We start from the raw sequence: 90,423 nt of genomic DNA on the forward strand, positions 1-90,423 counted from the left end.
GCTCGTACATGCGGATGAAGGCGGCCAGGTTCGTGACCAGGTCGCGACGGGGCTGCTGGGGTGTGGGTTTGGCGGTGGCGTTCAGGATGCGGCCGGTCAGGACGCGTCCGCGCTGGTGCTGCTGGAGCAGCACCGAGACGGTGTCGGTGAGTTTGCCGGCCTTGACCAGGCGCGGGAAGACGTACCGTTCTTCGAGTCGCTCGTGGTATTCCTCGATGAAGGTTCGGATGATGCCGGCCCCGGCGTGCAGGGCTTGTTGGGGGACCTGTTCGCCGGCGTTGATCCGGCGGATGCCCTCCCGGTAGATCAACAGGACGCGTTTGAGGACCCCGTGTTCCCTCATGAGGTCCTCCGGCGGCGTGACCGGCACCTCTTGCGTCTGCTCCTGGCTGGGGGCAGGTGTGGGCGTTGCGGCGCTGCCGGCTTGTCGTGTGGTGCCGCATCCGGTCAGCACCGCCGAGCCGCAGGCCAGGGCGATGGGCAGGCCGATCATTTCGCGGCGGCGCACGATCGGTGTTTCGCGGTCGGCCCTTGCTTCGTCCATGGCGTTCGGCACTCCGTCTCCTGGCCAGTCCGACGCGGTCCGGCTGGACGGCATCACGCCGGATGCCTGCCCGGTCGCCGGTGATCCGATGCGATGACGTGGGTAATGCTTGCCTCGGCTTGGCCGGTCGCGCGTTGGCCGCCGGGTGTGGGCCCGACAGGGATGAAGCTCACCGGTTCTACGAGATGATCTGCCAGGGGCGCATGATCTCGTTGTCCTCGTGTTCCAGCATGTGGCAGTGCTGGATGTAGGTGGCGGGGAACGCGGTGCCCGTGCCGGGGATGCCGTCGATGGGCGGGGGAACGTCGAAGCGCAGGCCGATCCGGGTGACCATGCCGGGAAGGGTGACGACGGTGTCCTTCCAGCCCTCCTCCTCGGCTGCCGGGGGCGTCACCGGGCCGTTGAGGTAGCGGGCGAGGGCAGGTTTGGCCGCAGGCGGGCGTCCCCGCGCGATCCAGGCCTGGTACGCCTTCAGGTAGGCGGGCGCGTCGAAGCGCTGCCGGTTGAGGAGTTGGAACTGGACGAGGTGCACGTGCATGGGGTGGCCGTCGCCGGAGGTGTTGATGTACTCCCAGATCTCGGTGGTGCCCACCCTGGGGAAGTCCTCGATGGGGTCGTCGAAGAGCCGTTGGTTGATGGCCAGGTGGGTGGATTTGTGGTGAGCGTCGCGGTCGGCGGTGATGACGAACTGCCGTCGGGGCAGGCCGGACGTGGGCCGTAGTGGTGTGATCGGCCGCAGCGACAGCCGTTCCGGCGGCGCGCTCGGGTCGGGGCCCGAGAGCTTCTTGCTCACCTGGAGCTGCATGATCTCGGGCATGGGGACGTTCATCCCGCCCTGCGGGAAGGGGGTGGCGGCGTCGTTCATCATGGTGATTTGCGAGACTTGTGGCGCGTCGGTGAGGTCGAGGATGAGGTCCGCCCGCATCGCCGGGCCGAGCAGGAGGCTGGTCAGCCGCAGTGGGGCGGCGCGGAAGCCGCCGTCGGTGCCGATCAGCCAGAACGGCCTCCGCGTGCCGCCATCCTGGAACCACAGGTGGAAGAAGCGCTGGTTGGAGCCGTTGAGGAGGCGCAGCCGGTAGCGGCGCGGCTCGACGGCCAGGTACGGGTAGGCCTTGCCGTTGACCACCGGGACGGCGCCGAAGAAGTTCGGATTCCACTTGGGGTGGTACGGCGTAGGCCCCCTGTCGGGGTAGGACAGGGCGCCGCCGGAGGTGAGGTTGCGATCCTGCAGGACCAGCGGCACCTCGTAGTCGCCGGACGGCAGCGGCAGGCCGTCTTCGAGCGAGTCGCGGATCAGATAGAGGCCGGCCAGCCCGGCGTAGATGTTCAGCCTGGTGATGGCCATCGCGTGGTCGTGGTACCAGAGCATGGTGGCCGGCTGACGGCTGGTGTAGGCGTAGACGGTCTCGTTGGGGCGGGCGCCCTGAAGGCTGGCGTAGGCGGGGCCGTGCAGGCCGTCCGGGGTGAACCACGCCTCGGGATAGCCGTCGGACTGCGGTGGGTTGAAGGCGCCGTGCAGGTGAGGGACGGCCCAGACGTTCCTGCCCGAAGGGAAGTCCTGCGGCATCCGGCCACCGGGCGGGTCGGGCGGGTCCCCGGGAACGTTGCGCCACAAGGTGACGTCGACCGCCGGCTGCAGGAGGTGCGTGGTGGGCAGATGGTTGCGGAAGCGGACCACCACCGGGCGGTTCCGTCGCGCCACCAGCGTCGGCCCGAGGTAGCCCAGGCCGATCGGTCCGTCTTCGCCCGCGGCCCAATATCCCCAGGCCTGCCCGGCCGGCAGGTCACGGTGGAAACGCCAGGGAGCCTGCAGCATCGTCAGCTCGTAGTAGTCCGCCCCGGGGTATGCCGACCGCTGCGGCTCCGGTATCGGCAGGCGCGGCACCGCGTCGACGTACTTGGCCAGGGAGATCTCCCCATCGAGCGGCGTGGCGCGACTCAAGCCGGTGACGGCCACCCCCGCACCCACGGTCACGCGTGCGAATTGCCTTCTGGTCAACTCCACCGTGCCCACCCCCTCGCCATCGCGGCACCGTCGGCCTATCCCACTTGTCAGGGTCTGTTACTTTCCGTAGCCTGCTGACTACTTCCCCTCATGCGGACATGCATCCAAAAGTGCGCATCACGGTCACACGGCTCGCAGGGTCTCGAACTTAGGCGGGTTGCTTGATCGCCCGTCGTAGGCCGTATGTGGCGGCGCCAACGGTCAGCACCGCTACTCCCGCGATCACTGAGGAAAGCGGCAAGGCGAAAGCGAGAATCAAACAGCCGGCCAAGCCGACGGCGGGTATCAGCCGCACGGGGCGGCCCTCGCCGGGTGCGAGGGTCCAGGCGCTGGCGTTGGCGATGGCGTAGTAGACCAGCACGCCGAAGGAGGAGAAGCCGATCGCGCCGCGCAGGTCAGCCGTACCGGCCAGGATCGCCACGATGACGCCGATGACCAGCTCGGCGCGGTGGGGGACCTTGAAGCGGGGGTGGACGGCGGCCAGCACGTGCGGCAGGTGCCGGTCGCGGGCCATGGCCAGCGTGGTGCGGGAGACGCCCAGGATCAGCGCCAGCAGCGAGCCGGTCGCGGCCACCGCCGCGCCCACGCTGACCAGCGGCGCCAGGGCGGGCAGCCCGGCGGCGCGCACGGCCTCGGCCAACGGAGCGGTCGCCCGGCCCAGACCTGTGCTGCCCAGCACGGTCAGCGCCGCCACCGCGACCGCTGCGTACACCACCAGGGTCAGGCCGAGCGCGAGCGGGATGGCCCGGGGAATCGTACGGGCCGGGTCGCGGACCTCCTCGCCCAGCGTGGCGATGCGGGCATACCCGGCGAAGGCAAAGAACAGCAGACCTGCCGCCTGCAGCGTCCCGGCGACAGTGGCACCAGGGGCCACATCCAAGCGTGTGGCGTCCGCGGCACCGGAGGTGAGGCAGACGATCGCGACCGCGGCCAGCACGGCCACCACCACGGCGACGATCGCCCTGGTCAGCCAGACCGTCTTGTGCATCCCGGCGTAGTTGACCGCGGTGAGCGCCACTACGGCGGTCACCGCGACAGCGTGCGCGTGCTCGGGCCAGAGGTAGGAGCCGACGGTCAGCGCCATCGCCGCACACAAGGCTGTCTTGCCGACCACGAATCCCCATCCGGCCAGGTAGCCCCAGAAGTCCCCTAGCCGCTCGCGCCCGTAGACGTAGGTGCCGCCGGAGGCGGGATAGCGCGCGGCCAGGCGAGCCGAGGAGGTCGCGTTGCAGTAGGCCACCACCGCGGCGAGCGCCAGCCCGAGCAGCAGCCCCGAACCGGCCGCGCGGGCCGCCGGCGCGAAGGCGGCGAAGACGCCGGCGCCGATCATCGAGCCGAGTCCGATGACGACCGCGTCGGCCAGGCCCAGGCGGCGCTCCAGTTGCCCCTGACCGGCGGGGGCGGGTGTGCCTGCCACGGCGACCTCCCATGGGAACGGATCCCGGTATCGGGTCACGAGACTGCTTGGCTGGGGGCGCGGCGTTGTGCACGCCGACGAACAGCATCCCGGACGCGGTGGACAGGGTCGCGCCTCGGATCTCGGTGCGTGCGGTGAGCCGGTCGGTGGCCGGCGGGCTCACCCATGGGGCATATGGCTTCGGGCCCGTTGTTCAGAGGCGTCGCTCAGGACGCGGGCCGATGGGCTGGCTGGAACAGTTCGATCAGGTTGCCGGCGGGGTCGGCGAGCAGGATCTGGCGCCCGCCGGGGCCGGAGACCACGTCGCTGTGGAACGACAGGCTCGCGTCGCGCAGCCGGGCGATCTCGGTGTCCAGGTCGTCGACGATCAGGTGGATGCGGTTGCGGCCCGCGCCTGCGGCCTGGTCGGGGGTGGCACGGGCACCGGAGCTGGTGGGCCCGGACAGCAACAGCCGCAGCGGCCCGCGTACCACGTCGGCGAAAGCGGGCGCCGCGCTGAAGTTAAGGGTGAAGCCGAGGTGAGTGGTGTAGAAGTCGATGGCCGCTTGGACGTCGTCGACGATGTAACGGACACTGGCGACCTGGCCGGCTGCTGTCATGGCTGGACCTCCCGGTGCGGGGTGGGCAAAAGGATGGGTTGCAGGTATCGGATGCGGCGGTCGATCTCCGCGGCTGTACGGTCGAAGGCGGGATAGCTGTCCCGGGCCGTGTTGTCGCCGTTGGCGGCGGCGGGGTCGGGGATGCTCCAGTGCAGGCGTTGCGGGTGGTCGTCGAAGTCGCGGCAGACCTCGCGGACCTTGTCGCACAGGCTGATCACATAGTCGAAGGGGCGGCCGGTCATCGTGTCCAGATGCCGTGGGCGCTGGTCGGCGATGTCGATGCCGTACTGCCGGCGCAGCACCCGCACGGCGTTGGGGTGCAGGTGCGTTTTGGGGTGACTGCCGGCGCTGGTCACCTCGGCGCGGTTGCCGACGCGGTGGCGCAGCAGGGCCTCGGCGATGGGTGAACGGGCGCTGTTACCGGTGCACATGAACAGCACAGAAGGCACCGCCGATGTTCCTGCCGCTTTCGCCGGCTCGGCGGGGAGCAGACGCAGCGCGGGATGCAGGGCGGCACCGGCGGCGGCCATTGCGTGCGCACATTGCTCCAGGTCCAGGTGGTAGTAGCTGTCGCGGCCGTCGAAGCTGCTGCGGCGGGCCTCGACCAGCCCGGCCGAGCGCAGGAGCCGCAGATGATAGGAGACCAGGTTCTGCGGCTGGCCGAGCAGGGTGACGAGTTCCCGCACGCGCAGATCGCTGCGCGCCAGTTCGCTCAGGAGCTGCCAGCGCACCTCATGGGCGGCCAACCGGACGAACGGCGGCGGAACAGCTTGACCGGGCACCATGCTCTGGATAATACATCAAACTGGTTTGATGGAATTTCGGTGGGTGCGCTGACATCACCGAGGACCGTTCATCGCAGGCCGCAGCGTCAGTTGGTGGCCTGTAGCAGCAGGGCCAGGTCCTCCGGATCACTTGGCCGATCGCCTCACGCCGGTCACGTCGGCGTACGGCGAGGACGAACGTGGCGACATGGTTAGCGGTGTGCGGCCAGGGCCACGGCTGGGAGATGATGTGCGCCCGTTCCAGGTGCCGCCAGCGCGCCGCATCGTCGGTGGTGGTGCGGGCGGCGCGCATCTCGAAGCGGTAGGCGGCGGGCATCGGGCGGGCATCGGGCGGCCGATCATAGGGAACCCTCTGAGATAGGCGAGCAGCAGCCGTCGGTGCAGGCGCCGGCCGCGATCGGCAGGAGTGTCCTGCCGGCCGGGGCGAGCGGTGCGGCGACCGGTTGCGGTGTCGGCTGCGGGGCTGTACGCGCGGCGCGGATCGCGGCGGCCATCTTGGGATACATCCGGCCGAAGACCGGCCGCCGTACGGTCGTCTTCACCATGGTCGTCACCAGGTGACGGGCAGGGCGGTGAGGCCGCCGGTGAGCACGTTCGGGTTGAAGATCAGCTCCTCCACCGCGCAGCCAAGCTTCAGGGTGGGGAAGCGGGTGACGAGCTGCGAGAAGACGACCTGCAGCTCGATGCGGGCCAGTGGCGCGCCGATACAGTAGCGGGCGCCGTGGCCGAAGGTCAGGTGCGACGCCGGCGGCCGGTCGAGATTGAAGCGGTCGGGGTTGGCGAAGACGGCGGCGTCGTGGTTGGCCGCGCCGGTGTCCAGCAGCACCAGGTCCCCGGCTCGGACGTGGGCTCCGGCGATCTCCAGGTCGGTGCGGGCGTAGCGGGGGATGCCGCTGCCACCCAGACCAGGCGCGCGCAGAATCTCTTCCACGGCAGCGTCGATCCGGGATGGGTCGTCCACGAGGGCCTGCCACTGGCCGGGGGTGGTCAGCAGCCACAGCGCACCGTTACCGATCACGGTGACCGTGGTCTCGTGCCCGGCGAACAGCAGAGTCATGCCCATCGCGGCGGCATCGTCGTCGCTGACGCCGTCGGTGGCGGCCAGCCGGGAGATCACATCGGCGTCCATTTCCCCTGCGGCGCGCTTGCGGGCCACCAATTGCTGCCCGTAGCTGAACAGTTCGGCCAGCCCCTGCTCGGAGCGGGCCCGGTCGGTGATGTCGGCGGCAGCCTGCGTCCAGGCGCGAAACTGCGCCCGGTCCTCGAACGGGACGCCGAGGAGTTCGCAGATGACCGCGATCGGCAGCGGCAGGGCGAGCGCGGCGTGCAGGTCGGCAGGTGGACCGGCGGCGGCCATCTCGTCCAGCAGGTTCGCCGTGAGCGTCTCGACCCGGCCGCGCAGCGCGCGCATGCGCTTGGGCGAGAAATGCGGCTGCAGCAGCGAGCGCATCCGCCGGTGGTCGGCCTGCTCGGTGTCGAAGTCGCCCAGCGGGCCGCCGAACAGTGCTGACTCACCAGTGCGGGAGGCGCGCTCGGGCTCGCGGTGGGCGCGGCCGAGCCGGTCGTCATCCAGCAGAGCGCGTACCTGCACATAGTCGGTCACCAGCCAGGCCGGGTCGCCGACGGCGGTGCGGATGGCGTGGATCGGGCCTTGGGCCTGCAGCCGGCGCAGCAGCGGCGCCGGCTGCATCGGGCCGGGCTGCTGGAACGGCAGCCGGACGGGTTCGGACACGACTCCCCCAAGAGGTAGACGCAGATTTGTATACTTCGATGTCTACAAAGCTACATGTATACTGCTGCTTCTACAAGTGGAGGTGGGATGAGCAACCCCGAAGCAGGCGGTACCGGCTCTGAGGCCGTCCCGACTTCACCGGTGCGGCGGCTGCGGCGCGCCGAGCGGCGTGAGCAGATCCTGGACGCTGCCACCCGCGCCTTCGCCCGCGCCGGCTACGCCGCCACCGGCCTTGACGACATCGCCGCCGAGGCCGAGCTGACCCGGGCGATGCTGTATCGGCACTTCGACTCCAAGGCCGACCTGTACCGAGCCGTGCTCGACCGGGCGTGCGTGCGGCTGGCCGAGGCCACCGGCACCGACGACTTCGACGAGCGCGCCCTCCCTGCCCTCGTGCGCGCTGCCGCGGCCGACCCCGACGGCTTCAGGCTGCTGTTCCGCTACGCGGCCCGCGAGCCCGACTTCCGTGAACTGATCGACTCCATGACCTCCGCTTCTCGTGAGGTCGCCCGCCGCAACCTGGCCAGGAAGATCCCTGCGGGCCCTTGGCTGGACTGGGCCGCGAACCTGATCCCCACCCTGACACTCGAGGCCGTCATCGCCTGGCTGGATGCCGGCCAGCCCGACCCCGACCAGGCCGCTCAGCGCATCGATCAGGCCGTACACGGTGTCATGGCCGCCGCCCAACCTTGAGCCGTCCGGCAGCGGGTCACCGCGTACGGCCATCATCGGCAGTGATCGGTTCCGATCAGGTCTCAGAACACGTGACTGGATTGGGCGGATCAGCGCTTGAAAGTCCGCAGCAGGGTCCTCTTTGCGGGCCAACGCTCCCACGCGGGGACGTCGGACAGCTGGAAAGCATCGAAGGGAGAGATTCGCTCGGCAAAGCGGTGGGGCGAGGCGATGGAAGAGCCGGATAACGGTGTTCTCAGATCGCGCCCAAGGTCATCAGTGCTGCATACCTGGGTCAGCACCGCCGGAGGTCCACTGATCGCCATCCCCCAGTCCGAGCTGAACACGTGGGCGGGTGTCAACGACAACGATGGTCCGGTCGAGACCTGGGGAGACTACGGCCGCGCCTGCGCCGTTGAGGGCTACATCGGTACCGTCACCGTTGGGGCGCGGCAAGCCCTTGTTCTCGGCGACGACCTGAGCCCCGGGCGTACTCCGCGTCTGTGCCGGTCGTAGGAGCCTTAGTGCGGCATTGCCCGAGCGTGCTGCCCAGAAAGGGCCGCCCATCGCTCAACATCACGTACCTGGCCACCTGGCGGCCATGCGGAATGCTCGCTCACCTGCACATCCCTCCAGCCGCCATCGTTCGCATGGGGCACGGGCAGTTTTGCTCCGCCGCGCTCAACGAGAACGAGGGCCGTCGCTATGAAGCCCTCCATGAGTGAGTGCAGGATGGGATGGTTCGAACGCTCGTAGCGCTCGATAAGCGCACTCACGAAGGCCGCGAAGGCGGGCAGGTCAACCTCACATTCGTCGCTCACCATAGGGCCGAGCCCCGTCGGCAATCCTGTCTCGGGGGCAAGCGCTTCCGCTGATCGCATGAACAGGCCGGCGACTCCGTTCGAGGGGTTCCAGAGGACTTGATCGCCAACCTGGAAGTACTGGCTCATGTTCTCCTCGCGTTCCACCGCGTCCGCCGTTCGGGCCGCGACGTTGGGCCCGAAGGTTAGCGTTTCCTACGCATCCCCGGGTATCGTCGCGGGTCCATCGCAGTAACCCGGACGAGCTGTCAGGACGGACTCGGTCATCCGAGCTCACCTTCTGCGGGAGGCAGGGCAGCACGCGGGCGATCTGGCAGGCTGGCAGGAGGAGGACGGCAGAAGCGGCGGGACGGAGACGAGCGCGTGGCCGGTTGGAGCGCGATGGCGGGGATGCACGACTTCGTCGTGCCCGACGAGGGGGCGGCGCAGGTGTTCGCCGAGCGGCTCGCGGCGTACGGGTTCCCCTGCGTTTTCGCCCGTCCGCACCCGGACGGCGGCTGGCTGGTGATGGCGCTCGACGAGGGGCCCTACCCGGTCGACACCGTGGGTCACCGGCAGATCGAGGCGGTGAGCCGGGAAGCTGCGGCGATCGCGCGGATGCATGGCGGTCGGCCCAGTGGCGGCAGCCGGTTCGACGTCAGCAGGATGGCCGAGTATCGCAGCTGGACCGCCCCGATCGAGGTGAAGGGGACGAAGGCGCGTCCGCCGGTCCCGGAGGTCACCGTCGTTCCGGCGCCACCGCTGGCACCACTGGCGCTCACACCGGACTTCGCCACCCCGGGGATCGTGGAGCTGGCCGGTCTCGACGACGTGCCGTGGGGCGACCTGGAGCATGCGCACGGCTCCGCCGACGACGTCCCCGGCCTGCTGCGCGAGCTGGCGGACGGGACGGGGGAGTGGGACGAGGTCCTCGACGAGTTGTTCGGCGACGACCTGCTGCACCAGGGCGACTGCTATGAGGCCACCGCCCCCGCGCTGCCGTTCCTCACCGAGCTGATCGTCGCCGACACGGTGCCCGCGCGTCAGCGCCGGGACCTCTATCTGTGGCTGATGGTCGCCGGTGGCCGCCGCAACGACAACCTGGTCGCGTTCGCCGACCTCGCGCTGGACGAGGGGGAGCCACTCCTGTCGGGTGCATGGACCGAGGAGGTGTTCCGGACCGTCGGCGACCAGGTTCCGGTGCTGCTGGACCGGTGGGACGCCGAGCCGCCGGGAATCCGTTTCGTGCTCGCGGTCCTTGCCGCGCAGCATCCCGGGCACGGTGTGCGGGCCGCCGACCGGATCGCTGCGTTGGCCGCCGAGTTCGACGGGACGCGGCAGGGTGCGTACCTGCGGCTCGCCGTGGAACTCGTGCACGGCCGCGACGCGCAGGCGCTGGCTCTCGCCTCCGAGATCATCGACTGGGCGGATCACCTGGAACCGAAGTGGCTGGAGGCCCCGGGCGTGCCCGACGGCATCAAGGCGGCGCACGTGCTGGCCGAGGGCGCGCTCCGCACGATCGAATAGCGGCATCGCTCCTGGTCACCAGCATGTACGGCCTGGCCACGTGATGCTCGAATGTGATGGGTGGCGGCCCATTGTGGGCGCTGTGCCGCCGGGTGGTGTTGTAGACATTGGCGATCCGGGTGGCGATCTTCATGCGAGCCTCGGCTTTGGTAACGACACACCGGTGTCGGACTCTCTCGGAGGCCGTTCTTTCGCGAACACCGGCGTACTGCTCCCACGCGCTCCCTCAAGGCACATTAGTGTTGCCGCGTCGCCACCATGACGCCATCTGTCACTGAGCGGAGCCATCCGGATACTTAGGGATCGGTCGCGATCCACGCCGTTCGATCCGGGAGGTACACCTGTGACCCGCTCTCTGCACGAGTCCAACGTCGCTGCCCTGTTCGCACTGCTTGACAGCACTGGCGACGGGCAGATCGCTGCCGATGACTTCAAGCGCATCGCGGACAGGGTATGCGCCGCGGTGGCCCCTGACCCGGGCTCGCGTCAGCATCAGGCCATTCAGCAGTTGTGCGCGGACTGGTGGGAACACATCCGCGAGGACGCCGACCTCGATGGCGATGCCGCGGTGAGCGAGGCGGAGTTCGCCCAGGCGGTGGACCACTTGGTCGCGAGCCATCCGCAGTTCCAGCAGATGACCAGCGCGTTGTCGTGCGCCGCCTTCGATGCCGCCGACACCGACGAAGACGGGTTCATCTCAGCGCCGGAACTCGATCACTTCTTCAGCGGGATGGGTATCCCCCACGAGGTGGCCGAGGGTGCTTTCGCCCAACTGGACACCGACGGCGACGGCAGGATCTCCCGCCAGGAGTACGCCGAAGGCGTTTGGGTGCTGCTCACAAGTGAAGACCCCGTTGCCCCTGGATCGGCGATCCTGGGGCAGACGGGTGCGGGCTGAGCTCTCCCGCTGCGGGTTGCGGCCTGTCAGTAAGGTTGGCTGCCACGATCCATAACCGGTCGAGCTCGTACGGCGCGTACCCGAAAAGATCGCCTAGCCGTACGCCACGGTCCCGTTCTGGCGGGACCTTCGGCTCGGCCTACGCACGTTCGGACCTTGCAGGCCCGTCACCAGCGGAAACGCGGTGACGGGCCGCTCGCTTTGTGTCCGGCCGTCCACGGCCGCCGCCGGCACAGGATCGCCCCCACAGGCGTACGTTCCGGCCATAACGCGTGTAGGTGGGGTCACCTCCACGAGGTGGGGCATGCTCGCCACTTAACCGAATTCGTGGAATTTTCCGGCATGTACCTGACTATGATCACAACAATTTCGGCTCCACGAGAATGAGGTGTGCATGAAGCGAGCGAGGGTGCGCAGCGCCGGTGTGGTGGCGCTGGCCCTGGTCAGCGTGGTGGGGGTCGGCTCCACTGCGCAGGCCGAGGTGGACCCGGCGGTGAGCTCCTGCGAGCTGGCCTTCTGCCTGTACGAGCACGACAAGTTCAAGGGCGCAGAAGAGGAGTTCATGTTCGAGGGCTGGGGCCTGTGCTACAACGCACTCAAAGTGAACAACAAGGCGAGCTCCATGCGGAACAACAGCGCCGCCAGGGTGCAGTTCTACAACTCCGCCAACTGCTCCGGCGCGTACGGCTACGCGGCGAAGCCGTCCTCCTCGGACGGCGACCTGACGAACAACGGGTTCGACAACAAGACCAGCTCCATCAGGTACGTCAGGCCGTAAGGCCCTGAACCGCCCGCAGGACACTGAGTTCGGTACCCGGCCCCGCGGCCGATCGGAGGAATCAGCGTGTCTGTTCGGCTGCGGGGAGCGGTCGGGGTGCTCCTGACCGCGGCGACAGCCGCCTGTTCGACGGCGGCGGCGACGGAGCCGCGGATTCCGGTGCCGACGCCGGGGGTGGAGGCGCGCGAGCTCTCGATCCCCTTCGACCGGTACAACTTCTCCCCGTCGGACATCGGCATCCTTGAGGGCGCCGAAGAGCTCCTCATCCGCGACTGCATGCGGCGGCGGGGCATGGCGTGGGAGGTGCTGCCGCAGAGCGCGGCGGAGGACGTGGAGCCGGCCAACCGCCGCCGCTACGGTGTCGTCGAACCGGAGATCGCTCGCCTCTTCGGCTATCACAACCCGCCGGACCGCCCGACCGTGGCCCGGCGCGCCGCCGCACGTGCCGGCCGGATGCGAAGCCTGTCGGCGAAGGAACGGCAGGCGGCGTACGGCGAGAAGGACGGCTGCCTGAAACAGGCGCGGGACCACCTGGAGCAGGGCACCCCGCAGGTCGACGAGGCCCTGTTCAACAGGCTCATCTCGGAGACCTTCGAGCGCTCTCAGGGGGATCCGGAGGTCGTCCAGGTTTTCCGGGCCTGGAGCACGTGCATGCGGGAGCAGGGCCGGCAGTACGCCGACCCGCTCGCCGCCATCACCGACCGGCAGTGGATGAAGGGCGGCCCCGCCTCCCAGGAGGAGATCCGCGCGGCGCAGGCGGACGTGGGGTGCAAGGCGCGGACCGACCTCGTCTCCATCTGGTCCGCCGTGGAGAAACGCATCCAGGACGATGCCGTCGCGGCTCACCCCGCCGAGTTCCATGCGCTTCAGGAGACCAAGGGTCGGCAGCTCGCGGCCGCCCGCGCCGTCCTCGCCCGCGGCTGACCGGCACCTCGTGCCTGCCCTTGGGCCGCGCAGGCCGGCGAGGCGGCTGGGACGGTCGCCGTCACAGTCCCCGCGGCTCGGAATGCCTCACGCTGATCACGCATGGCCGACCTGAGCAATGGCCAGGCTGCTGACGAGTGGTAGCCACCGTCCCCCGCCCGACAAACCTTGCGGCGACCTACCAGAACTTGTAGGTATGCCCGAGAATGTCCGCTATGGGTTCCGCGTTGATCTTGGCCAGTCTGCCGTTCGCCATCGGCATCGTCATGCTCGGCCTGGGTCTCAGCCTGACGCTGGACGACTTCCGGCGGGTGGGCCAGTATCCGAAGGCGGCCGTGGTCGCGCTGCTGTGCCAGATCGCGCTGCTGCCGGCGATCTGCTTCGGCGTGGTGCTCGCCTTCCGGCTTCCGCCGGAGCTGGCGGTCGGGTTGCTGCTGGTCGCGGCGTCGCCCGGTGGCCCCGCGGCCAACCTGTTCAGCCACCTGTTCGGTGGGAACGTCGCGCTGAATGTCACGCTCACCGCGATCAACTCGGTGCTGGCGGTGGTCGTCCTGCCGATCGTGGTGAACCTCTCGGCCGGGTACTTCTTGCCCGATGGGGCCGCCCTCGGGCTGCAGTTCGACAAGATACTGCAGGTCTTCGTGATGGTGGTCGTACCGGTCGCGATCGGGATGCTCGTGCGCGCATGGGCGCCGGAGGCGGCGCGGCGGCTCAACCTCCCCGTCCGGGCGCTGTCGGTCGTGGTCCTGGTCGGGGTCATCTACGCCGTTCTGTACGCGGAGCGGGAGAACCTCGTCGGCTATTTCGTCTCGGTCGGGCTCGCCGCGTTGGTCTTCAACATCGTGAGCCTGCTGATCGGCTACGGCGTGCCGCGCCTGGCCGGCGTCGACCACCGTGCGGCCACCGCGGCCGGGTTCGAGATCGGCATCCACAACACCGGGCTCGCCATCACGATCGCGCTGAGCCCGACGCTGTTGAACAGTGCCGAGATCGCCATCCCGGGCGCGGTGTACGGCATTGTCATGTTCTTCACGGCGACCGGATTCGGCTGGTTGATCAGGAGTCGAGCTCGATCGAGCTCGATGGCATCCACAGATCCAACGTGACGGTGTGGCCTGAGCGCGGTCAAAGCTCGGTGAGGAACTTCTCGGCGCGCCGGGCGAAGAGGTGGGACCCGCGTTCGTCGGACCGGTCGCGGGCCGTTTCGGCAGCGGCTCGTACGACTTCGGCCGGTTCGCCGCGGGCGCGGAGCAGGCGCGCCCGCAGCAGCAGGACCAGTCCTTCGGCGTAGCGCTGGCCGTAGGCCTCGAGGGCCTGGTCCGCTCGGTCGAGGGCGATGCCCGCCTCGTCCGGCATCCCGGCGGCCAGCCACATCTCGGCGATCAGCGCGTGGTGGTACGCGACGCCCCACCGGGGCGGGTCGACCAGCGTCCCGGCCAGGAGCTGGTCGGCCTCGGCCGCGATACCGGCCGGGTCATCGCCTGTGAGGGCACGGGCCCAGTACCAGTTCAGGCGTACGTAGTGCTCCTGCTGGACGGCGGCGCGGCCAGCGCCCACGGCCATCCACCGCTCGATCGTGCGTATCACCCAGGCCGCGTCACCGGCCATCGAAGCAATGATCGTGGTGTAGTAGGCCCAGGTCGCGACCGCATACGAGTCGTCGGGGCCGTTCCACTTGTCGATCATGGTCTCCGCCGTCCCGGCGTCACCGTGCAGTGCCGTTATGACGGCCTGCCAGCCGGGCCACTCACCCGAGACGTCACGCCGGATCGGGGTCTCGCTGTGCGCGGAGACAACCCCGTCGAGAAGGGCGGGGTTGTTCTCGCTGAAGCACCGGTATGCCTCGCCGATGTTGCCGATGTCCCACTGGTGCAGGCCCCAGGCTTGCCGGCCGTACACGCGGACGACCGGATCGGAGGACGCCTCCCCTTGCTCGTACAGCCGGCGGACCAGACGAACGCGGTCCCACTCCAGGAAGGTGTAGGCCCCGAACAGGCGAGCGAAGAGGAGGCCGGCGGCCTCCACCTCCCGGCCGAGCGTGCGGGCCAGGTGTTCCGCACGCTCCAGCAGATCGAACGTCGTGCCGCCGAACCCGGCTTGCCGGCGCGGGGCGATGGCGAGCAGCGAGAGGGCGGAGAGCTCGAGTTCCGGGAGCCCGGCGTTCCGCGCGATCTGGGCGGCCGCTTGCAGGTGCCGGTCGGCGGCGGCGAACGCGAGCTTGGTCGTCGCGCGACGACCGGCGCGCTTCAGCGCCTCCACGGTACGAACCGGGTCGGCGAGGGGACCGGCGGCGGACAGGTGGAAGGCGAGACGTTCGGTGATGGACTCGTCGTCCGCCTGGCTCTCTTCGAGCGCGTCCGCGACTCGCAGGTGCAGCCGGATGGTCCGCAGCTGCTCCGTTGTCTCCATGATCGATTCGCGGACCAGGTCGTGCGCGAAGCGCCACGAGAACGGGTCCTCCGGCCCCGTTTCGAGCAGGCCCAGCGCGCGCAGCGGTTCGAGGCGTTCGAGGCAGTCTGCGAAGTCGACACCGGCGGCGCGGGCGAGCAGGCCGAGGTCGACCTCGCGGCCGATCAGCGCGGCGACCCGCAGCAGGTCGCGAGCGCTCTCGTCGAGGCCCGCCATCCGATCGCGGACGACGTCTCGCACGGTGGACGGCACCCCGGCCCGGGCCGATGCGTCACCGTCGCCGAGCGCGCCGCGGTCGCTGAGGAGCCTCGACAGTTCGCGGACGAAGAAAGGATTGCCGGCGGTGCGAACGTGGATGTTGCGGGCGATGTCCGTACCGGGTTCGTGGCCGGTCTCGCGGCGGATGAGTTCGGCCACGTCGGTCAGGCTGAGCGGGCCGAGCTGGATCCTGCGGTGGTTGGGCAGCCGGCTGGCGGCGGCCAGTACCCGCGAAAGGTCGGGGCCGGGGGTGGGCGCGCGGTCGCGAAGGGCGCCGACGATCGCGGTGCCGGCGGGCAACCGGCCCGCCAGGTGGTTGAACAACTGGAGCGAGGTGGCATCGATCCATTGAAGATCGTCCATGACCAGCAGCATCGGTCGTTCTGCCGAGGCCTGGCCGATAAAGGTGACGACCTGCTCGAACAGGCGGAACTGGGCGCGGCCGCCGGAAACCGGCGGCGCGGCGTCATCGTCCCGAGATTCGAGGAGGCGACCGAGTTCGCTGGCCAGCCACTTCTCGCGCGCCAACGCGGGCAGGCTGTCGAGGACAACGGTGAGCGCCTGCTCCCATGGCCACATCGAGGGTGTTCCGTCGCCTTCCAAACAGGAAGCCCAGACGACGAGCGCGCCACGCCGGTCCGCGGCGGCGGTGGCCTCTTCCAGCAGGCGCGTCTTGCCCGCGCCCGGTTCGCCTTCGACGATGGCGAGCCCGGTGCGGCCGGTGAGCGCCGCCTCGATGGTCTGCCGCAGCACGCCGAGTTCCTCGCCGCGGCCGACCAGGCTCGCCGGTGCGCGATCACTCTCACTTTCCGTGCTCGTCACCGCCGGCGACGTCGGGGTTTGTGTCAGCACTCGCAGGTGCGCGGCCTGCAGCGCCGGGCCGGGGTCGATGCCGAGCTCCTCGGCGAGGCGGTTACGGACCGCGTGGAACGCTGACAGCGCCTCCGCCTGCCGTCCGGCGGCGCCGAGGGTGGTGATGAGGCCGGCATGTACGGGTTCGTGGAACGGCGCCATCGACGCGGCCAGCTGCAGTGACGGGATCACCCGCTCCGGCCGGCGTAACGACACGGCCAGTTCGGCCGCCGCCGCGCAGGCGGCGTAGAACTCGTCGTCCAGGGTGGCCAGGATCGACATCGCGGCCGATCCGTAGGACAACCCGTCACCCGCGGGGCCACGCCAGAGGCCGAGCGCTCTGACGTAGTGGTCGAGCGCCACTTCGCGAGCCTGCTGGGCGAGGGCGGTCTGGGCGGCTTCGAGGAGTTCCCGGAACGTGACGAGGTCCAGCGTGCCGGGGCCGGCGCTGAACGCGTACGTGTTGCCGCGGCGGTGCAGGTACGTACCTGCTGCCCGGGCGGGGACCGCGGGTTCGAGCACCCGCCGCAATGCCCCGATGTACTTCTGGATGAGGTTGAGCGCGCTGACGGGAGCGTCATCGGCCCAGAGCAGGTCGATCAATTCCCTCGTGCTGACCGGATGGCCCACGCGCGCCAGGAGCAGGGCCAACAGCTGCGCCTGCTGCCGGGGGCCGACGTCCAGTTCGGCGCCATCGCGCCACAGCCGCAGCGGACCGAGGACCTGCAGGCGCAGCAAACCGGCACCGGTCGGCGGATCTTCGCCGTCGGGCCGAACGGGATGGGCGGGCCCAGTCACGTCGACTCCCGGATGGACATGACAGATTGGTCCGCTTGCGACCCGCTTCGGGACGCAGCGTGCACCGAGTATATGGGCCCAGGATTGGTCGTAGAAGGGATCCACCTGCCAGGCAGGATCGTCTCAGGCGCTCGTCCAGTTTGGCGGGCGTGCCGGACATCACGGCCGCGGTCACCTGGATACCGCAACCTCCGTCCTGCTCAGTTGCGGCGACGCCGAGGACTTGACCGCGAGTCTGGCGCCACCTTCGGCCGTCTCACCGGCGTCAGCCAAGCGGGTGAGCAGGTGAATGGGGTGTGCCAAATCGGATTCGAGCTTTCTGGCGCCGGCCTGTGCCCACTGACCGCCCGCCCCGGGTGGCGGACCGGTTCAGCCATCCCCACTTCTCCAACTGCTCGGCTCAGTGCGCGGTATTCGATTGGGGCGGTGAGTAGACGCTCCAGGCGTGAAAGGCCAGCCCGATGCCCCAGAAGACTATCGACCACACAGGCCAGAAGTGGTTTCCCGAGTCGTAGAGAGACCAGACCACGACCTGGACCACATTGGACAGCACATAAAAGAGCAGGTGAATCCGCAGACCCCACTTCCGGGCGGTCTCGCTCTTCTTTGTATTCATGCCTGCAGGCTAGATCGACGTACTTCCCAAAGACTGAATTACCGGGCTCAGCGATCGTCAACTACCGGGATCTATTCTGACCCGCAATTGAGGTGCAAAGTGCATACGTTGAAAGGACCACACTATGACGACGACCCGCCGAGCGGTGCTGGCCGGATCCGCCGCGGTCGCGGCCGGTACCCTGCTGGGAACGTCCGAGGCGCAGGCGCAGCCCCGGCCGGAAGCCAAGCCCAAACCCACCGTGGTGCTCGTGCACGGCGCGTTCGCCGATTCCTCCGGCTGGAACGACGTCAGCGCCAGGCTCATCCGCGAGAACTATCCGGTGATCGCCCCGGCGAACCCACTGCGCAGCGTGGCCGCCGACTCCGCCTACCTGGCCTCCATCCTCGCCACCCTCAGCGGCCCGATCGTCCTCGCCGCGCACTCCTATGGCGGGATCGTCATCACGAACGCCGCGACCGGTAACGCGAACGTGAAAGCGCTGGTCTACGTGGCCGCGTTCGCCCCCGACCAGGGTGAGTCGCTGCTGGACCTGCAGACGAAGTATCCGGGAAGCAAGCTCAATGAGGCGGCGCTGGACTTCCGTCCCTACGGTGAGAACCTCGTCGACGGATACATCAAGAAGGAGTTCTTCCACGACGTCTTCGCCGGGGACGTGCCGAGGGCGACCACCGACCTGATGCAGGCCGGCCAGCGGCCCGCTGACGCGCGCACGCTCGGGGAGCCGTCCGGCGCTCCGGCGTGGAAGACCATTCCCTCCTATTACCTCGCCGCTCGGAACGATCAGGTGCTCCCCGTCGCGGCCCAGCGGTTCATGGCGCGGCGGGCCAGAGCACAGGTCCACGAGGTCGGCGCCTCGCACGTCGCGATGATCTCGCAGCCTGCCGTGACTGCCGACCTCATCAAACGCGCCGCGCGCTGACGCCGGATCAGGGCCGTACCGATATCGCCTGACGGCCCGGCGGGCGGCGCCCGCCGCCCGCCCCCGACGCTCCTGGTGCTGATCGGCGTGCCCAGCGGCAACTTGCCGATACTGCTGCCCTGCCTCTTCGGCGCCGGGCGACCATGATGTTCGTGATTCCCAGGGTCCGGCTGACCTACAAGCTCGACCTTTCCGGCAGCCCCGGCTACGACGCCCAGCACATCGCGCGACGGCGGCATCATCGTCGCACTGATGGTCATGCCCACCGAGGCGGGCTGTTCCGGCGCGCCATCGGGCAGAGCCTGCACGTTCTGCCGGCCACGATCGCGTCATTCGCGGGCCCGGCGAACCTTTGTGGGTACCCATGAATTTCGCCAACCGTCCGTGTCACCAGGCGGACACCCTCTGCGATCACCGACGACAGGCCGAGCGGCTAGGACCCGTAGAGGTCCGTCTCGCTCAGGACCGGGCTGCTGTCATCGGAGCGTCCCAAGCGGGCCGCGGAACCGAACATGGGTCCACGAGCGCGCTTGATCCCAGCGAACCGTCCAAAACCGATCGGCTTGGGCACGTCGTCGTAGACGGCCTCCATGCCACCCTTGACCGAGTACGTCTCATGCCAGAAACCGGTGCCGCCCGAGTCCCGCAGGAAGTCCAACCACCACTCCCGATGCGGCTCGGACCGGGCAAAGGCGAGCAGCGACGGCAGGTCCCGCCAGTACTGACGCATCCCCATGTTCATCGGGAAGAACGAGTAGTAAACGGGCTCGTGCAGTAAGAGCCCGTCCGGCTTACCCGCGACCGACTCACTGATCTTCCGGCCGAAGCTGAAGAAGGTCCGGATCCCGTACAGATGATTCACCCGCATGCCGAGGTACAGGACGATGAGGTCTGGATAGGCGGACAGATCGACGGTCTGCCGATTCACGCGAGTTGGCATCCAACGCTCCTTTTGGCTCGGGTTACGCATGGGCTGGTCATGTGCCGGCGTGGGCGGGTCGTCGCTTTGATGGAGGCCACGGCGAGCGTAGAAGCGCCTCTTCAGCGCCGGTGCCCAACAGTTCGCGGGTGGCCGAACCCTTCGGGGATCAACGCGCCGAAGACCCGCCTGCCCTGAACACCGCCGCGGATGAGGGATCCGGCCGGCAGTGTTCGGCGGGTGGTCGTCATCGTTGTGGCCCCTCCACGCTTGAGTTCGATCCTCAGCAGCCTCAACGTACGAAAGCGAACTTGACTAGCACTGAACGAAACCCGAGAGGAGTGAACGGCGACTTCCCTGTCGGCTGGTGTCCGGGCGTAGACCGCGTGTCACAGGGGTCACGTCGTCGGCCATCAGCCGTGGCTTGTGCCCCAGGCACATTTGATTTTGAATTTGTCGAGCCACGCGCCCCGAACGTTCGTTGTCACCTCGCGTTAGGTTGTGCCGGCTTCCGCGGGCTAGGCGCCGGTGATCAGGCGTCGTTCCAGGTCGATGATCGGCTCGATGCTCTGCAGGTCATAATTGCTCAGAATGACGGCCGTCCAGTCCATGTCAAGGTAGATGGACCAGCTCGTCGATATGCCGCCCGCACCGCCTCCGTGGGTGATGATGCGCTGGTTGTTGTAGGTGGCGGCCACAGGCCCGTACGCCTGGAAGGTCTCCCCGCGGAGGGAGTTGCCGGAGGTGTCCGGCTTCAGCGGCTTGGCGGAGATCTTTCCGTTCACGTACAACTCGGTGTAGGGCCGGGCGGTGAGCTTGCCGCCTTGCAGCGCGATCGCGAAGCGTACAAGGTCCGGGGCGGTGGCGAAGCCGTTGCCGCCGCCTGTTCCCATCCATCCCCGGGCGGAGTTGCTGCCTTGGCCGGCGTCGCCGTAGACGGAGCCCTTGTCGAGGTTGCGGACGGCGTCGACGCGCGTGCCGTCCTTTTGATACATGTACGGGTGAGCGATGCGCTTGTCGGTCAGCCACTGGCGGCGGTCGTAGTAGGCGGAGTCGTCCATGCCGGCCGGGAGGAAGATGTTCTGGCGGACGTAGTCCTGGAACGACTTGCCGGAGACCTTCGCCACGAGTTCGCCGAGCAGGGTGTAGCCCATGCTGCTGTAGGCCTTCTTCGTCCCCGGGGCGAACTCCAGCTCGAAGGTCTTCAGATTCGTCCAGAAGCTTGCCATCTGCTGCTCGTAGCTGTTGTGGATCTGCTCCGGTGGCGGCTGCTCGCCCGGGCGCCGGGCGTCGCCCAGGCCACTGGTGTGGGTGAGGAGGTGGTGCACGGTGATGCGTTCGGCCATCTCCGCCGGCAGGCCGTCCAGATGCTTGCTCACCAGGTCGTAGAACTTGAGCTTGCCCTGCTGGACGAGCTGCACGACAGCCAGCCCGGTGAACGGCTTGGAGGACGAGGCCAGAGCGTAGATGGTGTCGACCTTGTTCGGGATCTTGCTTTCCTTGTCCGCCCAGCCATAGGCGCGGGCCAGGACTTGGCGGCCGCGGTGCGCGAGCATCACGGTGCCGGAAAACTGATCCTTGTCCGCCAGTTCTTTGATGTGCTGGTCGAAGGCGCCTCCAGGACGCAGGTCCTTGGGAATGCGGCCAGAGCCTGAGGATCGGTCGGCATTCGCCTCGGCGGTTCCTTGCGAGGCCAGCAGACCACCGGCCGCCAGCGGGACCGCGCCCAGGAACCCGAGGGCGGAGCGGCGCGAAGGGCCGTGGTCAGACGAGGAGGGATGCGACAACGCCATGGAAATCCTTTCACGAGGAAAGATCTGCGAGGGGGATGCAAGCACGCAGTTTGTTTCTTCGGCGTTTCTGTGGCCTCCTTTGACTGGCTGAGCCGTCATCGTCCCGAACCCTCGAATTTCCTCTCATAGGGTCGTTGTAGTAGCCGGGAAGATCGGAAGGATGCGGGCTCTGACCTGCCGTTTTGATAATTCAGGCGGAGTCGGGTCTCGGCCCGCCCCGCCGTCCGCTTGCCTACGGGCATCTGTATGGCGAGGCCAACCGGCGGACTTTGCGGACCACCATGCTGTTCAGCTATCTGGGCGTGCCCGGTGGACGGAGGGTCCCAGCGGATGACCTTGCGAGACTGTAGGTTCATCCACTTCCTCGTACAAAAGCGGGGGAAATCTCCATGGCCTGTCCGTGTGCCGGCTGGTTGGCTGTCGGTATGCGAGTTTTCGTGCCCGCCACCGAAGGGCGGGCGGTAAAGGTCAGGACCGGTCAGCGCGTACGGGTCACTGACCTAAAGGGAGGTCAGGTCGGCGACGTGTTCGCGTTCGCCGCGGACGACGTGAACGAGCACCTCAGCGCGTCACACACCCGAGCCGCCACCAGCCGCCTGTTCCCGGCGATCGGCGAGCAGTTCGTCACCGACCGGCGCAGGCCCATCCTCACCCTGGTGGAGGACACCTCGCCCGGGCGGCATGACATGCTCATCGCCGCCTGCGACCCGGCCCGCTACCGTGCTCTGGGCGTGTCGGGGTTCCACGCGTCCTGCGCGGACAACCTGGCCACGAGCATGGCTGGACTCGGTCTCGCCGTCCCGGTCACTCCGCAGCCGGTCAACGTGTTCATGAGGATCCCCGTGGCGGACGACGGCCGGCTGAGCTGGCTGAGCTCGATCAGCCGCCCGAACGACGCGATCACGTTGGAGGCGGCGATGGACTGCGTGTTCGTGGTCTCGGCCTGCCCGCAGGACCTGGTCGGAATCAATGGGCACAAGCCGACACCGTTGGCGATCGATCTCCTCAACGGTCAGGACGACACAAGCGACGTCAAGGAATGAGCGAACGATGAACGACATCCAGCATCCCGCCCTGCGACCGGACCGCATCGGCGAGCTCCACCTCGCCAACCGGCTGGCCGTCTCGCCCATGACCAGGGTGTCCGCCGCCGCCGACGGAACGCCGACGGCCGAGATGGCGGACTACTACGCGGCTTTCGCCCGCGGTGGTTTCTCCCTCGTCCTGACCGAGGGAACTTATACCGATACGCGCTACAGCCAGAGCTACGCCAACCAGCCCGGCATCGTCACCGACGGTCACGAGGCCGCCTGGCGGGACGTCGTCAGCCACGTGCACGACGCCGGAGCGCCGGTGATCCTTCAGCTCATGCACGCGGGCGCGCTGTCGCAGGGCAACCGCTACCGCGACGACACGGCGGCGCCGTCGGCCGTCCTGCCGCGCGGGCAGAAGATGCCGGAATACGGCGGGTACGGTCCTTGGCCGACGCCCCGCGCGATGAGCCAGGACGACATCGACCAGGTGGTGCACGGCTTCGTGACGTCGGCCGTCCGCGCCCGGCGAGCGGGTTTCGACGGGGTCGAGGTGCACGGCGCCAACGGCTACCTCGTGGACCAGTTCCTGACCGACTACACCAACCAGCGCGGCGATCGCTATGGTGGCACGGTCGCCAATCGGGTACGACTCGCGGCAGAGATCGTCTCCGCCATCCGCGCTGAGGTCGGTCCGCGTTTCTGCGTGGGGATCCGCTTGTCGCAGGGCAAGGTCAACGACTTCACCCACAGATGGGCGGGCGGCTCCAGGGAGGCGGAGATCATCTTCGCCGCGCTCGCCGAAGCGGGGGCGAGCTACCTGCACATCGCCAGTGAAGGACGGGACTGGGTGGAGACCGCGACCCTGGACGGGCAGGTGACGATCACGGGCCTGGCCCGGAAGGTGACCGGGCTGCCCGTACTGGCCAATGGCGGCATGCACGATCTCGCCCGGGCCGCCATGGTGCTGCAGGACGGTCACGCGGACGTACTGACCCTCGGCCGGGGAGCGCTCGCCAACCCGGACTTCCCGCGGCGCCTGGCCCAAGGGCTGCCCATGGCGGACTTCGACCGCCAGATGCTCCAGCCCATGGCGACGCTGAGCAACGCCCGCCTGTGGCGACCGGCGGCCGGAGTGCCGGCTTGAGCGCGTCCGGGCGAGTCGAGCCGGCGGGCGAGATCCGCGGCGGCTGGCGTGGCCGGTCCGCCGCGGTCGTGGCGCTCACCTTCGACGTGGACGCGGAGACCCCTGTGCTCGCGCAGGGCCGCGGCTTCGCCGACCACGCGAGCACGATGTCCCACCAGGCATACGGTCCCGAGGTCGGCCTGCCCCGTATCCTCGATCTTCTGGACGAGCTGGGCGTCCCCGCCACGTTCTTCGTGCCCGGCTGGGTTGCCGAGCACCGCCCCGCACTGGCCCCGTCGATCGTCGAGCGGGGCCACGAGGTGGCGCACCACTCCTACAGCCACCGGCCGCCCACGTCGATGACCGCCGAGGAGGAACGCGCGGACTTCGAACGCGCGCTGGCGGTCTTCGACAGCCAGGGCATCGAGATCCGGGGACACCGAGCGGCGCTGTGGGAAGCGTCCTGGCGGACGGCCGACCTGGTCGCGGAGTACGGTCTGCGCTACGACTCCTCTCTCATGGGGGACGACAAGCCGTACAAAGTGGCCACGCCCGCCGGCGAGATCGTCGAGCTGCCCGTCCACTGGTCGCTCGACGACTGGGAGCAGTACGCGTTCCTGCCCGCACCTCATGTGGGCTCCGTCATCGAGTCTCCGGTGAAGGTGCTGGAGCTGTGGCGGGCCGAGCTCGACGGGATGCGCCACTACGGCGGCCTGTTCAACCTGTGCGTTCACCCGTTCCTGTCCGGCCGGCCCGGCCGTGCGCTGGCGTTGCGGCAGTTCCTGGAGTACGCGCAGAGCTGCGCGGACGTGTCCTTCGCCCGCTGCCGTGACGTCGCCGAGCGTTCGGCCGCGGACGCCGGCCTGACCGTGCGCCGGCCCCGGCCCCCGGTGGTGGATCCGGACGTCTACCCGGACTGAGCCCAGTCCATCGCCTCGACGGTCAGCGCCAGGAACAGATCGACCCGGTCCTCCGTACGCCCCACGTCCCTGCCGGTGAGCTCGGCGATCTTGGCCAGCCGGTTGCGCAGGGTGTTGACGTGGATGTGCAACGCTCCGGCCGTCGCCGCCCATTGCCCGTCATGATCGAGGAACGTACGCAGCGTCAGCTCGAGCTCGCCGCTCCGCCGCGCGTCATGGTCCTTCATCGGGCCGAGGATCTTGCCGGCGAACTCGTTCAAGGTCTCGGCGTCGAGCAGCCCGAGGAGCAGCCGGTGCGTGCCCAGCTCGGCGAAGGCCCGCACGGACGGACCCGTGCGGGTGCGCCGCAGCACGCGGCACGCCTCCCTGGACTGCAGGAGCTGAGGGCGCAGCTCGGCCGCGTGGGCCGCGAGTCCTCCCAGGCCGACGACCGGGCGCAGCCCAGGGAAGCGCCGCTCGATGCTCCGTACCAGGCGCTGGGCGAGCGACGGCAGCTCGTGCTCAGGATGACGCCATGGCAGGACGGCGACGACGTCCTGCGTGCCGCCGGCCACGACTGCCGGCACTCCCTCGACGGCGTAGAACTCCACGATCACCTCCGCGAGCCCGTGCATCGTCGCGGCCTCGCCGTCCGCGAACGCCACGGCGCACACGGCCAGCGGACCGCTCGGATCCACGCCGAACGCGCGGAGCCGGCCAGGAACCTCCGTCGCCCGCCAGCCTCCCGAGAGGACCATCTCCAGGAGCTCGCTGGCGAAGCGCATCTCGATCGCCTGGACCGCCTGCTGTTTCGCCACCTCCAGGCTGAGGAACCGAGCCGTCTGCTCCAGCGCCTGCCGCTCGGGCGTGGTGAGCTCACGCAAAGGGCGCAGGCAGATGAGAGCCGCGTCGATGTCGCCGACGGCACCCACCGGAAACAGCGCTGCTTGTCCCAAATCTCCCAGATCCACCTCCAGCGCCGGAGGTTTCTTGGCCAATGCCGTGGCCACGGCATGCAGCTGGTCGCTGTCCAGGCTCGCGCCGGCCACCGCGAGGGAACGCGCCATCCTGTCGACCACCGCCAGGGGCAGATCATGCTCACGGCGCAGGACATCGAGCACGCCGGAGGCACCGGCACCCCGGGAGATCGCCGTGGCCAGGGCGTCTCCCCGCCGCACCATACCGACCAGCGACTGCTTGCGTTCGTCGGTCAGCATGTCGGCCATGGCCTGCGAGACCGCCGTGAACGGCACCGCGACGGAGATCTCCAGCAGCGGCAACTCCGCTTCGCGACAGGCTTCGACCAGCGCGTCGGGAGTCTCCGGCATCTCCGCGCGCAAGCCGAACACGATGCCACTGGCCTTGGCCTTCTTGACGTTCGTCACGAACTGCGCAGGAGGCACCCGTTCGAGCCACAACCCGTTGGTCAGCACGATCTCCCCTTCGCGTACGTAGTGCGAAGGGTCGGGCAGCTCGGTGTTGTGCACCCATGCGACGGGCGCGTCCAATGCGCCCGGTCGGCCCGGCACCAGCACACGGAGTTCGAGCGAGGCGCGATCCAGCAGGGATTGGAGCGTGAACACGCTGTAACTATATACAGCGATTGATTCAATCTATAGAAGATTATCCACTCATCAATGGACGGTCTCGCCTGCTTGTTCCGCTCTGAGCGGCCCTCCCGCAGGGGTTGCCGCGCCGCTGCACAGATCCCCCCTCACGATCGCCATGTCGTGGCCACCGATGCATGCCGCATTCCTCACCGTCCAATAGAGGAGCTGAGGAGCGTTTCATTCCTGGCAGCTTCCGCGACAATCATCACGTGATCGATCACTACCGCAATCTCTTCGACCGGCAGCAGTGGTTTGAGGACGGGCTTTCCTGGACCGTGGTGCAACCCCTCGACGAAGAGATCACCGTGGGGGATCTCCTGTGGCGGCTGAATGGAGGCCGTGATCCCGAGGAACGCATCATGGAGTACCCCATAGAGAAGGCCGGCGAAGAGTTCGTGCCCGTGCTCTTCGTCTACGAGGGTGAAGGAGCCTGGGGTTTCCTCGAGTTCACCTACGGCTTCACCACGCCGGACCACATCCTCACCGAACTCAGCAAGGCGTCCCGTGTGTGGATGACGACCTGGCACTTCAACGGGGGATACACGATGCTCTACGCGGCCGACGGCAAGATCAGGGCGCGGATGCGCAACTTCATCTTCGCCCAGCACGCCATCCAGGAGGGCGATCCGAGCATCCTCGCCGAATTCCGCGCCATGCTCGACCGCCTTGACCCGGAGGATTACCGAGGCAAGCGCAGTGCGGCGTTCGCCTTCATCGAGGCGTCCACTGGCATGGGTATCGAAGCCGAATGGCTGGACGTAGAAGAGGCGCCCGTCATCATCCTCGACAACTGGAATGAGACCTGAACCGCAGCGGTCCGACTTCAGGGCTGATGTCCCCACGACGGCTGAGGAGACTCCTCAGGTTTCGGCGTTCTCGGTTCTCAGCACGTCATAGCCGGCGAAGGTAAACATGCGCCGTCCCGAGATCAGGGGACGCGACTGACCCGTGAAGCGGTGGACGCCGACGCCGAAGCCGGCATCCGGCTCCGATAGCCATTCGCGTTCGAAGCCACGCTCCTCGAACCAGCGACAGATCAGGGGCACCCGGTCAGGAGCCCCGCGGTGCCGAGTCCAGATAATCGTGCCGCCGGTCTTGCACAACTGGGTACAAGTGTCGATCGTGCGCTCGATGTCCTCATCTGTGATGTTGCCGAACACCCCACACACGAGCACGATCTCGGCGGGCACCGAATCCCGGTAATGGTCAGTGAGCGCGGCATCGGCCGTGACCACTTCGACCTGCCGGAGTCCCGCCGATTTGATCGCCTCCTCGGCGATGGCGGTGTTGCCCGGGTCCAGTTCGACCAGGCGCGCCCGAACATCGTCACGGCGGGGATGATCGGTCAGCACCTCCAGCACGTCGCGGCCCTGACCCGAGCAGAGACTGACGAGCTTCAGCGGACCGGGCGGGCAGCCGTCCAACGCCAGCCGTATCCGTTCCTGGACGACCTGCAAGCGCCGCGCCAACTGTGAACCGGGGACGTCGTACTCATCGTGCCAAGTCTGCCAATCCATGAACGAACCCTACGAGGGCACACAGCCGAAACGCACTCCTTCGCCTCCGGCGGGGGACTCAGGCTCCGAGATGATCGACTGATGGCCATGCAGGTCGTCGCCCTTTCCAGTACGGCAGCGATCCGGCAGCGGTTTGCCAGGCCGTTCGCCCAGGGTGGAGGGCATGTCTGTCAAAGAACGTATCTTCGCCCATCCACCCGCGCCCGGCCCGGTCCAGTTCGATGAGCGGTTCGAGGCGTGGGTGGTCTCCCGGCACGCCGATGTCCGCAGGATCCTCAGCGACCACGCCGCCTTCTCCTCCGACGAACTCGCCCACGGCGCACATCCGGCACCTCACCACGACAATCCCGTGTTGCGCAGCCTGCCGTCGCTCGATCCGCCCCGCCATCACGAGCTGCGCCGCCTGGTGGCCAGGGTTTTCACTCCCCGCGCCGTGTCGGCCCTGGAGCCCTCCATCGCCGAGACCGCCAGGGAACTGCTGGTCGAGGGGTCCGGTGAGGTGGTGGACGGGTTCGCTTCGCCGCTGACGGTCGCCACGCTCGCGGGGCTGCTCGGCATCTCACCAGAGCGCAGGGCCGACTTCGTACGCTGGACGATCACGATCTCCGAGTTCGCCGGCGCCAACGCCGAGGACCCCGTACGGCAGGCGCGCTTCCACCAGGACCTGACCGAACTGCGCACCTGCATCCGCGAGGTGGTCGCCGAGCCGAGGGGCGGCATGATCCCGGCCCTGGCGGCGGCGCTCGACGAGAGCGAACTGCTCGATCTGGCCACCACACTCATCGTCATGGGCCACGAGACGACCACCAGGTTGATCTACCACGCGGTCCTGTGCCTGGAACGCTTTCCCACGGCGCCGACGCCCGGCCTGGTGGAGGAGGTGCTGCGCTACCTGCCGCCGGTGGGCGGCACGGAACGCTTCACCACGGCCCAGGTGGACGTGGACGGCGTCACGATCCCACCCGGGGCGCGGGTGGTGGCCTCGATCCGCCGCGCCAACCGGGACCCGCTGGTGTTCGCGGCCCCCGACGCGTTCGACGCCACGCGCGACCCCAACCCGCACCTGTCCTTCGGCACGGGCATCCACGTCTGCCTGGGCCTGCGACTCGCCACCAGCCAGGCGGCCGTCGCGATCCGGGCGCTGCGGAAGGCCTTCCCCGGCCGCTGGCGCGTGCCCGAGGACGGGCTGGAGGCTACGATCTCCCCCGTCGGGGTCGACATCCAGCGGATGCGCCTGATCACTCAGCGAAGCGAGCTGTGATCATGCCGTTCATGAGTTGCGGCTTCTGCCGCATCAAGCCCTCGCAGACCGTCCACCAGGACGAATACAAGTCATGAACGACGCCGGCGCGCTATCCCGTGAACTCCGTCGATCCTTGGAGGGTTGATCATGTCGTCAGAAGCCGTGCTGGCAATCGTCGACCAGGACGGCGCCGTGCTGTGCGACATGGCCGGCGGCAATCCGGCGCTACCGCGGATGCGGTTCGACGGCAGGTGGCCGCCGATGGACAGTGAGCTGACCGATCGCGTTCGTCGCGAACTCGGGCTGTCCACGGTGGTCCTGGAGCCGTTGGACTTTACGACGGTGGTGCTGCTGGCAGAGGGCAGGGCGCGGCCGGTCTCCGCCGATGGGTTCGCGTGGCACGGTCGGGATGCGGTGACCGGGCAGAGCCTGGCACTCGACTGCCGGGCGGCGCGATCCCGGCCGCCCGCCTCCGACTGGTTCGGGCCCGGCTGGTTCGAGCGAGCCGAGTCCTACATCGACGGGGAGATCAAGGCTGCCGGTCGCGTTCGGCTCGGTCCGAGCCGCCAGATCAAGCACTGGAGCATGTCAGCCGTGCTGCGCACGCCGACTGACCGGGGTGACCTGTACCTGAAGGCGGTCCTGCCGAGGCTTGCTCGCGAACCGGACATCACTCGGTACCTGGCGTCATTGCGCATCGCGCCGTTCGCCACCATCACCGCGACGTCACCCGGTGACCGCTGGTGGCTCGCGGAGGACTTCGGCGGCGTGGACGGCTGGGCGGTCTCCCCGGAGCAGCGTCGCGCATGCCTGGCACAGCTGGTCACGGTGCAGAAGGAGACCATTCACCGCGGGGACGAGCTGATCGCCGCGGGGTGTGTCCCGCTCACCCCGACCTCGCTGGCCGACGGCGTACGGTCGACCCTGGCCCGCGACGACATCTGGCGGGCGCCCAAGCTTGCGAAGAACCTGGACCGGGCGCTGACCGACGAGGAGGCCGACCGGCTGCAGGCACTGACGCCGTATCTGGTCGAGTGCGCCGAGCGCCTGGACGAGGCGGCCGTCCCGGCGGCGATCGTCCACCGCGATTTCCACCCGGGCAATGTGGTCGTGCGCGACGACGGGATCCTGTTGCACGACTGGAGCTTCGCCACCGTCACGAACCCGTTGTTCGATCTGGCCTCATGGCTGCACGACGCGTCCGAGCCGGACGCCGCGGCCTACCTCGACGCCTTCTTCTCCGCCTGGGCCGACGCCGTCGCTCCGGAACGGATGCGGAGCGCATGGCGCGTGGCCAAGCCGCTCGCCGCGGTGGTGGAGATGATGAAGCTGATCGAGCTGGCCGACATCGTCGGACCGGATCACGACTTCAACTGGCTGCCGATGACCTACGGTTGGGGCCGGCGGCTGCTGAACGCGGCCACCGACCCCGACCTGACCGTCAACGGTTGGCGATCGTAGGGCTCACTCGAGGCCCGGCACGGGACCGGTCCCCGATGCCTCCACGAGCACCTCCCCGGCCGCCGTCCGCACGTACAGCACCGACCGCCCGGCCCGCCGCCGCTCCACCAGCCCAGCGTCCAGCAGCACCCGCAGATGCCGGCCCACCGACCCCAGCCCCTGACCGGTCACGGCGACCAGCTGGGTCGTGCTCATGGGAGTCCCCAGCAGCACCAGCAATCCGGCCCGCGCGGTCCCGATCAGCGCCCCGAGCCCGGCCGGGAGGGGCCGCCGGTCGTGGTCCTCGGCGAGCACCCCGAGGCACGAATAGACGACGGCGTACCGCTCCCGTCCCTCCCACGACACCCACCCGGTCCTCGGCGTCACCGGCATGAACAGCAGGTCGGCCCCGGCGGCGATCTCCCGCGGCTGATACGCGTTCAGGTTGACCTGGAACCGGCTCTCCCCGAGCCACCGCGTCCCCGGCTTCAGCGAGTCCAGCACGGCCGCCCAGCCGCCCTGGCTCACCCGCGCGGTCCGCGCGACCATGTCTGCCTCCAGGACGCGCCGCCGACGCTCCCAGTACGGCCGTACGGTCTCCTCCCAGACGTACGTCAGGAGCGCGGTCGCCCGCTCGGGCAGGTCGTCCCGCTCCAGGGCGGCGGGAAGCGGGCCCCGGAGGGACACGCGGAGGTTGGCCCGCGCCTCCTCGGCCCCGGTCGCCCGCACCCGGGCCACGGTCGCCTCGAAACTCTCCCCCTCGCACGAGGTGGGGCAGAAGAAGTCGGCGATCCAGGACCTGCCGAGCGCCGCCCGTACGACCAGCGCGGCCACCGGGTCGGCCGCGAGGCGCGCGCGGTAGCCGGGCAGGTGCGCGCGCAGCCAGGCCTCCTCGCCCGGATGGGCACCGGTCCCCGCGTGCAGCAGCTTCAGGCTCGCGAAGGTCTCGGCGAACGGCGAGAGCACGAACCGGCTACGGGCGAGGACATCGGTGTCGATCTGCCACAGGCCCATGCGTACAACCTTTCGCGCGTCGGCGAAACAGTAAACACGACCCCCGGGCCGCTCCGAGACTCCGACGTATGCGCAGCTATCGAACCCTGTTCCGCACCCCGGAGTTCACCCCGTTCCTGCTCTCTTATGCCGCTTTCGCCGCGGCTCAGACGATCGGCGCCCTGGCCCTCGGCACGCTGGTCTTCCAGGCCACCGGCTCCCCGCTGCTGTCGGCGGTGAGCATGTTCGGCCCGCAGCTGGCGAAGCTGGTGGGGGCCACGTTCCTGCTCTCGGGCGCCGACCGCCTGCCCCCGCGCGCGGTCCTTTCCGGCCTCTCCCTCGCCTTCGCGGCCGGTACCGCGGTGCTGGCGCTGCCCGGTCTGCCGGTCGCGGCGGTCTTCGCCGTCGTGCTGGCGCAGGGCCTGATCGCGTCCCTGGGCGGGGGAGCGCGCTCAGGACTGTTGACCGAAATCCTGTCGAAAGACGGCTATGTCCTGGGCCGTTCGGTGTTCAACATGCTCTGGGGCCTGATGCAGGTGGCCGGGTTCGCGACGGGCGCCGCGCTGCTGACGCTTCTGACCCCGAGGACATGCCTGCTCCTGGCGGTGGCGCTGTACGTGATGTCGGCCCTCGCCACCCGCCTGGGCCTCACGGTCCGCCCGCCGCGCTCCTCCGGACGCCCGTCCGTCTCGGCGACCTGGCGCACCAATGCCCTCCTGTGGTCCTCGCGCTCCCGCCGCCTGACGTACCTGGGCCTGTGGATCCCCAACGGACTGGTGGTCGGCTGCGAGTCGCTCTACATCTCGTACGCCCCCGGAGCCGCCGGCACGCTGTTCGCGTGCGCGGCGCTGGGCATGTTCATGGGAGACGTGGCGGTGGGCCGCCTGGTGCCGCCCGCGTCGCGCCCCCGGCTCGCGGTCCCGCTGCGCCTGCTGCTGGCGACGCCGTACCTGTTCTTCGTCCTGCAGCCGGGAGTGGCGCTGTCGGCCGTGGCCGCCGTCGTCGCCTCCGTCGGCTTCGGCGCGAGCCTGGTCCTGCAGGAACGCCTGATGTCCCTCACCCCGGACGACCTCGCGGGCCAAGCCCTCGGCCTGCACTCCGTCGGCATGTCCACCATGCAGGGCGTCAGCGCGGCCCTCGCGGGCGTGGTGGCCCAACTGATCTCCCCAGCCGCGGCGATGACGGTGCTGGCGTTCGGGTCGGTCGCCGTGACCCTGACCCTCGCGGTGCTGGGCAGGCACGAGGAACGGCAGCCGGCCATCCCCACCTGATCGGTCGGAGCCTGCGCGACCTCCACGGCCTCCACGGCCTCCACGGCCTCCACGGCCTCCACGGGGAGGAGCGGGTCGAGCCCGCGGAGGCGCCGCGCGAGCTGCCGCCAGCCGAGCGCCAAGCGCTCCACGGCTGCTCGCGCCGGATTCGCGTCGGCGGTCAGACGGGGATGAACAGCGCCTCGAACGGCGGGTCGCCGACGCCGGTCGTGACGTGCCCCATTCCTGTGGTGTCGGCGGCGAGTACGAGGTCGCCGGGACCGAAGCGACGCCGGCCGCCGTCGCTGACCGTCACCTCGATCACCCCGCGCAACATCACCACCCACTGCTCACGTGGCGCCGGGTGCGCGGTGCTGTCGAACGCGGCACTGCGCAGGAACTGCACGCCATCTCTCGACGGCAGCCCACCGACGGCCATGGCCGGCACCCCGTCGGCCACCTGCCGGTGTTCCAGTGCGATCTCGCCGTCCTCGAACGCTGATCCGCCGTCCTCCGTGCGGGTGATCCTGGTGAAGCGCATCAACTCACTCCGATGAACTGGTGGTCGGTACGGATCCGCCCATCGCTGTCCAGGGCGAGGATGTCCAGGCCGCCGCCGACGGCCTGTCCCGTGTGGGTCGACACCATCGACCACCGGATGCCGAGCACGTTGGGAATGAGGAGGGACGCCTCTTCGGCGCACTCAAAAAGGTGCTCGCCCGACGCGACGAACATCTCGTACGCACGGGTCACCCTGGCGTTCAAGGCGTCGTGACCCCGGACTTCCAGCGGCGGCACCGGAAACGCCAGCCCCGCGGCGGCCTCACGGATCTCCTGCGGCGGGTCGACCAGCACCTGGACCCCGTCGAGCGCCCACATTTCGCGTATGAGCGCGGCCCGCGCGGCCGGATCGGGTTCGTTCCACTGGGCGACGTACCGGTCGGCCCATTGCTTGATATCGAGTGCGTTGCTCATGCACAGCAGTGTGCTGATTCCCCCGCGCCACCGCGATTCCCTGCAGGGAATCGCGCCGCTGCTGGCTCGGGCAGGTGGGCGGGTTCGTGGCCGCGGTCATCTTCACTGCTGCGCCCGTCCTCGCCACCGGCATCTGCGTCTTCACCGGGAGAGTCGTACGCGCGTGGGTCTTCGGCCCCGTCGCAGTGGCGTGCGCCGGTTTTGTCCTGCGAGGCCTGCACATGGATGCGCGACAAGCGAAAATGCCGTGGCAAATAATTTGCCACGGCATTTTGTCACCCGCGTTTTCGGGCGGCCGAGAGCGATTCCGACTCAATCGCCGATCACAGTGCCAGGGGATGCCCTCGGTCTCGACGGAGGACGTCGTCGCCGAGCTCATCCCCGGGCGGGCCTTCGCACCTTGGTTCGTACCGTGCGTTACGACTTACCAGTCGTGGTGGTGGTCAAACTTCTTGTCGTGCTCGTCCTCGTCGTGGTCGAACTTCTTGTCGTGCTCGAACTTTCTGTCGTGCTCGAACTTCTTGTCATGCTCGTTCTCGTCGTGCTCGAACTTCTTGTCATGCTCGGACTCGTCGTGCTCGAACTTCTTCTCGCGCTCGGCCTCGTCGTGCTTGAACTTCTTGTCGTGCTCGAACTTGTCGCGGTCGAACTTCTTCTCGTGCTCGAACTTCTTGTCGTGGTCGAACTTGACGTGGTCGATCTTGACGTGGTCGAACTTGAAGCGATCGGACTTCTTGTCGCGGTCGAACTTCTTGTCGCGGTCCATCTTCTCGCGGTCGAACTTCTTGTCGTGCTCGAACCTGTCGCGATCGAACTTCTTGTCGTGCTCGTTCTCGTCGTGCTCGAACTTCTTGTCGTGCTCGTTCTCGTCGTGCTCGAACTTCTTCTCATGTTCGAACTCGTTGTGCTCGAACTTGTCGTGGTCGAACTTCTTGCCGTGCTCGAACTTCTCGTCGTGGTCGGACTTGTCCTCGCGACCCCACCAGAGGACGTCGCACACGCCCCACTCGCTCGCGCAGCCCGCGGCCGGCTGCGTCGGGACGTAGCCCACGCTCGCGCTCGCCACTGCCTGGCCGAGCGGAACGAACATGAGACCGGTGGCCGCAGCGGCCAGAGCCAGCTTGGCGATACGGGCGCTGCGCGGCGTCGGCAAATGCCGAATTTCAGTATTCACGTGCTCTCGTTTCCATTCATGGATAAATCGACGCGAAATCCGACGCCCACATCTCGGTAGGCATTCAGACAGAAGCGTACATACCCGCAAGGATTATCTCATTCACCTCAATGAACCCCAATAACCCGTCAAATTCGATACCTTTAAAGAAGGCGTCGTCACACAAATATTTTGGCGTTTCTTTGCATGTCGTGAGACATGCCATGACGCTGATTCCGATTAATTCACATTTGCGAATACGCGGCGATTTGCCGTCCAGAACGGCACCACCCGCGCGGGCTGACGGCGGAACCGTGTCTCGCTGGCACAGCCTCGACGAAGCGGCCGTGCCGGACCGCGCGCCGGCGGTGGGCTCGGCCGCCGCTACGCGCTGCCCGGCGTCTCGGCGTAGTTCACTCCGGGGCGCGTCCCCAGGCCGACACCATCGGCGCGGTCGCCAGGTCCATGCCACCGGCCGCCACGTTGGCCAGGTGCCGCTCGACCTCTTCCTCGGTCGCGTGGCCGCCGGCGACCAGGCCCTCGCGGATGTGCGCGATGGTCGCCGTCTCCAGCAGGTCGCAGGCGGGGGAGGCGATCGGGAAGTACGCCTCGGCCGCCACGTCGACCAGCCCGGCGGCGCGGAGGAGCCCGGGAAGCCGCCGTCCGTACGCGAGGTCGGCGCCGCGCCCGGCCAGCATCGCGCGGAACCCGGCACGGATCCGGTTGGCCGGCCGCTCACGCTCCCCCTGCTCGTACGGGGAGCTCAGCGGTTGCAGCGCGGGGTCGGCGTCCTCGAGAAGGAGGCGGCCGCCGGGCTTCAGCGCCGCGACCATCGACCGCAGGGCACGTTCGCGGTCGGCGACGTGCACCAGCACCAGGCGCGCGTGCACGAGGTCGAACGCCTCATCGGGAGGGTCGGAACGGGCGACGTCATGCCGGCGTACCTCCACCACCGGGCCGGCCGCATCACGGATCCAGGAGACGTCGATGTCGGTCGCCAGGACGCGGCCCGTGGGACCGACGCGTTCGGCCAGCCCTCGCGGGACGGACGGCCCCCCGGCGCCGAGTGCGGGTCATCGTGACGGGGCGAGGCGATCCCAGACCAGGCGCTGCCGTTCCGCCGACAGACCCTGGCCGCTCATGGCCCGATGCAACAGGTCGAAGTCGCACCCCTGCGCGCTCATGTGGTCGAGGACGGGTTCGTAACGGTCGGCCCTGTCCCGTACGAGTTCCGTCGCCAGCCGTAGTTCCAGACGAACCGCAGGAACCTGGTGCGAGCCGCATGCGATCCACACGCAGTGCTGCCATGGGCCGCGACCGACGCATTCCATCGCGTCGGAGTCGGTCTGCCTCTCGACGGTGCTCATCTCCACCTTGACCCCGTGCACCTCGTACCTGGCGAAGTATTGCGCGGACGCCGGAATCCACGAGGCGGCATGAAGGCAGGGGAACGAGGCGAGCGCGGCACCGAACTCATCCACCTCCTCCCGCCGCGCCACCAGGAGGTCGATGTCCCCGACAGGAAGCTGAACCCCCTGGAGGAGAGCCGCGCTCGTGCCCCCCAGGCGGTAAGCGATGTCGGCACCCGCGGCTCGCATGGCGGTGAGCACCGTGTCCAGCGCCGCAGTGATGTCCGCCGCTCGAAGAGACGTTCCGCCGTTGTCCATGGCGAGCAGCCTAAGAGCGCGAGGACGCGGGATGTCAGTCGTGCTGACCTGCGTTCGCAGTCAGCTTCAGCCGCCTTTGCAGTGGATCACAAGTCGTGATCGCCACGATCACCCGCAGGGTCGTAGATCACGGCCCTGCGCAACCAGAAGGGGGGTGAACAGCATGCTGAACATCGAGGACCTTCCCGCCGGTGTCTCCGAGCTCGACGGCGAGGAGCTGGAGGTGATCGCGGGCATGGAACCGGACTGGAGCACCTATCTCTGCACCGCCAGCCAGAAGGGCGACTGCTGGAAGACGTGATCCGACCGCGATGACCGCGGCCCGGTGAGCAGCGGGGAGCCCGTCAAGCGGCTCCCCGCTGTTGCGACAGCAAAGGACCGAACGACCGTGTTATTGATCATCAGCAGCCACCGCGACGACTCGATACACGTCGTGCTGCCCAAGCTGCGCGAGCGCGGCGTGCCGCTGCTGTGGTGGGACGAGGCCGATTACCCCGGAGCCTCCACCCTCACCACCAGCTGTCTCGACGGCCGCTGGCGCCAGGTGCTGACCTATCGGGGCGAGACGTACGACCTGTCGAAGGTGAGCGCGGTGTGGGACCGGCGCCCCGACCGGCCGTCCGCGCTCGATGTTCCGGAGCCGTCGCAGCGTGCCTTCGCCGAGCACACGGCCAAGATCGCTGTCACCGGCGCGTACGACCTCATGGTCGGGGCCCGGTGGATGCCCGCGCCGCCGCAGTACACCGCGGCCGTCGACAACAAGCTCCTGCATCTGTACCGGGCCGCCGAGCTCGGGTTGACCGTGGCCGACACGGTGGTGACCAACGATCCCGAGGTCCTGGTGCCGCTGTGGAACCAGGCCGGCGGGCGGATGATCACCAAGACGCTCGGATTTCACCCGTTCACGCTGGACGGGGAGGCTCGTCACCTGTTCACCGCGACGGTGCCCAGGCGGCGGCTGACCGGGCGGCACCGGCTCCGGCACGGCCCGGCGATACTGCAGCCGAACCTGCCCAAGGCGTACGAGCTGCGGGTGACCGTGGTGGGCGAGCAGGTGTTCGCCGCCCGCATCGACTCCCAGACCTCGCGGCTCACCACCGTGGACTGGCGGCACTACGACGACACCAAGGTGGGCTACGCGGCCTACGACCTGCCGCAGGACATCGCCGACCGTTGTGTCCGGCTGGTGGCCGGGCTGGGCCTGAGCTTCGGCGCGCTGGACTTCATCGTGACCCCGGACGGCCGGTACGTCTTCCTGGAGCTCAACGTCAACGGCCAATGGGCCTTCGTCGAGCTGCGTACCGGCATGCCCATCAGCGACGCCATCGCCGACTGGCTCACCACCGCCACCACCACCGGCCCCGATTCGAAGGACTCCGCCGATGCCCACTGACCAGCGCACCGCCGTCCGTACCTCCTTCGCCGACGACCTCGCCGGGGCGGTCGCGCTCCTGCAGGGGTTGCCGACCGCGCAGGACCAGGTGGGAGAGGCGCGGCGGCGCGCGCGTGACTGGGCCGCCGCGCGGCCGCACCTGCGCGCCCAACTGGTCGTCGACGAGCCGCCGGGGACGACCCGGGTCGGTTACGACCTGCTCCTCGACCACCCCGAGGGCGGCACCGTCGCGCTGTCGGCCGAGGCGGAGGACGGCGTCCCGTGGCTGGTGGACCACTCCACCCACTGGGCGGCGGCCAACGTCCTCAGCGTGGACGGCGTCGGGCTGTCCATCGCGGTGGCGCTGTCCACCATCCGCGCCCTGGGCGTGCGCGACCAGCAGCTCCACGAGCGGCTGGTGGACCACCGCATCCTGCTCAACGAGCTGGAGGGCGCCCTGCAGTCGCCGACCGAGGCCGAGATCCAGGAGGCCGCCGACGAGTTCCGCCGCCGCCGTGGGCTCACCGGCAAGGCGCAGACGCTGGAGTGGCTGGCCGAGGCGGGCATGTCGCCGGAGATGTTCCGGACCCACGCCCGTACCCAGGCGATCATCGCCCGCATCCGCGACCGCTTCGCCGGCGAACCCGCCCGCCGCCACCTGGCCGAGCACCCGGAGGACTTCACGATGCGGCGCGCGGTGTGGGTGACCGGCCCACACGCCGACGAGCTGCGCGCCCTGTCGGAGGGTCCGGTGCAGGACTTCGCGGCCCGTTCCCTGGCCGCCCTCGAACGCCCCGGGCACAGACTGCAGCTGCACGCCGCGACCGCGCTCACCTCCCGGCTGCCCGAGCCCCTGCGGACGGCGGCCGAGCGAACGGCGATCGGGCCGGTCCCCTACGAAGGCGGCCATCTGGCCGGGGCGGTCCACGAGGTCGTCCCGCCCGACGCCGGCGCGCCGGAAGTGCTGGAAGCAGCGCGGGACGCGGCCTTCCAGGCGTGGCTGGACGAGCGGCGGCGTAATGCGGAGATCCAGTGGTTCTGGCTCTGAGCGCGATCGGGCGGATGTGACGGTGAGGGAAATGGCGTACCGGATCGGGGAGGTGCGGCGGTGAGACGCCGCGTGCCGCTGCGGATGCAACTGGCCCGCAGTGACTGCGGCGCCGCCTGCCTGGCCATGGTGCTCAGCGCGCTGGGCCGCCGCACGGGCCTGGCGGAAGTACGCGAGCACCTGGCCGAAGGCGTGGACGGGGTGAGCCTGCGCGAGATGATCCAGGCCGGGGCCCGCTTCGGGCTGCGGTTACGGGCCTGCCGCGCCCCGATCGACACCCTCCGCGCGCTGCCCGCGCCGTTCATCGCCGTGTGGGAGAACAACCACTTCGTCGTCGTCGAGCACATCGGCCCACGCGGCGCCACCGTGATCGATCCGGCGCGGGGGCGGCGGAGACTGTCGCAGCAGCAGTTCCAGGCCGGATACTCCGGCAAGGTCCTGCTGGCCGACGCCCCCGCCGGGCTCACTCCCGCCGCCCGGCCCCGGCCCTGGCGCGTGCTGCGCCCGCTGCTGGCACCCGCGCTGGCCAACCGGGGGCTGATCGTCGCGGTGCTGCTGACCTCGCTGACGGCGCAGCTGCTCGGGCTGGCCGTGCCGCTGTTCACCAAACTCGTGGTGGACCGGCCGGTGGCGATGGATGCGACGACGCTGGCTGCGGCCGCGCTGTGCGTCGTGCTCGTGTACGGGCTGACGTCCTGGACCCGCGCCCGGATGCTGATCCGGCTGCAGACCTCGGTGGCGGCCGAGGGGATGCGCGCACTCGTCGGCCACACGCTGGCGCTGCCGTACCGCTTCTTCCAGCGCCGCTCCAGTGGCGACCTGCTGAGCCGGCTCAGCGGGGTGGCCATGCTGCGCGATCTGCTCACCGAACAGTCGCTGGCCTTCCTGTTCGACCTGGCCACCGCGGTGACGTACCTGACCCTGCTCATCCTCGCCGCGCCCGGGCTCGGGCTGGTGACGCTCGCGGCGGCGGCGCTGCAGGCCGGTGTGGTCCTGGCCACCGCCCGCCGCGGCATGCACCTGGCCTTCGCCGCCCTGCACACCACCGCCGCCACCCAGGCCACCATGGTCGACAGCCTGGCCGGCATCGAGGCGATCAAGGCCTCCGGCGGGGAGGCGGCCGCGGCGGACCGCTGGCGCGTCCACCACGAGGAGGAGCTGACCACCGGGGCGGCCCGGGACCGGCACGTGGCCGCGGTCCAGACCGCCACCACCACCCTGCAGATCGCGCTCCACCTGAGCCTGCTGGTGACCGTGTTCGCCTCGACCTCCGGGACGCTGGGCGACCGGCTCGCCCTGGTGTCCCTCGCCGTCGCCGCGACCACGCCGCTCGCGTCGCTCCTGGGCATCGTCTACCAGCTGCAACTGGCCGCCGCACACCTGGGCCGCATCGCCGACCTGATGGGTACGCCGCAGGAGCGCATCGGCGGCATCCGTCCGGACGGCGGGCTGCGCGGCAGCGTCACCGTCACCAAGATCAGCGTCGGCTACGACGCCCGTACGCCGGTGCTCCGCGACCTCTCCCTGCGCATCCCGGCCGGCGCGCGGGTCGCCATCGTCGGCGCGTCGGGATCCGGCAAGACCACCCTCGGCCGTACCCTCATCGGCCTGACCGAGCCGACCGCCGGGCAGGTCCGCTTCGACGACATCCCGCTGCAAGAACTCGACCGGCAGTGGCTGCGCCGGCAGGTGGGCGTGGTCACCCAGCAGCCACACCTGTTCTCCGGCACCATCGCCGCCAACATCGCGGGCTTCACCCCCGTCAACCACCAGGCGGTCGAGCACGCCGCCCGCCTGGCCGAACTCCACGACGAGATCGTGCGCCTCCCGCAGGGCTACGACACCAACGTCGGAGAGGGCGGTACGCGCCTGTCCGGCGGCCAGCGCCAGCGCCTGGCGCTGGCCCGCGCCCTGGTCCACCGGCCCCGCATCCTGCTGCTGGACGAGCCCACCGCGGCGCTGGACGCGGTCACCGAGGAACGCATCCGCCGCAACCTGCTCAGGCTCGGCCAGACCCAGGTCATCATCGCCCACCGGCTGTCCACGATCCAGGACGCGGACCTGATCGTCGTGCTGCACCGCGGCCAGATCATCGAGGCGGGCACCCATCACCAACTCATGACCCACGACGGCCACTACGCCTACCTGGTGCGGCACCAGCACCAGTCGCCCGGCCCCACACCGGCCCTCAACCCCCGTTGACACGCACCCGGGCGGCCGATTGCCGGCTCGTCCTGCCATGATCACCGTGCGGGAGGTGTCCCCCGGGAGGCCCTGCGGCGGATGGGGGTTACCTTGTGTTCGGTGGCTGAGCTGTCCGTATGTGGCGTCGCGGCCGACGGGGGAAAGGGGAGACCCGCGCCTTTCCACTCTCAACGTATAGCGCACCGGGGGGCTTGCCACAAGACCCGGGTCATGCCGCAGAATCGTCCGCCGAGGCCAGAACCTGCGGAAATGGGGGACGCGAAGTGCGTGTGGTGTTGTCGACGTACGGGTCGCGCGGGGACGTCGAACCGATGGCGGCACTCGCGGTGCGGTTGCGGGAGCTCGGCGCGGAGGTGCGGGTGTGCGCGCCGCCGGACGAGGAGTTCGCGCAGCTGTTGGCCGGGGTCGGCGTGCGGCTGGTGCCGGTCGGTCAGTCGGCGCGTGCGCTGACGACCGCGGCGCCGCCGCCGTCATCCCTGCCCGAGCGCGCGGCCGAATTGATCGCCGGCCAGTTCGACGCGGTCACCGCGGCGGCCGAGGGGTGTGACGTGCTGGTGGCGACCGGCATGATGCCTGCCGCCGCCGGTGCGCGGTCGGTGGCCGAGAAACTGGGCATCCCTTCCGTGTCCGTGACCTTCCAGCAGCTCACCCTGCCGTCGCCGCACCGCCCGCCGCTGGCCTATCAGGGCCGGCCGTTCCCGCCGGAGGTGACCGACAACCGGGTGCTGTGGGACCTGGACGCCCAGAGCATCAACGCGCTGTTCGGTGCGGCGCTCAACACCAGCCGGGCGTCGAACGGCCTGCCGCCGGTGGACGACGTTCGCGACTACGTCATCGGCGACCAGCCGTGGCTGGCGACGGACCCGGCCCTGGACCCGTGGCAGGGGATGCCGGAGCTCGACGTCGTACAGACCGGCGCGTGGATCCTGCCGGATGCTCGCCCGCTCCCGGCCGAGCTGGTGGCGTTCCTGGAGGCCGGCGAACCGCCGGTGTACGTGGGTTTCGGCAGCATGCCCATGCACGCTTCCAAGGACGTCGCCCGGGTGGCCATCGAGGCGGTCCGGGCGCAGGGCCGCCGCGCGCTCGTCAGGCGCGGCTGGGCCGACCTGGCTCTGATCGACGACCGGGACGACTGCTTCGCCGTCGGCGAGGTCAACCAGCAGGCGCTGTTCGGCCGGGTGGCCGCGGTCGTGCACCACGGTGGCGCGGGCACGACGACGACGGCCGCGCGGGCCGGCGCGCCTCAGGTGGTGGTGCCCCAGGCGACGGATCAGCCGTACTGGGCGGGTCGGGTGGCCGAGCTGGGCATCGGCGCGGCACACGACGGTCCGGCTCCGACCGCCGAGTCCCTGTCGGCCGCGCTCAGGACGGCTCTGGCCCCCGAGACCCGCGTACGAGCGGCTGCCGTCGCCGGCACGATCCGCACCGACGGGGCGGCGGTGGCCGCGAAGCTGCTGCTCGACGTGGTCAGCCCGGAAAGGCGGTCCGCATCCGCGTGACCCCCGGCGACCGGGTCTGTCACGCCGGTCCAGACGCCGACCTTCGCAAGCCACCTCACATCGGAGCTGATGACGTGAATCCCCTGACCACCGGCGTGTTCGACCTGCCCGAGCATCTTGCCCCCAAGGCCGACCCGGCGCTGATCGCCGGCGATGAGCGGCACTTCGCGGCCATCGCGGAGAGCCTTGAGCAGTCGATCTCCGAGCTGTCCGACCGCCTCGACGCCGAGCGCAAGGCGCCCGGCGGAAAGGGGCGGGCGGCCCTGGACCGGGACCTGGAGATCCACCGGCTCTCCGCCCGCCTGCGCGCGCTGCGTCGCTTCGGTCTGGACCTGTGCCTCGGACACATTGTCAGCGCGGACGACCCCGAGCCCGTGTACATCGGACGACTCGGCCTCACGGACAGCGAGGGCCGCCGGCTGCTGCTCGACTGGCGTTCCCCCGCGGCCGAGCCGTTCTTCGGAGCCACCCACGGGAACCCGATGGGTCTGGCGAGCCGCCGCAGGTACCGCTGGACCCGCGGCCGGATCAGCGACTACTGGGACGAGGTGTTCACCTCGGACGGGTTCGAAGGGCACCACGCCGCGCTCGACGACCAGTCCGCCTTCATCGCCAGCCTGGGCAGCAGCCGGTCGCCACGGATGCGAGACGTGCTCGGCACCATCCAGGCCGACCAGGACGCCATCATCCGCGCGGGATCCAGCGGCGCCCTCGTCGTCGACGGCGGTCCGGGTACGGGCAAGACCGTCGTCGCCCTGCACCGCTCCGCGTATCTCCTCTACTCCGATCCTCGCCTCGGTCACCGCCGGGGTGGCGTGCTGTTCGTCGGCCCGCACCAGCCGTACCTGGCCTACGTCGCCGACGTCCTCCCCAGCCTCGGCGAGGAGGGCGTACAGACCTGCACCCTGCGGGACCTCGTCGCCGAGGGAGCCACGGCGGCGATCGAGACCGATCCGGACGTGGCCCGCCTGAAGTCGTCCGCGAACCTGGTCAAGGCGATCGAGCCGGCCGTCAGGTTCTACGAGAACGCGCCCACCAAGGGGATGACGGTCACGACCCACTGGTCCGACATCTGGCTGAGCCCCGAGGACTGGGCCGAGGCATTCGAGGCCGCGGAGCCCGGCACCCCGCACAACGAGGCGCGCGACCAGGTCTGGGAGGAACTGCTCACGATCCTGGCGGACAAGCACGACAACGAGGACATCTCACCTGACCTGCTCCGCAAGTCGCTGCTGCGGAACAGGGAGCTGCTCACGACCTTCAACCGCGCGTGGCCGCTGATCGAAGCGGCCGACCTCGTCGGAGACCTGTGGTCGGTACCCGCCTACCTGCGGATGTGCGCCCCCTGGCTCAGCCCCGACGAGGTCAGGCGGTTGCAGCGCGCGGACGCCCAGGCCTGGACGGTGTCCGACCTGCCGCTCCTGGACGCGGCGCGGCAGCGGCTCGGCGACCCGGAGGCGGCGCGGCGCAAGCGGCGGCAGGAGGCCTCCGTCGCCGCCGAACGCGAGCGCATGGCCGGCGTCGTCGACAACCTGCTCGAGGCCGATGACGACGGTGAAGGCGCGGTGACGATGCTGCGCGGGCAGGACCTGCGGGACGCCCTGGTCGACGAGAACGCATCACCCGGTGTCGAACCGGACCAGCTCGCCGGCCCGTTCGCGCACATCGTCGTGGACGAGGCTCAGGAGCTGACCGACGCGGAGTGGCAGATGCTGCTGCTCCGGTGCCCGTCCAGGAGCTTCACCATCGTCGGGGACCGGGCCCAGGCCAGGCACGGGTTCACGGAGTCGTGGCAGGAACGACTGGAGCGGGTCGGGCTCGACCGCGTCAACCTGGCGTCCCTGAGCATCAACTACCGTACGCCGGAAGCGATCATGGTGGCGGCCGAGCCGGTCATCCGGGCCGCGCTCCCGGACGCCAACGTGCCGACCTCCATCCGCAGCACCGACGTCCCCGTCGTACACGGGGCTGTTTCGGAGCTGAGCTCGATCCTCGACACCTGGCTCGCCGCGCATGCCGACGGGATCGCCTGCGTGATCGGCGACCCCACGTTCCAGGGGACGTCCCGCGTGCGGTCGCTGACTCCGGAGCTGTCGAAGGGGCTGGAGTTCGACCTGGTCGTTCTCGTCGACCCGGAGGCGTTCGGCGAGGGCATCGAAGGAGCGGTCGATCGTTATGTCGCGATGACCCGGGCGACCCAGCAACTGGTCATCCTCACGAGCTCCTGATCTCGGCTCCGGGGCGAGGCCAAGGTAGGACACCGGCACGAGGGCTTCACGGCGTGGCCCTGACGGCTCGGCCGTGGATGCCATGCCAGAACCGTACTTGGGCTCGAATGTGCGAAAGGTATGGTGAGGGCCTATGACGACGTTTCGGATCAGCGAGGCCGCGGCGCTGCTCGGGGTCAGCGCCGACACCGTCCGCCGGTGGGTGGACGCGGGGCGGCTGGCGGCCGAGCGGGACGAGCACGGTCATCGCCAGGTGAACGGCGCCGACCTGGCCGCCTTCGCCCGGGCTCAGGTCGAGGAGATCGAGAGCGGCAGCCGTTCCTCGGCGCGTAACCGCTTTCGGGGGATCGTGACCGAGGTGATCCGGGACGCGGTGATGGCGCAGGTGGAGATCGCCGCCGGGCCGTTCCGGGTGGTGTCGCTGATGAGCCGCCAGGCCGCCGACGAGCTCGGCCTGGAGGTGGGGGTGGTGGCGGTCGCCGTGATCAAGTCCACCAACGTCGTCGTCGAGATCCCCGGTCACGAGCGCGTGAGCAGCAGCCAATCCGCATGACCGATCCCGTGCGCACCCACCAGGCGGACCTGAAAGGCGGGTCCGCCGGTCGCCCGGGCCGTCGGGCTTCCGGGCGGCTGCCGTGGATGCTGGTCGTGCCCGCGCTGGTGGGCCTGGCCTTCCTGGTGCTGCCGCTGGCCGGGCTGCTGATCCGCGCGCCGTGGGGCACGCTGCTGGAGCGGCTGGCCGAACCGCAGGTGCTGGAGGCGTTGCGGCTGTCGCTGGTGTGCGCGACCATCGCGACGGCTCTGTGCCTGGTGCTCGGGGTGCCGCTGGCGTGGCTGCTGGCCAGGGTGGACTTCCCGGGGCGGCGGGTGGTGCGGGCGCTGGTGACCGTTCCGCTGGTGCTGCCGCCGGTGGTGGGCGGTGTGGCGCTGCTGCTGGTGCTGGGGCGGCGCGGGCTGGTCGGGCAGTGGCTGGAGTCGTCGCTGGGGATCACGCTGCCGTTCACCACGGCGGGGGTGGTCGTCGCGGAGGCGTTCGTGGCGATGCCGTTCCTGGTGATCAGCGTGGAAGGCGCGCTGCGCGGCGCCGACCGGCGCTTCGAGGAGGCGGCCGCCACGCTCGGCGCCTCGCGCTGGACGGTGTTCCGGCGGGTGACGCTGCCGCTGATCGCGCCGGGTGTGGTGGCCGGGGCGGTGTTGTGCTGGGCCCGGGCGCTGGGGGAGTTCGGCGCGACGATCACGTTCGCGGGCAACTTCCCGGGCACCACCCGTACGATGCCGCTGGCCGTCTACCTGGCGCTGGAGACGGAGCCGGAGGCGGCGATCGTGCTCAGCCTCGTCCTGCTGGCCGTCTCCGTGATCATCCTGGCCAGCCTGCGGGATCGGTGGGTGAGCAGCCCATGACACTGCAGGCCCATCTGGTGGTCTCCCGGCCCGCCTTCACCCTCGACCTCGCGTTCGAGGTGGCCGCGGGCGAGGTGGTGGCCCTGCTCGGCCCCAACGGGGCGGGCAAGACGACCGCGCTGCGCGCCCTGGCCGGGCTCGTCGCGCTGTCCGGCGGCGAGATCGTCCTGGACGGCCGCGATCTGCACCCGCTGGCCGCCGAGCAGCGTCCGATCGGCATGGTCTTCCAGGACTACCTGCTCTTCCCGCACCTGACGGCGCTCGACAACGTCGCCTTCGGGCCGCGCTGCCAGGGCGTCCCCAAGGCCGAGGCCCGCCGCACGGCCGCCGTCCTGCTGGAACGGGTCGGCCTGGCCGACCGGGCCGCCGCCAAGCCGCGCCAGCTCTCCGGCGGGCAGGCTCAGCGGGTCGCGCTGGCCCGGGCGCTGGCCGTACGGCCCAGCCTGCTCCTGCTGGACGAGCCGCTGGCCGCCCTCGACGCCCACACCCGGCTGGAGATCCGCTCGCACCTGCGCCGTCACCTGGCCGACTTCGACGGCGCGACCGTCCTGGTCACCCATGACCCCCTGGACGCGATGGTGCTGGCCGACCGGCTGATCGTCATCGAGAACGGCGCCGTCGTCCAGCAGGGCACCCCGGCCGAGGTGGCCCGGCACCCGCGTACCGACTATGTGGCCCGCCTGGTCGGGCTCAACCTGCATCGAGGTCTGGCCGACGGGGCGCGGGTCAAGGTCGGCGAGCTGCTGCTGCTGCACACCTCCGAACGGCTCGACGGACCCGCGTTCGTCGCCTTCCCGCCCGCCGCCGTGGCCCTCTACCGGACGCGTCCGGACGGGAGCCCGCGCAACCTGTGGGAGGCGCGCATCGAGGGCATCGAACGGCACGGCGACAACGTACGCGTCCACCTCGACGGGCCGATCACCGCCTTCGCCGACATCACCCCCGCCGCCCTGGCCGACCTCGACCTGACGCCCGGCCAGCAGATCTGGGCCTCGGTCAAGGCCGGCGAGACCCACGCCTACCCGGCATGAACGCTAGACCCATAACTGGTCGGCGGCGCACACCCTGATGTCGGTGACCTGGCTGATGTGCCGCGATCCGCAGTGATCTCCCGGCATCACCAGGTGCGGCCCCTGCTCGGTCAGGTCCCGGCAGTCCATGGTGACGGCGAGCAGCGCCGCCGTGTTGCCGAACTCGGGGTCGATCTCGCCCCACGACAGCACGGCGCGGTGGCCGTCGCGTCCCAGCACCGCGATCAGATAGCGCACACGTATCTGCAAGGGTTTTTCGGCATGTTCACGGCAGATGAGATGACGACAGGCTGATCAGCGCCGCGTTCAGTACACGTCGCGTACGTAGCGCTTCGCCGCGGCGAGCTGCTTGACGTACGCGGTGGCGTCGTCGGGGGCCAGGCCACCGTGGCGGGCCGCGATGTCGCGCAGGGTCTGGTCGACGTCCTTGGCCATCCGGGCGGCGTCGCCGCACACGTACACGTGCGCGCCCTCCTGCAGCCAGCTCCACAGTTGCACGCCGTGCTCGCGCATCCGGTCCTGCACGTAGACCTTGGCCCGCTGGTCGCGGGAGAAGGCCAGGTCCAGCCGGGTCAGCAGGCCGTCGTCGTGCAGCGCGGCCAGCTCGTCGCGGTAGTAGAAGTCGGTCGTGCGGCGCTGCTCGCCGAAGAAGAGCCAGTTGCGGCCGGGGTGGCCGAGGGCCCGGCGTTCGTCGAGGAAGCCGAGGAAAGGAGCCACGCCGGTGCCCGGGCCGATCATCACCATGGGGGCGCCGGGGTCGGCGGGCGGCCGGAAGTGCTTGGTGGGCTGGACGTGCACCGGGACGGTGGTCTGCTCGGGGCTGTCGGCCAGGTACGCCGAGCACGCGCCGCCCCGCGTCGTGCCGCGCGGGTTGCGGAAGCGCACCACCGAGACCGTCAGGCTGATCCGGTCGGGGCTGGTGAGCGGGCTGGAGGAGATGGAGTACAGGCGTGGTTGGAGCCGTTTGAGCACGTCGGCCCACTCCTGGGCCGTGGCGCGCACGGGAAGCTCGGCGAGCACGTCCACGGCCTGGCGACCCCACACCCATTTGTCCAGCTCGCCCTTGTTGCCGGGGCGCAGGAGCCGGCCGAGGTCGCGGTCGTGGGTACGTTCGGCGACGAACTTCAGCAGGCCAGAGGTGATCTTGGTGATGTCGAGGTGGCGGTACAGGGCCTCGCGGAGCGGCAGCGTGCCCAGGCCGGGGAGCTCGACGGTGTCGGCGGGGCTGAGGCCGGTGCCGGCCAGCCATTCCATGACCAGGTCCAGGCTGTTGACGGGCAGCACGCCGAGGGCGTCGCCCGCCTGGTAGGTCAGCTCGCCGCCGGTGTCGAAGGTGAACTGCCGAACCTCTTTGGCCGAGCCCGGCAGGCTGAGCAGCCTGTTCGCCGACAGCGTCGCGGTGAAGGGGGTGGCGCGGGTGCCGGACGGCGTGGCCGTCGTCGGTTCGCTCCGCGCCGGTCCGGGATCGGCCAGGGTGGACAGGAGCTGGTTGAGCCAGTCCAGGGCGCGTTCGTGCTCGTCCGGCTCGCAGTCGACGCGTGGCGCGAGGCGGAGCGCGCCGAGCTCCTCCAGGCGCCGGTCGAGGCGCCGGCCGTGGCCGCAGAAGTCGTCGTAGCTGGAGTCGCCGAAGGCGAGGACGGCATAGCGTACGCCGTCGAGCCGCGGCGCTCCGGGCTCGGCGAGCGCGTCCCAGAACGCGGTGCCGTTGTCGGGGGCCTCGCCGTCGCCGAACGTGCTGGAGATGATCAGCAGGTCCGCGTCCGGCGTCAGGGCCTGCGGGGCGCAGTCGTCCATGCTGAGAAGCCGGGCGCTGCGGCCGGCGCCCGCCAGCCGCTCGGCGCTGGCCGCCGCGAACTCCTCGGCGTTGCCCGTCTGCGAGGCCCACAGGATGACGATCTCGCGTGCCGGGGCCTCCGGATCGGCGGGCCCGGGCTCCGGTTCGGTGGGCTTCCGCGCCGGGCGGACGATGCGGGAGAAGGCGCCGGCCAGCGCCCCGTTCACCCACACCGCGTGGTCCGGCGCGAAGGGCGCATGATCCGGCAGCACCGGTACGTCCGCTCCGTCGAGCGGGGTGCTCGCCAGGCCGGACAGGAATCCGGACAGATAGCGGCGTTCCGACGGGGAGAGCTCCGGCGGGGTCACGTCGGCGAGCCCGAACAGGCCGCGCAGCGCGCCGACGGCGACCGGCGCCCGCACCTCCTCGGCCGTACGAACATCGGATGCCGGGACGGGAGCGGCCGTGGCGGGGTCCGGGGCGACCTTGGCGAGGGAGACCGCGCACACCTTCAGCTCGGGCTGGAAGGAGATGGGGTCGACGGCGTCGCTGGTGACGGCGTTGACGCTGAGGTACTCGCCGAAGAGATCGTTCCAGTGGAACGGCGCGAACAGGTTGCCCGGCATGACCCGGTCCGTCACCACCGCCGGCAACACGGCCCGCCCGCGCCGCGAGGAGACCGTCACGAGGTCGCCCTCGCCGATGCCGTGCTCGGTGGCGTCGGCCGGGTTGATCTCCACGAACGGGCCGGGGTTGAGCTTGTTCAGCTTCGCGATCTTGGCCGTCTTGGTGAGCGTGTGCCACTGGTGCTGCACCCGCCCGGTGTTGAGCACGTACGGGAAGGTGTCGTCGGGCAGCTCGGCGGCGGGCAGGTGCGGACGCGGGAAGAAGACGGCCCGGCCGTCGGGGGTGGCGAAGGCCAGCCGCGGGCCGCTGCCGTCCTCGCGCGTGAGCGTCTCCTGGCTGCGGCCGTCGTTGAGGTAGCGGACCGGGTTGCGCTCGCCGGAGCCGGGCGGGGCGGGCCACTGCACGGGGGTTTCGCGTAGCCGGTCGTACGTCACGCCGCGCAGGTCGTACCCGGTCGCCGGGTTCCACGCCCGCTTGATCTCCTCGAACACCTCCTCCGCGCTCGAATAGGAGAAGCCGTCCTCGAACCCCATCTCGCAGGCGACCCGGGCGATGATCATCCAGTCGGGCAGCGCCTCGCCGACCGGATCGACGGCCTGCCGGAGCAGGGTGAGGTTGCGCTCGGAGTTGATCATCACGCCTTCGGTCTCGGCCCACAGGGCGGCGGGCAGGACCACGTCGGCGTAGGCGTTGGTCTCGGTGGCCGCGAAGACGTCCTGCGTGACGACGAACTCGGCGGCCTCCAGACCCGCGATCACCGTCCTGCGGTTGGCGACGCTGGCCACGGGGTTGGTGCAGATGATCCAGCACGCCTTGATCTCGCCCTCGGCCATCCGGGAGAACATCTCGATCGTGCCCTGCCCGACGTCGGTACGCAGCGTGCCGGGCGCGATGCCCCACAGGTCCTCGACGAACCGGCGGTCCTGCTCCACCAGCACCGAGCGCTGCCCGGGCAGGCCGGGGCCCATGTAGCCCATCTCGCGGCCGCCCATCGCGTTGGGCTGGCCGGTCAGCGAGAACGGGCCGCTGCCCGGCCGGCAGATCGCGCCCGTGGCCAGGTGCAGGTTGCACAGCGCGTTGGTGTTCCAGGTGCCGTGGGTGCTCTGGTTGAGCCCCATCGTCCAGCAGCTCATCCACTCGCCGGCCTCGCCGATCCACCGGGCCGCCTGGCGCAGGTCGGCCTCGGGGATGCCGGTGAGCTCGGCGACCTTGGCGGGCGGGTAGTCGAGCAGGAAGTCCGGCATGGCCTCCCAGCCGCGGGTGTGCTCGGCGACGAACTCCTCGTCGACGTGCCCGTTCTCCACCAGCAGGTGCAGCAGCCCGTTGAGCAGGGCCAGGTCCGTGCCGGGCCGGATCTGCAGGAACAGGTCGGCCTTGGCGGCGGTGGCGGTGCGCCGCGGGTCCACCACGATCAGCTTGGCGCCGGCCTTGACCCGGTCCATCATGCGCAGGAACAGGATGGGGTGGCAGTCGGCCATGTTCGCGCCGATGACGAAGAACACCTCGGCGCGCCCGAAGTCCTCGTACGAGCCGGGCGGGCCGTCCGAGCCCAGCGACAGCTTGTAACCGCTGCCCGCGCTGGCCATGCACAGCCGCGAGTTCGACTCGATCTGGTTGGTGCCGACGAACCCCTTGGCCAGCTTGTTGGCCAGGTACTGGGCCTCCAGCGTCATCTGCCCGGACACGTAGAACGACAGCGAGTCGGGCCCGTGCTCGTCCAGGATCGCGCGCAGCCGCCGGGCGGTCGCCGTGATCGCCGCGTCGACGCCGCTCTCCTCCGGCTGCACGCCCCTGGCGGGCCTGACGAGCGCGCGTTCCAGCCGGCCCGGGGCGGCGAGCATGTCGGCGCTGGTCGCCCCCTTGGTGCACAGGCGACCGGCGTTGGCCGGATGGCTCTTGTCGCCGGCGACCTTGACCACCCGCCGCCGCCCGTCCACGCCCCGGGCCACGTCCAGGACGATCCCGCACCCTACGCCGCAGTAGGAGCAGACGGTCTTCACACGCGCGATGGCGTTGCTCGGGTCTGTCGCCGTCATCGGCCCTTCCCCTTCGACAGGGCCTGAACGACGTTCCCTCTCCGTGGGCGCGCCGCAGCCGCACCGGGCAGATCCAACGCGCAAAACGTAAGAAACAGGCGTTACGCGGATGTCACAGCAGCCGACCGCCGCCGGTTACATCCACATCACCGCCGATCCCCGCCCGCCACACGCCCAGGGTCACGAGGCGGCGCGGGCGAGCACGTCGCGGATGAGGGCGACCACCTCGCCGGGGGTGAACTCCATGGCGTTGTCGCCGACGCTGATCTCGAAGCTGCATCGGCTCGGGCCGGGCGCGGAGCGGACCCGTCCCCAGAGCTGGATGCCGCGTTCGGCGAGGATCTCCTCGCCGGCCCGCTCGACGGCGCGCCTGGGAGCCGGCAGGTGGACGTGGAACAGCGGCGTCTGCGGGGGATCGGGGTAGGCGTGGGCGGCGCCGTCGGCGTTGACGGCCGCCGCGATGGCGACGGCGTGCTCGTGGTAGGCGGGCATGCGTGCGGCCAGGGTGTCGAGGCCGACGAGGGCGGCCAGGGCGAGCGGCCAGGCGTCGCGGATGCCGCCGCCGAGCCGCTGGCGCCACACCCGGGCCGCGTCCACCGTGGCGGTGTCGGCGGCGAGCACGGCGCCCCGTACGCCCTGCAGGCTCTTGTAGAGCGAGACGTAGACCGTGTCGAAGAGAGCGGCGATCTCGTCGAACGGCCGGCGATAGTACGTCTGGGCCTCCCACAACCGGGCGCCGTCCAGGTGCGCGGCGGCGCCGGTGGCCCGTACGAGGGCGACCTGCTCGCACAGGTCCTGCCATTCCGGAAGCAGGCCGCCGAGGTCGCGCTGCGGCAACTCCCAGACGACCGCCGCGAGCGGCTCGCCCGCCGCCCGCAGATCGTCGGTGGTCATCAGCTCGTGCGGGTCGCCGGTGCGGCGCATCCGCAGGCCGTGGACGGCGTTGTAACCCTGCTCCTCCCAGACGTCGAGATGCGATTGCGGGTGCGCGGCGAAGGTGCGGCGCCCGCGCCGGTCGGCGTGCAGGCGCAACGCGACCTGCTGGGCCATCGTCCCGCTGGGGAAGAACAGGGCGCTTTCCTTGCCGAGGAGCTCGGCCAGCCGCCGCTCCAGCACCGCTACGGGGCCGTCAGGGCCGTCCGGCGGGGTGTCGTCGTCCACGAGCGCCAGCATCTGCTCCAGCATCACCCGTGGCGTACGCCGGATCGGCGCGTGCAGGAACAACGACCGTCGGATCATCTGCATATCCTTCGCTATTGCGACTATTTCGCAATAGTAGCCTGCCAGCGCCCGGATGGGTCAGAGGTCAACGGTCAGGCGAACGGTCACCACGTCCCCCACGTCGAGCCCTTCGGCCTTCCGCACCCCCGCCTTCACCGGCACGATGTAACGCCCGTCCTTCGGGAACAGCGACGTCTTCCACCGGGTCTCCCGTATCTGGGCCGTGACCGGGATCATGCCCCAGCCATAGCTCACCGCGCCGGCGGTCGTCTCCAGATCACGGCACTCCTCGTCCGGAACGGTGATGAAGTGCCAGGGCGCCGGCCCCCTCCAGAACCACATCTCACTGCTGAACTCCACGTTCATCGACCCAGGATAGGAGCTGCTAAAGCCCGAGATCGTCCAGCTCCTTCAGCAGCGCGCTTCGAGGGCTCTGCCGCGGTGGGGCGGACGGCGTGCGCCGGGACCGGCCGCGTTCGCGGAATATCCAGCCGCCCGCCAGGCCGCCGGCAAAGCCGAACAGGTGAGCCTGCCAGCCGATCCCCTCCTGGGGCAGCAGGCCGGCGAACTGGTAGGCGAAGCACAGGGCCATGACCACGCCCACCACGATGTCGATGAGATGCCGGTCGAACGCGCCGCGCACCAGGATGTAGCCGAAGTAGCCGAAGACGACACCGCTCGCGCCCGCCCCCGTGGCGTCGGGGCTGGCGGTGAACCAGGCGCCGAGACCGCTGACCAGGATGATGAGCCCTGTCACGCTGAGGAACTTGCGCACGCCCCGATAAGCGGACAGGAAGCCGAAGATGAACAACGGCCCCGAGTTCGCCTCGATGTGCGCCCAACTCCAGTGCAGGAACGGCGCCGACACGATGTCGGGCAGGCTCGCGGGGTTCCACGCCTGGACCCCGTACTCGTAACTCAGCGTGTAGCCCGATGCCCAGTTGGCGATCTGGATCGTCCAGATGACGGCCAGCGCTCCGACCATCACCCATAACGCCTTGCGCGCCTCAGCGATCATGATCTCGGCCGTAGGGCCTTTGGCTTCCACGTGATTCCTCCGGAGCGTCCGTGCCTTTTCCGGGAATCAGTATCGGGGCCATCGATCACGAATACGGCAGCAGCCGGCGACGACGTCAGGGCTTGTTCAGGTAAGTGAGTACGGCGAGGACGCGGCGGTTGTTGTTGTCGTCATCGGTGATGCCGAGTTTGCCGAACATGGAGGTCGTGTACTTGCTGACAGCGCTCTCGCTGAGAAAGAGCCGCCGGCCGATGGCCTGATTGGACAATCCCTCGGCCATGAGGCCGAGCACGGAGTATTCGCGTTCGGTGAGCTGTCCGAGTCGTCGGTCCGAGGACCCGCTGGACAACAATTTGGCGATGACCGCCGGGTCCATGGCGGTCCCGCCGGCTGCGACGCGTTCGAGGGCGTCGATGAACTGATCGGCGTCGAACACGCTCTCCTTGAGGAAATAGCCGATGCCGCCGGCGCCGTCGGCCAGGAGTTCGCGGGCGTACAACTGCTCGACGTGCTGCGAAAGGATCAGGACCGGCAGCCCCGGCACTTCGCCGCGGGCGGCGAGGGCCGCCCGCAGGCCCTCGTCGGACTGGGTCGGCGGCATGCGGACGTCGACGACGGAGACATCGGCCCGCCACCTCAGCAGCGCGTCGAGCGTCTCGGGCCCGGTGGTCGCCGTCGCCACCACCTCGTGCCCGTACGCCTGGAGCAGGCGGACCATCCCGTCGCGCAGGAGGTAGAGGTCTTCGGCTACAACGATTCGCATGGCACGACCATCCTCACACGCGTCGGACCGCCCGCCGGACTGGTGATCTCCACGGTGCCGTCGAAGACCGCCAGGCGCCGGCGCAGCCCCGCGAGTCCGCCCCCGGCGCTCACACTCGCCCCGCCCCGGCCGTCGTCCTCGACGTCGACGGCGACGCCGGTCTCGTCGCGGGTGATCGAGATCCGCGCCCGGGTCGCGTGGGCGTGCTTGACGGCGTTGGTCAGCAGTTCGGCGACCCCGAAGTACACGGCGGACTCGATCGGCGGGTCCAGGCGCAGCTGAACGCCGGCGCTCACGGCCACGTCGAGCGGGCTGTCCAGGGCGAGGGCGCGGACGGCGTCGACGAGCCCGCGCTCGTTCAGCACCGGCGGGCTGATGCCCCTGACCAGCTCGCGCAGTTCGTTCAGGGAGGTGGCGGCGCCCACCCGCGCGTCCCGCAGCAGCGCCCTGGCCTGGTCGGGGTCGGTCTCCATGAGTTTCTCCGCGGTCGCCAGCGAGAGCCCGAGCGCGACCAGGCGTGCCTGCGCTCCGTCGTGCAGGTCCCGCTCGATCCGGCGGATCTCGGCGGCCTGCGCGACCGTGGTGTCCGCGCGCTGGGCCGTCAGCTCATCGACCCGGTCCGCCAGCGTCATCGCGGGCGACGGGCGCAGGAAGCGGACGGCCACCGGTACGACGGGCCGCCAGGTGTACGGGGCGGCGGCGACCGCCACGACCAGGCCGAGCACCCCGACGAGGAGCGACGACCGGCTGAACCCGAGGACCGCCGCCACGGCTCCGGCCGGCGGGACGGCGGCGACCACACCCGCGGTGAGCGGCGCGATCGCCGTGAACCGCAGGTCGCGCCAGAAGCCGGGATCTCTCCACCGGGTCCGCCACTTCTGGTCCATGAGGGCGTCGCGTCTGGTGCGCTCGTAGCTGAAGCCGTTCCACCAATACCCGGTGGACAGCTGCGTCACCGGCGCGGCCTGCCGATCTCCGGCGGGGATGACGGTGCCCGTCCACTTCGCGACGACGGCGCGGACCATCCGGCTCACCGGGCGCGCCAGGGCGAGCGTGCCGATGCACGCCCACACGAACGGCACCGTCCCCGACCACGGGTCCCCGCCCCACCACCAGATCCACAGAGCCACGGCGGCGGCCCACACGGCCGGGACCGGCATGGTGACGGCCACCACCACGCAGGCACGCACGAACCCCACGCAGGCGCTCGACACCCACTGTCGCATGATTCTTCCTTCTCACTTCACGACCACGGCTTGGTGTCTTCACTGTGCACCGCGCCGGAGCCGCTCCCCGCCGGATCGGCCCTGAAGTGGGTCTGGACCCACCCAACCGTACGTCCAGCCCCATACCGCCCCATCCATGCCCTCCCTAGCGTGATCACCAATCCAGACAACACAAGGGATGAAACAGACATGGAATCCTTCGGCAAGGTCAAGATCCTCGTCGCCGCCTACGGCGCGCTCAGCGCCGCCGTGCTCGCCACGGTCGCCGTCCTCGCGATCGGCGGTCAGACGGTGACCTCGTTCATGTGGGGCCGGTCGGCGGGGGTGCTCGCGAGCGCCGCGGTGACCTACTGGCTGACGGTCCTCGCCGCACGGGGAGCCCGGTGGGCCTATCTGCGTGTACGCGTCATCTCGATCGTCATGCCGGTCGCGATCGTCGCCGTCGACATGATCCCAGGCATCTGCCCGATGTGGTTCGCCATGATGCAGGCGGTATGTGCCCTCCCCATCGCCGCGGCCGGGTTCGTCGTCAACGGATCCGCCCTGCGCGCCGCCTTCCCAGCGGTTGACAGGGTGCGGAGCCAGCGGCGATCCTCAGCCGGATAAAGATCAATATTTCCCTGGGGCGGCGGTGGAAAAGCGGATGAAGCTGATCAGCATGGGATTGCTCGCCGGTGTGCTCGCGGCGGCGGCCGGCGCCTTGGTGGCCCGCCGGCGCTACGTGGTGGTCACCGTCGAGGGGACGAGCATGGCTCCGACCCTGCACGACGGCGACCGGGTGCTGGTCCGGCGGCGCCGGATCGGCCAGGTGGCCAGGGGCGATGTCGTGGTGCTGGAACCTCCGTCCGACCCGCGAGTGGGGATCGACGGCACGCGCTGGAACATCAAGCGCGCCGTAGCCCTGCCGGGTGACCCGGTGCCGCCGGACGTGGACGGCGCCGCGGAGCGCGTGCCCGCGGGTGCGCTGGTGGTCTACGGCGACAACCCCCGCAGCGTCGACTCGCGGCAGCGCGGTTTCTTCCCGGCCGATCGCCTGCTCGGGGTAGCGCTGCGCCGGCTGGGCGGGTCTGCCCTGTAGGCGGCGGGACGTGAAGTTCCGGATGCTCGGACCGCTGCGGATCGAGGGCGACGACCCGCCGGCGGGATGGGCGATGATCACGGCTCCCAAGCAGCGGACCGTCCTCGCCATGCTGCTCGCCCGGGCGGGCCACGTCGTACCGATCCGGTCACTGGTGGCGGAGGTCTGGGACGACCAGCCGCCCCGCTCCGCGGTGGCGAACCTGCGTACGTACCTCATGCAGTTGCGCAAGCTGATGCCGCCCGCGGCCGACCCGGCCGTGGAGCGGCTGGTGACCTCGGACGCCGGTTACCTGTTGCGGGTCGAGCCCGAGGAGTTCGACCTCTTCCAGTTCGAGGCGCTGTCCGCGCACGCCCGCCAGGCGCTGGGCAGGCGCGATCTCAGCACCGCCCTGGACTCCTACACCCGGGCCCTCGCGCTGTGGCAGGGGATGGCGGCCGAGGACGTGCCGCTGGGGCCGACACTGCGGGAAGTGGTCGCGCGGCTCACCGACCACTACCTGAGCGTGGTGGAGGAGCACGCGGACATCCAGCTCGCCCTCGGCAGGCACGCGACGGCGGCCAAGCGGCTGCGCGAGGTGATCGGGCAGTACCCGCTGCGCGAGCGGCTGCACGGCCAGCTCATGGTGGCGCTGTACCAGAGCGGCGACGTGGTGGGCGCGCTGGACGCGTTCGGGGCCGCCCGGAAGGTCCTCGCCGACGAGCTGGGCATCGATCCGGGCCCTGACCTGCGCAGGCTGCATCAGCTGATCCTGCGCAGGGACCCGGCCCTGCTGTCGGAGGAGGAGGCCCCCGCCGACGACGGGCGGCCGCGGCCGCGCCAGCTGCCGCGCGCGCCGAGCGTGTTCGTGGGCCGCTCGGCCGAGCTCGCCCGGATCCACGCCGTGCTGGGCGCCGGCGCGGGACCGCCCGTGCTGGCGCTGCACGGCCCCGGCGGGATCGGCAAGTCGACGCTCGCCATGAAGGCGGCGTACGGCGTGGCCGACCGGTACCCCGACGGCCACCTCTACGCCGACCTCCAGGGATCGACACCGAGCCTGTCGCCGTTGCGCCCCGACGAGGTGCTCGGCCGCTTCCTCCGCGCGCTGGGGGTGCCTCCGGGCGAGGTGCCCGCGGCGCCGGCGGAGGCGGCCGCCCTCTACCAGTCGGTGCTGGCCGACCGGCGCGTCCTGGTCGTCCTCGACAACGCCGTCGGCGCCGCCCAGGTGGCTCCCTTGCTGCCGGCGGGCGGTGGCTGCGCGGCGCTGGTCACCAGCCGGTCGGCCCTGACGACGCTGGACGCCGTACCGATCGCCGTGAACATGTTCGACGAGGAGCAGTCGGTACGGATGCTGGCGCTGCTGGCCGGTCAGGCGCGCGTGGCCGCCGAGAAGGAGGCGGCGGCCGAGATCGCGAGCTGGTGCTGCCACCATCCGCTGGCGCTGCGCATCGCCGGCGCCCGCCTCGCGGGCCGGCCGGACTGGTCGCTCGCGGGCTTCAACGAGCGCCTGAGCAACCAGCGGCGGCGGCTGGACGAGCTGCAGGCGGCCGACCTGCGCGTCCGCTCCTGCTTCGAGGTCGGCTACGCGACCCTGACGAGCGCCGCGAGGACCGTCTTCCGCCTGTTCGGCGTGCTGGAGGTGCCGGAGGTGGGCGTCGAGCTCGTCGCCGCGCTGGCCGACGTCGACCTGAAGACCGCCGAGACCGTGCTCGACGAGCTGGTCGAGGCACGCCTGATCGAGCCGGTCGGCGAGAGCCGGTTCCGCACGCACGACCTGCTGCGGCTCTTCGCGGGGGAGCTGGCCGCCTCCCACGACTCGCCGGAAGACCTGGACCTGGCCGTACGGCGGGCCCTGGACTGGTACCTCGACCTCTGCCACCAGCTGCGCGACCTGCTGCAGTCGCACCTGCGAGCCGGCGGCGGGAGCCGGGAGCGCAGGCGCGATCCCGGCCTGGTGCTGGGTGACCCCGCCGCGGCCGTGCGGTGGCTCGACACGGAGCTGCACTGCCTGGTCGCGGCCGCCGTCCAGGCCGCGCGCGGGGAGCCGGATACGGCGCGCTTCGCCATCGAGCTGATGACCCTGGTCAAGGCCACGGTGATGAAGGGCGGCTACTGGCGGGAGCTGGAGACCATCGCACGGCTCGCCATCGAGGTGGCGCGGCGCGACGGCGACCGCGGCGCGGAGGCGTCCACGCTCGCGACCCTGGGGCTGCTGGAGTGGCGGGCCGGCCAGGGGGAGGCGGCCGGCGGCCACCTGCGGCGCGCGCTCGAGCTCTGGCGCGACCTGGGCAACCGCGAGGAGGAAGGGATGGCGCTGCACAACCTCGGCTGGCTGCACATGCAGACCGGCGACCTCAACGCGGCCCTCGGCCGCATCAGCGCGAGCCTGCGGCTGCTCAAGACGCACGGGTCCAGGCGCGTCGGGCTGGTCGGCCACAGCCTGGGCGAGCTCCTGCTCCAGCTGGGCAGGGACGCCGAGGCGGTGGACCGCTTCGAACGGTGCCTGACCGTCCGCCGGGCCGATCGCGACCTGAACGGCGAGAGCATCACGCTGGCGGCGCTCGGCCGCGCCTACTGCCTGCTCGACCGGCGGGACGAGGCGCTGGCCGCGATGGACGAGGCGCTGGCCCGCTGCGAGGAGACCGGCAACCGGGAGGACGAGTGGGAGGTGCTGCTCAGCAGGTCCGAGATCCGGCTGCGGCAGGGTGCCCTCGCCGCGGCCGAGCGCGACCTGGTCAGGGCCCTGGAGCTGGCCGCGCAGATCGGCGACGCGTACGGCTACGCCGCCTGCACCCGCCAGCTCGCCAGGGCCAGGACGGCATCGGGCGACCCGCGCGCCGCGGGGGACGCCCGGCGGGCCGAGGAACTGTTCGCGGATCCGGCGATGCGTCTCAACCCGGTGCTGGAAAGGCTGCTCACCGCCCAGGTGTAGCGCGGCTGTATCGGTCGCTGTATGTCCCCCAAATAGCGTTTCGGCCTGACCGCATCGCTATACAAGGAGCGAACATGACTTCTGTCTTGGGCAAGCTCGGCGACAGGATTCTCGACAGGCTCGTCCCGAAGGCGTCCGCCGAGGCGGCCGCGGAGTGGTACGTGCACTGCTACTGCAGGGAGCGTTCCGACTTCAGGAAGATCTGCACGACCGCCGGCGGCACGACCCGCTGCGGGTCCTGCTACGCCTTCAGGGTCTGCGGCGGCTAGGTAGAACGCGCGGACCGGCGGCGGCCTCCTCCGCCGCCGGTCCCCGGACACGAGGGTGACGCCGTGCTCTATCTCATGATCATGTGTCGGGCGCTGCTGGCCGCCGTCTTCGCGATCGCGATCGCGGGGAAGGTCCGCGGCCGATCGGCGTACGGCGAGTACGTGTCCTCGATCGTGGTCCTCAAGATCCTTCCGCGAACCGTGTCCACCATGGCCGCGCACGCCCTGCTGGCGGCGGAGGCCGCCTCGGTCGTCCTGCTGGCGCTGCCGTGGACCGTGCCGCTGGGTTTCGCGGTCGCGGTGGGCACGCTCGCCGCGCTGACCGGCGGCATCCTCGTCGCCCTGCGCCGGGGGCGGCAGGCGCCGTGCCGGTGCTTCGGCGCGTCCGTCACGCCGCTCGGCCGGCCACACGTGATCCGCAATCTCGTCCTGGCGGCGTCCGGCGCCACCGGGCTCGCCGCATGGGCCGCGTCCGGCGCGGCGGTGGCGCATCCGGCCGGTGTCGCGCTCGCTCTCGTCGCCGCCGCCGTGGGCGCTCTGCTCGTGGTGCGCCTCGACGACCTGTTGGAGCTGTTCACCGCCTGAAGAGGGGTTGTCCGATGCCTTTCCTGATCGTCGCCGTCGTGCTGGTCGGCCTGCTGTGCCTGCTGGACCTGGTGCTCACCTTGGGCGTGCTGCGCCGGCTGCGCGCGCACACCGCCGAGCTGGAACGCCTCGCGGGGACGTCGACGCTCATGCCGTACGATCCCCGCGTGCTGGTCGGGCGCACGCTGCCGCAGGATGTGGCGGGGCCGCGGCTCGTGGGCTTCTTCGACGTCGGCTGCGACACCTGCCACGAGCGCGCGCCGCAGTTCGCCGCGGAGGCCAAGGGGCAGAGCGCTCTGGCGGTCATCTCCGGCGCCGTCGAGGAGACCGCGGACCTGGTCGAGGTGGTGGGCGGCGTGGCGAGCGTCGTCACGGGCGAGGACGCGCTGCGCATCGTGCAGGCTCTCGACATCCATGCGTTCCCCACGTTCCTGCGGGCCGACCAGGACGGCAGGGTCGTGGCCGCGGACACGGAGCTGACCGATCTCGCCGCCATGGCACCGGCGAAGTGACCCGTCGCGCCGCCACCCTGGCGCTGCTGTGCTGGCGGGCCGGGCCGGTGCTGGCGGTGTGCCAGCTGGTCGCCACCGTCCTGGCCGGACTGCTGCCCTCGGCCACCGTGTGGGCGACCAAGACGCTCGTCGACGGGCTGGCGACAGGCCGGCCGGAACGCGTGCTCACCCCGGTCGCGGGCCTCGTCGTGCTGGGGCTGGTCGCCGGGGTGCTGCCGCAGCTGACCGGCTATCTGCGGGGCGAGACGGATCGCCGGCTCGACCTGCTGCTGCAGGATCGCCTGTACACGCGGGTGAACACGTTCCACGGCCTGTCGCGGTTCGAGAGTCCGGTGTTCCTCGACGAGCTGCGCATGGCCGCGCAGGCGACGGGCAACGCGATGGGGCCGATCACCTCGGGCCTGTTCGACCTCGGGCGCAACGTCATCGCCCTGACCGGGCTCCTCGTGGCCCTCGCCGTGCTGAGCCCGCTCATGGCGGGCCTGGTGGCGCTCGCGGCGCTGCCCGTCCTCGCGGCGAGGATGTCCCTGGAGAAGCGGCGGATCAAGATGATCGCCGGGCAGTCCGCCGCGGCCCGGCGGCAGATCTTCTACTCCTCCCTGATCACCGACGTCGAGGCCGCCAAGGAGGTCCGGCTCTTCGGGCTCGGCGACTTCCTCAAGCGGCGGGTGCTCGGCGAGCTGGCCGTCCTGCAGTCGGGGGAGCGGCGGCTGGACCGGCGGGAGGCGCTCACGCAGTCGGCGCTCGCGGCGCTCTCCGCCGCGGTCAGCGGCGCCGGGCTGCTCTGGGCGGTGTACTCCGCCCTGGACGGCCGGCTCACCCTCGGCGACGTGACCGCGTTCGCCGCCGCCGTGGCGGGCACACAGGCCGCGCTGACCGCCACCGTGGACAACGCCGCGAACGCCCGCCAGGCGCTGCTCCTGTTCGCCCACCACGAACGGGTCATGTCGCTGCCCGGCGACCTGCCCACGCCCGGCGAACCGGAGCCGCTGCCCGCGCTGCGCCGCGGCATCGAGCTGCACGACGTGTGGTTCCGGTACGACGAGAGCCATCCCTGGGTGCTGCGCGGGGTGGACCTGACGATCCCCCACGGCGCCTCCGTCGCGCTGGTGGGGCTCAACGGGGCCGGCAAGAGCACGCTGATCAAGCTCCTGTGCCGCTTCTACGACCCGTCCCGCGGCGCGATCCGCTGGGACGGCATCGACATCCGCGACGTGCCACCCGCCGAGCTGCGCGCCAGGATGGGCGTGCTCTTCCAGGACTACATGAGCTACGACCTGACCGCGGCGGAGAACATCGGCGTGGGCGAGGTCGAGGCGATGTCCGACCGCGCCAGGCTCCGGACCGCGGCCGAGCTGGCGGGCGCGCACGAAACCGTCCAGGCGCTGCCCCGGGGCTACGACACCATGCTGAGCCGCGTCTTCTTCGGCCCCGAGGACGACGACGACCCGCAGGCGGGCGTGACGCTCTCCGGGGGCCAGTGGCAGCGCCTGGCCCTGGCCCGCGCGCTGGTGCGCGAGCGCCGCGACCTGCTCATCCTCGACGAGCCCAGCTCAGGCCTGGACGCGCAGGCCGAGTACGAGGTGCACCGCCGGCTGCGCGAGCACCGCGCGGACAACACCAGCCTGCTGGTCTCGCACCGGCTCGGAGCGGTCCGCGACGCCGACCTGATCGTGGTGCTCGGCGACGGCCGGATCGTCGAGCGGGGCACCCACGACGAGCTGATCGCGCTGGGCGGCCGGTACGCCCACCTGTTCGCCACCCAGGCCAGCGGCTACCGCGAGGGCGCCGACATCGGCTGATCGATCTTGCGCAGCACCACGCCGAACAGGCGATCCGCCGCCAGGTAGCCGGACTGCCGGGAGTCGAGCGAGTGGTCCGGATTGTCGCCCAGCACCACCAGGCGTCCGGCCGGCACCCGCGTGCCCGGCTCGGTCCGCAGCGCGGGGACGGTGTCGCGGGGGATCGGGTCACCCGGGACGGCCGCGACGCGCTTGATGATCCAGCCCGGGCCCGCGCCCAGCTGCTGGTGCGGTTCCCGCGGGCGCTCGCCCGGCCGGGCGTGGGCGAAGCCGCTCAGCACGACGACCTGCCCGGGGCGCAGCGATCCGGGTGGCGTCCGCCGTACGAGGACGCGCTCACCCGGCCGGTACGCCGGCAGCATGCTCTCCCCCTGGACGGTCACCACCAGGTATCGCCGGCGCACCCGGAGAACGGCGAGAACGATGCCGACGGCCGCCAGCACGACGATCGCGCCGGTCACCGCGACAGCTCCACGTCGTCCCGGTAGCCGGTCGCCTGCCGGGCGAACAACTCGGCGTACGTGCCGCCCTCGGCCAGCAGGGCGGCATGCGTGCCCTGCTCCGTGACGACGCCGTCGGTCAGCACCACGATCCGGTCGGCCGTGCGGATCGCGCCGAGCCGATGGGTGATGACCACGCTGGTCCGCCCCGACCTCAGCGTGGCGAGCCGGCCGTGCACCTCGTACTCGGCCTCGGGGTCCAGGCCGGCGCTGGGCTCGTCGAGGATCATCAGGTCCCGGTCGCGGCGCAGGAACGCCCTGGCCAGCGCCAGCCGCTGCCACTGCCCGCCGGAGAGCAGCACTCCGGAGTCGGCGTCGTCCTGCTCGTCGTCCGGGTCCTGGGGGAATCCACGGCTCAGCAGCGTGCGGTAGCCGCGCGGCAGGGCCGCGACCACGTCGTGGATCCCGGCGTCCCGCGCCGCCCGCTCGATCCGCGCCGGGTCCTGGGCGGCGGCGAGGTCGCCCACGGCGATGTTGTCGGTCGCCGTCAGCTCGTACGACACGAAGTCCTGGAAGACGGCGCCGATCCGGGCACGCAGCGTCTCCGGCGGCACGTCGCGGATGTCCACGCCGTCCCACAGGACCGCCCCGCGCGTCGGGTCGTAGAAGCGGCACAGGAGCTTCACCAACGTGCTCTTGCCGGCGCCGTTGCGCCCGACCAGCGCGACCGTGCACCCGTTCGGGATGAACAGGTTGACGCCGCGCAGGATCCACGGATGGTCCGGGCTGTAGCGGAACCAGACGTCGCGCAGCTCGATGCCCCGGCGCAGGGGCGGCAGCGCCGGGCGCTCGCCCGGCGCCGGCAGATCGGACTCGGCGGTCACGATCGCGACGTGGTGATGAAGGGTCAGCAGGTGCTCGTACGCCATCACGCCGGCCGACACCATGCTGTCCAGCGCCGCCTGCACGCCGGCGACCGCCGCCACGAACATCGCCACGTCGCCGACGCTGAGCCGTCCCTGCCCCGCCGCCAGGATCGCCCAGATGAGGCCCGCTCCGGCCACGATCGCCGAGGCGCCTGACAGACTCGCGTGGATGCAGAGCTCCCGCCGATCCATCCGGCGGCGTTCGGCGTTCGCGGTGCGCAGCTCGGCCAGCATGCGAAGCCGCAAGAAGCCGCCGAGGTCGAACAGGCGGATCTCCTTGGCGGCGTCCGCGGTGGACATCAGGTGCGCGTAGAACCCTTCGCGACGCTCGGCCGGCCCGATCCGCCACAACATCGTGTTCCGTTGCCGCGACATCCGCAGCTCGATGAGCAGCGCCGGCAGGGCCGACAGCACGACCAGGATGGTGAAGGCGGAGTTGACGAGTGCCAGGGACGCGACGAAGCCGGCGACCGTCACCGCGCTGCGAGCGGTGGTGAGCGCGGTGTCCACCAGCCTGCCGGGGTTGCTCGCGCTCTGCTGGGCCAGCCGCAGCCGGTCAAGGAATGCCGGGCTCTCGAACCTGGCCAGACCGGTGAAGCCGGAGACCGCCGCGAACAGCTCGTCCTTCGCGTGCAGCGCCGTCCTGCGATCCACCTCGGCACGCAGGTAATGTCCCGCGTGCGCCGCCACGGCGGCGGCCGTGGTGACGGCGGCGACGGCCGTCGCCAGGGCGAGCAGCGTGCCGGTCTGCCGTAGCGCCACCCCGTCCAGCACGGCCTTGGTCAGCCAGGCCACGGCGATCGGGGTGGCCGAGCCCACCAGCGTGACCGCCAGGTAGGCAAGGACATGGACGGGCGCCGACCGCCACACCATCGCGGCGGCGCGTGCCGCGCTCCCGGCCAGCCCCCGCGACGTCGGCGCCGGCTCGCTCACGCAGGCGACCCGGCCGGCAGCCGGGAGATCTCGGGCGCCACCGCGAGCAGCCTGCCGCCCGCGGTCACCTGGAGGAACGTCGGGAACGAGTGCACGCCGAACGCGTTGCTCACAGCGCTGTCCACGATCACCTGTGCCACGGGCTTCAGAGCGCTGACCATGTCCGCGGGGTCACCCGATCGGTTGTCGACCACCGCCAGCACCCGCGAGCGGTCCTGGCCCGCGGCCCACGAGGCGAAGCCGGGAAGCTTCTCATGGCAGCCGCGGCAATCGGGCGACAAGAACGCGACGACCGTCCCGTCCGGCAGGAGATCCCGGGTGAGAGGGCTCCCGTCCACCGTCGTCGCCTCAAAATCACCGGCGACGTCGCCGACGGCCGGCCCCGCGCCCGGCCCGGAAGGGCCGCCCATCAGGTCGACGGCTTCATACAGTCCGTCCAGCAGCTTGGTGTGCTCCCGAAGCCGCCGGATCACGCCGAGGGTCAGCACCAGACCCACGAGGCACAAAGCGCCGATGAGGGCCACGACGGCGATCAAATAGGACATGAGACAACCTTCCGTGTAAAGGGCCCGGCCGGCCCGCCAGCCGGGCACCCGCTCAACGTGCGGTCACGAGCAGTAGATGTAGCTCTTGCAGCCGCCGCAACTGCGGCTGCCGTTCGGGTAGTAGCAGCAGTACTTCGCGGTGAACGCCGGGAAACTGCAGCACTCATAACCGCAGTCGGTAGCCCTGGCCACGGAGTGCGGCGCGATCAGCTCGAGGAGCCGGTCGGCCATTCTGGTCACGACGCGCATCGAACTTTCCTTTCGGTTGTTCCGGCGGGACGGCGCCCGCCCGTGCGGAAGCGGTACGCCGGACCACGCCGCCGTCCCGCCGCCCGTCGCAGCGTGCGCCAGAGGTCTGAGCGATTTCTCAATGAATTCTTAACGGCCTGTTTCGGCAGTTCAGGCGGGCGATCGCAGGCGCGTGCGGATCAGGGACGGTGGAAGGAGACGATGCGGTCGCGGACCTTCGCCGCCTGCGCGTCGTCAACGGCGTCGAAGAACTCCGCCGCCTGCTTCCAGGTGTCGAGCGCGGTCGCGATGTCACCGGCCGCGACGTGCGTCTCGCCCAGGCGGACCAGCGTCTCGGCGGCCGCGTGCGGGTCGTCGCAGTCGCGCAGCAGCTCCGCCGCCCGCTCGAAGCAGGCCACCGCCTGCGCGTAGTCGCCCTTGAGGTGCAGGACGTGGGCGACGCTGTCCCACGCGTGCCCCTCGCCCTGGGTGTATCCGAGGCCGGCGAGGAGCCGCTGGGACCGGCGGCAGTCGGCCAGCGCCTCGTCGTACTCGCCGAGCTGGGCCCGCAGCCAGCCGGAGTTGTTCAACGCCCGCGCCTCCCCGCCGACGTCGCCGGCCTGCCGGAACAGCTCCAGCGCGTGCAGGGTGTGGCTCAGCGCCTCATCGGGTCGCGTCCGGCTCAGCGCGACGGTCAGGCCGAGGTGGACGTGCGCGCGCAGGACGGGTTCGCCGAGGTCGCGGTGCAGCTCGACCGCCCGCTCGAAGTGCTCGACCGCCTCGCCGTCGCGGCCGAGCCGGGCGTGGGCGCGGGCGATGCTGTTGTGGCAGCGGGCCTCGGCCAGCCGGTCGCCGAGCCGTTCGGCCGCGGCCAGCGCCACCGCGTGGGTGCGCAGGATCTCCTCCCAGAGGCCGCGCCGCTGCATGAACTCCGCGAACGCCCACGCCAGCCGCCACGCGTGGCCGTCGAACCCGGCCTCGGTGGCCTCCGCCAGCAGCGCGGGCAGCGCCACCGACGCGTCGGCGTACCACCACAGGGCCTCCGCCGGCCCGGCGAACCGCTCCACCACGGTGCCCCGCGCCGGCGGGTCCAGGAGCAGGTTGTCGCGGTGCGGGTAACACATCCCGTTCGCGACGCAGGCCGAGTGCAGGTAGTAGTCCAGCAGTCGCCGCGTCGCCGACCGCCGTGCCGCCCGGGTGTCGGCGGCCCGCGCCTGCTCCGAGGCGTACACGCGCAGCAGGTCGTGCAGGCGCAGCCGGCCGGGCGCGCGGATCTCGGCCAGGTTGGCGCGGTCGAGGTGCGCGGCCAGCTCCCGCGTGCGCCCCACCGGCAGGGCGGCCAGGCTCGCCGCCGCCGACAGCGGCAGGTGCGGCCCCGGGTGCTGCCCGAGCCGCCGGAACAGCCGGGCCGCCGGCACGGGCAGGTCCCGGTACGAGCGCCCGAACACGTGGCGCAGGTCGATCGCGGGGTCGCTGTGCGCGAACGCTTCCAGATCGGCGTCGGCCCGCTCGAGGTCCGCGGCGGCCTCGGCCAGCGGCAGATCGATGCGCTGCGCCAGCTGCGCCGCGACGATCGCCAGCGCCAGCGGCAGCCGGCCGCACCGGCGGATGATGTTCGCGGTGGCCTCCGGCTCGGCCGCCGGCCGGGCCTCGCCCAGCCACGCCACCAGGAGGTCGTGCGCGTCGTCGCCGGGCAGGACGTCCAGGCCGACCAGGTGCGCCCCCGCCGTGACCGCGAGCCCGGACAGCTCGGAGCGGCCGGTCACCAGCGTCAGGCACCCCGGCGCGGTGGCCAGCAGCGGGCGGACCTGGGTGGCGCTGCGGGCGTCGTCGAGCACGACCAGGACCCGGCGGCAGTCCAGCATGCTGCGGTAGAGCCCGATCTGCGCCTCCACGCCCGACGGCACCTGCGCCTCCGTGACCCCGAGCGCGCCCAGGAACCGGGGCAGGACCACGGCTCCGTCGGCCGGGTCGATCGTGCTGAGATCGGCGTACAGCTGCCCGTCGGGAAAGCGGTCGCGGTGCAGGTGGGCCCAGCGCAGGGCGAGTGACGACTTGCCCACCCCGGGCGGCCCGGAGATCGCGCAGACCGCCGCGGTGGCCTGCTGTTCGCCGATCGCGGCCAGCCGGTCCAGCTCGGCCGACCGGCCGACGAAGTGCCGCAGGCCGACCGGCAGCTGTGCCGGGACCGGCCGCGCGGCCTCGGTCGAGTCGCCGGAGCGCAGCAGCTTCCGGTGGACGCTCCGCAGCGGCGTACCCGGTTCGACGCCCAGCTCCTCGGCGAGCGTCCGGCGTACCTGGGCGAAGTGGGCCAGCGCCTCGGCGGTCCGCCCCCACGCGTGCAGCGCCTCGATCAGCGCGGCGGCCACCAGCTCGTCCAGCGGGTACTCCTCGGCCAGCGGCGACAGCGCCGCCACCGCGGCCGCGGCGTCCCGGCCGGTGACCACCCGTGCCCAGCGCAGCAGGAGCTCCCTGCGCTCGTCGCGCAGGCGGTGGCGGGCCCGTTCGGCCCATTCGCCGGGCAGCCCGGTCAGCGGATCGCCACGCCACAGCGCCAGCGCCGCGCCCAGCGGCGGCACCGGGTCCGGTACGGCCATCGCCTGGTCGGCCAGGCCGCGGAAGCGCGGCACGTCCACCGCGGACTCGTCCACGTCGAGCAGGTAACCCCCGAGCCGGCGGACGACGGCGCCCTCATCCGCGAGCACGTCGCGCCGGATGCGGGTGATGATCGTGTACAGGGTGCGCCGCGCGCCGGGCGGGACCTGCTCGCCCCAGACCCGGGCGAGGAGCGTGTCCACCGGCACGACCCGGCCGACCTCCCAAGCGAGCGCGGCGACGGCGAGCGCGACCTGTGGAGGGCGTACGGGCCGGGTCTGCCCCGACCGCTCCACCTCCACCGGGCCGAGTAACCGGATCAGCACGACGGTCCACCCCTTGCTCGTGGATCTTCGAAGACTAACGCAGTGGTGCTCTTGCCGGATTTGCGCGGCCATGGCAGGTTGCGGTCTATGCAGTACGTCGATGTGGCGAGCAGACTGCTGCTGCTCACGGTGTTCGTCCTCGCGCTGGCGAGCAAGGTCTCCAGCCGCCGGGCCTGGAACGAGTTCGTCCAGTCGATCAAGGCGATGGCGGTGATCGACAACGCCAGGGCGCCGGCGGCCGCGACGGCGACGGCGGTGGCCGAGGCCGGTGTCATCGTGCTGGCCGCGGTCCCCCTTCGCTGGGCCGGGTCGGCGTCGTTCGTGCTCGCGGCCGGGCTGCTCGGCTGCCTCACCGTCGCCGTCATCATGGTGGTACGGAGGGGCGCCGCCGTTCCCTGCCGCTGCTTCGGCGCCTCCCGGACGCCCCTGAGCATGGCGCACGTGGCCCGCAACGGCATCCTCATCGCGGTGGCGCTGCTCGGGCTGGCCGCTTCCTTGGTGAACGGCTCCTTCGATCCGGCCATCGTCGCGATCGTCGGTGTCTTCGGCGCCGTACTGGGCCTGCTCATGGCCCGGTGGGACGATCTCGTCTCGCTGCTCCGGACGACCTGAGCCGGCGGCGGCTCACGTGACGGGCTGGCGGGTGGCCGAGCGCGCGGTGCGCGCGAAAGGCGCGGGACCCGGCGAGGACCGGGTGGTCGTCATCGAGGACGGCGGCGGCGTCCGCTGCGCGGCGGTGATCGACGGCGTCACCGACAAGTCCGGCCGCGACTACGGCGGGGCGAGCGGCGGGGCCCTGGCCGCCGATCGCGTCGCGCAGACCCTCGTCACCCTGCCGGACGACGTCACCGTGGCGGAGGCGGTCGCGGCCGTCTCGGCCGAGCTCATGGGGCTGCGCCGCAAGTGGTCCGTCGCCGACGACGACCCTCTCGCGCCGGCCGCCGTCGCGGCGGTGGTGTGGCCGGAACGGCGGCTGGTGTGGCGCGTGGGCGACGTCCACGTCGCGCTGGGCCACCGCGACGGCGGGTGGCGTCGTCACCCCGGCGGGAAGCTGATCGACACGGTGCTGGCCGGCGCCCGGGCCGCCTACCTGCACTGCCTGCTGCTGCAGGGAGAGCGCCCGGAGGACCTGGCGGCCACCGATCCGGGGCGGGCGCTGATCCGGCCGGTGCTGGAGCGCCAGGCCGTGCTGGCCAACCGGGATGAGGCCGGTCCTTTTGGATACGGCCTGCTGGATGGGCGGCCGGTCCCGGAGCGGTTCGTGGAGACGTTCGTGCTGGCGGAGGACGTGGACGAGGTGGTGCTGGCGTCGGACGGCTACCTCGGCCCGGCGCAGACCCTCGCGGGAGCCGAAGCGGAGCTCCGGGCCTCGTTACGGGCCGATCGGCTGCGCATCATGGAACACGCGGCCACCAAGGCGATGGCGGCCGGCGCCGAGAGTTTCGACGACCGGGCCTACGTGCGGCTGTCCCGCAAATCCCCTCGTGACCGCGGCTCACCGAGTCGGATATCGTGACCACGCTGCGTGAGCAGATCAGCTGCCCGCGCCCACCGAGGAGGACGCGTGAGCCCGCTTCCGACGCGCATGGCGAATCGCTGGGAGAAGCGCCGATCGCTCATGCTGCCGCCGGGGCAGGGCCGGCTCTACTGGCACGTTCTGCTGGGGGAGGACCCGCAGGCGCGGGCCATCGTCGAGGAGGCGCACGACCGGCTGGCCGGCCTGGCGGGGCTCGATCTGGTGCCGCGGCGGTTCATCCACCTCACCACGTTCGTCGCCGGATACTCGCACGAGATCACCGAGCGTCAGGTGACCGTGATGGCCGCGGAGGCGGCGGGCCAGCTCGCGCGGGTCGCGCCGATCACGGTGACGCTGGGGCGGGTGCTCTACCACCCCGAGGCGGTCGTGCTGGAGGCGCGGCCGGCCGAGCGGCTGCGGCCCCTGCTGGAAGCGGCGCGGTTCGCCACCCGGGCGGCCACGGGACGTGACGGCGTGCTCGCCCATGACACGTGGCTGCCGCACGTCACCGTGGCCTACAGCAACGCGGACGGCCCGGCGGCGCCCATCATCGACGCGCTCGGGGAACGCCTTCCGGAGCGCGAGGTGACGATCCGCAGCATCCATGTCGTCAACCAGGACGGCCCGGAGACGGCCTGGGACTGGCGACCGGTGGCGGAGGTCCGGCTCGGCGCGTCGTGAGCGGGCTCCGCGGGGTTCACCCCCGTACTTCCTTGGTGGCGCGTCGGTAGGCCTCGGTGACGCGGCTGAACATGTCCAGCATCACCATCGCCTGCTCCGGCTCGTAGTGCGCGCTGATCGCCGCCAGGTGCCGCCTGGACGCCTCGCAGGCGGCGTTGTAGTCGTCCAGGCCGCCCTCGACCAGCTCCACGGTGACCGTGCGCCGGTCGCGTTCGCCGCGCACCCGCCGTACGTAGCCCGCCTTCTCCAGCCTGTCGATCAGCCGGGTCGTCGAGGCGGACGGCAGCCCCAGCTCCTCGGAGATCGTCCCCACGGCGAGCGGTCCGCGCGTCTCCAGCAGGATGGCGGCCGCGACGTCGACGGGTTGCAGGCCGAGCCGGTCGGCGACCGCCTCGTTGTGCAGGAGGACCGCGACCAGGAACTCGCGGAAGACGTCGTCTGGATGTTCGTGGGCCACCTTCCTAACCTACTCCATCACGGAGTATCTTCGAATCGAAGATACTCCGTGATGGAGGAGATATGGATGTTCTCGTCATAGGCGCCGGGGTGGGCGGCCTGGCCGTCGCGCGCGAGCTGCTGGCCGCCGGTCACCGGGTGCGGGTCTACGAGCAGGCTCCGGCCAGGCGGACGGGCGGCAAGGCGGTGCTCATCTGGAGCAACGGCACCGCCGTGCTGAACGATCTCGGCATCGGCCTCGACGGCGTCGGCGCCCGCATCGACCGGATCGACGCGCTGACCGCCGCCGGCCGGCTGCGTACCAGCATGGACATCGCCCACGCGGCCGGCCGCTTCGGCTTCGAGACCAGGGCGATCCCCCGTCGCCACCTGCTGGAACGCCTGGCCGGCGGGCTGCCCGGCGACCTCGTCCGCCACGGCCTGGCCTGCCGGGGCGTGACCCAGGACGACGGCCAGGTCACGGCGACCTTCAGCGACGGCTCGACGGACAGGGGAGACCTGCTCATCGGAGCCGACGGCCACCACTCGGTCGTACGGCGCTGCCTGTGGGGCGACGGCGCCGTACGGCCGGCGACCTTCGGGACCTGGCAGGGGCTCAGCCGGATCGACATCGATCTCGCCGGCACGCACCGGCACCTCATCATCTCGGGGCGCGAGGGCGCGTGCGGGCTCATGCCCGCCGGTGAGGGCCTGCTGCAATGGTGGTTCGACGTGCGCTGGTCGCCCGCCGATCCGCGGCCGGCGGCGCCGCTGGCCGAGCTGAGGCGGCGGTTCGGGCACTGGGCGTCACCCGTCCCCGAGGTGCTGGCCGGCGCGACCGAGGACGACCTCGAGTTCTTCGGCCACCACTGGACCAAGGTGCGCCCGGCGTGGGGCAAGGGGCGGATCACCCTGGTCGGCGACGCGGCCCACATCATGCCGCCCACCCTGGGGCAGGGCGCCAACCAGACCCTCGAGGACGCGTGGGTGCTCGGGCGCGAGCTCGCCAAGGGCGGCGACGACCCGGCGGCACGGCTGCGCGCCTACGAGAAGCTCCGCTACCCGTACGTCTCCCTGGTCTCCGGGCTGGCCAGGCGCAACCCCGCGAACTGGCGCGTCCCACCGCTGATCGCCCGGCTGTTCCCCGAGACGTCCCAGACCGCCATGCTCGCCCGCTTCAGCAACCGCCTCAACGAGCCGGCGGTCTCGCGACGCTAGATCAGTTGCCGGAGCACATCGTCGACCGGGGTGGCGCCGACGCCGAGGATCTTCTCGGTCTCGGAGAAGTCGAGGACGAGCGGGTGGCCCGGCTTGGTGAGCACTTCGTGCATCTCCCCCCACAACGGATCGGTGATCCCGAGCAGGGTCAGGTCGCGTTCCGTCATCTCCTCCAGCCGCGGCGCGGGCGCTCCCGAGAGCTCCGCGAGCCGCCGGGCCAGTTCCCGCACCGACAGGGTCGCGGTGGGCACGTGCCAGGCCCTGCCGTACGCCTGCTCCTCCCGGCTCGCGGCGACCAGCGTGCGCGCGGTGTCGTCGATCGCCGAGTAACTGTGCGGAACGTCGAGTTCCTGCGGCACCAGGACGAGCCGGCCTTCCAGCACGGGCCGCTGCACCAGGAGGCTGAACACCGAGAAGGCGCCGGCGCCGTAGAACTGGGCGGCCCGCACCTCCGTGACCTTCACCCCCGAGGCGGCGGCCTCCTCCCACGCCCGCGCCCTGGCCCGCCCCTTGGGCCCGGTCGCCGCCAGCGGGAAGTGCGGCGTGATCGGCCCATCCACCGGCCCGTAACCGTAGATGTTGCCGAGCATGACGTACGCGCCCCCCGTCCGCCGCACCGCGGTCAGCAGCGACGCCGACAGGATCGGCAACTGCTCGGGCCAGGTGTGGTAGGGCGGCACGGCGGTGGTGAACAGCGTGTCCGCCCCCTCGGCCAGCTCGGTGAGCCGGTCGGTGTCGGTCGCGTCCGCGGTGACCCTCTCGACGAGCCGGTGGTCGGGCCCGCCGCCCGTGCGGCTGATCATCCGTACCCGCTCGCCGTCCTCGGCCAGCAGCAGAGCGGTCTTCGACGCGGTGGCCCCGCGACCCACGATCACATGAGATTTCATGATGACAACCGTGCCGACCTGCGGCCTCGTAGCATAGTGGCCGGAATGCCAACTATCCGGAGGATCTGGCCATGCACCGCCTCGCCGCAGTGATCGTCCCTCCCGTGCTGGGCTTCGACGTCTCGATCCCGCTCATGGTGTTCAACAGCGTCCCGCACTACGACGTACGCGTCTGTACGGCGCGGCCCGGCCCCGTGCCGACCGTCGGGGGTCCTGACGTGGTGGTGGCGCACGGCCTGGAGGCACTGGAGGAGGCCGAGACGGTGATCGCGGTCGGCAGCGGCGGCGAGCCGGCTCCCCCGGAGGTCCTCGACGCCCTGCGGAAGGCCGCGGCCGACGGGGCGCGGATCGCCTCGTTGTGCACGGGCGCGTTCGTGCTGGCCCAGGCCGGCCTGCTCGACGGGCGCCGCGCCACCACCCACTGGGGGCTGGCCGGAGACCTCGCCGCCCGCTTCCCGTCGATCGACGTGCGACCCGACGTCCTGTTCGTCGAGGACGGCGGCATCTTCACCTCGGCGGGCGCCGCGGCCGCCATCGACCTGTGCCTGCACCTGATCAGGCTCGACTACGGGGCGGCGGTGGCCAACACGGCCGCCCGGCTCGCGGTCGTCTCCCCCGTACGGCCGGGCGGGCAGGCCCAGTTCATCGAGACCCCGCTGCCTCCCGAGCGCGGCACCTCACTCGCCCCCACCCGGGCCTGGGCGCTCGAACACCTCGACCGCCCGCTCACCCTGGCCGACCTGGCCCGCCACGCCAGGATCAGCGTGCGCACCCTGACCAGGCGCTTCCACGCCGAGACCGGGCTGAGCCCGCTCCAGTGGCTGCTGCACCGGCGCGTGGACCGGGCCAGGGAGCTGCTGGAGACCACCGGACTGCCGATGGACCAGGTGGCCGGGCGGAGCGGCCTGGGCAGCGCGGACTCCCTCCGCAAACACCTGGTCAGCCGGGTCGGCCTCACTCCCACGGCCTACCGCGCGAGCTTCACCCGAGAGCCTCTTCCGTCTTAGAGCCCCCGGTGAATGGCTGATCAGAGGAACAGTATTTTTCGCGGATTTCCGTCGGATTCCACGATGGCCAGCTCGTGGCCCTGCGCGAGCTGGTCCTCGACGAATTTCCAGATGGTGATGGCGCGGCGGATCGCCTCGGTGAACGACAGGCCCTTGCGCTCGGCCAGTGCCTTGAACGTCTGCGCTGTTTCGTGGCTCAGATTGACGGACAGGCGGACGAAATTGCTGTTGTTGTTGCTCCTCTCCTGCTCGAGCCTGGGGTCCTTGCCGGTGGACTCACGCGTCATGGTCATGTCACCTGGCCCTTGGGGTAAGGGGGCACGTGGAGTAGAGGGCGGGGATGCTCCGACGTCTCGCTGCTCTCGGTCCTCATCGATAGGCGCATGCTTTTTATACACGCTGGCTTGCCATGAGGAACGGGTCCGATCCGTACCGAGTGTTGTCCTGTCACACCTCGAAGGAAGAACGTTATACCGGTGCGGAAAGATCTCCTCCTGTGCCTCATATACGATTAATTCTGGCAAATGGTGCGCGTCGCGGCATCATGAAATGTGGGCTAAAGGCGCGCTCGAATCCCACAGGCCCCTAGGATGTGCGTTATCCCGCAGGGGCGCGCGATCGGGCAGCGTGGCAGAAATCCCGCATGAAGCGGCAGAAATCTGACATAAACACGTGGCTCGCTCTCCGAGGTGGGTCCCATCGCAGTCTGAGGTGGTCCAACGCACCTCCCCGTAGTCAGCCCTGACGACTGGGCTGATGGAGGAAACATGAGTGGAGCCAGTCAGCCGTCTGGCGCCGGAGATCGATCCGGGGCCGAGGGGGCCGAGGACGTCCGACCGAAGGGCGAACTGGTGGATCTCTCCCCGCCACCCCCGGACTCGCCGGTGGTGCAGCTGCTGGAGAAGACCGCGGTCCGCCATCGCAGCTGGTTCATCGGCGTCTACTTAGGCGTGCTCATCACCGTCGTCCTGGCCAGCATCCTCGGCCCCGGCTTCCTGCCGGAGCAGGCGTGGAGCCAGATGAAACCCGAGGTGGCGGACGTGCGGCTCTGGCTCTTCCAGATCGGGTTCGTGATCGTGGGCGGCTATCTCTTCGCCGAGAAGGCGCCCAAATAGCTAGTGCGGGCTCAGGCCGTCCAGAAGCGGCAACCAGGTGCGATCAGGGCAGACGCGGGCGATCTCCGACGGCGGGAGCCAGTCCGCCCTGGTGCTCTCCGAGCCGGCCGGCGGACGGGTCGGCCGGCCCGGATGCGGGAGACGGGCCCTGAACATCACCATGTACGTCAGCGGCGGGTAGCGGTAGCCGGCCGGGGCCGCGTCCAGGAGCTCGATGCGCTGCCAGGCGAAGGCGGACAGCGCGGTGGCCGGCAGGCGCAGGCCGGTCTCCTCATACAGCTCCCTGGCCGCGGCGTCGAGGGCCGTTTCGCCGGGTTCGAGGTGGCCGCCGGGGATGTCCCACCCGCGGCCCTCCTCGTCCACGCACGTCATGAGCGTTCTGCCGGTCTGGTCCGAGACGAACGCGAACGCCGACGTGGTCTTGTCCACAGGCGGGAGGGCCGGGGACAGGATCACGTCCAGGCGATGGCGTACGGGGATCCAGGGGACCGTCAGATGAGTCATCCCTCAAGGGTCTCAGACACCCCGGCGCATGGCCCGGTTGCCCAGATACAGGCCGATCGCGGCTATCGCGCAGGCGGCGACGGTCCCGTACAGGATCGAGGGGCTTGTCAGGTTGCCGGAGAAGAGGGCTCGCTGGCCTTCGACGATGTACGTGACCGGGTTGGCGTACCCGATCGTCCGCAGCCACGCCGGAGCCGTCTCCAGGGGGAGCATCATCCCCGAGAGGAGGAGCAGGGGGAACATGATCGACTGGCTGACGATGTAGAAGAGCGTGCCGCCGGGCGCCGACTTGATGGCCAGCACGAACGAGAGCGAGCCCAGGCCGACGCCGAAGACCACCAGCTGCGCCAGGCCCGCCAGGACGCCCGCCGGATACAGCTCGAAGCCCAGGGGGACGGCCAGCATGATGATCAGGACGGCCTGGGCCAGCAGCACGATCATGGTCTTCAACGTCCGGCCCACCAGCATCGCCGTGCGGTTCAGCGGGGTGACCATCAGCCGTTCCAGCGAGCCGCCGATCAGCTCGACCAGCAGGGTGTAACCGGCGGACATGGGGCCCGTCAGGCACATCATGACCAGGATCCCCGGCACGAACCACTGCCACGACGACCCGACCGCCCCGTCCAGCAGCGACCCGAACAGGAACAGGAACAGCAGCGGCTGCCCCATCTCGAACAGCAGCCCGACCGAGTCGCGCACGACCGGCTTGAACTCCCGCGAGAAGACGGTGGCGGTGTCACGAAAGAATGTCGTCATCGGTGAGGCTTCTCCCGGTAAGAGCGAGGAACACGTCGTCGAGCGTCGGACGGATGGTCTCGGCGGTGGTGACCTTGATGCCGGAGCCGTCCAGGGTTCTGAGGTAGTCGGGGAGCGCGGCGGCCGCGTTGGGGACGCGCAGGCGCACGGTGGTGCCGTCGGCGGCGCCGCCACCGAGCTCCGCGGCCCTGCGCGCCTCCTCCTCCGTGCTGGTGGTGATCGTGATGTGGTCGCCGGCGAGGTCGTTCTTGAGCTGCTCGGCGGTGCCGTCCGCGATGATCCGGCCGTTGTCGATGATCACCACGCGTTCGGCCATGTTGTCGGCTTCCTCCAGGTAGTGGGTCGTCAGGAACAGCGTCGTCCCGTACGTCTCCCGCAGCCGGAGGATGTGCTGCCAGACCTCGGCGCGGCTCTTCGGGTCGAGGCCGGTCGAGGGCTCGTCGAGGAACAGCAGGCCGGGGCGGTGGATGAGGCCGAGCGCGATGTCCAGGCGGCGGCGCTGGCCGCCCGAGAGCGTGCCGGGGCGTCGCTTGGCCAGCGCTCTGAGGTCGAGCAGGTCGAGCAGCTCCTCGGCGCGGGCGGTCGCCTGCCTGGCGTCCAGGCCGTAGCAGCGGCCCTGGGTGACGAGCTCGTCGCGGACGAGGAAGTTCTCGCCCGCGCTGTTGCGCTGGCCGACGTAGCCGATGCGGGCGCGCACGCCCGCCGGGTCCTTGGCCACGTCGTGGCCCGCCACCACGGCGGTGCCCGAGGTGGGCGGCAGGAGGGTCGTGAGCATGCGCAGGGTGGTGGACTTGCCCGCGCCGTTGGGCCCCAGGAAGGCGACGAGCTGGCCGGCCTCCACCTCCAGGTCGAGGCCGCGTACGGCTTCCACACGCTCCTTCTTGATTTTGAACACTCGGGTCAGTCCCCGGGTATGGATCATGGTCGGCCTCTCCGGGCATGGCGAAATAACCCCTGGTCGGGGGCGCGATTGAGGATCGAATCAAGTTTGTGCAGGTTCAATCCGGTTTGGCAAACGTGAATGTCACGTTCATAAACCCCTTTCACCTGCGGAAACACCGTTTCCGACGGTGGCCCGCGACGGTGGATTTCGAGGCCCTGAGGTGCGGTTTCCCGGGTGTCGCAAAATTTTCCGGGCGGGGCTGGCAGCATGGCTGACCGTGTGCCGGATGGTGGTGCTGGTGAACGGGTTGCCCGGGGCCGGGAAGACCACGGTCGCGCGGGCGCTGGGGCGGGCGCTCGGCCTGCCGGTCTTCAGCAAGGACGACCTCAAGGAGACGCTGGCCGACGTGCTCGAACGGCCGCCCGGGGTGGGCGAGCGGGAATGGAGCAGGCGGCTGGGCGCGGCCGCCGGGGAGAGCATGTGGACGCTGCTGGCGAGCGCCGGGCGGGGCGCGGTGCTGGAGAGCCCCTGGCTGGCGCCGACGCGGCCGCTGGTGCTCGCCGGACTCGAGCGGGCCGGGGTCGAGGCCTCGGTCGAGGTGCGCGAGGTCTGGTGCGCGGTGCCGCCGGAGCTGGCCAGGCGCCGGTACGAGGGGCGGGTGCGGCATGCGATCCACGGCGAGGCCCGGCTCGGGGACGAGCGCTGGGCGGAATGGACGGCGGGGGCACGGCCGCTGGGAGTTGGGACGGTCTATTGGATTGATACCTCAAAAACAGTTGATATTTCGGGACTTGCGGGGTTGTGTCAGGGTCCGCAATGATCTCCCGCGTGAAAAGTCTGTGGGTAATTGCGGCAATTGCTGCCTTAGGTATGGGTGGAGTCGCGGAGGCGGCCGACGGTGTTCCCGGCGTCGACGTCAGTAACTGGACGGGCGAGGTCGACTGGGAAAGCGTGGCCTCCGGGGGCGCGAAGTTCGCGTTCGTCCAGGCCACCGAGGGGACGAACTACCGCAACCCCAGTTTCGACGCCCAGTACGGCGGTGCCGCCGGGGCCGGGCTGATCCGGGGCGCATATCACTTTGCGCAACCACACGAATCCGACGGGACGGCCCAGGCCGATTATTTCCTGCAGAACGGCGGCAACTGGATCAGCGACGGTCAAACGCTGCCAGGAGTGCTCGATATCGAGGACAACCCGTACAAGGACAAGAACGGCAAGAACAACTGCTACGACCTGTCCGCCGAGGACATGGTCACGTGGATCAAGGACTTCACGAAGAAGTACCACGAGGCCACCGGCCGCCGCGCGATCATCTACACCACCACGAGCTGGTGGCAGACCTGCACGGGGAACTCCGACAAGTTCAAGTCGAACCCGCTCTGGCTCGCCCGCTGGGGCGGCGACCCCGGTGAGCTGCCGAAGGGCTGGAAGAGGCACACGTTCTGGCAGTCGGCGGAGAAGGGCACGCTGGCCGGTGGGCAGAACTCGTTCAACGGCTCCGAGTCCCAGCTCAAGGAGCTGGCCAACCCGCCGGCCGAGGTGACGGTCTCGGGCGCGGCCCGGAACCGGAAGACGTACACGGTCACCGTCTCGAACACCGGCCCGCACCCCGTCAAGGACGTCAAGGTGTCGGGGCGGGCGTTCGGCGGGCAGCGCGTGGTGAAGGCGCCCGGGTGCAAGTTCAGCGGCACGGCGGTGCTGTGCCAGGTGGGGGAGCTGACGCGGGGACAGAAGGCGACGTTCACGATCACCACGAAGCCGTCGAAGTCGAAGGGCACGGTCGGGCTGTACGTCACCGTGGGCTCTGTGAAACTGACCCTCAAGGCCCGCTGACGCCTGCCGGGGAGCCGCCGAGCAGCGCAGATCCCCATGAGGCAGGATGACTCCTGAGGGCCATGGAGCTTGTCGGGGGCGGGACGGTATGAGGCGGTGGCGGCTGGCAGCAGGGGCGGCGGCGCTGGTCCTGCTCGTCGCCACGGCCTCCGTGCCACTCGGGCTGTACGTGCCGGAGAACGTCGTGCGGATCGCGTACGAGCTCGAGCAGCGCAGGATCGTCTACTCATGGGGAGGCGGTCACGCCGAGGAGCCCGGGCCGTCGAACGGGACCTGCAAGGGATACCAGGGAAAGATCCGGCCCTGCCCGGCTGCCCGGACGCGCGGTCTCGACTGCTCGGGGTTCGCGCGATGGGTGTACGCGCTGGCCAGCGGGTCTGACGTGCTGGGGCCGGGGAACACCAACGATCACGTACGGCGGATGCGGCGGGTTCTGGTGGCCATGCCGGGGGACCTGGTCTTCTTCGGAAGCATCACGAAAAAAGCCATCAAAACCCACCATGTGGGCATCTATCTCGGCAACGGGAAGATGATGAACGCGCCCGAGACCGGTGCGGTGGTGCGCGTGGACGACATCGCCCGTCGTAAGGATTTCTTGGGTTTCTACCGGCTCTGAACTGATTCGGTATGGCCTGTAACGCGTGTGGCATGGCAAAAATTGAGAGACCCGGCGGCTACTGTGTGCCGCTATGGACAGGCGATGGGTCGGCCTCGACGGCTACGAGGTCGTAGGCGTGGTGCACGGCGGGCGGCAACTGCTGCGGGTGCGCCGGCACGGGTGGGTGGTCGCCGACTGCACCTCTGTGGCGGAGGTGGCCAGACACGTCGACCTGGCCGACCTGTGCGAGGTCATCGAACTGCCGGCGCGGCGGCGGACGGAAGAGCGCGCGGAGGCCCGAACGAGTTCGCATCATCGCTGAGTGCCGTGTATGGTTACACCTGTCCGCAGCGCCGGACAGGCCCCTATAGCTCAGTCGGCAGAGCGTCTCCATGGTAAGGAGAAGGTCAACGGTTCGATTCCGTTTGGGGGCTCTTGCTCTGAACGCCTACAACGCCCGACCCGCAAGATCGCGGGGCCGGGCGTTTCGCATTTCCCATCCCTCGCCCCACCCTCAACCACCACCCCCTCCCACGCCACCCAATCTCCGCCACCCAATCTCCGCCACCCACCCCAAATCACCGGCCCGCCGCGCCGCCTACGCCCTGCGCGTACCGGTCGAGCCGAGCGGCGTGGTCACCCGTGCGGGTGGAAGCGGTGCGGTGGGGTGTGGATGTCGAAGGGGATCCGGGCCTGCGCCAGGACCGAGTGCGGGGGCGTGTCGGGCGCGATCAGCCCCAGACGCTCGAAGAAGGGAAACCTGGCAAAGGTGGCCTCCAGGTGCCGGGGCCGCATGACCGGGTGCCAGATGCTGTAGGCGCCCACCCTGCCGTCCCTACGCCGGTACCAGCCCTGGGTCGGATGGGTGAGTTGCTCCAGCCAGTCCGAATCGTCCGTGAAGCCGTCCAGCAGCGCCGGAGCCTGCGGGAGCTCGACCGCCTCGCACCGGCCGTCGGTGGACTCCAGGCGCCAGCGGGCCGGGGTGCCCAGCCAGTCGGCCTCGATGCGGATGTGGTCGCGGCGCCACGGCATGCCCCACAGGTGCTGCGGGATCGCCACGACGGGGTGGTCCAGACGGGTGCCGAAGAACCAGACGCCCGCCTTGCCGTACGCCGTGACGTAGGCCCGGTAGTTGATCTGCCCGCAGTTGATCGACGCCTGCGGCAGGAATCGGAAGTGGAAGTCCCGGTCGCGGAAGGCGACGGCGGAGACCAGGGCGCCGGGGCCGTCCCCGAAGCTCGCCTCCATGGGCGCGAAGCCCTCGGGCAGGTGCCGGGCGAGCGCGTCGGCGTCCACCCGGTAGCTCACGATCGCGAAGTCCTCCAGATCCGTGTGCGCGTGGTGCCAGCGCGGACGCGGCCGGGGAGTGCCCACGAAGCTCATGCCCAAAAGGTACGGCTCCTACGGCTGCGCGGGGCCGGGCGGGATCATGTGCGCCACGGCGAGATCCACGTGCTCTCAGGGGTTGTGCGCGTCGCGCCGGTCGCTGCTACGCTTGCCTCCTCCACTGCTTGATCTTCAGGTGGAGTCGGCTGTTCGGGGGCGAGCATCGCCGATTGGTAATGGATTTCGGTTGTCGGGGGTTCCTGAGGCATACTGGGAGCACCCCACCCGATCGGGCGAGTTACGAATGTGCTCGCTGCGTCGGGTATCCTCTACGGGGCCGGGGTCGTTACCGGCCCAAAGGCGGAGTAGCTCAGTCAGGCAGAGCAAACGGCTCATAATCGTTGTGTCGCCGGTTCAAGTCCGGCCTCCGCTACTGCCCACTCCCAGGTCACCAGGCCTGGGTACGGGCGTGTCCATGTCCCGAACGTAGAAAGGCACTCCCAAGTGGCTGCCACCGACGTTAGGCCGAAGATCACGCTGGCCTGCCAGGAGTGCAAGCACCGCAACTACATCACGCGGAAGAACCGGCGCAACGACCCGGATCGGCTTGAGCTGAAGAAGTACTGCCCCAACTGCCGCTGCCACCGCGCGCACCGCGAGACCCGCTAGGTCTCCGGGCAGGGCTTCTGCCCCACATTTCGTCATATCGCACAACCGGCGTCCTACCACAGGGCGCCGGTTTGTCGCGTCTGTACAGGGGTTCAGCGACTCCACACGGACCCCAGGGCCCCCTCTGGCCGCTGATGGACGGCCGGCGGATGGCGGCATGGCCGTCGGCGCCTTAGGACGATGGGGTGGGCGCCTTGGGGTGTTCGGAGTGGGCGCCTGGGGTGTTCGGGGTTGGTGTCTGGGGTGTTCGCGGTGGGCGTTGGTCCCGGTTCGGCGCGCCGTCGCCGGGGCTCCGGTCGCCACCCAGACGGGGACAAGCGGGCACCGTGACGGGTGACCGGCCCCTTGGCGGTCTGCGGGCGCCGTGACTGTGACTGGTTGGCCTCCTGGGAGGGGGCGGTGGCGTCGTGACGCTGGCTGGCCCTGTGGGGGGCGCTGGGCGTCGTGACGGTGGCCAGTCCCGAGAAGGTCGGCGGACGCGCTGACTGCGGTTGGCCGGGGTGTGGGTCGGTGGGTGCAGTGACGGGTGGGCGGCGTCGTGCGCACCGACCGTCGTGCCGAGAGAAGGCGGTGGTTATGGCGGGAGTTTTGGAAGGGCCGGGCGCCGGGAAAGTTCGCGGGGCAAAATCAAGATAATCACCGGCGACAGCCGAACCTTGTTCTGTTACCGTCGGCCTCAGCAGCGCTCGGTTGGTGACATGCGAGGGAGCACTGATGGCCTTGAACCGAGACTTCGTGGGCAGGACCTATTCGCCCAGCGTGCCGTACGAGGTCAGCCGGGTGAAGATCAGAGAGTTCGCCGCCGCGATCGGTGACAACAACCCGCTCTACCGGGACAAAGAGGCAGCCCAGGCCGCCGGATATCCCGATGTGATCGCGCCGCCCACGTTCCCCATCGTGTTCAGCCTGCAGAGCGGGGGCGAGGCGCTCGTCGATCCCGACCTCGGGCTGAACCTCGCCATGGTCGTCCACGGCGAGCAGCGCTTCGAGTACGTCCGGCAGGTCTGCGCCGGGGACCAGCTCGTCACGACCGCGACGATCACCGACATCCGCACGGCCGGGCGGAACGAGCTGTTGACGGTCAGGAGCGAAGTGACGACCGTCGACGGCGAGCCGGTCTGCGTCACCTACAACACGATCGTCGAGCGCGGAGGGGCCGGCTGAGATGACCGCCACGGTGAAGTACGACGAGGTCGAGGTCGGTCAGGAGATCCCGGCCGCCGATTACAACGTGCGCCGGCTCAACCTGGTGATGTACGCCGGGGCTTCCGGGGACTTCAACCAGATCCACTGGAACGAGCGGTTCGCCAAAATGGTGGGGCTGCCCGACGTGATCGCGCATGGGATGTACACGATGGCGCAGGCCGGGCGGTTCGTCACGGACTGGGCCGGGGATCCCGGGGCGGTGGTGGACTTCGGGGTGCGGTTCTCGTCGATGGTGGTCGTTCCCGACGACGATCAGGGGGCGACGGTCTCGGTCAGCGGGGTGGTGGAGGAGAAGCTGGAGGACAAGCGGGTGGTCATCGGGCTCACCGCCAGGTCGGGCGAACAGAAGGTGCTGTCCAAGGCCCGCGCGGTGGTCCAGCTGTCCTGACGCGGCGGCCGGCCGGGTGATATTTCGGGCGGGTCTCGGGTACGCGTGACGTCTATGAACGAAGCCGCGCGACGAGTTTGGCCCACAGTTCGATCGATCCCCGTTTCCGCTGTGACCGATGCCAAGCCGCCCGCCCACCTTCGGCCGGCGCGGGTCGAGAAGGTGGCGGGCAGCTCCGGCACGGGACGCGACACCGCGGGCGGCACCGAAACCGGGACTGTCGGTGCAAGGGGCAGGGCGACCGAGGCCGGTGCGGCCGATACGAAGGCCAAAGCGACCGAAACAGGAAATGCCGGTGCGAAGGCCAAGGCGAGCGGGGCAGGGGCGGGCAACGGGGCGCATGCTCGGCTTGATCCCGCTGCCGAGTTGGGCTTTTCCGGCGCTCCCGGGCAGCGGGGCGACACGGGTGACACCATGCTGCACGCTCAGCGCGTCTGGGACAGCTCGCTGGCCACCAACCGCCTCGACGAGCTGGGTGTCAAGCTGGAACGCCAGCGTACGGAGACCAAGGACGTCACCGTGACCGTGGGCCTGCTGGTCGACGGCTGGCCGGAGGACGTCAGGAAGAGCGTGGGATCGATCGTCGAGCACACGAACGCGCGCGTGCTCGCCTTCGACCTCGGCGACGTCGACGGCGCCGGTGAGGTGCTGGACGAGCTGGCCGACCGGCATCCGGACCGGATCGCCGTGTGGCACGTGGCCGAGGAGCCGCACTGGCGAGGGGGTACGGCCACCTGGGGCGAATGCCGCGCCAAGCTGCTGCGGCTCGACGAGGCGGACGTGCACGTGCTCATGGACACGAATGTCGAGCTCTGCGGCGACGCGCTGACCCCGCTGGTCGCGGCCGTCGCGGGTGGCGCCGTGGCGGCCGGGTGGAGGGGCGTGGACTTCCCGGACGGGGAGCCGGAGCCGGTCCGCGTGGTGGAGCCGGGGCCGGGCACGGCCGGGCCCAGGAGGGTGCGGGCGCTGACGGGGGAGCTCATGGCGGTACGCCGGGCCCCGGCGCTCCGAGCCCTGCCCGAGGACGCCGGCTATGGCAGGAACGCCGATCTGGCGCTCTCCCTCGCACTCCAGCAAGGGTCCCCCCAGGGGTCCAACCAGCAGGGGCCTCTTCGGCAAGGGCACAGAGAGCTGGTTGTGCCCGAGGAGCCGTTGCCCGCCGTGCGGCTGGGATCGCACGACGTGGACCCCGACTACGACGCACGGGAGTCCCGCCGGAACTTCGACCGCGTGCTGCGCATACTGGGCACCTCATAAGCTATTGGCCCATGGAGATGCTCGCGCCGTATACCACGCTGCGCCTAGGCGGCCCCGCCCGCGACTTCGCCGAAGCGACCACGGCGGAGCACCTCGTGTCCCTGGTGGCCGAGGCGGACATGAAGGGGCTGCCCACGCTGGTGCTCGGCGGAGGCAGCAACGTCGTGGTGGCCGACGAGGGCTTCGACGGGCTGGTCATCAAGGTCTCGACCCGGGGCGTGACCGTCTCGCGCGACGGCGAGCAGGTGCTGGTCACGGTCGAGGCGGGGGAGGACTGGGACCCGCTGGTCGCCCGCGCCGTGGCCGAGGGCTGGTCGGGCATCGAGTGCATGTCGGGCATCCCCGGGCTGGTCGGCTCGACGCCCATCCAGAACGTCGGCGCGTACGGGCAGGAGGTGGCCCAGACCGTCTGGTGCGTGCGTGCCTACGACCGCCGCACCAGGCAGGTGGTGGATCTGGAGGCGCGGCAGTGCGGGTTCTCCTACCGTGACAGCGCCTTCAAGCGCGACCTGGCGCGGCATGTGGTGCTCGCGGTGACGTACGCGCTGGATATTTCGGAAATGTCCGGCCCACTGGCGTACGAGGAGCTGGCCCGCAGGCTGGATGCGGAGCCCGGCGGGAGGGTGCCGCTCGCGCAGGCCCGTGAGGCCGTGCTGGCGCTGCGGCGCGGCAAGGGCATGGTGCTCGACCCGGACGATCCCGACACCCGCAGCGCCGGCTCGTTCTTCACCAACCCGATCCTCACGCCCGAGGAGGCCGCGGAGCTGGCCTCCCGCGCCCCGGGGCATCCGCGCTGGGAGCTGCCCGGCGGGGCGGTCAAGGTGCCCGCCGCGTGGCTGATCGAGCAGGCGGGCTACCCGAAGGGGTACGCGCGCGGGCCCGTACGCATCTCCACCAAGCACACGCTCGCGCTGACCAACCCCGACGGGGTCGCCACCACCGGCGACCTGCTCGCGCTGGCCAGGGAGGTCCGGGACGGGGTGCGGGAGAAGTTCGGGGTCACGCTGGTCAACGAGCCCGTGCTCGTCGGCTGCGAGCTCGGGGAATAGGTCCCGCCCGGGACAGGGGGCGGGAGAAGCCCGTGCTCGGGCCTTGGGAACAGGTCCCGCTCGGGACGCGGGGGCGGGAGAAGCCCGTGCTCGGGCCTCGGGGAATAGGTCCCGTTCGCGGGCTGTTATGGTTGGTTGGAATTTCCGAAGGGGAGTAGTCCCAATCGTGTGATCGACACACTGGCGCTTCATCGCGCCCGGTCACACGGGCCTCATACGGGCGGACGAGACCTTCGGCCTGGCAGTTGTGCAATGAGACGCTGCCGGGCCGAAGTCGTGCCCGAATCTCCCCGGGTCGCCGCTTCCGGCTCGGTCGCGCGGAAGGGGACCGTTGGAAGCGTTCTGGATCAGTCTCGCCGTCATCTTCGTGGCCGAGCTCGGCGACAAGAGCCAGCTCATGGCGATGACGTTCGCGACCCGTTTCAAGATCTGGCCCGTGCTCGCGGGCATCACGATCGCCACGACCCTCGTGCACCTGGTCAGCGTAGCCCTGGGCGGGTTGATCGGTGACGCGCTGCCCACGACGGCCATCGCGGTGGTGGCGGGGCTGGCCTTCCTCGGGTTCGCCGCGTGGACGCTGCGCGGGGACGAGCTGACCGAGGACGAGTCGAAGAAGGCCCAGCGCACCACCAGGAACGCCCTGATCGCGGTGACCGTGGCGTTCTTCCTGAGCGAGCTGGGCGACAAGACGATGCTGGCCACCATCACGCTGGCCACGCAGCACGGCTGGCTCGGCACCTGGATCGGCTCGACCGTCGGCATGGTGGCGGCGGACGCGCTGGCGATCCTGGTGGGACGGCTGCTGGGCAAGCACCTGCCGGAGAAGGTCATCCGGTACGGCGCCGCGGCGGCGTTCGCGATCTTCGGCGTCGTCCTCCTGGCGGAAGCGCTTATCGGATCAGGGGGACAGTAGTGAGAGGCGGTGGGCCGCGGCGGCGGCCTCGCCGCGGGTGGTGACGCCGAGCTTGGCCAGGATGTTGGACACGTGCACGCTCACCGTCTTCGCCGAGATGAACAGCTCGGTCGCGATGTCCCGGTTGGTCCTGCCCTGGGTCACCAGCCGCAGCACCTCCAGCTCGCGCGGCGTCAGCAGCTCGGAGGGCTCCTGGGCGGGCTGAACCCCGCCCACCCGGCGCGACAGCACCTCGATCTCCTCGATCAGCGGCGTCGCGCGCAAGGCCTGGGCCAGCGGGTGCGCCACCTTCAGCCGGGCCGCCGCCCCCTCCCGGTCGCCCCCGCGCGCGGCCGCGGTGGCCGCCCGCAGCAGGGCCTTGGCCTGGTTGTGCGGGCGGTTGAGCCGCTCCCAGGCCGCCGCGGCGGCGTCGAAGTCGCCGGTGTACGACAGCCGGTACGCCTCCACGACCGGCCCGATGACCGACAGCTCGGCCGCCACCTCCGCGGCCAGCTCGCGCACCGCGGCGGCCCGTTCGGGCTCGGTGGTCTCGGCGGCGTCGCAGACCGTGCGGAGCAGCGAGAGCAGCCGCCAGCTGAGCATGGCCTTGCTGGACTGTTTGTGGTGCGAGAGCACGCGCTCGGCCACGCTGAGCGCGGCCCCCGGCTCGCCCTTCGTCAGGTGCCAGCCGATGTGCAGGCGGGCGTTGTTGATGATGTCCTGGACGAACTCCTCGGGCCGGTCCTTCAGCACGCCGACCTCTGACAGGATGCCCTCGACCAGTTGCAGCTCGCCCCTGGCCAGGGCGATGTCGGCGCGGACGCGCAGGAGCGCGTACCGGTGGCGCAGGACGGGGCCGTGGCCGAGCGCGCCTTCGATGATCTCGATGGCTTCGTCCCAGCGGCCGATCGCCTCCAGCGCCTCGGCCCAGTTGTTCTTGATGAACAGCCCGCTGCCGCGCAGCCTGCCGTACTTCTTGGCCAGCTCCCAGCCGTGCTCGGCCAGGCGCAGCGCCTCCTCGTGGCGGCCCATGTCGATCAGCGCGTCGATGTTGTTGCCGACCGCCCTGGTGATCAGGCGGGCGGACCCCGCCGCCGTGCCGATCTCCAGCGCCTGCTCGTTCACGGTGATCGTGGACTCGTTCTCGCCGTTGAGGGAGTGGCCCAGCGCCAGGTTCATCAGCAGGTCGGCTTCGAGGCAACCGTCGCCGAGCTCCCTGGCCAGGCGCAGCCCTTCCGTGATCAGCTCGCTCGCCTCGGCGATCTCGCCCCGCAACATGAGGTGGCGGCTCAGCACCGAGACCACTTCGGCGCGGTCGGCGCCGTTCTCGGGCACGAGCCGCAGCGCGTGCCGGAGGTCCTCGATGACGCCGAGCTGCCCCTTGGCGTTCTTGAACCCCACCCGCCGCACGATGAGCTGCGCGACGCGGCCGGGCTCCTTGGCCTCGTCCAGCTCCGACAGCGCGGCCTTGACGAACTTGGCGCCCTTGTCGGCCTCGCCGCCGGCGTTCGCGGCCTCCGAGGCGCGTTCGAGGACGGCGGTGTGGTCGGCGTCGATGAGCTCGGCCGCGTCGGGCACGCGCTCCCACAGCATGAGGACGCGTTCGAGCAGCGGGACGGCCTCGGTGTACGCGAACGCCTTGAACGACTTCTGCGCCGCCTCCCAGGCGGAGATCAGCGCCCAGGTGTCGTTGCGGGCGCCGTACCAGTGGTGTGCCAGCTCGACGGCGGCGCGCCCCGGCGGGACCAGCCCGCGGTCCTTGGAGATCTCTTCGGCGAACCTGGCGTGCAGCCGCTGGTGCTCGCCGGGCAGCAGCTCGTCGTGCACGGCCTCGCGGATGAGCGAGTGCCTGAAGACGTAGGCGCGGTTGTCGGCGATCTGCAGGACGTTGCCCGCGATGGCCGGGCGCAGCGCGGCCTCCAGTTCGACGTCGGACAGGCCGCTCACGGCGGCCAGTAGCTTGTGGCTGACCCGGATGCCGCCGGCGGCGGCGACGCGCAGCAGGCGCTGGGTCTCCTCGGGCAGCCGTTCGACGGAGTTGAGGATGAGGTCCTGCATGGACTCGGGGAACGCGCAGTCCTCGCCCTCCAGCATGGCCTCCACGAACAGCGGGATGCCCTCGCTGCGCTCGTAGACCTTCTCGACCTTGGCGTACTGGGGGACCTCGCCGAGGATGCCGGCCATCTGCTGGGCGACCTCGTCCCGCGACAGGCGGGGCAGGTCGAGCCGGTGCACGCCGCTCACCCTGCCCAGCTCGGCCAGCACCGGCCGGAGCGGATGCTGGCGGTGCAGGTCGTCGGAGCGGTAGGTCATGACGATCAGCACCTGCGGGGCGTGCAGGTTGCGGCTGAGGAAGGCGATGAGATCGCGGCTGGACCTGTCGGCCCAGTGGATGTCCTCGATGACGAGGACGGTGGGACGGGCGAGGGCCAGACGTTCGAGGAGGGTGAGGAACTGCTCGAAGAGCCGGGCGCGGCCGGTGTCGGTCTCGCCGTCGCCGCTCGGCTCGCCGAACTCGGGCAGCAGCCGCGCGAGATCGCGCTCGGCGCCGTCCGGCAGCAGCCCGGCGACGGCCGCGGGGCCCTGCTCCCTGACGAGCTGCCGGAGCGCGGCGGTGAACGGCGCGTAGGCCAGACCCTCCGTGGACAGCTCCACGCAGCCGCCGAACAGCACGTGAGCGCCGCAGGCCTGGCACTGCTCGGCGAAGCGCTGGATGAGCCTGGTCTTGCCGACCCCGGCCTCGCCGCCGAGCAGGACGGCCGTCACCGTGCCTTTTCGTGCCTCGTCGAAGCTTTCAGACAGAGCCGCCAGCTCCTCTTCCCGCCCGACGAAGACGGGACTGACAGAACGTCCCCGCATGTCATCCAGCATGTCATGCCCCATCGATTACTTTCGACGCTTTTATGGGGGTCCCTTTACGGGGGTTTCGAGGCCCGGCCACGAGGGAGGTGGTGGCCGGGCTCTCGTGGGATGGTCATGAGAAACGGAGCTTGCCGAAGACCGAGCGGCGCTCGGACTTGTTGGCCCTCTCGGCCTCGCGTACCCGCCGGTGCTCGGCGGCGGCCTTGCGGAGCTCGCTCGCGTGGTTCTTCATGAGCTCGTACTCGATCTCGGGGTGCATGGTGTGTCTCCTGAAATTTCGTGCTTCTTCCTGACACCTTTAAGACTCGGTCTAAGGCCCTGCCTGCCACATCGGGTGGATGCCTTATCTCCGGTACGCCGACGCGTACGGCATGCCTAAGACCCCCGGGGCCGGCCGCCTAAGGCGGTCCGGTTTGGAGCTCACGGCCCTGGTCGGCGATGCTGTGTTGGTGTCAACTGTGACTACCTCGCTCGCGGACGTCGCCTCGTCCGACTCGGCGTTGCGAGCTTTCCTGCACGGCCTGCCCGGGGTTGACCGGGTCGGCGCGGACCAGCGGGCGGCGATGCTCGGCACCCGTTCGATCAAGACC

The 90,423-nt window shown here is 70.4% G+C and carries 88 protein-coding genes, 2 tRNA genes and 2 pseudogenes (1 of these 92 only partly in view); 51 read left to right on the plus strand and 41 right to left on the minus strand.

Annotation, left to right across the window (positions count from 1 at the left end):
- The 6 genes from AB0J87_RS53620 to AB0J87_RS53645 all read right to left on the minus strand — a co-directional run.
- Window positions 1-544, minus strand: partial view of a hemerythrin domain-containing protein gene (locus tag AB0J87_RS53620; RefSeq protein ID WP_363981351.1) — the 5' portion only. 209 nt of this gene lie to the left of the window's left edge; the window shows 544 of its 753 coding nt (coding positions 1-544); the start codon lies at window positions 542-544; its stop codon lies beyond the left edge, outside the window.
- Between the two features lie 178 nt (window positions 545-722).
- Window positions 723-2,549 (minus strand): multicopper oxidase domain-containing protein, encoded by a 1,827-nt coding sequence (locus AB0J87_RS53625; protein WP_363981354.1) that lies wholly within the window; start codon window positions 2,547-2,549, stop codon window positions 723-725.
- Window positions 2,550-2,697: 148 nt separating this feature from the next.
- Window positions 2,698-3,966, minus strand: coding sequence for an APC family permease (locus AB0J87_RS53630; RefSeq protein ID WP_363981357.1), 1,269 nt, complete (start codon window positions 3,964-3,966; stop codon window positions 2,698-2,700).
- A 206-nt stretch (window positions 3,967-4,172) separates the two neighbouring features.
- Window positions 4,173-4,565 carry a VOC family protein gene (locus AB0J87_RS53635; protein WP_363981360.1) on the minus strand — a complete coding sequence of 131 codons (393 nt, stop codon included), beginning with the start codon at window positions 4,563-4,565 and terminating at the stop codon, window positions 4,173-4,175.
- Complete coding sequence (locus tag AB0J87_RS53640) at window positions 4,562-5,350, minus strand: metalloregulator ArsR/SmtB family transcription factor (RefSeq protein ID WP_363981362.1); 789 nt, start codon at window positions 5,348-5,350, stop codon at window positions 4,562-4,564. The genes AB0J87_RS53635 and AB0J87_RS53640 overlap by 4 nt, the downstream gene beginning before the upstream one ends.
- Window positions 5,298-5,666, minus strand: a complete 369-nt coding sequence (locus tag AB0J87_RS53645; protein ID WP_363981365.1) for a DUF3703 domain-containing protein — start codon at window positions 5,664-5,666, stop codon at window positions 5,298-5,300. The genes AB0J87_RS53640 and AB0J87_RS53645 overlap by 53 nt, the downstream gene beginning before the upstream one ends.
- 62 nt (window positions 5,667-5,728) lie before the next feature.
- Here AB0J87_RS53645 and AB0J87_RS53650 point away from each other — a divergent pair, with 62 nt between their 5' ends.
- Window positions 5,729-5,911 (plus strand): hypothetical protein, encoded by a 183-nt coding sequence (locus tag AB0J87_RS53650; protein WP_363981368.1) that lies wholly within the window; start codon window positions 5,729-5,731, stop codon window positions 5,909-5,911.
- On the opposite strand, the gene AB0J87_RS53655 is transcribed toward AB0J87_RS53650, so the two are convergent.
- Complete coding sequence (locus tag AB0J87_RS53655; RefSeq protein ID WP_363981371.1) at window positions 5,901-7,082, minus strand: cytochrome P450; 1,182 nt, start codon at window positions 7,080-7,082, stop codon at window positions 5,901-5,903. The genes AB0J87_RS53650 and AB0J87_RS53655 overlap by 11 nt on opposite strands.
- Window positions 7,083-7,169: 87 nt before the next feature.
- On the opposite strand from AB0J87_RS53655, the gene AB0J87_RS53660 reads away from it, so the two are divergent.
- Window positions 7,170-7,775 (plus strand): helix-turn-helix domain-containing protein, encoded by a 606-nt coding sequence (locus AB0J87_RS53660; protein WP_363981374.1) that lies wholly within the window; start codon window positions 7,170-7,172, stop codon window positions 7,773-7,775.
- 210 nt (window positions 7,776-7,985) lie between these two features.
- Complete coding sequence (locus AB0J87_RS53665; protein ID WP_363981377.1) at window positions 7,986-8,270, plus strand: Imm21 family immunity protein; 285 nt, start codon at window positions 7,986-7,988, stop codon at window positions 8,268-8,270.
- A gap of 5 nt (window positions 8,271-8,275) precedes the next feature.
- On the opposite strand, the gene AB0J87_RS53670 is transcribed toward AB0J87_RS53665, so the two are convergent.
- A complete protein-coding gene (locus AB0J87_RS53670; protein WP_363981380.1) occupies window positions 8,276-8,704 on the minus strand; it encodes a DUF6086 family protein in 429 nt (142 codons plus the stop codon).
- Between the two features lie 234 nt (window positions 8,705-8,938).
- Here AB0J87_RS53670 and AB0J87_RS53675 point away from each other — a divergent pair, with 234 nt between their 5' ends.
- The 5 genes from AB0J87_RS53675 to AB0J87_RS53695 all read left to right on the plus strand — a co-directional run bounded on the left by AB0J87_RS53675 (window position 8,939) and on the right by AB0J87_RS53695 (window position 13,787).
- Window positions 8,939-10,081: a hypothetical protein gene (locus tag AB0J87_RS53675; protein WP_363981383.1), complete on the plus strand. Its 1,143-nt coding sequence runs from the start codon at window positions 8,939-8,941 to the stop codon at window positions 10,079-10,081.
- A 343-nt stretch (window positions 10,082-10,424) separates the two neighbouring features.
- The gene (locus AB0J87_RS53680; RefSeq protein ID WP_363981386.1) at window positions 10,425-10,979 is read left to right on the plus strand and encodes an EF-hand domain-containing protein; all 555 of its coding nucleotides are present in this window, start codon (window positions 10,425-10,427) and stop codon (window positions 10,977-10,979) included.
- A gap of 394 nt (window positions 10,980-11,373) precedes the next feature.
- Window positions 11,374-11,757 carry a peptidase inhibitor family I36 protein gene (locus tag AB0J87_RS53685; RefSeq protein WP_363981389.1) on the plus strand — a complete coding sequence of 128 codons (384 nt, stop codon included), beginning with the start codon at window positions 11,374-11,376 and terminating at the stop codon, window positions 11,755-11,757.
- Between the two features lie 66 nt (window positions 11,758-11,823).
- Complete coding sequence (locus AB0J87_RS53690; protein WP_363981392.1) at window positions 11,824-12,681, plus strand: hypothetical protein; 858 nt, start codon at window positions 11,824-11,826, stop codon at window positions 12,679-12,681.
- Window positions 12,682-12,896: 215 nt separating this feature from the next.
- On the plus strand, window positions 12,897-13,787 hold the full coding sequence (locus AB0J87_RS53695; protein WP_363981395.1) for a bile acid:sodium symporter family protein: 891 nt from the start codon (window positions 12,897-12,899) through the stop codon (window positions 13,785-13,787).
- Between the two features lie 19 nt (window positions 13,788-13,806).
- On the opposite strand, the gene AB0J87_RS53700 is transcribed toward AB0J87_RS53695, so the two are convergent.
- Window positions 13,807-16,998, minus strand: coding sequence for a BTAD domain-containing putative transcriptional regulator (locus AB0J87_RS53700; RefSeq protein ID WP_363981398.1), 3,192 nt, complete (start codon window positions 16,996-16,998; stop codon window positions 13,807-13,809).
- A gap of 400 nt (window positions 16,999-17,398) precedes the next feature.
- Window positions 17,399-17,614: a 2TM domain-containing protein gene (locus AB0J87_RS53705; RefSeq protein WP_363981401.1), complete on the minus strand. Its 216-nt coding sequence runs from the start codon at window positions 17,612-17,614 to the stop codon at window positions 17,399-17,401.
- Window positions 17,615-17,738: 124 nt separating this feature from the next.
- Between AB0J87_RS53705 and AB0J87_RS53710 the strand changes: the two genes are divergently transcribed.
- Window positions 17,739-18,536 carry an alpha/beta hydrolase gene (locus AB0J87_RS53710; protein ID WP_363981404.1) on the plus strand — a complete coding sequence of 266 codons (798 nt, stop codon included), beginning with the start codon at window positions 17,739-17,741 and terminating at the stop codon, window positions 18,534-18,536.
- A 433-nt stretch (window positions 18,537-18,969) separates the two neighbouring features.
- Here the strand turns inward: AB0J87_RS53710 and AB0J87_RS53715 are convergent, their stop codons facing one another.
- Both AB0J87_RS53715 and AB0J87_RS53720 read right to left on the minus strand, forming a co-directional pair.
- Window positions 18,970-19,506, minus strand: a complete 537-nt coding sequence (locus AB0J87_RS53715; protein ID WP_363981407.1) for a DUF4188 domain-containing protein — start codon at window positions 19,504-19,506, stop codon at window positions 18,970-18,972.
- Window positions 19,507-19,973: 467 nt separating this feature from the next.
- Window positions 19,974-21,347 (minus strand): serine hydrolase domain-containing protein, encoded by a 1,374-nt coding sequence (locus AB0J87_RS53720; protein WP_363981409.1) that lies wholly within the window; start codon window positions 21,345-21,347, stop codon window positions 19,974-19,976.
- A 326-nt stretch (window positions 21,348-21,673) separates the two neighbouring features.
- On the opposite strand from AB0J87_RS53720, the gene AB0J87_RS53725 reads away from it, so the two are divergent.
- The 3 genes from AB0J87_RS53725 to AB0J87_RS53735 are packed head-to-tail and all read left to right on the plus strand — an operon-like array spanning window position 21,674 to window position 24,325.
- Window positions 21,674-22,291 carry an urea carboxylase-associated family protein gene (locus tag AB0J87_RS53725; protein ID WP_363981412.1) on the plus strand — a complete coding sequence of 206 codons (618 nt, stop codon included), beginning with the start codon at window positions 21,674-21,676 and terminating at the stop codon, window positions 22,289-22,291.
- Window positions 22,292-22,298: 7 nt separating this feature from the next.
- Complete coding sequence (locus AB0J87_RS53730; protein WP_363981415.1) at window positions 22,299-23,426, plus strand: NADH:flavin oxidoreductase; 1,128 nt, start codon at window positions 22,299-22,301, stop codon at window positions 23,424-23,426.
- The gene (locus AB0J87_RS53735; protein ID WP_363981418.1) at window positions 23,423-24,325 is read left to right on the plus strand and encodes a polysaccharide deacetylase; all 903 of its coding nucleotides are present in this window, start codon (window positions 23,423-23,425) and stop codon (window positions 24,323-24,325) included. The genes AB0J87_RS53730 and AB0J87_RS53735 overlap by 4 nt, the downstream gene beginning before the upstream one ends.
- On the opposite strand, the gene AB0J87_RS53740 is transcribed toward AB0J87_RS53735, so the two are convergent.
- Window positions 24,313-25,887, minus strand: a complete 1,575-nt coding sequence (locus tag AB0J87_RS53740; protein ID WP_363981421.1) for a PucR family transcriptional regulator ligand-binding domain-containing protein — start codon at window positions 25,885-25,887, stop codon at window positions 24,313-24,315. The genes AB0J87_RS53735 and AB0J87_RS53740 overlap by 13 nt on opposite strands.
- 236 nt (window positions 25,888-26,123) lie before the next feature.
- Here AB0J87_RS53740 and AB0J87_RS53745 point away from each other — a divergent pair, with 236 nt between their 5' ends.
- Window positions 26,124-26,720, plus strand: coding sequence for a hypothetical protein (locus AB0J87_RS53745; protein ID WP_363981424.1), 597 nt, complete (start codon window positions 26,124-26,126; stop codon window positions 26,718-26,720).
- Window positions 26,721-26,774: 54 nt separating this feature from the next.
- Here the strand turns inward: AB0J87_RS53745 and AB0J87_RS53750 are convergent, their stop codons facing one another.
- Window positions 26,775-27,431: a class I SAM-dependent methyltransferase gene (locus tag AB0J87_RS53750; protein ID WP_363981427.1), complete on the minus strand. Its 657-nt coding sequence runs from the start codon at window positions 27,429-27,431 to the stop codon at window positions 26,775-26,777.
- 163 nt (window positions 27,432-27,594) lie between these two features.
- Between AB0J87_RS53750 and AB0J87_RS53755 the strand changes: the two genes are divergently transcribed.
- Both AB0J87_RS53755 and AB0J87_RS53760 read left to right on the plus strand, forming a co-directional pair.
- Window positions 27,595-28,692 carry a cytochrome P450 gene (locus AB0J87_RS53755; protein WP_363981430.1) on the plus strand — a complete coding sequence of 366 codons (1,098 nt, stop codon included), beginning with the start codon at window positions 27,595-27,597 and terminating at the stop codon, window positions 28,690-28,692.
- Window positions 28,693-28,821: 129 nt separating this feature from the next.
- Complete coding sequence (locus AB0J87_RS53760) at window positions 28,822-30,135, plus strand: aminoglycoside phosphotransferase family protein (protein WP_363981433.1); 1,314 nt, start codon at window positions 28,822-28,824, stop codon at window positions 30,133-30,135.
- 3 nt (window positions 30,136-30,138) lie between these two features.
- Here the strand turns inward: AB0J87_RS53760 and AB0J87_RS53765 are convergent, their stop codons facing one another.
- Window positions 30,139-31,128 carry an ArsR family transcriptional regulator gene (locus AB0J87_RS53765; RefSeq protein WP_363981436.1) on the minus strand — a complete coding sequence of 330 codons (990 nt, stop codon included), beginning with the start codon at window positions 31,126-31,128 and terminating at the stop codon, window positions 30,139-30,141.
- Window positions 31,129-31,196: 68 nt separating this feature from the next.
- Here AB0J87_RS53765 and AB0J87_RS53770 point away from each other — a divergent pair, with 68 nt between their 5' ends.
- Window positions 31,197-32,378, plus strand: a complete 1,182-nt coding sequence (locus AB0J87_RS53770) for an MFS transporter (RefSeq protein WP_363981439.1) — start codon at window positions 31,197-31,199, stop codon at window positions 32,376-32,378.
- Window positions 32,379-32,538: 160 nt separating this feature from the next.
- On the opposite strand, the gene AB0J87_RS53775 is transcribed toward AB0J87_RS53770, so the two are convergent.
- The 5 genes and pseudogenes from AB0J87_RS53775 to AB0J87_RS53795 form a co-directional block, all read right to left on the minus strand.
- Window positions 32,539-32,898 carry a hypothetical protein gene (locus tag AB0J87_RS53775; RefSeq protein ID WP_355206845.1) on the minus strand — a complete coding sequence of 120 codons (360 nt, stop codon included), beginning with the start codon at window positions 32,896-32,898 and terminating at the stop codon, window positions 32,539-32,541.
- A complete protein-coding gene (locus AB0J87_RS53780) occupies window positions 32,898-33,332 on the minus strand; it encodes a hypothetical protein (RefSeq protein WP_363981442.1) in 435 nt (144 codons plus the stop codon). Before AB0J87_RS53780 ends, AB0J87_RS53775 begins: the two co-directional genes overlap by 1 nt.
- Before the next feature lie 424 nt (window positions 33,333-33,756).
- Window positions 33,757-34,506, minus strand: coding sequence for a hypothetical protein (locus AB0J87_RS53785; RefSeq protein ID WP_363981445.1), 750 nt, complete (start codon window positions 34,504-34,506; stop codon window positions 33,757-33,759).
- 392 nt (window positions 34,507-34,898) lie between these two features.
- A pseudogene (locus AB0J87_RS53790) lies at window positions 34,899-35,540 on the minus strand (methyltransferase domain-containing protein); the annotation flags it as partial.
- Between the two features lie 18 nt (window positions 35,541-35,558).
- The gene (locus AB0J87_RS53795; protein ID WP_363981448.1) at window positions 35,559-36,152 is read right to left on the minus strand and encodes a hypothetical protein; all 594 of its coding nucleotides are present in this window, start codon (window positions 36,150-36,152) and stop codon (window positions 35,559-35,561) included.
- A gap of 163 nt (window positions 36,153-36,315) precedes the next feature.
- On the opposite strand from AB0J87_RS53795, the gene AB0J87_RS53800 reads away from it, so the two are divergent.
- The 9 genes from AB0J87_RS53800 to AB0J87_RS53840 all read left to right on the plus strand — a co-directional run bounded on the left by AB0J87_RS53800 (window position 36,316) and on the right by AB0J87_RS53840 (window position 46,936).
- A complete protein-coding gene (locus AB0J87_RS53800) occupies window positions 36,316-36,453 on the plus strand; it encodes a hypothetical protein (RefSeq protein WP_350733660.1) in 138 nt (45 codons plus the stop codon).
- A gap of 87 nt (window positions 36,454-36,540) precedes the next feature.
- Window positions 36,541-37,545 (plus strand): MvdC/MvdD family ATP grasp protein, encoded by a 1,005-nt coding sequence (locus AB0J87_RS53805; RefSeq protein ID WP_363981451.1) that lies wholly within the window; start codon window positions 36,541-36,543, stop codon window positions 37,543-37,545.
- Window positions 37,535-38,572 carry a TIGR04500 family putative peptide maturation system protein gene (locus AB0J87_RS53810; protein WP_363981453.1) on the plus strand — a complete coding sequence of 346 codons (1,038 nt, stop codon included), beginning with the start codon at window positions 37,535-37,537 and terminating at the stop codon, window positions 38,570-38,572. Before AB0J87_RS53805 ends, AB0J87_RS53810 begins: the two co-directional genes overlap by 11 nt.
- 60 nt (window positions 38,573-38,632) lie before the next feature.
- The gene (locus AB0J87_RS53815) at window positions 38,633-40,774 is read left to right on the plus strand and encodes a peptidase domain-containing ABC transporter (RefSeq protein WP_363981455.1); all 2,142 of its coding nucleotides are present in this window, start codon (window positions 38,633-38,635) and stop codon (window positions 40,772-40,774) included.
- A gap of 266 nt (window positions 40,775-41,040) precedes the next feature.
- Window positions 41,041-42,276, plus strand: coding sequence for a glycosyltransferase (locus AB0J87_RS53820; RefSeq protein ID WP_363981458.1), 1,236 nt, complete (start codon window positions 41,041-41,043; stop codon window positions 42,274-42,276).
- 74 nt (window positions 42,277-42,350) lie between these two features.
- Complete coding sequence (gene helR / locus AB0J87_RS53825; protein WP_363981461.1) at window positions 42,351-44,504, plus strand: RNA polymerase recycling motor ATPase HelR; 2,154 nt, start codon at window positions 42,351-42,353, stop codon at window positions 44,502-44,504.
- A gap of 133 nt (window positions 44,505-44,637) precedes the next feature.
- Window positions 44,638-45,057, plus strand: coding sequence for a helix-turn-helix transcriptional regulator (locus tag AB0J87_RS53830; RefSeq protein ID WP_363981464.1), 420 nt, complete (start codon window positions 44,638-44,640; stop codon window positions 45,055-45,057).
- Between the two features lie 86 nt (window positions 45,058-45,143).
- Window positions 45,144-45,905, plus strand: coding sequence for an ABC transporter permease (locus tag AB0J87_RS53835; protein ID WP_363981591.1), 762 nt, complete (start codon window positions 45,144-45,146; stop codon window positions 45,903-45,905).
- The gene (locus tag AB0J87_RS53840; protein WP_363981467.1) at window positions 45,902-46,936 is read left to right on the plus strand and encodes an ABC transporter ATP-binding protein; all 1,035 of its coding nucleotides are present in this window, start codon (window positions 45,902-45,904) and stop codon (window positions 46,934-46,936) included. Before AB0J87_RS53835 ends, AB0J87_RS53840 begins: the two co-directional genes overlap by 4 nt.
- 3 nt (window positions 46,937-46,939) lie before the next feature.
- Here AB0J87_RS53840 and AB0J87_RS53845 read toward each other — a convergent pair whose 3' ends face one another.
- The 7 genes from AB0J87_RS53845 to AB0J87_RS53875 all read right to left on the minus strand — a co-directional run bounded on the left by AB0J87_RS53845 (window position 46,940) and on the right by AB0J87_RS53875 (window position 55,601).
- Complete coding sequence (locus AB0J87_RS53845; protein ID WP_363981470.1) at window positions 46,940-47,173, minus strand: hypothetical protein; 234 nt, start codon at window positions 47,171-47,173, stop codon at window positions 46,940-46,942.
- 69 nt (window positions 47,174-47,242) lie between these two features.
- Entirely contained in the window at window positions 47,243-51,373 is a 4,131-nt protein-coding gene (locus AB0J87_RS53850) for a bifunctional nitrate reductase/sulfite reductase flavoprotein subunit alpha (RefSeq protein ID WP_363981473.1), read from the minus strand.
- Window positions 51,374-51,553: 180 nt separating this feature from the next.
- On the minus strand, window positions 51,554-52,612 hold the full coding sequence (locus tag AB0J87_RS53855; RefSeq protein ID WP_363981475.1) for a beta-eliminating lyase-related protein: 1,059 nt from the start codon (window positions 52,610-52,612) through the stop codon (window positions 51,554-51,556).
- A 60-nt stretch (window positions 52,613-52,672) separates the two neighbouring features.
- Complete coding sequence (locus AB0J87_RS53860; protein ID WP_350733675.1) at window positions 52,673-52,960, minus strand: DUF1905 domain-containing protein; 288 nt, start codon at window positions 52,958-52,960, stop codon at window positions 52,673-52,675.
- A gap of 19 nt (window positions 52,961-52,979) precedes the next feature.
- A complete protein-coding gene (locus tag AB0J87_RS53865) occupies window positions 52,980-53,612 on the minus strand; it encodes a rhomboid family intramembrane serine protease (protein ID WP_363981479.1) in 633 nt (210 codons plus the stop codon).
- A gap of 115 nt (window positions 53,613-53,727) precedes the next feature.
- Entirely contained in the window at window positions 53,728-54,375 is a 648-nt protein-coding gene (locus AB0J87_RS53870; RefSeq protein WP_355206893.1) for a response regulator transcription factor, read from the minus strand.
- Window positions 54,360-55,601, minus strand: coding sequence for a histidine kinase (locus AB0J87_RS53875; RefSeq protein ID WP_363981482.1), 1,242 nt, complete (start codon window positions 55,599-55,601; stop codon window positions 54,360-54,362). The genes AB0J87_RS53870 and AB0J87_RS53875 overlap by 16 nt, the downstream gene beginning before the upstream one ends.
- Before the next feature lie 189 nt (window positions 55,602-55,790).
- Here AB0J87_RS53875 and AB0J87_RS53880 point away from each other — a divergent pair, with 189 nt between their 5' ends.
- From AB0J87_RS53880 to AB0J87_RS53910, 7 genes are all read left to right on the plus strand, one after another.
- Complete coding sequence (locus tag AB0J87_RS53880) at window positions 55,791-56,207, plus strand: hypothetical protein (protein ID WP_363981485.1); 417 nt, start codon at window positions 55,791-55,793, stop codon at window positions 56,205-56,207.
- Between the two features lie 37 nt (window positions 56,208-56,244).
- Window positions 56,245-56,679, plus strand: a complete 435-nt coding sequence (gene lepB / locus AB0J87_RS53885) for a signal peptidase I (RefSeq protein ID WP_363981488.1) — start codon at window positions 56,245-56,247, stop codon at window positions 56,677-56,679.
- A gap of 10 nt (window positions 56,680-56,689) precedes the next feature.
- Window positions 56,690-59,590, plus strand: coding sequence for a BTAD domain-containing putative transcriptional regulator (locus AB0J87_RS53890; protein ID WP_363981491.1), 2,901 nt, complete (start codon window positions 56,690-56,692; stop codon window positions 59,588-59,590).
- 74 nt (window positions 59,591-59,664) lie between these two features.
- On the plus strand, window positions 59,665-59,859 hold the full coding sequence (locus AB0J87_RS53895; protein WP_363981493.1) for a hypothetical protein: 195 nt from the start codon (window positions 59,665-59,667) through the stop codon (window positions 59,857-59,859).
- Window positions 59,860-59,922: 63 nt separating this feature from the next.
- Entirely contained in the window at window positions 59,923-60,444 is a 522-nt protein-coding gene (locus AB0J87_RS53900; RefSeq protein ID WP_363981496.1) for a MauE/DoxX family redox-associated membrane protein, read from the plus strand.
- Window positions 60,445-60,458: 14 nt separating this feature from the next.
- Entirely contained in the window at window positions 60,459-60,956 is a 498-nt protein-coding gene (locus AB0J87_RS53905) for a hypothetical protein (RefSeq protein WP_363981499.1), read from the plus strand.
- On the plus strand, window positions 60,953-62,758 hold the full coding sequence (locus AB0J87_RS53910) for an ABC transporter ATP-binding protein (RefSeq protein WP_363981500.1): 1,806 nt from the start codon (window positions 60,953-60,955) through the stop codon (window positions 62,756-62,758). The genes AB0J87_RS53905 and AB0J87_RS53910 overlap by 4 nt, the downstream gene beginning before the upstream one ends.
- On the opposite strand, the gene AB0J87_RS53915 is transcribed toward AB0J87_RS53910, so the two are convergent.
- From AB0J87_RS53915 to AB0J87_RS53935, 5 genes are all read right to left on the minus strand, one after another.
- A complete protein-coding gene (locus tag AB0J87_RS53915) occupies window positions 62,731-63,219 on the minus strand; it encodes a S26 family signal peptidase (protein ID WP_363981503.1) in 489 nt (162 codons plus the stop codon). The genes AB0J87_RS53910 and AB0J87_RS53915 overlap by 28 nt on opposite strands.
- The gene (locus AB0J87_RS53920; RefSeq protein WP_363981506.1) at window positions 63,216-65,057 is read right to left on the minus strand and encodes an ABC transporter ATP-binding protein; all 1,842 of its coding nucleotides are present in this window, start codon (window positions 65,055-65,057) and stop codon (window positions 63,216-63,218) included. Before AB0J87_RS53920 ends, AB0J87_RS53915 begins: the two co-directional genes overlap by 4 nt.
- Window positions 65,054-65,602, minus strand: a complete 549-nt coding sequence (locus AB0J87_RS53925) for a hypothetical protein (RefSeq protein WP_363981509.1) — start codon at window positions 65,600-65,602, stop codon at window positions 65,054-65,056. The genes AB0J87_RS53920 and AB0J87_RS53925 overlap by 4 nt, the downstream gene beginning before the upstream one ends.
- Window positions 65,603-65,665: 63 nt before the next feature.
- A complete protein-coding gene (locus AB0J87_RS53930) occupies window positions 65,666-65,851 on the minus strand; it encodes a hypothetical protein (protein ID WP_350733697.1) in 186 nt (61 codons plus the stop codon).
- A gap of 179 nt (window positions 65,852-66,030) precedes the next feature.
- Window positions 66,031-68,751, minus strand: a complete 2,721-nt coding sequence (locus tag AB0J87_RS53935; RefSeq protein WP_363981512.1) for a tetratricopeptide repeat protein — start codon at window positions 68,749-68,751, stop codon at window positions 66,031-66,033.
- 87 nt (window positions 68,752-68,838) lie between these two features.
- Here AB0J87_RS53935 and AB0J87_RS53940 point away from each other — a divergent pair, with 87 nt between their 5' ends.
- From AB0J87_RS53940 to AB0J87_RS53950, 3 genes are read left to right on the plus strand one after another with little or no spacing between them, the layout of a single operon-like run.
- Window positions 68,839-69,363: a MauE/DoxX family redox-associated membrane protein gene (locus AB0J87_RS53940; RefSeq protein WP_350733700.1), complete on the plus strand. Its 525-nt coding sequence runs from the start codon at window positions 68,839-68,841 to the stop codon at window positions 69,361-69,363.
- 16 nt (window positions 69,364-69,379) lie between these two features.
- Window positions 69,380-70,267 carry a hypothetical protein gene (locus AB0J87_RS53945; RefSeq protein ID WP_363981516.1) on the plus strand — a complete coding sequence of 296 codons (888 nt, stop codon included), beginning with the start codon at window positions 69,380-69,382 and terminating at the stop codon, window positions 70,265-70,267.
- Between the two features lie 48 nt (window positions 70,268-70,315).
- Window positions 70,316-70,948 (plus strand): 2'-5' RNA ligase family protein, encoded by a 633-nt coding sequence (locus AB0J87_RS53950; RefSeq protein WP_363981519.1) that lies wholly within the window; start codon window positions 70,316-70,318, stop codon window positions 70,946-70,948.
- Window positions 70,949-70,964: 16 nt separating this feature from the next.
- Here the strand turns inward: AB0J87_RS53950 and AB0J87_RS53955 are convergent, their stop codons facing one another.
- Window positions 70,965-71,405: a MarR family transcriptional regulator gene (locus AB0J87_RS53955; protein WP_363981522.1), complete on the minus strand. Its 441-nt coding sequence runs from the start codon at window positions 71,403-71,405 to the stop codon at window positions 70,965-70,967.
- A gap of 62 nt (window positions 71,406-71,467) precedes the next feature.
- On the opposite strand from AB0J87_RS53955, the gene AB0J87_RS53960 reads away from it, so the two are divergent.
- The gene (locus tag AB0J87_RS53960; RefSeq protein ID WP_363981525.1) at window positions 71,468-72,601 is read left to right on the plus strand and encodes an FAD-dependent monooxygenase; all 1,134 of its coding nucleotides are present in this window, start codon (window positions 71,468-71,470) and stop codon (window positions 72,599-72,601) included.
- Here AB0J87_RS53960 and AB0J87_RS53965 read toward each other — a convergent pair.
- Window positions 72,598-73,488 carry an NAD-dependent epimerase gene (locus tag AB0J87_RS53965; protein ID WP_363981528.1) on the minus strand — a complete coding sequence of 297 codons (891 nt, stop codon included), beginning with the start codon at window positions 73,486-73,488 and terminating at the stop codon, window positions 72,598-72,600. The genes AB0J87_RS53960 and AB0J87_RS53965 overlap by 4 nt on opposite strands.
- 71 nt (window positions 73,489-73,559) lie before the next feature.
- Here AB0J87_RS53965 and AB0J87_RS53970 point away from each other — a divergent pair, with 71 nt between their 5' ends.
- Entirely contained in the window at window positions 73,560-74,495 is a 936-nt protein-coding gene (locus AB0J87_RS53970; RefSeq protein ID WP_363981531.1) for a helix-turn-helix domain-containing protein, read from the plus strand.
- A gap of 20 nt (window positions 74,496-74,515) precedes the next feature.
- Here AB0J87_RS53970 and AB0J87_RS53975 read toward each other — a convergent pair whose 3' ends face one another.
- Complete coding sequence (locus tag AB0J87_RS53975; RefSeq protein WP_355206940.1) at window positions 74,516-74,788, minus strand: ribbon-helix-helix protein, CopG family; 273 nt, start codon at window positions 74,786-74,788, stop codon at window positions 74,516-74,518.
- Window positions 74,789-75,262: 474 nt separating this feature from the next.
- On the opposite strand from AB0J87_RS53975, the gene AB0J87_RS53980 reads away from it, so the two are divergent.
- Entirely contained in the window at window positions 75,263-75,610 is a 348-nt protein-coding gene (locus AB0J87_RS53980; protein WP_363981534.1) for a hypothetical protein, read from the plus strand.
- Here AB0J87_RS53980 and AB0J87_RS53985 read toward each other — a convergent pair whose 3' ends face one another.
- The 3 genes from AB0J87_RS53985 to AB0J87_RS53995 are packed head-to-tail and all read right to left on the minus strand — an operon-like array spanning window position 75,611 to window position 77,792.
- Entirely contained in the window at window positions 75,611-76,114 is a 504-nt protein-coding gene (locus AB0J87_RS53985; protein ID WP_363981537.1) for an NUDIX hydrolase, read from the minus strand.
- A 12-nt stretch (window positions 76,115-76,126) separates the two neighbouring features.
- On the minus strand, window positions 76,127-76,870 hold the full coding sequence (locus AB0J87_RS53990) for an ABC transporter permease (RefSeq protein WP_363981540.1): 744 nt from the start codon (window positions 76,868-76,870) through the stop codon (window positions 76,127-76,129).
- Entirely contained in the window at window positions 76,851-77,792 is a 942-nt protein-coding gene (locus AB0J87_RS53995; protein WP_363981543.1) for an ATP-binding cassette domain-containing protein, read from the minus strand. Before AB0J87_RS53995 ends, AB0J87_RS53990 begins: the two co-directional genes overlap by 20 nt.
- A 247-nt stretch (window positions 77,793-78,039) precedes the next feature.
- Between AB0J87_RS53995 and AB0J87_RS54000 the strand changes: the two genes are divergently transcribed.
- From AB0J87_RS54000 to AB0J87_RS54020, 5 genes are all read left to right on the plus strand, one after another.
- Window positions 78,040-78,573 (plus strand): ATP-binding protein, encoded by a 534-nt coding sequence (locus tag AB0J87_RS54000; RefSeq protein WP_363981546.1) that lies wholly within the window; start codon window positions 78,040-78,042, stop codon window positions 78,571-78,573.
- Window positions 78,574-78,623: 50 nt separating this feature from the next.
- Complete coding sequence (locus AB0J87_RS54005; protein ID WP_363981549.1) at window positions 78,624-79,586, plus strand: GH25 family lysozyme; 963 nt, start codon at window positions 78,624-78,626, stop codon at window positions 79,584-79,586.
- 88 nt (window positions 79,587-79,674) lie between these two features.
- On the plus strand, window positions 79,675-80,202 hold the full coding sequence (locus tag AB0J87_RS54010; protein WP_363981552.1) for an NlpC/P60 family protein: 528 nt from the start codon (window positions 79,675-79,677) through the stop codon (window positions 80,200-80,202).
- Between the two features lie 73 nt (window positions 80,203-80,275).
- Window positions 80,276-80,506 carry a transposase gene (locus AB0J87_RS54015; protein WP_350733721.1) on the plus strand — a complete coding sequence of 77 codons (231 nt, stop codon included), beginning with the start codon at window positions 80,276-80,278 and terminating at the stop codon, window positions 80,504-80,506.
- 39 nt (window positions 80,507-80,545) lie between these two features.
- A tRNA-Thr gene (locus tag AB0J87_RS54020) sits at window positions 80,546-80,618 on the plus strand.
- A 202-nt stretch (window positions 80,619-80,820) separates the two neighbouring features.
- Here the strand turns inward: AB0J87_RS54020 and AB0J87_RS54025 are convergent.
- Window positions 80,821-81,567: a DUF2071 domain-containing protein gene (locus tag AB0J87_RS54025; protein WP_363981555.1), complete on the minus strand. Its 747-nt coding sequence runs from the start codon at window positions 81,565-81,567 to the stop codon at window positions 80,821-80,823.
- A 302-nt stretch (window positions 81,568-81,869) separates the two neighbouring features.
- On the opposite strand from AB0J87_RS54025, the gene AB0J87_RS54030 reads away from it, so the two are divergent.
- From AB0J87_RS54030 to AB0J87_RS54060, 7 genes are all read left to right on the plus strand, one after another.
- Window positions 81,870-81,943: transfer RNA gene (locus AB0J87_RS54030), tRNA-Met, on the plus strand.
- 71 nt (window positions 81,944-82,014) lie between these two features.
- Entirely contained in the window at window positions 82,015-82,179 is a 165-nt protein-coding gene (gene rpmG, locus AB0J87_RS54035; RefSeq protein WP_019632658.1) for a 50S ribosomal protein L33, read from the plus strand.
- 714 nt (window positions 82,180-82,893) lie between these two features.
- On the plus strand, window positions 82,894-83,343 hold the full coding sequence (locus AB0J87_RS54040) for a MaoC family dehydratase N-terminal domain-containing protein (protein WP_363981558.1): 450 nt from the start codon (window positions 82,894-82,896) through the stop codon (window positions 83,341-83,343).
- A gap of 1 nt (window position 83,344) precedes the next feature.
- The gene (locus AB0J87_RS54045) at window positions 83,345-83,773 is read left to right on the plus strand and encodes a MaoC family dehydratase (protein ID WP_363981561.1); all 429 of its coding nucleotides are present in this window, start codon (window positions 83,345-83,347) and stop codon (window positions 83,771-83,773) included.
- 414 nt (window positions 83,774-84,187) lie between these two features.
- Window positions 84,188-85,030: a hypothetical protein gene (locus tag AB0J87_RS54050; RefSeq protein ID WP_363981564.1), complete on the plus strand. Its 843-nt coding sequence runs from the start codon at window positions 84,188-84,190 to the stop codon at window positions 85,028-85,030.
- Window positions 85,031-85,041: 11 nt separating this feature from the next.
- On the plus strand, window positions 85,042-86,079 hold the full coding sequence (locus AB0J87_RS54055) for a UDP-N-acetylmuramate dehydrogenase (protein WP_363981566.1): 1,038 nt from the start codon (window positions 85,042-85,044) through the stop codon (window positions 86,077-86,079).
- Window positions 86,080-86,410: 331 nt separating this feature from the next.
- On the plus strand, window positions 86,411-86,992 hold the full coding sequence (locus AB0J87_RS54060) for a TMEM165/GDT1 family protein (RefSeq protein ID WP_350733731.1): 582 nt from the start codon (window positions 86,411-86,413) through the stop codon (window positions 86,990-86,992).
- Here AB0J87_RS54060 and AB0J87_RS54065 read toward each other — a convergent pair.
- A complete protein-coding gene (locus AB0J87_RS54065) occupies window positions 86,978-89,830 on the minus strand; it encodes an AAA family ATPase (protein WP_363981569.1) in 2,853 nt (950 codons plus the stop codon). The genes AB0J87_RS54060 and AB0J87_RS54065 overlap by 15 nt on opposite strands.
- A gap of 115 nt (window positions 89,831-89,945) precedes the next feature.
- Entirely contained in the window at window positions 89,946-90,092 is a 147-nt protein-coding gene (locus AB0J87_RS54070) for a hypothetical protein (RefSeq protein WP_192789639.1), read from the minus strand.
- A 199-nt stretch (window positions 90,093-90,291) separates the two neighbouring features.
- On the opposite strand from AB0J87_RS54070, the pseudogene AB0J87_RS54075 reads away from it, so the two are divergent.
- Window positions 90,292-90,423: pseudogene (locus AB0J87_RS54075) on the plus strand (deoxyribose-phosphate aldolase); the annotation flags it as partial.

The organism is Nonomuraea sp. NPDC049625 (assembly GCF_040675285.1).
GTDB lineage: Bacteria > Actinomycetota > Actinomycetes > Streptosporangiales > Streptosporangiaceae > Nonomuraea > Nonomuraea angiospora_A.

Excerpts from the sequence above, each read along its gene's own strand:
- AB0J87_RS53710 (WP_363981404.1), top strand. The coding sequence starts at position 17,739 with ATGACGACGACCCGCCGAGCGGTGCTGGCCGGATCCGCCGCGGTCGCG.
- AB0J87_RS53760 (WP_363981433.1), top strand. The coding sequence starts at position 28,822 with ATGTCGTCAGAAGCCGTGCTGGCAATCGTCGACCAGGACGGCGCCGTG.
- AB0J87_RS53660 (WP_363981374.1), top strand. The coding sequence starts at position 7,170 with ATGAGCAACCCCGAAGCAGGCGGTACCGGCTCTGAGGCCGTCCCGACT.
- AB0J87_RS53765 (WP_363981436.1), bottom strand. The coding sequence starts at position 31,128 with ATGGGCCTGTGGCAGATCGACACCGATGTCCTCGCCCGTAGCCGGTTC.
- AB0J87_RS54000 (WP_363981546.1), top strand. The coding sequence starts at position 78,040 with ATGGTGGTGCTGGTGAACGGGTTGCCCGGGGCCGGGAAGACCACGGTC.
- AB0J87_RS53800 (WP_350733660.1), top strand. The coding sequence starts at position 36,316 with ATGCTGAACATCGAGGACCTTCCCGCCGGTGTCTCCGAGCTCGACGGC.
- AB0J87_RS53925 (WP_363981509.1), bottom strand. The coding sequence starts at position 65,602 with ATGTCCTATTTGATCGCCGTCGTGGCCCTCATCGGCGCTTTGTGCCTC.
- AB0J87_RS54015 (WP_350733721.1), top strand. The coding sequence starts at position 80,276 with ATGGACAGGCGATGGGTCGGCCTCGACGGCTACGAGGTCGTAGGCGTG.
- AB0J87_RS53730 (WP_363981415.1), top strand. The coding sequence starts at position 22,299 with ATGAACGACATCCAGCATCCCGCCCTGCGACCGGACCGCATCGGCGAG.
- AB0J87_RS53970 (WP_363981531.1), top strand. The coding sequence starts at position 73,560 with ATGCACCGCCTCGCCGCAGTGATCGTCCCTCCCGTGCTGGGCTTCGAC.
- AB0J87_RS53795 (WP_363981448.1), bottom strand. The coding sequence starts at position 36,152 with ATGGACAACGGCGGAACGTCTCTTCGAGCGGCGGACATCACTGCGGCG.
- AB0J87_RS53835 (WP_363981591.1), top strand. The coding sequence starts at position 45,144 with ATGCTGGTCGTGCCCGCGCTGGTGGGCCTGGCCTTCCTGGTGCTGCCG.
- AB0J87_RS53705 (WP_363981401.1), bottom strand. The coding sequence starts at position 17,614 with ATGAATACAAAGAAGAGCGAGACCGCCCGGAAGTGGGGTCTGCGGATT.
- AB0J87_RS53780 (WP_363981442.1), bottom strand. The coding sequence starts at position 33,332 with ATGAGCAACGCACTCGATATCAAGCAATGGGCCGACCGGTACGTCGCC.
- AB0J87_RS53840 (WP_363981467.1), top strand. The coding sequence starts at position 45,902 with ATGACACTGCAGGCCCATCTGGTGGTCTCCCGGCCCGCCTTCACCCTC.
- AB0J87_RS53670 (WP_363981380.1), bottom strand. The coding sequence starts at position 8,704 with ATGAGCCAGTACTTCCAGGTTGGCGATCAAGTCCTCTGGAACCCCTCG.
- AB0J87_RS53870 (WP_355206893.1), bottom strand. The coding sequence starts at position 54,375 with ATGCGAATCGTTGTAGCCGAAGACCTCTACCTCCTGCGCGACGGGATG.
- AB0J87_RS53725 (WP_363981412.1), top strand. The coding sequence starts at position 21,674 with ATGCGAGTTTTCGTGCCCGCCACCGAAGGGCGGGCGGTAAAGGTCAGG.
- AB0J87_RS53750 (WP_363981427.1), bottom strand. The coding sequence starts at position 27,431 with ATGGATTGGCAGACTTGGCACGATGAGTACGACGTCCCCGGTTCACAG.
- AB0J87_RS53975 (WP_355206940.1), bottom strand. The coding sequence starts at position 74,788 with ATGACCATGACGCGTGAGTCCACCGGCAAGGACCCCAGGCTCGAGCAG.
- AB0J87_RS53640 (WP_363981362.1), bottom strand. The coding sequence starts at position 5,350 with ATGGTGCCCGGTCAAGCTGTTCCGCCGCCGTTCGTCCGGTTGGCCGCC.
- AB0J87_RS53775 (WP_355206845.1), bottom strand. The coding sequence starts at position 32,898 with ATGCGCTTCACCAGGATCACCCGCACGGAGGACGGCGGATCAGCGTTC.
- AB0J87_RS53830 (WP_363981464.1), top strand. The coding sequence starts at position 44,638 with ATGACGACGTTTCGGATCAGCGAGGCCGCGGCGCTGCTCGGGGTCAGC.
- AB0J87_RS53880 (WP_363981485.1), top strand. The coding sequence starts at position 55,791 with ATGGAATCCTTCGGCAAGGTCAAGATCCTCGTCGCCGCCTACGGCGCG.
- AB0J87_RS53810 (WP_363981453.1), top strand. The coding sequence starts at position 37,535 with ATGCCCACTGACCAGCGCACCGCCGTCCGTACCTCCTTCGCCGACGAC.
- AB0J87_RS53895 (WP_363981493.1), top strand. The coding sequence starts at position 59,665 with ATGACTTCTGTCTTGGGCAAGCTCGGCGACAGGATTCTCGACAGGCTC.
- AB0J87_RS53995 (WP_363981543.1), bottom strand. The coding sequence starts at position 77,792 with ATGATCCATACCCGGGGACTGACCCGAGTGTTCAAAATCAAGAAGGAG.
- AB0J87_RS54055 (WP_363981566.1), top strand. The coding sequence starts at position 85,042 with ATGGAGATGCTCGCGCCGTATACCACGCTGCGCCTAGGCGGCCCCGCC.
- AB0J87_RS53985 (WP_363981537.1), bottom strand. The coding sequence starts at position 76,114 with ATGACTCATCTGACGGTCCCCTGGATCCCCGTACGCCATCGCCTGGAC.
- AB0J87_RS53665 (WP_363981377.1), top strand. The coding sequence starts at position 7,986 with ATGGAAGAGCCGGATAACGGTGTTCTCAGATCGCGCCCAAGGTCATCA.
- AB0J87_RS53960 (WP_363981525.1), top strand. The coding sequence starts at position 71,468 with ATGGATGTTCTCGTCATAGGCGCCGGGGTGGGCGGCCTGGCCGTCGCG.
- AB0J87_RS53860 (WP_350733675.1), bottom strand. The coding sequence starts at position 52,960 with ATGAACGTGGAGTTCAGCAGTGAGATGTGGTTCTGGAGGGGGCCGGCG.
- AB0J87_RS54070 (WP_192789639.1), bottom strand. The coding sequence starts at position 90,092 with ATGCACCCCGAGATCGAGTACGAGCTCATGAAGAACCACGCGAGCGAG.
- AB0J87_RS53940 (WP_350733700.1), top strand. The coding sequence starts at position 68,839 with ATGCAGTACGTCGATGTGGCGAGCAGACTGCTGCTGCTCACGGTGTTC.
- AB0J87_RS54045 (WP_363981561.1), top strand. The coding sequence starts at position 83,345 with ATGACCGCCACGGTGAAGTACGACGAGGTCGAGGTCGGTCAGGAGATC.
- AB0J87_RS53855 (WP_363981475.1), bottom strand. The coding sequence starts at position 52,612 with ATGATCCGACGGTCGTTGTTCCTGCACGCGCCGATCCGGCGTACGCCA.
- AB0J87_RS53850 (WP_363981473.1), bottom strand. The coding sequence starts at position 51,373 with ATGACGGCGACAGACCCGAGCAACGCCATCGCGCGTGTGAAGACCGTC.
- AB0J87_RS54010 (WP_363981552.1), top strand. The coding sequence starts at position 79,675 with ATGAGGCGGTGGCGGCTGGCAGCAGGGGCGGCGGCGCTGGTCCTGCTC.
- AB0J87_RS54065 (WP_363981569.1), bottom strand. The coding sequence starts at position 89,830 with ATGCGGGGACGTTCTGTCAGTCCCGTCTTCGTCGGGCGGGAAGAGGAG.
- AB0J87_RS53930 (WP_350733697.1), bottom strand. The coding sequence starts at position 65,851 with ATGCGCGTCGTGACCAGAATGGCCGACCGGCTCCTCGAGCTGATCGCG.
- AB0J87_RS53965 (WP_363981528.1), bottom strand. The coding sequence starts at position 73,488 with ATGAAATCTCATGTGATCGTGGGTCGCGGGGCCACCGCGTCGAAGACC.
- AB0J87_RS53720 (WP_363981409.1), bottom strand. The coding sequence starts at position 21,347 with ATGACGGCTCAGCCAGTCAAAGGAGGCCACAGAAACGCCGAAGAAACA.
- AB0J87_RS53770 (WP_363981439.1), top strand. The coding sequence starts at position 31,197 with ATGCGCAGCTATCGAACCCTGTTCCGCACCCCGGAGTTCACCCCGTTC.
- AB0J87_RS53755 (WP_363981430.1), top strand. The coding sequence starts at position 27,595 with ATGTCTGTCAAAGAACGTATCTTCGCCCATCCACCCGCGCCCGGCCCG.
- AB0J87_RS54050 (WP_363981564.1), top strand. The coding sequence starts at position 84,188 with ATGCTGCACGCTCAGCGCGTCTGGGACAGCTCGCTGGCCACCAACCGC.
- AB0J87_RS53905 (WP_363981499.1), top strand. The coding sequence starts at position 60,459 with ATGCCTTTCCTGATCGTCGCCGTCGTGCTGGTCGGCCTGCTGTGCCTG.
- AB0J87_RS54005 (WP_363981549.1), top strand. The coding sequence starts at position 78,624 with ATGGGTGGAGTCGCGGAGGCGGCCGACGGTGTTCCCGGCGTCGACGTC.
- AB0J87_RS53990 (WP_363981540.1), bottom strand. The coding sequence starts at position 76,870 with ATGACGACATTCTTTCGTGACACCGCCACCGTCTTCTCGCGGGAGTTC.
- AB0J87_RS53875 (WP_363981482.1), bottom strand. The coding sequence starts at position 55,601 with ATGCGACAGTGGGTGTCGAGCGCCTGCGTGGGGTTCGTGCGTGCCTGC.
- AB0J87_RS53645 (WP_363981365.1), bottom strand. The coding sequence starts at position 5,666 with ATGCCCGCCGCCTACCGCTTCGAGATGCGCGCCGCCCGCACCACCACC.
- AB0J87_RS53715 (WP_363981407.1), bottom strand. The coding sequence starts at position 19,506 with ATGCGTAACCCGAGCCAAAAGGAGCGTTGGATGCCAACTCGCGTGAAT.
- AB0J87_RS53695 (WP_363981395.1), top strand. The coding sequence starts at position 12,897 with ATGGGTTCCGCGTTGATCTTGGCCAGTCTGCCGTTCGCCATCGGCATC.
- AB0J87_RS54040 (WP_363981558.1), top strand. The coding sequence starts at position 82,894 with ATGGCCTTGAACCGAGACTTCGTGGGCAGGACCTATTCGCCCAGCGTG.
- AB0J87_RS54025 (WP_363981555.1), bottom strand. The coding sequence starts at position 81,567 with ATGAGCTTCGTGGGCACTCCCCGGCCGCGTCCGCGCTGGCACCACGCG.
- AB0J87_RS53980 (WP_363981534.1), top strand. The coding sequence starts at position 75,263 with ATGAGTGGAGCCAGTCAGCCGTCTGGCGCCGGAGATCGATCCGGGGCC.
- AB0J87_RS53865 (WP_363981479.1), bottom strand. The coding sequence starts at position 53,612 with ATGATCGCTGAGGCGCGCAAGGCGTTATGGGTGATGGTCGGAGCGCTG.
- AB0J87_RS53635 (WP_363981360.1), bottom strand. The coding sequence starts at position 4,565 with ATGACAGCAGCCGGCCAGGTCGCCAGTGTCCGTTACATCGTCGACGAC.
- lepB (WP_363981488.1), top strand. The coding sequence starts at position 56,245 with ATGAAGCTGATCAGCATGGGATTGCTCGCCGGTGTGCTCGCGGCGGCG.
- AB0J87_RS53685 (WP_363981389.1), top strand. The coding sequence starts at position 11,374 with ATGAAGCGAGCGAGGGTGCGCAGCGCCGGTGTGGTGGCGCTGGCCCTG.